The 115,343-nt window shown below is 41.1% G+C and carries 109 protein-coding genes, 3 tRNA genes and 5 pseudogenes (1 of these 117 only partly in view); 91 read left to right on the top strand and 26 right to left on the bottom strand.

All coding sequences use genetic code 11. From position 1 onward, the window contains the following. Positions 1-21: 21 nt before the first annotated feature. The 5 genes from COR50_RS20920 to ung form a co-directional block, all read right to left on the bottom strand. Positions 22-636: a hypothetical protein gene (locus COR50_RS20920; protein WP_098195806.1), complete on the bottom strand. Its 615-nt coding sequence runs from the start codon at positions 634-636 to the stop codon at positions 22-24. A 47-nt stretch (positions 637-683) separates the two neighbouring features. Beyond that, positions 684-1,556, bottom strand: coding sequence for a DUF4249 domain-containing protein (locus COR50_RS20915; RefSeq protein WP_098195805.1), 873 nt, complete (start codon positions 1,554-1,556; stop codon positions 684-686). Between the two features lie 18 nt (positions 1,557-1,574). Next, positions 1,575-3,944 (bottom strand): TonB-dependent receptor, encoded by a 2,370-nt coding sequence (locus COR50_RS20910; RefSeq protein WP_098195804.1) that lies wholly within the window; start codon positions 3,942-3,944, stop codon positions 1,575-1,577. Positions 3,945-4,180: 236 nt separating this feature from the next. Continuing rightward, positions 4,181-4,936 (bottom strand): lysophospholipid acyltransferase family protein, encoded by a 756-nt coding sequence (locus tag COR50_RS20905; protein ID WP_098195803.1) that lies wholly within the window; start codon positions 4,934-4,936, stop codon positions 4,181-4,183. Between the two features lie 93 nt (positions 4,937-5,029). Continuing rightward, positions 5,030-5,704, bottom strand: a complete 675-nt coding sequence (gene ung, locus COR50_RS20900) for a uracil-DNA glycosylase (RefSeq protein ID WP_098195802.1) — start codon at positions 5,702-5,704, stop codon at positions 5,030-5,032. A 101-nt stretch (positions 5,705-5,805) separates the two neighbouring features. Between ung and COR50_RS20895 the strand changes: the two genes are divergently transcribed. From COR50_RS20895 to COR50_RS20885, 3 genes are all read left to right on the top strand, one after another. Next, positions 5,806-5,879 (top strand) — tRNA-Arg (locus tag COR50_RS20895). A gap of 502 nt (positions 5,880-6,381) precedes the next feature. Beyond that, positions 6,382-6,909: a Panacea domain-containing protein gene (locus tag COR50_RS20890; protein WP_098195801.1), complete on the top strand. Its 528-nt coding sequence runs from the start codon at positions 6,382-6,384 to the stop codon at positions 6,907-6,909. Continuing rightward, positions 6,869-7,282, top strand: a complete 414-nt coding sequence (locus COR50_RS20885; protein ID WP_157761043.1) for a hypothetical protein — start codon at positions 6,869-6,871, stop codon at positions 7,280-7,282. The genes COR50_RS20890 and COR50_RS20885 overlap by 41 nt, the downstream gene beginning before the upstream one ends. 547 nt (positions 7,283-7,829) lie before the next feature. On the opposite strand, the gene COR50_RS20880 is transcribed toward COR50_RS20885, so the two are convergent. Further along, positions 7,830-10,592, bottom strand: coding sequence for a putative LPS assembly protein LptD (locus COR50_RS20880; RefSeq protein ID WP_157761042.1), 2,763 nt, complete (start codon positions 10,590-10,592; stop codon positions 7,830-7,832). Between the two features lie 217 nt (positions 10,593-10,809). On the opposite strand from COR50_RS20880, the gene COR50_RS20875 reads away from it, so the two are divergent. From COR50_RS20875 to COR50_RS20825, 11 genes are all read left to right on the top strand, one after another. After that, positions 10,810-12,093 (top strand): N-acetylmuramoyl-L-alanine amidase, encoded by a 1,284-nt coding sequence (locus tag COR50_RS20875; RefSeq protein WP_098195798.1) that lies wholly within the window; start codon positions 10,810-10,812, stop codon positions 12,091-12,093. A gap of 110 nt (positions 12,094-12,203) precedes the next feature. Further along, positions 12,204-13,193, top strand: a complete 990-nt coding sequence (locus COR50_RS20870; protein ID WP_098195797.1) for an MlaD family protein — start codon at positions 12,204-12,206, stop codon at positions 13,191-13,193. 9 nt (positions 13,194-13,202) lie between these two features. Further along, entirely contained in the window at positions 13,203-15,215 is a 2,013-nt protein-coding gene (locus tag COR50_RS20865) for an OstA-like protein (RefSeq protein ID WP_098195796.1), read from the top strand. A 94-nt stretch (positions 15,216-15,309) separates the two neighbouring features. After that, complete coding sequence (gene nhaA / locus COR50_RS20860; protein WP_098195795.1) at positions 15,310-16,527, top strand: Na+/H+ antiporter NhaA; 1,218 nt, start codon at positions 15,310-15,312, stop codon at positions 16,525-16,527. A gap of 46 nt (positions 16,528-16,573) precedes the next feature. Beyond that, positions 16,574-17,038 (top strand): hypothetical protein, encoded by a 465-nt coding sequence (locus tag COR50_RS20855; protein ID WP_157761041.1) that lies wholly within the window; start codon positions 16,574-16,576, stop codon positions 17,036-17,038. A gap of 26 nt (positions 17,039-17,064) precedes the next feature. Next, positions 17,065-17,580, top strand: a complete 516-nt coding sequence (locus COR50_RS20850; protein ID WP_098195793.1) for a hypothetical protein — start codon at positions 17,065-17,067, stop codon at positions 17,578-17,580. Positions 17,581-17,656: 76 nt separating this feature from the next. Next, entirely contained in the window at positions 17,657-19,201 is a 1,545-nt protein-coding gene (locus COR50_RS20845; protein ID WP_098196346.1) for an NAD(P)H-hydrate dehydratase, read from the top strand. A gap of 177 nt (positions 19,202-19,378) precedes the next feature. After that, the gene (locus tag COR50_RS20840) at positions 19,379-21,610 is read left to right on the top strand and encodes a sodium-translocating pyrophosphatase (RefSeq protein WP_098195792.1); all 2,232 of its coding nucleotides are present in this window, start codon (positions 19,379-19,381) and stop codon (positions 21,608-21,610) included. 355 nt (positions 21,611-21,965) lie between these two features. Then, a complete protein-coding gene (locus tag COR50_RS20835; RefSeq protein ID WP_198405727.1) occupies positions 21,966-23,255 on the top strand; it encodes a DUF3472 domain-containing protein in 1,290 nt (429 codons plus the stop codon). Positions 23,256-23,377: 122 nt separating this feature from the next. Next, a complete protein-coding gene (locus COR50_RS20830) occupies positions 23,378-24,265 on the top strand; it encodes a DUF6263 family protein (RefSeq protein ID WP_098195790.1) in 888 nt (295 codons plus the stop codon). 128 nt (positions 24,266-24,393) lie between these two features. Then, positions 24,394-24,837, top strand: a complete 444-nt coding sequence (locus COR50_RS20825) for an Rrf2 family transcriptional regulator (RefSeq protein ID WP_098196345.1) — start codon at positions 24,394-24,396, stop codon at positions 24,835-24,837. Here the strand turns inward: COR50_RS20825 and COR50_RS20820 are convergent. After that, complete coding sequence (locus COR50_RS20820) at positions 24,834-25,820, bottom strand: helix-turn-helix transcriptional regulator (RefSeq protein ID WP_098195789.1); 987 nt, start codon at positions 25,818-25,820, stop codon at positions 24,834-24,836. The two genes, COR50_RS20825 and COR50_RS20820, sit on opposite strands and share 4 nt — an antisense overlap. 101 nt (positions 25,821-25,921) lie before the next feature. Here COR50_RS20820 and COR50_RS20815 point away from each other — a divergent pair, with 101 nt between their 5' ends. Then, positions 25,922-26,131 carry a hypothetical protein gene (locus COR50_RS20815; RefSeq protein ID WP_098195788.1) on the top strand — a complete coding sequence of 70 codons (210 nt, stop codon included), beginning with the start codon at positions 25,922-25,924 and terminating at the stop codon, positions 26,129-26,131. Between the two features lie 176 nt (positions 26,132-26,307). Next, on the top strand, positions 26,308-26,718 hold the full coding sequence (locus COR50_RS20810; protein ID WP_098195787.1) for a hypothetical protein: 411 nt from the start codon (positions 26,308-26,310) through the stop codon (positions 26,716-26,718). 81 nt (positions 26,719-26,799) lie between these two features. On the opposite strand, the gene COR50_RS20805 is transcribed toward COR50_RS20810, so the two are convergent. Further along, the gene (locus tag COR50_RS20805; protein ID WP_098195786.1) at positions 26,800-27,078 is read right to left on the bottom strand and encodes a hypothetical protein; all 279 of its coding nucleotides are present in this window, start codon (positions 27,076-27,078) and stop codon (positions 26,800-26,802) included. Between the two features lie 514 nt (positions 27,079-27,592). Between COR50_RS20805 and COR50_RS20795 the strand changes: the two genes are divergently transcribed. Continuing rightward, a complete protein-coding gene (locus COR50_RS20795) occupies positions 27,593-27,778 on the top strand; it encodes a hypothetical protein (RefSeq protein WP_098195784.1) in 186 nt (61 codons plus the stop codon). A 77-nt stretch (positions 27,779-27,855) separates the two neighbouring features. Here the strand turns inward: COR50_RS20795 and msrA are convergent, their stop codons facing one another. Beyond that, the gene (msrA, locus tag COR50_RS20790) at positions 27,856-28,509 is read right to left on the bottom strand and encodes a peptide-methionine (S)-S-oxide reductase MsrA (RefSeq protein ID WP_098196344.1); all 654 of its coding nucleotides are present in this window, start codon (positions 28,507-28,509) and stop codon (positions 27,856-27,858) included. Between the two features lie 429 nt (positions 28,510-28,938). Between msrA and COR50_RS20785 the strand changes: the two genes are divergently transcribed. The 23 genes from COR50_RS20785 (at position 28,939) to COR50_RS20660 (ending at position 56,005) form a co-directional block, all read left to right on the top strand. Then, positions 28,939-31,071, top strand: coding sequence for an endonuclease MutS2 (locus tag COR50_RS20785; RefSeq protein WP_098195783.1), 2,133 nt, complete (start codon positions 28,939-28,941; stop codon positions 31,069-31,071). 50 nt (positions 31,072-31,121) lie between these two features. Then, positions 31,122-32,018, top strand: a complete 897-nt coding sequence (locus COR50_RS20780; protein WP_098195782.1) for a helix-turn-helix domain-containing protein — start codon at positions 31,122-31,124, stop codon at positions 32,016-32,018. 308 nt (positions 32,019-32,326) lie between these two features. After that, positions 32,327-33,517 carry an efflux RND transporter periplasmic adaptor subunit gene (locus COR50_RS20775; RefSeq protein ID WP_232516220.1) on the top strand — a complete coding sequence of 397 codons (1,191 nt, stop codon included), beginning with the start codon at positions 32,327-32,329 and terminating at the stop codon, positions 33,515-33,517. 143 nt (positions 33,518-33,660) lie between these two features. Continuing rightward, the gene (locus COR50_RS20770) at positions 33,661-36,825 is read left to right on the top strand and encodes an efflux RND transporter permease subunit (protein WP_098195780.1); all 3,165 of its coding nucleotides are present in this window, start codon (positions 33,661-33,663) and stop codon (positions 36,823-36,825) included. A gap of 29 nt (positions 36,826-36,854) precedes the next feature. Beyond that, entirely contained in the window at positions 36,855-38,270 is a 1,416-nt protein-coding gene (locus COR50_RS20765; RefSeq protein WP_098196343.1) for an efflux transporter outer membrane subunit, read from the top strand. Positions 38,271-38,415: 145 nt separating this feature from the next. Then, positions 38,416-38,500, top strand: a tRNA-Ser gene (locus COR50_RS20760). Between the two features lie 1,111 nt (positions 38,501-39,611). Continuing rightward, the gene (locus tag COR50_RS20750) at positions 39,612-39,956 is read left to right on the top strand and encodes a GIY-YIG nuclease family protein (protein ID WP_098195778.1); all 345 of its coding nucleotides are present in this window, start codon (positions 39,612-39,614) and stop codon (positions 39,954-39,956) included. 71 nt (positions 39,957-40,027) lie between these two features. Next, positions 40,028-40,495 (top strand): MarR family winged helix-turn-helix transcriptional regulator, encoded by a 468-nt coding sequence (locus COR50_RS20745; protein ID WP_098195777.1) that lies wholly within the window; start codon positions 40,028-40,030, stop codon positions 40,493-40,495. A gap of 29 nt (positions 40,496-40,524) precedes the next feature. Then, positions 40,525-43,140: a phosphoenolpyruvate synthase gene (gene ppsA, locus COR50_RS20740; RefSeq protein WP_098195776.1), complete on the top strand. Its 2,616-nt coding sequence runs from the start codon at positions 40,525-40,527 to the stop codon at positions 43,138-43,140. A gap of 1,011 nt (positions 43,141-44,151) precedes the next feature. Then, the gene (locus tag COR50_RS20730; RefSeq protein ID WP_098195774.1) at positions 44,152-44,502 is read left to right on the top strand and encodes a hypothetical protein; all 351 of its coding nucleotides are present in this window, start codon (positions 44,152-44,154) and stop codon (positions 44,500-44,502) included. 1,054 nt (positions 44,503-45,556) lie between these two features. After that, the gene (gene ltrA, locus COR50_RS20720) at positions 45,557-46,810 is read left to right on the top strand and encodes a group II intron reverse transcriptase/maturase (protein ID WP_098196342.1); all 1,254 of its coding nucleotides are present in this window, start codon (positions 45,557-45,559) and stop codon (positions 46,808-46,810) included. 136 nt (positions 46,811-46,946) lie between these two features. Further along, positions 46,947-48,044 (top strand): RHS repeat domain-containing protein, encoded by a 1,098-nt coding sequence (locus COR50_RS20715; RefSeq protein ID WP_098195772.1) that lies wholly within the window; start codon positions 46,947-46,949, stop codon positions 48,042-48,044. A gap of 7 nt (positions 48,045-48,051) precedes the next feature. Then, the gene (locus COR50_RS20710) at positions 48,052-48,297 is read left to right on the top strand and encodes a hypothetical protein (protein ID WP_098195771.1); all 246 of its coding nucleotides are present in this window, start codon (positions 48,052-48,054) and stop codon (positions 48,295-48,297) included. 398 nt (positions 48,298-48,695) lie between these two features. Beyond that, a complete protein-coding gene (locus COR50_RS20705) occupies positions 48,696-49,484 on the top strand; it encodes a hypothetical protein (protein ID WP_157761040.1) in 789 nt (262 codons plus the stop codon). A gap of 317 nt (positions 49,485-49,801) precedes the next feature. Next, positions 49,802-50,182 (top strand): hypothetical protein, encoded by a 381-nt coding sequence (locus COR50_RS20700; RefSeq protein ID WP_098195769.1) that lies wholly within the window; start codon positions 49,802-49,804, stop codon positions 50,180-50,182. A 282-nt stretch (positions 50,183-50,464) separates the two neighbouring features. Further along, entirely contained in the window at positions 50,465-50,800 is a 336-nt protein-coding gene (locus COR50_RS20695) for a hypothetical protein (protein WP_098195768.1), read from the top strand. Between the two features lie 345 nt (positions 50,801-51,145). After that, on the top strand, positions 51,146-51,628 hold the full coding sequence (locus COR50_RS20690; RefSeq protein WP_098195767.1) for a hypothetical protein: 483 nt from the start codon (positions 51,146-51,148) through the stop codon (positions 51,626-51,628). 77 nt (positions 51,629-51,705) lie between these two features. Continuing rightward, positions 51,706-51,873: a hypothetical protein gene (locus COR50_RS20685; RefSeq protein ID WP_157761039.1), complete on the top strand. Its 168-nt coding sequence runs from the start codon at positions 51,706-51,708 to the stop codon at positions 51,871-51,873. Between the two features lie 5 nt (positions 51,874-51,878). Continuing rightward, on the top strand, positions 51,879-53,174 hold the full coding sequence (locus tag COR50_RS20680; RefSeq protein ID WP_098195765.1) for a DUF6843 domain-containing protein: 1,296 nt from the start codon (positions 51,879-51,881) through the stop codon (positions 53,172-53,174). A gap of 185 nt (positions 53,175-53,359) precedes the next feature. Next, the gene (locus COR50_RS20675; RefSeq protein WP_157761038.1) at positions 53,360-54,394 is read left to right on the top strand and encodes a polymorphic toxin type 44 domain-containing protein; all 1,035 of its coding nucleotides are present in this window, start codon (positions 53,360-53,362) and stop codon (positions 54,392-54,394) included. Positions 54,395-54,456: 62 nt separating this feature from the next. Continuing rightward, complete coding sequence (locus tag COR50_RS20670) at positions 54,457-54,909, top strand: hypothetical protein (RefSeq protein WP_157761037.1); 453 nt, start codon at positions 54,457-54,459, stop codon at positions 54,907-54,909. A gap of 418 nt (positions 54,910-55,327) precedes the next feature. Continuing rightward, a complete protein-coding gene (locus COR50_RS20665) occupies positions 55,328-55,669 on the top strand; it encodes a hypothetical protein (RefSeq protein ID WP_098195762.1) in 342 nt (113 codons plus the stop codon). Positions 55,670-55,675: 6 nt separating this feature from the next. Next, positions 55,676-56,005: a hypothetical protein gene (locus COR50_RS20660; protein ID WP_098195761.1), complete on the top strand. Its 330-nt coding sequence runs from the start codon at positions 55,676-55,678 to the stop codon at positions 56,003-56,005. A 98-nt stretch (positions 56,006-56,103) separates the two neighbouring features. Here COR50_RS20660 and COR50_RS20655 read toward each other — a convergent pair whose 3' ends face one another. Further along, complete coding sequence (locus tag COR50_RS20655) at positions 56,104-56,382, bottom strand: helix-turn-helix domain-containing protein (protein ID WP_098195760.1); 279 nt, start codon at positions 56,380-56,382, stop codon at positions 56,104-56,106. A 251-nt stretch (positions 56,383-56,633) separates the two neighbouring features. Here COR50_RS20655 and COR50_RS20650 point away from each other — a divergent pair, with 251 nt between their 5' ends. From COR50_RS20650 to COR50_RS20635, 4 genes are all read left to right on the top strand, one after another. Further along, on the top strand, positions 56,634-57,068 hold the full coding sequence (locus COR50_RS20650; protein WP_157761036.1) for a hypothetical protein: 435 nt from the start codon (positions 56,634-56,636) through the stop codon (positions 57,066-57,068). Further along, on the top strand, positions 57,055-57,558 hold the full coding sequence (locus COR50_RS20645) for an RHS repeat-associated core domain-containing protein (protein WP_098195758.1): 504 nt from the start codon (positions 57,055-57,057) through the stop codon (positions 57,556-57,558). The genes COR50_RS20650 and COR50_RS20645 overlap by 14 nt, the downstream gene beginning before the upstream one ends. Before the next feature lie 92 nt (positions 57,559-57,650). Then, positions 57,651-57,866 carry a hypothetical protein gene (locus COR50_RS20640; RefSeq protein WP_098195757.1) on the top strand — a complete coding sequence of 72 codons (216 nt, stop codon included), beginning with the start codon at positions 57,651-57,653 and terminating at the stop codon, positions 57,864-57,866. A gap of 6 nt (positions 57,867-57,872) precedes the next feature. After that, a complete protein-coding gene (locus COR50_RS20635; RefSeq protein WP_098195756.1) occupies positions 57,873-58,337 on the top strand; it encodes a hypothetical protein in 465 nt (154 codons plus the stop codon). 100 nt (positions 58,338-58,437) lie between these two features. Here COR50_RS20635 and COR50_RS20630 read toward each other — a convergent pair whose 3' ends face one another. Beyond that, a complete protein-coding gene (locus COR50_RS20630) occupies positions 58,438-58,620 on the bottom strand; it encodes a transposase (protein WP_232516387.1) in 183 nt (60 codons plus the stop codon). Here COR50_RS20630 and COR50_RS22640 point away from each other — a divergent pair. From COR50_RS22640 to COR50_RS20590, 9 genes and pseudogenes are all read left to right on the top strand, one after another. Then, positions 58,534-59,031, top strand: a complete 498-nt coding sequence (locus COR50_RS22640; protein WP_232516395.1) for a hypothetical protein — start codon at positions 58,534-58,536, stop codon at positions 59,029-59,031. The two genes, COR50_RS20630 and COR50_RS22640, sit on opposite strands and share 87 nt — an antisense overlap. After that, on the top strand, positions 59,028-60,158 hold the full coding sequence (locus COR50_RS20625) for a polymorphic toxin type 44 domain-containing protein (RefSeq protein WP_157761035.1): 1,131 nt from the start codon (positions 59,028-59,030) through the stop codon (positions 60,156-60,158). Before COR50_RS22640 ends, COR50_RS20625 begins: the two co-directional genes overlap by 4 nt. A gap of 21 nt (positions 60,159-60,179) precedes the next feature. Next, complete coding sequence (locus COR50_RS20620) at positions 60,180-60,677, top strand: hypothetical protein (RefSeq protein WP_098195754.1); 498 nt, start codon at positions 60,180-60,182, stop codon at positions 60,675-60,677. Between the two features lie 613 nt (positions 60,678-61,290). Beyond that, positions 61,291-62,118, top strand: coding sequence for an SH3 domain-containing protein (locus tag COR50_RS20615; protein ID WP_098195753.1), 828 nt, complete (start codon positions 61,291-61,293; stop codon positions 62,116-62,118). A gap of 80 nt (positions 62,119-62,198) precedes the next feature. Next, positions 62,199-63,134: pseudogene (locus COR50_RS20610) on the top strand (RHS repeat-associated core domain-containing protein); the annotation flags it as partial. Then, a complete protein-coding gene (locus tag COR50_RS20605; protein WP_098195751.1) occupies positions 63,124-63,618 on the top strand; it encodes a DUF6896 domain-containing protein in 495 nt (164 codons plus the stop codon). The pseudogene COR50_RS20610 and the gene COR50_RS20605, both read left to right, overlap by 11 nt. A gap of 325 nt (positions 63,619-63,943) precedes the next feature. Further along, a pseudogene (locus tag COR50_RS20600) lies at positions 63,944-64,234 on the top strand (hypothetical protein); the annotation flags it as partial. A gap of 208 nt (positions 64,235-64,442) precedes the next feature. Further along, positions 64,443-64,691 (top strand): annotated as a pseudogene (locus tag COR50_RS20595) (DUF2380 domain-containing protein); the annotation flags it as partial. Positions 64,692-64,693: 2 nt separating this feature from the next. After that, on the top strand, positions 64,694-65,206 hold the full coding sequence (locus COR50_RS20590; protein ID WP_098195748.1) for a hypothetical protein: 513 nt from the start codon (positions 64,694-64,696) through the stop codon (positions 65,204-65,206). 67 nt (positions 65,207-65,273) lie between these two features. Here the strand turns inward: COR50_RS20590 and COR50_RS20585 are convergent, their stop codons facing one another. After that, on the bottom strand, positions 65,274-66,134 hold the full coding sequence (locus tag COR50_RS20585; protein ID WP_232516219.1) for an IS256 family transposase: 861 nt from the start codon (positions 66,132-66,134) through the stop codon (positions 65,274-65,276). On the opposite strand from COR50_RS20585, the gene COR50_RS20580 reads away from it, so the two are divergent. Continuing rightward, a complete protein-coding gene (locus tag COR50_RS20580; RefSeq protein ID WP_098195747.1) occupies positions 66,108-67,679 on the top strand; it encodes an RHS repeat domain-containing protein in 1,572 nt (523 codons plus the stop codon). The two genes, COR50_RS20585 and COR50_RS20580, sit on opposite strands and share 27 nt — an antisense overlap. Beyond that, the gene (locus COR50_RS20575; protein WP_157761033.1) at positions 67,661-68,167 is read left to right on the top strand and encodes a hypothetical protein; all 507 of its coding nucleotides are present in this window, start codon (positions 67,661-67,663) and stop codon (positions 68,165-68,167) included. Before COR50_RS20580 ends, COR50_RS20575 begins: the two co-directional genes overlap by 19 nt. Before the next feature lie 179 nt (positions 68,168-68,346). Here the strand turns inward: COR50_RS20575 and COR50_RS20570 are convergent. Continuing rightward, positions 68,347-69,207, bottom strand: a pseudogene (locus tag COR50_RS20570) (IS256 family transposase). Between COR50_RS20570 and COR50_RS20565 the strand changes: the two are divergent. The 9 genes and pseudogenes from COR50_RS20565 to COR50_RS20525 all read left to right on the top strand — a co-directional run bounded on the left by COR50_RS20565 (position 69,181) and on the right by COR50_RS20525 (position 76,458). Continuing rightward, on the top strand, positions 69,181-70,764 hold the full coding sequence (locus COR50_RS20565; RefSeq protein WP_232516218.1) for an RHS repeat domain-containing protein: 1,584 nt from the start codon (positions 69,181-69,183) through the stop codon (positions 70,762-70,764). The pseudogene COR50_RS20570 and the gene COR50_RS20565 overlap by 27 nt on opposite strands. After that, positions 70,754-71,794 carry a hypothetical protein gene (locus COR50_RS20560; RefSeq protein WP_157761032.1) on the top strand — a complete coding sequence of 347 codons (1,041 nt, stop codon included), beginning with the start codon at positions 70,754-70,756 and terminating at the stop codon, positions 71,792-71,794. Before COR50_RS20565 ends, COR50_RS20560 begins: the two co-directional genes overlap by 11 nt. A 14-nt stretch (positions 71,795-71,808) precedes the next feature. After that, complete coding sequence (locus tag COR50_RS20555; RefSeq protein ID WP_098195743.1) at positions 71,809-72,309, top strand: RHS repeat domain-containing protein; 501 nt, start codon at positions 71,809-71,811, stop codon at positions 72,307-72,309. A 57-nt stretch (positions 72,310-72,366) separates the two neighbouring features. Further along, positions 72,367-72,810, top strand: coding sequence for a hypothetical protein (locus tag COR50_RS20550; protein ID WP_198405726.1), 444 nt, complete (start codon positions 72,367-72,369; stop codon positions 72,808-72,810). Between the two features lie 5 nt (positions 72,811-72,815). After that, positions 72,816-73,406 carry an SMI1/KNR4 family protein gene (locus COR50_RS20545; RefSeq protein ID WP_098195741.1) on the top strand — a complete coding sequence of 197 codons (591 nt, stop codon included), beginning with the start codon at positions 72,816-72,818 and terminating at the stop codon, positions 73,404-73,406. A gap of 68 nt (positions 73,407-73,474) precedes the next feature. Further along, positions 73,475-74,395, top strand: a pseudogene (locus COR50_RS20540) (RHS repeat-associated core domain-containing protein); the annotation flags it as partial. Between the two features lie 3 nt (positions 74,396-74,398). Continuing rightward, the gene (locus tag COR50_RS20535) at positions 74,399-74,629 is read left to right on the top strand and encodes a hypothetical protein (protein ID WP_098195739.1); all 231 of its coding nucleotides are present in this window, start codon (positions 74,399-74,401) and stop codon (positions 74,627-74,629) included. A gap of 249 nt (positions 74,630-74,878) precedes the next feature. Beyond that, on the top strand, positions 74,879-75,172 hold the full coding sequence (locus tag COR50_RS20530) for a hypothetical protein (protein WP_098195738.1): 294 nt from the start codon (positions 74,879-74,881) through the stop codon (positions 75,170-75,172). 65 nt (positions 75,173-75,237) lie between these two features. Next, complete coding sequence (locus COR50_RS20525) at positions 75,238-76,458, top strand: IS256 family transposase (protein WP_098192124.1); 1,221 nt, start codon at positions 75,238-75,240, stop codon at positions 76,456-76,458. A gap of 127 nt (positions 76,459-76,585) precedes the next feature. Here the strand turns inward: COR50_RS20525 and COR50_RS20520 are convergent, their stop codons facing one another. After that, positions 76,586-77,260, bottom strand: coding sequence for a TIGR02117 family protein (locus COR50_RS20520; RefSeq protein ID WP_098195737.1), 675 nt, complete (start codon positions 77,258-77,260; stop codon positions 76,586-76,588). A 10-nt stretch (positions 77,261-77,270) separates the two neighbouring features. Further along, positions 77,271-78,107: a rhomboid family intramembrane serine protease gene (locus COR50_RS20515; protein WP_098195736.1), complete on the bottom strand. Its 837-nt coding sequence runs from the start codon at positions 78,105-78,107 to the stop codon at positions 77,271-77,273. A gap of 185 nt (positions 78,108-78,292) precedes the next feature. On the opposite strand from COR50_RS20515, the gene COR50_RS20510 reads away from it, so the two are divergent. Further along, positions 78,293-79,495 (top strand): GTP-binding protein, encoded by a 1,203-nt coding sequence (locus tag COR50_RS20510; RefSeq protein ID WP_098196341.1) that lies wholly within the window; start codon positions 78,293-78,295, stop codon positions 79,493-79,495. 81 nt (positions 79,496-79,576) lie between these two features. On the opposite strand, the gene COR50_RS20505 is transcribed toward COR50_RS20510, so the two are convergent. From COR50_RS20505 to COR50_RS20480, 6 genes are all read right to left on the bottom strand, one after another. After that, a complete protein-coding gene (locus COR50_RS20505) occupies positions 79,577-80,143 on the bottom strand; it encodes a cysteine hydrolase family protein (protein WP_098195735.1) in 567 nt (188 codons plus the stop codon). Between the two features lie 93 nt (positions 80,144-80,236). Continuing rightward, on the bottom strand, positions 80,237-81,490 hold the full coding sequence (locus COR50_RS20500; protein ID WP_098195734.1) for an MFS transporter: 1,254 nt from the start codon (positions 81,488-81,490) through the stop codon (positions 80,237-80,239). Between the two features lie 119 nt (positions 81,491-81,609). Beyond that, the gene (locus tag COR50_RS20495) at positions 81,610-82,206 is read right to left on the bottom strand and encodes a TetR/AcrR family transcriptional regulator (RefSeq protein ID WP_098195733.1); all 597 of its coding nucleotides are present in this window, start codon (positions 82,204-82,206) and stop codon (positions 81,610-81,612) included. Between the two features lie 120 nt (positions 82,207-82,326). Then, positions 82,327-83,247 carry a helix-turn-helix domain-containing protein gene (locus tag COR50_RS20490; protein ID WP_098195732.1) on the bottom strand — a complete coding sequence of 307 codons (921 nt, stop codon included), beginning with the start codon at positions 83,245-83,247 and terminating at the stop codon, positions 82,327-82,329. A 54-nt stretch (positions 83,248-83,301) separates the two neighbouring features. Next, entirely contained in the window at positions 83,302-84,189 is an 888-nt protein-coding gene (locus tag COR50_RS20485) for an NmrA family NAD(P)-binding protein (protein WP_098195731.1), read from the bottom strand. A gap of 274 nt (positions 84,190-84,463) precedes the next feature. Further along, the gene (locus tag COR50_RS20480) at positions 84,464-84,901 is read right to left on the bottom strand and encodes a PaaI family thioesterase (protein WP_098195730.1); all 438 of its coding nucleotides are present in this window, start codon (positions 84,899-84,901) and stop codon (positions 84,464-84,466) included. Between the two features lie 610 nt (positions 84,902-85,511). Here COR50_RS20480 and COR50_RS20475 point away from each other — a divergent pair. The 8 genes from COR50_RS20475 to COR50_RS20440 all read left to right on the top strand — a co-directional run bounded on the left by COR50_RS20475 (position 85,512) and on the right by COR50_RS20440 (position 92,925). Beyond that, complete coding sequence (locus COR50_RS20475; RefSeq protein WP_098195729.1) at positions 85,512-85,715, top strand: helix-turn-helix domain-containing protein; 204 nt, start codon at positions 85,512-85,514, stop codon at positions 85,713-85,715. A gap of 28 nt (positions 85,716-85,743) precedes the next feature. Beyond that, complete coding sequence (locus tag COR50_RS20470; RefSeq protein ID WP_098195728.1) at positions 85,744-86,865, top strand: helix-turn-helix domain-containing protein; 1,122 nt, start codon at positions 85,744-85,746, stop codon at positions 86,863-86,865. A gap of 149 nt (positions 86,866-87,014) precedes the next feature. Then, a complete protein-coding gene (locus COR50_RS20465) occupies positions 87,015-88,001 on the top strand; it encodes an alpha/beta fold hydrolase (protein WP_098195727.1) in 987 nt (328 codons plus the stop codon). A gap of 5 nt (positions 88,002-88,006) precedes the next feature. Beyond that, positions 88,007-88,684, top strand: coding sequence for a hypothetical protein (locus COR50_RS20460; RefSeq protein ID WP_098195726.1), 678 nt, complete (start codon positions 88,007-88,009; stop codon positions 88,682-88,684). A 97-nt stretch (positions 88,685-88,781) separates the two neighbouring features. After that, entirely contained in the window at positions 88,782-89,219 is a 438-nt protein-coding gene (locus COR50_RS20455; protein WP_098195725.1) for a hypothetical protein, read from the top strand. Between the two features lie 28 nt (positions 89,220-89,247). Beyond that, positions 89,248-90,252, top strand: a complete 1,005-nt coding sequence (locus tag COR50_RS20450) for an OmpA family protein (protein WP_098195724.1) — start codon at positions 89,248-89,250, stop codon at positions 90,250-90,252. A gap of 26 nt (positions 90,253-90,278) precedes the next feature. Next, entirely contained in the window at positions 90,279-91,961 is a 1,683-nt protein-coding gene (locus tag COR50_RS20445; RefSeq protein ID WP_098195723.1) for a CocE/NonD family hydrolase, read from the top strand. 34 nt (positions 91,962-91,995) lie between these two features. Beyond that, positions 91,996-92,925: a hypothetical protein gene (locus tag COR50_RS20440; RefSeq protein WP_098195722.1), complete on the top strand. Its 930-nt coding sequence runs from the start codon at positions 91,996-91,998 to the stop codon at positions 92,923-92,925. A gap of 59 nt (positions 92,926-92,984) precedes the next feature. Here the strand turns inward: COR50_RS20440 and COR50_RS20435 are convergent, their stop codons facing one another. Further along, complete coding sequence (locus COR50_RS20435; RefSeq protein ID WP_098195721.1) at positions 92,985-93,992, bottom strand: PDDEXK nuclease domain-containing protein; 1,008 nt, start codon at positions 93,990-93,992, stop codon at positions 92,985-92,987. Positions 93,993-94,219: 227 nt separating this feature from the next. Further along, positions 94,220-94,307: transfer RNA gene (locus COR50_RS20430), tRNA-Ser, on the bottom strand. 617 nt (positions 94,308-94,924) lie between these two features. Between COR50_RS20430 and COR50_RS20425 the strand changes: the two genes are divergently transcribed. The 3 genes from COR50_RS20425 to COR50_RS20415 all read left to right on the top strand — a co-directional run bounded on the left by COR50_RS20425 (position 94,925) and on the right by COR50_RS20415 (position 96,767). Next, entirely contained in the window at positions 94,925-95,380 is a 456-nt protein-coding gene (locus COR50_RS20425) for a DUF1801 domain-containing protein (RefSeq protein WP_098195720.1), read from the top strand. A gap of 8 nt (positions 95,381-95,388) precedes the next feature. After that, positions 95,389-95,847: a YciI family protein gene (locus tag COR50_RS20420; protein WP_098195719.1), complete on the top strand. Its 459-nt coding sequence runs from the start codon at positions 95,389-95,391 to the stop codon at positions 95,845-95,847. Positions 95,848-96,122: 275 nt separating this feature from the next. Further along, complete coding sequence (locus COR50_RS20415; RefSeq protein WP_098195718.1) at positions 96,123-96,767, top strand: LuxR C-terminal-related transcriptional regulator; 645 nt, start codon at positions 96,123-96,125, stop codon at positions 96,765-96,767. A gap of 20 nt (positions 96,768-96,787) precedes the next feature. On the opposite strand, the gene COR50_RS20410 is transcribed toward COR50_RS20415, so the two are convergent. Further along, positions 96,788-98,200 (bottom strand): thioredoxin-like domain-containing protein, encoded by a 1,413-nt coding sequence (locus COR50_RS20410; RefSeq protein WP_098195717.1) that lies wholly within the window; start codon positions 98,198-98,200, stop codon positions 96,788-96,790. Positions 98,201-98,477: 277 nt separating this feature from the next. Between COR50_RS20410 and COR50_RS20405 the strand changes: the two genes are divergently transcribed. From COR50_RS20405 to COR50_RS20395, 3 genes are all read left to right on the top strand, one after another. Next, complete coding sequence (locus COR50_RS20405) at positions 98,478-98,894, top strand: hypothetical protein (protein ID WP_098195716.1); 417 nt, start codon at positions 98,478-98,480, stop codon at positions 98,892-98,894. A gap of 157 nt (positions 98,895-99,051) precedes the next feature. Then, complete coding sequence (locus COR50_RS20400; RefSeq protein ID WP_157761030.1) at positions 99,052-99,522, top strand: hypothetical protein; 471 nt, start codon at positions 99,052-99,054, stop codon at positions 99,520-99,522. Between the two features lie 49 nt (positions 99,523-99,571). Continuing rightward, positions 99,572-100,183: a hypothetical protein gene (locus COR50_RS20395; protein ID WP_157761029.1), complete on the top strand. Its 612-nt coding sequence runs from the start codon at positions 99,572-99,574 to the stop codon at positions 100,181-100,183. A gap of 58 nt (positions 100,184-100,241) precedes the next feature. Here the strand turns inward: COR50_RS20395 and COR50_RS20390 are convergent, their stop codons facing one another. Together COR50_RS20390 and COR50_RS20385 are read right to left on the bottom strand one after the other, a co-directional pair. Further along, entirely contained in the window at positions 100,242-102,449 is a 2,208-nt protein-coding gene (locus tag COR50_RS20390) for a glycoside hydrolase family 20 protein (RefSeq protein ID WP_098195713.1), read from the bottom strand. A gap of 111 nt (positions 102,450-102,560) precedes the next feature. Further along, entirely contained in the window at positions 102,561-103,514 is a 954-nt protein-coding gene (locus COR50_RS20385; protein ID WP_098195712.1) for an aldo/keto reductase, read from the bottom strand. Between the two features lie 190 nt (positions 103,515-103,704). Here COR50_RS20385 and COR50_RS20380 point away from each other — a divergent pair, with 190 nt between their 5' ends. From COR50_RS20380 to COR50_RS20325, 12 genes are all read left to right on the top strand, one after another. Beyond that, on the top strand, positions 103,705-106,575 hold the full coding sequence (locus COR50_RS20380) for a TonB-dependent receptor (protein ID WP_098195711.1): 2,871 nt from the start codon (positions 103,705-103,707) through the stop codon (positions 106,573-106,575). Between the two features lie 101 nt (positions 106,576-106,676). Next, positions 106,677-107,252 carry an RNA polymerase sigma factor gene (locus tag COR50_RS20375; RefSeq protein ID WP_098195710.1) on the top strand — a complete coding sequence of 192 codons (576 nt, stop codon included), beginning with the start codon at positions 106,677-106,679 and terminating at the stop codon, positions 107,250-107,252. Between the two features lie 70 nt (positions 107,253-107,322). Next, positions 107,323-107,658 carry a hypothetical protein gene (locus tag COR50_RS20370; protein ID WP_098195709.1) on the top strand — a complete coding sequence of 112 codons (336 nt, stop codon included), beginning with the start codon at positions 107,323-107,325 and terminating at the stop codon, positions 107,656-107,658. Between the two features lie 2 nt (positions 107,659-107,660). Further along, a complete protein-coding gene (locus tag COR50_RS20365) occupies positions 107,661-108,185 on the top strand; it encodes a Spy/CpxP family protein refolding chaperone (RefSeq protein WP_098195708.1) in 525 nt (174 codons plus the stop codon). 64 nt (positions 108,186-108,249) lie between these two features. Then, positions 108,250-108,639, top strand: coding sequence for a hypothetical protein (locus tag COR50_RS20360; protein WP_098195707.1), 390 nt, complete (start codon positions 108,250-108,252; stop codon positions 108,637-108,639). A gap of 138 nt (positions 108,640-108,777) precedes the next feature. Continuing rightward, on the top strand, positions 108,778-110,283 hold the full coding sequence (gene cls / locus COR50_RS20355) for a cardiolipin synthase (protein WP_098195706.1): 1,506 nt from the start codon (positions 108,778-108,780) through the stop codon (positions 110,281-110,283). Between the two features lie 127 nt (positions 110,284-110,410). Next, positions 110,411-111,028 (top strand): TetR/AcrR family transcriptional regulator, encoded by a 618-nt coding sequence (locus COR50_RS20350; RefSeq protein WP_098195705.1) that lies wholly within the window; start codon positions 110,411-110,413, stop codon positions 111,026-111,028. A gap of 48 nt (positions 111,029-111,076) precedes the next feature. Continuing rightward, the gene (locus COR50_RS20345; RefSeq protein WP_098195704.1) at positions 111,077-112,336 is read left to right on the top strand and encodes a TolC family protein; all 1,260 of its coding nucleotides are present in this window, start codon (positions 111,077-111,079) and stop codon (positions 112,334-112,336) included. Positions 112,337-112,339: 3 nt separating this feature from the next. Beyond that, positions 112,340-113,236: an HlyD family secretion protein gene (locus COR50_RS20340; protein WP_098195703.1), complete on the top strand. Its 897-nt coding sequence runs from the start codon at positions 112,340-112,342 to the stop codon at positions 113,234-113,236. Positions 113,237-113,246: 10 nt separating this feature from the next. Beyond that, on the top strand, positions 113,247-114,155 hold the full coding sequence (locus tag COR50_RS20335; protein ID WP_098195702.1) for an ABC transporter ATP-binding protein: 909 nt from the start codon (positions 113,247-113,249) through the stop codon (positions 114,153-114,155). A gap of 8 nt (positions 114,156-114,163) precedes the next feature. After that, positions 114,164-114,889 (top strand): ABC transporter ATP-binding protein, encoded by a 726-nt coding sequence (locus COR50_RS20330; RefSeq protein WP_098195701.1) that lies wholly within the window; start codon positions 114,164-114,166, stop codon positions 114,887-114,889. An 81-nt stretch (positions 114,890-114,970) separates the two neighbouring features. Beyond that, positions 114,971-115,343, top strand: the beginning of a protein-coding gene (locus tag COR50_RS20325; RefSeq protein ID WP_098195700.1) for an ABC transporter permease. The gene runs 734 nt beyond the window's last position; 373 of the gene's 1,107 nt are visible here — the first part of the coding sequence; the start codon lies at positions 114,971-114,973; the stop codon falls past the right edge of the window.

The following is a 115,343-nucleotide window of genomic DNA, read 5'->3' as shown; positions in this document are numbered from 1 at the left end:
GTAACTAATTATAGTTCCCGTTTAAAATTTTCCTGCTTTAATAGTGAAATGTGCAGCTGGTCCGCTTAATTTATTATCGGTTATACCCGGTGTATCTGATCCTCTTACCAACCTGTAAGATGCGCCGATACCGATTCTTAAGTAGTTCGTGATATTCATTTCTGCTGAAATTTGTGGCTCGGCTACGAAAAAGCCGCTTGCATCGTGCCAACGGTCGCCTTCCCACTCATCCCAATCATCAAAACGGTTGCCTTTCATGATACCGCCGCCACCGATTAGTGCGCCCACCGACCAGTGGAATAATTTATTAGAACTAAAGGTGTAATCTACCACGGCGCCGGAATACCACATGGACCAATATTCGGTAGGATCCGTATCATTCAGCTTCGGTGTTTCTATCTTATTTGCAAGACCGTAACCAGCAAGACCGAGTGTTACCTTGCTATTAAGCATCACGCCTGCCATACCACCCAACATTACCGCGAACTTATCATCCAAGGTGGTAAATTTAATGCTCGGAGCACCGTAACCGCCTACGCGTACCTTGCTGTTTCCCGCTAAAGTTTCCATTTTTTGTTGGGCAAAAAGGGGCATTGCTGCTAGCGTAACGGCTAGCGCCAAAACAAATTTTTTCATATCCAATAAGAATTTAAATAATAGAGATTTTGTTATTTATGTTGACGTTATTCAACAAGTTTTTGCTTAATACTTACCGCGGAAACCCCGAACCATCCCAATACTTTTTTAGTACTTCCGGCATCGCTATTTTTCAGGTTCGTTCCAACGTTTTCCAATATGGTGGCAAACAGGCCGCCGTTATTAACTTGTGCATCTACATGCGTCAGGAAGTCATAACTAGGTTTGCTGAGGGAAGCCAATCTCGCGATGATCGTTTCATCTTTCTGGTAGGGCTTGTCGTAATCAGTAATACCTTCGGAGATAGGTTGTATGAAAATGGCGCTATCGGCTAAACCTGCTTCAAAAGAAGCATCGATGGCAAATACATTCGTGAGTTTGCGATCCATGTTATTGCGGTAACCGCTTACCCAATAATAATCGGGCATATCCCCTGCAATATCCCTTCCCCAGAAGCGTGCATAATATCCTTCTTTATTACTGATGGATTCCTCTTCCGTTTTAAATTCGTAGGTGATGGAATCTATCGGCGGAACACGTTTTACGGTATCGGTAGCTTCGAATAGTTCACCATCCAGCGTAATAGATAACTTGTAAATATGTCCCAACGTGATGATCGAATTATTAGCTCCCGGATCATGCCAATATTTGCCGTTGTCGTAAAGAAACTCGTAGGTCGCAGAAGTACTTAAATCGGTTACGATCACCTGTGCATCTGCAATATTGGGTGCCGGATCCGCGCTGGTATAAGGCACTGTTTCACTAATCCTGATGGCCTGCGCACCGGGAGTATTCGTCAACCATGCATCAACTACCGGGTAAACTTTCCCATCCGGAATATCCAGGTCGACCGTATCTTCACATGCGCTGAATAAACCGATGATTCCAATGATGACGCTGCTATATAATAACTTTTTCATGATTCCTGCTTTAGCTCCTTAAAATTTGAAATTGTAAGTAATACCGGGGATGATGCTACCGATGATCGACATGCGGACGGCTTCTTTCTTGGAAGGATCATCTGCATCCTGTTTGAAATAGATCGTGTAAGCATTTCTCCTGGCGTAAACGTTATAGATTGAAAAAACCCATTCTCCTTGCCAACGTTTCTTATGTTTTCCTTTGAGGGTATATGATAAATCTAAACGGTGGAATGCCGGCAAACGGTAATTATTTCGTTTATCAGTGGTGTTGTAAGGAATATCCCAGTCTTGGAATTCCAAGCGGGCATCGGCATAAGTACCCGGTGTGCCGGAAGCGTATACGAAGTTCGCTGAAACGCTGCTTCTTTTGCTCAAGCTGTGATTCACGACCATATTCAGGTTATGGGTGCGATCGTAGCGGTTCAGATACCATTCATTCAAACTGATTCCTTCTGTTTTTCTCTCCGTACGCGAAAGGGTATAACTGATCCAGCCCGTAGTTTTTCCCAGTTCTTTCTTCGCATATAATTCCAAGCCGTAAGCCCTACCTTTCGATGGCAATAAATCTGCTTCTATATATTGGTTCAGTTGTAACTTGGCATTGTTGATATAATCTAGCTGGTTATCCATCCATTTATAAAATACCTCTGCCGAAATCTCGATGGCGTTGTTAGGTGTTGCATAGAAATACCCTGCCGTTACCTGGTCTGCCACCTGCGGTTCCACGTTGTTGGTACTTGGCGTCCAAATGTCTAAAGGGGTTGGGGAAGCCGTATTTGATAACTGGTGCATGAACTGGGTCGTGCGGGCATATGCTAATTTCACGGTTGAAGTTGGGCTGACCGATAATTTGGTCGATAACCTCGGTTCGAAGTAATAATAATCTTTGATCACTTCACCTGAACCGTACTCTTTGGATCCTACGAGGCGTTTACGAATACCGGCAGTGGTGTCGGCATAGTAGTAAGCTGTTCCTTTACCCATGTACTGGAATCCTGAAACACGCGCACCGTATTGAATGCCGAACTTATTACCGATTTTAAATTCATGATCTAAATACAGGCCTGATTCCAAGGCATGTTGATGTTGTAATTCGATCACGTTTTTCCGGTCATCTTCAGAGCCAACGCCTTTTCCCGGCTTAAAAGTGTAATACACGCTTTGTAAACCGAAATGTAAGGTATTGTTCGAGTTGATGTAATATGTGAAGGCGGGTTTCACACCGTAGTTAATGATGTTGGAAGTCCAATCATAGCCTTGTTGCGTATCTTCTTCCGGTTTAGTCGAGAAGCTGAGAGAATAATCATATTGACTATAATAGGTTGTCATGTTAAGGAACAAACGGTCGTTGAAAATATGGTTCCAACGTACGGTCGTAGTCGTATTTCCCCAATCGAATTTTGCTTGTTTGCCAAACCCGAAAACATCCCTTCCGAAATAGCCGCTAACGAATAAGCTGTTATTTTTATTCAGCTTAAAATTTGCTTTCGCGGTGAGGTCGTAGAAGTACAACTTGGTATCTTTCAAATCTCCTTTCAAGAATGGTTTCATTAATACATCGATATACGAACGGCGTGCCGCCACGATAAATGATGACTTGTCTTTTTTGATGGGGCCTTCCAGGCTGAGGCGACTGAAAACATTGCTGATCCCCCCGTTCATCGTGAAGTTCTGGTTGTTCCCATCCTTCATTCTTATGTCTAAAACGGAAGATGTTCTCCCCCCGTATTCAGCCGGGAATCCGCCTTTCATCAGGTTGAGGCTTTTCACGGCATCGGGATTAAATACGGAGAAAAAACCGAGCATATGCGTTGCATTATATACGGGCGCTTCATCGAGCAGTATCAGGTTTTCATCGGTAGCGCCACCGCGAACGTTGAAACCGGATGAACCTTCTCCCACGGTAGTAACCCCGGGTAAAGTTTGTATAGCCCGCAAAACATCCACCTCGCCCATGAATGTGGGTAGTTGTTTAAGTTCCTTAATGTCTAAACGGTTTACGCTGGTAGCGATGGTGTTGATATTCTTATCTTGTTCCTTGCCGGTAATCACCACTTCGTTGAGTTGACTGTTAGAGGTTTCTAACTTGATATCAATCTTTTTATTGCTATCCAGCAGCACCTTCATTTTTTGGGTGCTGTAACCGATATAAGAATATTGTAGTTCATGTTCCCCGGCAGGTAATGTCAGGGAGTAAAACCCGTATTCATTGCTAATCGTTCCCGTGGAAGTCCCGGCGATAGAGATCGAAATCCCGATCAGGCTTTCCCCGTTTTTAGCATCTTTTACGTATCCGCTGACCGTAAATTTTTGCTGTGCAAAGAGGGTGGGCGACAATATACATAATGTAATAGCCAATCCTATACTAGCTAAAATCCTTTTCATATAGATCTGATGAGTTAATATGTTTGCTAACGAATGAATTTTTTGAATATTATAGCAAGACGCTTCATATTTTGCTTGCTACGTGTATATGACGCAAATTTATATGATGACCCCTATTGAAAGTGTAAAATTATTGCCGGGTTGAATATTAAATACCTGGACGCAACGAAGAAACGGGGACAAAAATGAAGAATGGCAGGGTATATAACGGTTTAACAGGAAGTTATAAATATTCCTTAAGCGAGCGCGGCAGCGTGTTGGCCGTAATATTCCCACATCATGACGAAGATTTTGTCTTTCAGGGCTGGTAAATCATTTTTGTTGAGCCCCTTGGTTTCGATGGGAGGAAGGAAGTGGAACTGGATAGCATGGGGGATGGCGAAGAAAAATTTGCCCGGGGTCAAAATTTTCCTCGTATTGAAAACGATTCCGGGGATAATGGGCCTACCGGTTTCAATGGCCAATGCGAAGGCGCCATTATAGAAAGATTTTAACGGGTAATCCGTCCTGTTGCGGGTTCCTTCCGGGAACAGGACCATGTGCATACCCATGTTTAAAACGGCTTTCATTTCATCGATACTGTCCTTCCTGCTTTTATCGCTGGTGCGGTCCACTAATACGCTACCGATTTTGTACATCATGCCGAAGATGGGGATCTTCGCCAATTCTATTTTAGCTAAAGTTTTATTGCCACCAGGTACGCCGGGAGAAGTTACGGGTACATCGAGTAACGAGTTGTGGTTACAAACCACGATATAAGTTTCCCCTTTCTTGAAATACTCCAATCCTTTACGCCTGACAGGACAAAAAACCAAGGGCATATAAACAGCCATCCAGCCCCTTGCCAGGATGAGAAAATACCGGGTCTTCCTGGGGTCGTGGAGTCGTGATACGATCCAGATGGGGAGCAACATGATTAGCATGGTCAGGACAAACAATATAATCCCGTACACGGCATACACGCGGCCAAGTACATTTTTAAACCAATTCATAGAATAATATTGTAATCATGGAGTGGTTAATTCAGCTAATTTATCCAATTTCCCAGATTATCAATCAATTTCAGGATAAAGCCATAGAAAAAATTATAATTGCCAATTAATGGGAGTATTGCCTTCCTTGATCAGTAAATCGTTGGTTTTAGAGAAATGTTTACAACCGAAGAAGCCGCTATTTGCGCTGAATGGTGAGGGGTGAGGGGCTTTAAGAATATGATGTTTGGTGGCATCGATGAATATTTGCTTCTCCTGTGCAAATCTTCCCCAAAGGATAAAGACAACCCCTGTTTTAAGGTCCGAAATCTTTTTAATTACGGCGTTGGTGAAGGTTTCCCAACCGATTTTAGAATGGGAAGCCGGTTCATTGGCGCGTACGGTAAGGATCGCGTTTAAGAGCAGTACGCCTTGTTCCGCCCAGGGAGTCAAATCTCCCGTGCTCGGAATAGGCATGCCAATATCTTGATGTAATTCTTTGTAGATATTTACGAGTGATGGCGGCGGTTTTACGCCCGGCTGTACGGAAAAGCATAATCCATGCGCCTGTCCTGCACCATGATAAGGATCTTGACCGAGTATCACGACCTTGACCTGGTCGAAAGGCGTTTTATCGAAAGCGTTAAAAATAAGTCCGCCGGGAGGGTATATCGTTTTGTTTAAAGCCTTTTCATGCTTGAGGAACATCACGATTTGTTCAAAATACAACTGGTTAAATTCATCCTTTAAAACCGTTTTCCAAGATTCGTTAATTGTAACATCCGCCATTGTAAAAATATTTTGCCAAAGTTATTTGAATATATCGGGGAAATTTATATAAATTTGCACTCCCGTTAAAAATAAGGAATATCTATTGAAGATGGGTAATTGGTCCGATAGCTCAGCTGGATAGAGCAACTGCCTTCTAAGCAGTAGGTCTCAGGTTCGAATCCTGATCGGATCACTAGATGAAAATAGCCTGGATTGCTTTGCCATGGCAGGTTTCAAAAAAACACCAACTTCTCTTTGTTCCCAGAATTTCAGTAGTTTTTACTTACCGTCACAAAAAACGTCACAAAAAACGTCACAAAAAACGTCACAAAAATGATGCAAAAACTACCGTCGGGTTGTGCCGTCAGCAAGTTCTATATAACCCCTAAAAATTGGAATACTTGCCGTGCATCCATCAAGAAAAATTGGTTTGTCCAGTACGACTTTTTCTCACCCTCAGATGCCGTCAATGTTGCGGGAGGATCAAGTGCAATTCCTTCTCGGACCAGCAAGGCTATCTATAGGTAATATATATCAAAAAAATAAAAATGCTAATAAAATTAGTATTTTAGATGAATAAGTTGTATCTTTAGGGTATATAAGAATAGTGCTAGTGTTAACCATATTTTTATTGAAGTAAAATACCCGGAACCATGAAAAACCTAGAGCAATTGAAATTTTAAATTCTTCCAACTATGGTATACCCATCCCGAGCGATCGCCAATTATTTTATCCGTGAAAGTTTACGTTCAGGTGTTGAATTAACCCCGATGAAGTTAATCAAGCTTTGTTATATAGCCCATGGATGGAGATTGGGATTGTATCATCAAGAATTGATCAATGAAGGGGTACAGGCTTGGAAATATGGCCCCGTAGTTGAAAGTATTTATGATGATTTCAGGCATTACGGGACGCACCAGATCACGGCCTTGAAAGCTAATGATTCTTATGATCAGGATTATCCTATGCCTGGTGAAGATGTATTACCCCTATTGAAGAAAGTTTGGGAAGTGTACAATAAGTACAGCGGTTTGCAACTCAGTGCCATGACACATCAAGATGGTACGCCCTGGGATCTTGTTTGGAACCGTGAAGGGGGAAAAGACAGGCATGCCGCTATCATCCCGAACAACCTGATTCAACAACATTACCAGCACAAAATCAGAGATACTCAATTTAACCATGGAAACGACTCGTCCAAACCCTATCCCAACAACTCCTAGCGATGTTGCTTCTTACTCAAATTCCCCTTTGAAAGAACTTGATATCATCAACGAGAACGATGCTAATTATGCAATGCATCGTACGAACTTGGATCAAAAGAAAGCTTTACAAGAAGAAAGAGCTTTGTTGAACGATGGCCGCAGGGGAGAAGCTTACCGAAGACATATCCACAACATCGTTTGTATCGCTTTATACATCGTGGGCTTAATTATTATTTGCATGATTTTAATCCGCGCTTTCCATTTCTTGGCACCGGAAAAATGGCATTGGTTAAATGCTGAGGAAAATCAGCAGATTGAAAGAATCATTTTCGGTAGTGTTATCTTCTCTTTAGCGGGCCGGTATTTTAAGAAGTTCAATATCATTGACTAAATTTATAGGATCGTAAAATACTCAGCCCGTTTTAGGCACCGAGTTATCATAGAAACTAGCGTATCCGCCGAAAATACTTAAAAGCTAGTGACTTCCCCCCTTCGATATTAATACATTGAAAACCTGTTTCCAGTTTATGCATCTCGTAATATTTAATTATTATAGTCCGGCTTAGATTGGTGTAAGTTTGCTTGTATTCCTTACCTTGCTTCTGAATACAAGCTAACGATTATATGTCCAGATCCCGGGCTAGCTCCCCACAAATAGAATCTTTTCGTTTCGCACCGTTGACAGCGAACGAAAGCCCGGTTTTATGTAGTATTAAGATCAGCTCAAGCGATCAAATTGGCGGAAGTAATGACAATTGTCTATTTTTTTGGTAGCAATAAGGACAAGAAAAAGGTAGATTGACAGGTGATCGAACTTTTGAGAGGATCATTGTTTTTCCAATGAAATTTAGGCAGGCAATACCGGTATTTAATTAACAAAGCCACCTTTATGGTAGCTTTGTTCAAATATCATATCATCACTATAGTAAATTAGCCCACTAATAATCCATAAACTGCCGCGTTCGGTTAATCCTCAAATCCCTTAAGATACCGGCTTTAGGATTAATCGTGATGCTAAACTGGCGGTAGGAGCCGAATGGTACCAAGTTGATCGACATCTGCCAACAGTGCATATCTCTCGTGATATACATCGTTGTATATGTCAGTTCGTGGTTCCTGAAGTCATATCCACTCGTCATGCCTACTTTCCATTTTGGGGTCAGGCTGAAATCTCCATTGAAGTTTAAAGATTGTGTGAATATCGTAGTATCGCGGCGGTAATCGCTCGTGCGCCCCCTGTTGAATTGCAAACTATAAGATAGATCCAAACGCCAAGGGATATCGAAATCCACGTACTCACCGGGATTAGCGCGGATCATTTCCATCTGCCTCCGTTGCGCTTCTAACATCGCATCATTGGATTCCGTATTCTCAATCTGATCTTTCATCTGCTCTTTCTGCTTGCTCTTCTTGTCGCCACTTTGAAAGGAAGTACTCAAGGAAACCCCGGCATTCGTTAATCTACCTACTTTAAATCCTTGCCCACCTTGCCAGGTATATTTATCAATTCTGCGTCCCAGTGAATCCAGTTGGTACGGGTCAATCGTTCCGTTGAAAGAGATATTGAGCTTATCGAATAAATTCGTACGGGCATATAGTTGGATAGTTGACAATTGGAATGAGTCGGCAACCAGGTTATAGGAGCCGTTGAACCCGAAGCCGTCCAGCAATTTAATCTTTTTGCTGCCGGTAGAATCTTTATCCGAACGCACCCGCATTTCCAAGTTATTATCCAAACCGAAGCTCAAGCCGGCAAAAGTTCCATAGGATGGTGCTCCATACACGGCATCATCGTAATAAGAAACCCTCGTCACTGCTGAAGCTGCCGTATCATAACGTAAATTATAGAAAGCGCCCCGGTTTAAATCCGGGGTATAAGATAAAGATACCGTAGGACGCATGACATGGCGAATCCTGTCAACCTTCATGTTTTTCTTGAAGGCATACATTCCGTACAAGGCGGTTGATAAAGAGATGCCGGTACTTACATTCCGTATGGCATAAAATCCGCCTTCATAGGCGGTATCTACCTTGTTTAATGATTCATTATAGCTCCTTACCGTTCTTTTGGTGTACCATCTTTCACCATAACTTACGCTGGGCGACAAGGTGAAATTCTTCAGCACAGGGATGGAAAAGCTAATCGGCACCTGGTGTTGAAAACCGGTTTGCAGGTTATCAAACATTTCCTGTTTGCCGAAGAGCGAATCCGTGAAGCGTGTTCTATTCGTCATATTCACGGAATAACCGATGCCCAGCTTTTCATACCATTTATTTTGTGTAACACCGTCTTTACTCTGGAATGGGTACAAAGTATTAACCGTAAAGGTGGCTTGCGGTAGGCTGATCGTCATCTCGCGGGTACTCGTATTTTGTGAATGCCCGGCCGACAATGTTAAATTATAAGGTTTCCCTGCCCAGCTTTTGCTGTAAGATATCGATGAACTCAAGGTATTGGTAAGCCTTGTTTGATAATCTGTAACATTATACTGGTTATAAGACGATGTCCTGACGTTTACGCTCGCATTAAAATTTGTTCCGGGACGGGCTTTACTGTCCATGCTATGATTCCAGGTCACTGCAAAGTCCTTAGACTTAACAAAATCTTGCTTTACCGCGGGATCACCCGTACGGGTATTTGACAATGAAACCGTGAACCCGCCGTTGTATTTATACCGTTTGCGGTAAGTTGGGTTCATACTCAAACCCCAGCTCCCGTAAGAATAAACATTGCCCCTAACAGTTACATCCAGGTATTCTCCCAACCCTAGATAATAACCTCCGTTTTCTAGGCCGATCCCTTTCATCGCATTGACCACGTATTGAGGCGGTAAAATACCGGAACTCTGTCCTTGGGTGATTGGGAATATCGCGAAAGGAATAAACAGGGGTGTCGGTATTCCTTCAATTTCGAGATTAGCCGGGCCGGAAACGATCAGTTTATTGGTAATAACCTTAATTTTCTTGGCCCTGAAAGCGAAGTGCGGCGTATCAAGGTTACAGGTGGTATATCCATTTTTGAAGCCGAAGATCACATCATCCGACATCTTTTTAATCTGTTCGCTGGCAACGAAACCTTCACCGTAGATAGCTTTTGTTTCGTAGATTTTGGCTTTTTGGGATTCGAAATTGTAACGGATGGTATCGGATTTTGTTTCTTGCCCGCCCGATACGAATACGGGTTGCCCTATTTTTTTCCCGGTGGAGTCGGTAACATTGATGGCTTCCATAGTACCCGTTTCCTGGGAAAAATTCATTTGGGCTGCCGTCAACTTAAGATCTTTATAATTCGTTTCGGCGTCGTTATATAAATAAAATTTCTTCTTTTTAAAATACATCACGATCGAGTCCTTGGCTCTAAAAGTGACACGGGAATCTAGGCTGTCCGGGGAGAGCCTATAATAATGAACCGTATCTACACGGGTGAGAGAGGAATCTTCGATAATGGGCGTAGTGTCTGAAATTTCAAGTACCGGCTTAATTTTGCTGATGGAATCCTCGAATATTTCAGATTGGCTAAGGAGGGAATCTTTCTTAAGAGAATCGATTTTAGACTTCGGGATGGTGTCTTTAGTAATAGTTCCCGGTGTAATCGTATCTGTAAAAAAAATGTTAAAAGTATGTGCACGATTTAACTTGCCATTGCCAAAGCTGTCCGAGAATATGAAAGGCAGCCCGAGAAAAATAGCAAATAACAGCAAAGAAAGCTGTCTGTAATACTTTTTTAAGTTATTTTTGTTGTAAGGGTACATGTGTTAAGCGGGCACAAACCTACAAGTTTTTATACAAATTATTACAATCCTTGATAGATATTTGCTATAGTTTGATTGAATTGATTGTGCAAAGCATTTACACGCCTAAATCCCTTAATGAATTTAAATGAGCGAAGATCGCTACCCATTAAACTAAACAATAAACATGAGTTGGAAAAGATTGTTGATTGCCGGATGTAGTATCTTGGGATTATTGCCACTTAAGGCAAACCCGGAAACTTCGCCGGTACTGCCGGGAGATCAGGAAAAACCAATTAAAACTATCGTAATTGACGCTGGACACGGGGGAAAGGATCACGGGGCCATCGGTTCTTACTCCTCAGAAAAGGAGGTGACGCTGGCAGTAGCGCTCAAATTGGGCAAGCTGTTAGAAGAAAAGATGCCGGATGTGAAAATTTATTATACACGGAAAGATGATCGTTTCGATGATGCAAGGCTAAAAGCTAAAAAAGCAAATGAAGCCCACGGCGATTTGTTTATTTCTATACATTGTAACTCTGCTCCTAAAATCCGTAAAAGGGTAGGATATAAAACGGTTTACCGCAAGAAAAAACCTATCAAAGTTGCTAAATATGCTTATTATCCTAACCCTGCCAAGGGAACCGAAACTTATATTTGGGCTACGGATAGAAATACTGCCAAGATGGAATCGATGAGGGGGCTGTCTTCCGTAATTATGTTAGATGCCAATTCGGAGGAGTCCAAGCAAGTTCTTGATACCAATGATCCCGAAACATATATCATGTTGGCAACTTTGAGGAATGCCTTCTTCGATCAAAGCTTGAAATTATCAATGCTGATCGAGGATGAATTTACGAAGGTGGGCCGCAATAGCCGCGGAGCTAGGCAAAGGAACGAAAAAGGTATCTGGGTGCTCCAAGCCACGGCCATGCCAAGCGTATTGGTAGAATTGGGTTTCCTCTCCAACCCGGACGAGGAAAAATACCTGAACTCGCAAGATGGTCAGAATGAATTGGCCAACGGCATATACCGCGCCGTGAAGCGTTATAAAGAGGAGCTGGAGAAATTTAGTTCAAGCCCTACCCAAAACGCCCCGGTTACAAAAAATACAGGTGAGCCGAAAGCGAAAGCGGCATATACGCAACCTAGCCAAACACAGCATAACCAGTTCAAAACACAGGTGAATCTATATAACGAGCATGCACCTGCTGCAAAAAATACTAAAACCGCAACTGCTACCCAATACGGGGTGCAGTTGCTGGTTTCCAGCACAAATTATAATACCAATTCCAGCAAATTCAAAAAGCTGGGTGGCCACGTGATGAAAGAAACCATCCGCGTGCAGAAAAAGAAACGCTATAAATACACTTTGGGCCCCTACATATCTAAAGCCGAAGCACAAGCCGCCATTAGGAAAGCCCAACGGTTGGGCTTCAAAGATGCTTTCCTGGTTGCCCTTAATGATTAACCCCGGCGGTTTTCCCTTCTTTTCAGCCCAATTTTAACATTTATAATAATGTTCTTCTACGGGGCATACTGGTTTTTGATTATTTTTGCAACAACCAGACGAATAACTCGATGCTGAAATTATCTAATGAATCCAAGGTTGGCATATTGACTGCTGTGGGTATCACGCTGTTGGTACTAGGTTTTAATCTGTTGAAAGGAAAGAGTCTTTTTAATGATAAAAAGACCATATATGCTGTTTATAAACAAGTGAACGGTTTGCAACCAGCCAATACTGTCGAAGTAAATGGTCTCGTAGTGGGGAGTGTCCAAGATTTAGACGTGATGGATAAGAACGCGGGGCGCATCTTGGTAACTTTGCAAATTGATAAAAAAATAGAGATCCCTAAAAACTCCGTGGCGAGGATCAGTAGTGATTTACTGGGTACGAAGAAAGTGCAGGTGGAGTTTGGAAATGCACAGGAGTACCTTGAAAGCGGTGATACCCTGTATGCAGCCGTTGACGGATCAATCTCCGATGCTGTTATGCAGCAACTAAGTCCCTTAGTTTCTAAATTACAGGGGACTTTATCGAAAGTAGACAGCGTGCTGATATCTGTAAATGGATTGTTTAGCGTTGAAAATCAACAAAATCTCTCCGCAACAATCGCTAACCTGGCGCCCACGATGCGGCAGCTTGACGGTGTAACCCGGTCGCTGAACCAGAAATTAGCCGAAAATGGTAGTATCGATCAAACGCTTACTAACTTGGCTACTTTCACCTCGAACCTTAATTCGAACAACGAAAAAATCAATAATATCCTTTCTAATGCGAATAAAGCCGCCGCTGCATTAGGTAATGGCAGCCTAGACTCCACATTATCTAACTTACAGGGCGCCGTTAGAGCATTGAACGATTTAATGAACAGCCTGAATACTTCCGATGGCACCCTGGGCTTATTATTGAATGATAAGAAGCTCTATTCTAATCTAAATGCGACCATGGTTAACCTAAATCACCTGGTGGAAGATTTAAGATATAATCCGAATAGGTACGTTCATTTATCATTATTTGGCAAAAAAAATAAGGTGTTGCCTATTCCTTCAGATTCGGCACAATAGATATCGCAAATGCTTAAGAAGATCGTTTTCGGGATATTACCTTTCTTAGGTTTGGCTCTTTTGGCGCATTTTATGGCTAATGCCGTGCCAGGTGTTACACCCGGGGAGTATTATCCCCCGCAAGAAGATACTAGCAGGAAAATTCATGTTATAGGTGGGGGTGTTTTAAGAGCCGGTACAGATAATGAGGGAAAAGAAGTGCAAATTGTAGTACCGGATGCTATTTTCCGGCAAGGTACCACCTTGCTTTATTGTGATAGCGCCGTATTTTATGAAAAGGCAAATATGGTTAAAGCCTTTGGCAATGTTCATATCAACCAGGCAGATAGCATCCATATATACTCCGATCTTCTGAATTATAACGGTAATGACAGGATCGCTACGGTTACGGGGAATGCTAAATTGACCGATGGTAAAACTACTATTACAGGGCCTGAATTAGCCTATGATATGAACGCCAGGATGGGAAGTTATACCAAATCTGGGCGCTTGACCAATGAACAATCGATTCTGACCAGCGAACAGGGCTATTATTATGCCGATACCAAGGATGTTCATTTCGTAAATAATGTCCTGTTGGAAGATCCTGAATATACTTTAAGTACGGATGAGTTATGGTACAATACGGAAACGAAAGTTTCCTCTATCGTGGCGCCTACTACTATATATGATGGCAAAACAACCATGTATGCTACCTCGGGAACTTATAATACGGAGGCTGGATTAGGTGATTTTACCGGGAGGCCAATTATCGAAGATAGTACGAGCCGACTTACCGCTAATAGCGTCCAAATGGATAAAGCATCCGGTAGGGCTTATGCTATCGGTAACATGGTTTGGAGGGATACTGCCCAGAAAATATCCGTGTTGGCCAATCTCGGTACAGTTGATCAAAATGCAAAATCCTTGATGGCTACCCAAAAACCTGTCATGTTATTAGAAGGACAGGATACCATATTCATCGCGGCAGATACCTTGTTCTCCGCGCCGACTAAGCCATTAGTCGATTCAGTTAAAATGCCGAAGGATAGTACAACAGGGAAAGCGGATAGCAATAAGGTTGTCAAAATGTTAGATAGCGCATTTATCAAAAAAGATAGTACCGCTCAAAAAATACCGGGTATTGTCGATGTTGATAGGCCCGATAGTACCTTGAACAAACAGGTTGATACTAGCCTTGATGTAATAGAAGTTGATAAAAGTAGTTTTGATAGTCTATTGGATAAAGTGGTTGCTGATACAAGCCGGTTAATAAAACGGGATACACTTCCTGTGAAAGATACTGCAATTAGTACTCCTGGTAAACCGGATGTCAAAGTTCAGCATTTCGATGAGCGGAACAAACGCAAGTCGATGCTGTTTGAAGAGCAGGCTATGAAGCCTTTGCTAGATACTAATAATACCATCGAGGCAGCCCCGGATACCGCGCCCGTCCAACCTGCCGATACGGCTACCTACCGCTTTATAAAGGCATATCATGATGTAAAGATATTTTCAGATTCCTTGCAAGGAGTTGCAGATAGCGTATATTACACTACCAAGGATTCGGCATTCCGTTTATACCATGATCCTATATTATGGTCAAAAGAGTTCCAGATGTTCGGAGACACGGTCGTGTTGTATACGAAGAACAAGAAAGCGGACCGCGTATTATTGGATCAGAATGCAATGATCATAAATAGTTTGGGTTTCAAGGATATTTATAACCAGGTAAAAGGACAAACGATCTGGGGCTATTTTTCTGATAACAAGCTAGACTCAATGTATGTCAATGGAAATGCCGAAGCGGTATATTACTTGCAGGATTCCGATAGCGCTTTTATTAGCCTGGTGCATTTAAAATGCGCGATGATCAAAGCTTATTTTGAAGCTGGAGAGCTTGAACGCATCGTGTTCATAAAAGAACCCGACAGTATCATGGATCCCTTTACCCAGCGTACAAATGAACATATGTTCTTACCGGGTTTCAAATGGGAGGTAGACCGTAGACCAAAATCCAAATACGAATTAATTGGTCAATAATAGCTAGTTCAGCATAATTTATTAATCGTAACGGGGTGCTTTAATTTATCTATTAGGGCGCCTACTTGTTATTTATAAAAAATAATTGGAGCAGATGGCATTAAAAGATGGAATTAAGAAATTAGAAAGACGTTTATTATCACCGGTATATCAATTTTTAAATGATAGCCGGGCAGTAGGGATTATATTGGTCGCTTGTACGATTATTTCACTGGTATTGGCAAACTCCCCTTGGTCTGAAACATATACGCAATTCTGGACAACATTATTCGATCATAAAACAGGGCATCATTTTGAAATATTCGGTTTACATTTCCCTAATTCAGTGGTCATGGTGATCAACGATGAACTGATGGTGTTATTCTTTTTCTTGGTGGGAATGGAGATAAAGAGGGAATTAACTACCGGGGAATTATCATCTATCCGCAAGTCGATTATGCCGGTGTTGGCCGCGATCGGCGGTATGTTGTTCCCGGCTGCAATTTACCTCGCATTTAACCAGGGTACCCCTTTTCACCATGGCTGGGGTATACCGATGGCTACTGATATCGCGTTTTCACTCGGTATCCTTTCCCTGTTGGGCAAACGTGTGCCGGTAACTTTAAAGATATTTTTGACGGCTTTGGCTATTATAGATGATCTAGGGGCTATCCTCGCCATCGCGATTTTTTACACGGCAGAGATCCAGGGATTCTATTTATTGTTAGGAGCCGGAATCATGGCTTTACTGGTAATATTAAATGTCCTTAAAGTTCAGAAACTGATATTCTATTTTATACCGGGAATTATATTGTGGTATTGCATCTTTAATTCCGGTGTACATGCTACGATCGCCGGTGTTTTATTAGCATTCTGTATCCCGCTTAATAGGATAGACTCGATGGTGAATAAATTGCATGATCCTATTAACTTCGTAATAATGCCTTTATTCGCATTGGCAAATACAGCTATTGTTTTCCCTCCTGATATCCTTCATGCCTTCGACAATAGCATTAGCCATGGCATAATGCTGGGCTTAGTCTTAGGAAAGCCACTGGGCATCTTCTTGTTCTCCTGGGTTGCCGCCAAGTTGAAACTAGCTAGTTTGCCAACCGGTGCAGATTGGAAACAATTATGGGGCATCGGTATGATCGCCGGAATCGGGTTCACCATGTCGATATTTATCAGCACACTAGCCTTTAAATCCGTGGACGAACAAATTATTTCGATCATGTCCGTTATCTTGGCTTCCGTAATTGCAGCGGTACTCGGTTTTCTGTATATCCGCCTGGTTTGTAACATGAAACGCAAACCGAAATTAATGGAATCATGAAAAAAATAGGCGGTTTGGCATTGTTCTTGTAAATATCCCGCTTAGTATGAGATGTATTGTTATGATATGCAGCCTATGCACGCTATTTGCTTGTTCAACCTATGGGCAAGAAGCAAAACAATGGCAGGTAGGTGCCCGTTTAGGATGGCCTACCGGCGCAACCGCGAGGTATTTCATTAGCGATAAATCTGCGGTGGAGGCCATTGGTGGTTTACAAAGCGAGCAAATTTCTTTGACTGCTTTATATCAACTACATAATGATCTTACTACTTTACTTAGCGAAGGCTGGGGCTGGTACATTGGGGCAGGAGGCCATTTGGGAACCCGGAGAATTGAAGGGAACACCAAGTTTTTCAGCGGGATAGATGCTATTGCAGGCATCAATTATAGTTTCCAGAACTTCCCGATGAATTTAAGCATAGACTGGAAGCCTGCTGTTAATATCAATGCGCCTTCAACATTGGCCGACTTTGGCATCTCCGCGAGGTACATTTTTAGAAAAAATCATTGAGAAACCATTTTTTAAATAGATCAACGATGAAAAAGATCATCTTAGCATTTGGAGTAATTTTCCTTTTAGCTGCTCAATCAAACGCCCAAAGCCGCGGTGGTGGTAATTACAAAACCGCTATCGGTGTTAGGGTAAACCCCTGGTTGATCGGTTTTACAGCGAAACACTTCCTTAGCGGTCCCCATGCTTTAGAAGGAATTATTAGCCACGAATTTACCAACAATACTGCTGGTAACGTGACCCTTACGGGCTTATATGAGTATCATTTTAACCCGTTCCCACATCCAGAATGGAACCTGTTTGCAGGTGGTGGTGTACATGCCGGCGTTTACCGCGATTATTATTGGGATGGAAACGGTAGAAAGGTAAAGAACGATTCGGAAGGTATTGTAGGCCTTGACGGTATCTTTGGTGTAGAATACACTTTTAAGAATATCCCGTTAACGCTGCAAGGTGATGTGAAACCTTTTGTAAACTTTACCGGTGGGCACGATTACTACGGGGAAAGAATTTTCGGTGCATCTGCACGGTACACCTTTTAATAGGCAAGCAATTTATCATCCATGCACCCCATGGTATAAAACCCTGGCATTCGCCGGGGTTTTGTATTTTTATACTATGAAAATCCTAACTGCTTCCCAAATCCGCGAAGCGGATGCTTATACGATAGCAAATGAACCCATCCCGGGCATTGACTTGATGGAACGGGCTTCCCGCGCTTGTGCTAACTGGATACAAACCCACTATCCGCCGGGGCAGCCGGTAATCGTTTTTGCAGGTAAAGGTAATAATGGTGGCGACGGTCTCGCGATAGCAAGGATTTTACTCGAAGCTGGATACCGCGTACATGTTGCTATCATACAGCATATGGAACATGCCAGTGAAGATCATATCATGAATTTAACCAGGTTGAAGGCCCTGGTAAATTCCCCGGTTCAAGTAGTGCATGCCGTTAATGAAATGCCTGCGATCCCTGCCGGGGCAATTATCATAGATGCGATATTAGGTACCGGCACTAATCGCCCGGTGAGTGGTTGGTTGACAAATGTCTTCCATTATATTAACAATAAAGCTAAGAACAGTACCATAGTTTCTATCGATATGCCATCGGGGTTAATGGCGGACCGGTCAACAAAGAATGCCCCCTCGGTACATGCCGATTTTACATTATCTTTTGAATGCTATAAGTTGGCTTTCATGTTGCCTGAGAACGCGGATAGGGTAGGGACGCCAGTTATATTACCTATTGGTTTGCACAAAGATTATATGCAGCATGTGTCGACAAATTTTCATTTTGTTGATAGATCAATAATAGATACTTTGTATTTGCCAAGATCCCCGTTTTCGCATAAGGGAACTTATGGGCATGCTTGCATTATTGCCGGTAGTTATGGGAAGATGGGGGCGGCAGTATTGGCTACCCGGTCTTGCCTTCGTAGTGGTGCCGGGCTAGTGAGCGCCTACGTGCCAACCTGCGGCTATACAATTCTTCAGGAAAGTATTCCTGAGGCGATGTGCATTACGGATCCCGCGGGGGAATTCAGCGGTTCCATACATGATCTTGATCAATTAGGTATTACCTTTAAAGCAATAGGTATTGGTCCCGGTATAGGTATGCACCCCTCTACGGTTAAGAGTTTTGAGCGGTGGATAACCTTACAACGCCAGCCGGTTGTTATCGATGCGGATGCTTTAAATATAATAGCAGGTAATCCTTCCCTGGTGCAGTTTATTCCCGCGCATTCTATTTTAACACCGCATCCAAAGGAGTTTGAAAGATTATTTGGTAAAACTACCGATGAATTTGAGCGGCTAGGGTTGTTATCTGCGAAAGCAGTAGCATGGAATATCTATATTTTATTGAAAGGCCGCTTTAGTGCAATTGCTTGCCCGGATGGAAGCATTTTCTTCAATAGTACCGGTAACCCGGGGATGGCAACTGGTGGCAGTGGTGATGTATTAACGGGTATTCTTACAGGCTTACTATCGCAAGGTTACCAACCGAAAGCGGCCGTGCTGCTAGGGGCATACGTTCATGGCGCCGCAGGTGATGCGGCATCAGCACATTATTCGCAGGAAGCGATGTCTGCGGGGGATATCATCGGGCATCTCGGGGATGTATTTCTCAGTATCCGGGAAAGCGCCTCAACAAACAAGCTCTAAGTCTTTGCTGTAGCGAATTCTATCAATATCAATGTTTTCGATATCAGCCAGGAAGGGCTAATTGGATATTTTTTTCACTAAAAAATCCCTATTCATTATAAATAAATAGATTATATTACTAAACTTATTTTTTAACTGATACATTTCAATTTGCAACCAAATTTTAAATAAGGCTTTATGAGTATCGTCTACATCGTACCTTTTTTCGGATTAATTGCTTTGTTGTACACGGCCGTTAAAAGTGCATGGGTTTCACGTCAAGACGCAGGAAATGCGCGAATGCAAGAGATTGCTAAATACATTGCGGATGGCGCCATGGCCTTCCTGAAAGCAGAATATAAAATTTTGACCTATTTCATGATCATCGCGGCCCTCTTATTAGGGTTCATGGGAGCCACACACGAAAATAGCGATTGGACGATCGCGCTGGCATTTGTAATGGGAGCCATATTTTCTGCCACAGCTGGATTTATAGGTATGAAAATCGCAACGAAAGCGAATGTACGTACAGCTAACGCGGCGAGAAATAGCTTATCGAAAGCATTGAAAGTATCATTCACCGGTGGATCGGTAATGGGCATGGGCGTTGCTGGCTTAGCCGTATTAGGTTTGGGTGGATTGTTTATTGTACTGAAAACATATTTCGGTGCGGAAGCTAATAGCGCCGAGATGATTAAAACCATTGAAGTTCTTACCGGCTTCTCCTTGGGCGCTGAAAGCATCGCCTTGTTTGCCCGCGTGGGAGGTGGCATCTATACCAAAGCTGCCGATGTAGGCGCTGACCTTGTTGGTAAAGTAGAAGCGGGAATCCCTGAGGATGATCCACGTAACCCCGCTACTATTGCCGATAACGTAGGCGATAACGTAGGCGATGTGGCCGGTATGGGCGCTGATCTTTTCGGTTCTTATGTGGCCACGGTGCTAGCAACCATGGTATTAGGCGCTGAAACCAGCTCGGTTGACCAGTTTGGCGGTTTAGCACCGATTCTGTTACCGATGTTGATCGCGGGACTTGGGATTATCTTTTCTATTATCGGTACCTGGTTCGTAAGGATCAGCGAATCAGTCGGTCAAAGTACTGCTGCCGTACAGAAAGCGTTGAACATGGGCAACTGGGGTTCTATCGTATTAACAGCCATTTGCTCCTATTTCCTAGTTAATTATATTTTGGCGGATGAAATGTCTTTGCGCGGCCTTCCGTTTACCAAGAATGGGGTATTCGGCGCTATCATAGTAGGTTTGCTTGTCGGAACGCTGATGAGTATCATCACGGAATATTATACGGCGATGGGTAAACGCCCGGTTCGTTCTATTATCAGGCAATCAGCTACGGGGCATGCAACGAATATTATCGGTGGCCTATCTGTTGGAATGGAATCTACCTTATTACCCATTATAGTATTAGCAGCGGGTATTTACGGTTCCTATCATTTCGCAGGTTTATATGGTGTGGCAATCGCTGCCGCCGGTATGATGGCTACTACGGCTATGCAATTGGCAATCGATGCATTCGGCCCGATTGCTGATAATGCGGGGGGAATTGCCGAAATGAGCGAGTTACCGAAAGAAGTTAGGGAAAAAACAGATATCCTTGATGCGGTTGGTAATACTACTGCCGCGACTGGTAAAGGCTTCGCGATAGCTTCCGCAGCGCTTACAGCCTTGGCATTATTCGCAGCCTTCGTTGGTATAGCAGGTATTGATGGTATTAATATTTATAAAGCAGATGTGCTGGCCGGCTTATTTATTGGCGGGATGATTCCTTTCATTTTTTCATCATTAGCTATCGCGGCAGTTGGTCGCGCGGCTATGGCGATGGTGGAAGAAGTTCGCCGTCAATTTAGGGAGATTCCCGGTATCTTGGAAGGTACTGGTAAACCTGAATACGATAAATGTGTGGCGATATCAACACAGGCATCTATCCGCGAAATGATTCTACCCGGAGCAATTGCTTTAATTACCCCTGTTATAATCGGTTTTATTTTTGGCCCTGAAGTATTAGGGGGCTTCCTTGCAGGCGCTACCGTTAGCGGTGTGTTGATGGGTATGTTCCAAAATAATGCAGGTGGCGCTTGGGATAATGCGAAGAAATCTTTTGAAAAAGGGGTGGAAATCAACGGGGAAACTTATTATAAAAAGTCAGAACCGCATAAGGCTTCCGTAACCGGTGATACGGTGGGAGATCCATTTAAAGATACTTCGGGCCCTTCTATGAACATCCTGATCAAGTTGATGTCGATCGTGTCGCTGGTGATAGCGCCAACTTTGGCAAGTATTTTCCATACGAAAGATATGGCCAAACAAGAGCCGAAACCGGTGGTAGCCCCGGCTTCAACAGTAACCCAGGATGATGCAAATAAAACCGTCTTCCTGGAGAAAGATCAAGAGGGGAAGTTTACAAAATTGTAATTGATAAATACTTTTCAACTAAGCTGCTATAATACAGGTTAGGCAAAAAGGAAGTGGGAACGGCCGTTCTCACTTCCTTTTTTTTATAGGTCCCCAGCTTAAAACCCGATTTGGGTAGATCCAATTAAAAAATATATTTCCCCAAAAAATATAAATGTATAAAATACGTTTATTATATTTAGCTACCCGCTATTAGCCCATAGACCCGATTTTAACGCCAATCTTTTAACAATTCCAGTGAATAATGAAATAGCGGGCCGGTAAGTATAACCCAAGTACATGGAGCACTCTTTATATAGTTTAACCAAAACCCACAACCAAAATGAAGCAATACCCTATTATTTTACTTTGCCTCATGGCAACAGCATGCGCAAAATTTAACAGCAGTGAACTACTTAAAGATCAAGCGGCTACCGCTAATGAAGGAATTACCCCGTTGCTTGCAACAGATGACACCGTAACCCTTTATAGCAATGGTTATGTATTCCCTTATGATCAGTCTAATGGCTATGGCTCTATCGGCTCAAACGGGCTTGGCGCCTGGATAGATACATCCGGGTTTAGCCGGGTATATTTTTATCCGCAAACTACGGGATCCATCGATGTATCTATAGTCGTGAAGGCGCCTTCTAATACGAATACACTCCGTGTTCGGCTCGATAGCTCCGGCACCACTTATAACGTGGTTGTCAACCAGACATCCAGTTACGTAACATTGAACGTAGGCAGTTTTAATATCACCTCTGCCAAGTATCATTGCTTGGAAATTAAGGCCGTAACAAAAAATGGAACTTATCTACCGGATGTTAAATCCGTAGTTATCAGCAGTTCCCTGGGACTGAAATATAATAAAAGTGTTTACCGCGGCGCCCCGGCCACACATTTGAGTTACAGTTACCCCGGCGATAGCTCCATTGCATGGTTCTACACGGAAATTAACGTCCCTGGCGGCGCTGATCCGCTATATGCTTATTACATGACTAACGGTTTTTGGGATGGTTACTTCGGTATACAGGTCAACAGTCCTACCGAGCGCCGCATCTTGTTTAGTATCTGGAGCAATTATGATACGAATGATCCGAACGAAATCCCTGCTGATTACGCCGTCACCTTGGTTCGCAAGGGGGCAAACGTGGTGGACAACCAATTCGGGAACGAAGGTTCCGGGGGGCAGACCTACCTCGTGTTTCCCTGGGTAACGGGTAATACTTACAAGATGCTGGTACATGCCGAAGCATCGGGTACCCATACGCTATTCACGGCCTGGTACTATGCGCCGGAAAATAGCGAATGGAGGTTATTGGCTGAATGGGATAAATCGAAAACCAACGGGCAGCTGTTAGGCGGGCTTTATTCTTTCGTTGAAAACTTCGGCAGCAATGGCAGTGACTATTTCAAGGCCCGCTACGGTAACCAATGGGTCCGCACGGAATCCGGTAACTGGATTGAAGTAACACAAGCATATTTTACCACCACGGCTAGCGATGCGGCGCATCAACGTTACGATGAGGGAGCCGGGATAGAAAGTGGTACAATGTATATGTATAGTGGCGGATTCAGGGAGGTAGGCAACAGCGTAGGCGTCACCTACACGCGATCCAGCTCGGGAAGCGCTCCTTCCATTAATTTCAGTACACTTCCGTAATAAAAAGTAAAAGCTCCATGCGCAGGCTTCCCGTAATTTTTATTGCAGGAAGCCTGTAATTGTTACAAGAAATTCAATACTAGATGTGTATCTTGCCCAGGAGAAAATTTATATTAATTTTTATGAAGTATAGCTACATCCTTTGCTGCTGCATCTTATTATTTTCTGCTGCCTCCGCGCAGGAAAAAGTGAGGTTAAGAGCCAGCTACAATGAAGGGGATAAATTTCTATACAAGATGTCTTGCAGCTCGAAAACATCAAGGGAAGGAGTGGCCAGTTTATTCACGCTGATGAAATTCGAGTTCGAATTTTTAGTAGGTAAATTAAACACTAGGAAACAGCAGGAAATTACTTTACGCTATAAAAATATTGCTTACCTGGTTTCGCCCGATGGAAAGAAATTTGTATTCGGATACGATTCCAAGTTCGAACATCCGATAGAGATAGATAGTTCCAAGCAAGCAAATATCCTGATGTACGATGTTTTTCAAGAAGTGTTTTCCGGGATGATTGACCAGGAATTTAGCATCTATATTGCGGAAGATGGAAACCTGGTGAACGTACTCGGCGTAGATAAAATGGTCGATAATATTGTAGATAATAGTGTTGCTATTCCAGGCGAATTTAAACCCGGCTTAAGAACCGCGTTGAAACAAAGTATGAACAATGAGTTCATGAAAAAGCAGATGAACGCCGCCTTTAACACTATGCCTGGAAAACCGGTCGGTGTGAATGATTCTTTCGATGCCGACATCGAATTTGCCGGTGGTATCATTCATGGAAATTATACCGTGCAAAAAATCGACAAAAAAACAGTCACCTTGCTAGCTAAAGGAAATATTTCCTCCGGTGAAAATAATGTAGATGGCACTACCGGCGGTACTATCGTACTTGACAGGAGTAACGGCATGACTAAATTGGGGGATATTAAAACAATTGTAAATGTTAGGGTGAACGATCGCATCATAAGTACGGAGACGGATGTTGTCATTTCTTCCGAAAAGATTTAATTTCATATAATATTCAGAATAAATATATGCTGATCTATTAACCAAGTGATTGACCTGTTCCCATCGCAGGATTTTTTTCCTATATAAAATCAGCGTAACTTTGTTCTGTAACTAATTTGATTACAGAATTGATAAAAAGTAAATTCGCGATATCGATCCATATACTCAGCCTGCTAGAAAATAACGGGGGGGAGTGGCTTTCAAGCGAAATTATCGCCGGTTCATTGAATGCGAACCCGGCTTTGGTTAGAAAAGAGATTTGCAATTTGCGATCTTTCGAATTGGTTGAAAGCAAGGAAGGTAAAAATGGGGGCACCCGCCTGGCTAAACCTGCAAAGGATATTTTGCTGAGCGATGTTTTCCATGCTATTAAAGACGAACACGTTTTCGGGTATTCCCCTAACGAGCCTAACCATGATTGCGCGGTTGGTAAGAAGATCAATGAATCGCTGGATCAACTATTCGGGTTGATTGATGAAAGGATTTTTGATTTATTACAAGATATTTCTTTAGAAGAGTTCTGCAAAAATTTCTCCAAGGATGATTGTCCAAACTCCAAGCAAACCGCTTAGCGCATCTGCCTTGGACTTAAACCGAATTTTTTCCTGAAAGCGTTACTGAAATGTTGGATAGATGAGAATCCAAGCTCATCCGCGATGCCGGTTAAACTCTTCGAAGGGTCGCGCACCCAATCTTGCGCCATTTCCAACCTGTAATCGTGTAAATAGCCGAACACCGTGTTGCCAAATACCTGTTTAAAACCCTTCTTCAGCTTAAATTCATTCAAACCGGCTAACCTTGATAAATCTACCAGCGATAAAGGTGTTTGAACATGGTTTATAATAATATCACGCACGAAATAAATCTTCTCGATATCTTGCGGGGAAAGCCTTAGTACAGGGTCTTGAGGCAGCGAATGTTGTTCGATCTGTTCGCATTGCAATGCTAACAGCTCCAAGGCTTTCGATTGCAGGAACAATTTTTTCAACCCGTCTTTATAATTACAATGCTTGATAGAATTGATGATCTCCATCATCTTGTAGGTTACTACCTGGTTCCGGTCCAGCAACAGCAGCTGGTTTTTATCGATAATTTCCGCGTGTTGTTCCAACACCCTTCCATTTCCCACTGCCATTTCCAGGAATTTTTTCTTGGTGAAGGCAACCCCGAAGACTTGTAATTCCGGTTGTTGAATAAGGTTTACATGATCTTCGTTGTGGGGGTTATAGATGATATTATGTTGGTAGTTCTTGAAATGGAGTTTCCTCGAAGGTTCCCGTATACTTGCTGTTACCTCGCCATTTAAAATAAACATTAGCCCGATCATGGGGTCTAGTTCGGAGGCTTCTACCTGGATATTAGCCTGGGTATTTACACTGCCGTAACCCAATAGGATACCATCGAAGCACATCTCCTTGAAATTGGCCTTGGCAAATTCGTATTCTAAAACATGGTCTTGCTCTATTAGTACCGGGGAGTCCAGGTTTTCGTAGTTGCTTTTAATTTCATCAACCGCCAGCACAGCATTGGTATCGTCCTTTATTACCAGCGACATAATTAATCCGTTAGATGTAAGAAATAATCCTTCAAATGTAAGTAGTTCCGTTTGTCCTGAACGAAATTTGTACAAATTTATTCCTAAACAACTGAATAACCATGGTAGGCATATATAAAACCAATATAAATACGAAAGAAAATAAAAGGTTGGTCATCGAATCATTGTCTACTCATTTTCAATTAGATAATTGTTCCATTGATATGGAAGATATTGACAAGGTATTGAGGGTGGTAGCCACTAAAGAGTTCGACGAAGGCAGAATCTTGAGTTTCGTCAAACAACTTGGCTTTGATTGTCAGCCACTTTGATCGATTTTTAACCGGGTATGGAGCTAATTATTTGAAGAAAATTAGCAGTAATTAGTAAAAAAATTGATGGTAGTTACGTAAATTTCATCTTGTAAAGGAAAAGTATATAAATTTCTTGTTTTATATCCCGCAAAAAGATTGGATATTGCAGGATACAATATTGTTTCCATCGAGGCATGAAAGAAATTCAAGCATTACTGGATGTAACTTTACCGTTTGCCACCGAACTTTTGGAAAAGTACGGTGAATTTTATCCTATCGCCGCAGCCATGCAAGGGGATGGAAGTATTATGCATATCGGTTCTTTCGATGGCAATGAATATCCTACCGCCGAAAAGTTGATCGAGGATCTGAAAGAAGTTTTCCGCGAATCGACCAAGTTAATAGCCGGCGTTATCCTTTTTGATGTAAATGTTATAAACCCGGAGATCGGGGAACCGGTAGATGCCATTACCGCTTGGGTTGAGTCTGCCGATATGGATACCGCCTTCTTTTTTTACCACCCGTATGCCAGGGATGAAAAGGGCCAGCTTTCATTTAAGAAAGGTTGGTTGGCCGTAAAAGAGAAAGAAGTATTTGAAAGGTAATAAACCCCTCCAAATTTTTTGACATTATATTTCTCCTGCAATTACTTATTGTACCTTGGCAGGCTTGCATTAATAGTGCAACTATTTTCCCGTGGCAGCATCCTTTGCCTTGATAATCGTAATAATATTCTTCATCGGTTTTTGATCCATTTTCCAAGAAATAAATTCCAGGTTGTTGGTTTCGTTGACACGGATGGTTTCCGGGGATTGTAGGATAGTCATAGCCCGGAAGTTTTCATCGGGCATATGCAAAGATACCGAAACATGGGTACAGCCAATTTGATCTAGCTTGTAAAAGAAATCCCGCAATAAATAGTTGATTTGTTCGGGAACAGGGTTTGTAGTGTCAGTTGTTAACATTCAATATGCGTTTTGGGTTTTGAAACAACGGGCCAGCCGGTAAAAGAAGCGCAGGCTCCGTCCTATCGCCCAGCACCTTGGAATGTACACTCGGGCAATAATCAGGAAGCCCACGCTAATGCGCGAGCTTTCCTCGATTGCAAATCATCCGGTGTACTTTCCAAGGTGCTAGATGATCGCATCGAAGCGAGCTTCTAAATTTCTTTAAGAAGTCGCAAAGATTTACGAATATAGAATTTTTAGCTTACTAGCTGAAATCTTTCAACGTGGATACCCCTAAATGGGTATTATTTCAACGGCAAATTATGCAAATTTTTTTAAACCCGGGGCTTTGTTTTACAAGGATTGATAGAATGTTTATAAATATTAACCCGTATTAAATCCACCCGGTATATTTCTACGAACATATGAATGAGAACATGGATAACCCGAGTCTAACATCCCGTTAATACCATGGATTAGACGCTGTAACTATTTCAGAGTTGAAACGTTGAATTATTAGAAGGACACCCATATGAAAAAAATTTTACTATTCATTGGAGCCACAGGTTTACTGATGGCAGTATTAGCCTATTTTGCGGATATGTATGCTTGGTTGTCTAAAGACATCATCGTGCCGGTCGGCTTTTCCGGTTACGTATTGATGATTACGGCAGTCGCGTATTTTCTCTTGGCCTGGATGTATAAATGGAGCCAATAAACTTCCGCTGGTAATAAAAATACCCACCGGCGCAATGGTAGCGACGGTGGGTATGCTTAGCCCCTGGCATTCAGCGTTTATTTTTTCAATTTATCTTTAAACACCTTCCTGAATTTTTCCAATTTAGGCTTGATGACGTAATGGCAATAAGGTTGGGAACCGTTGAGATTATAATAATCTTGATGGTAATTCTCGGCCTTATAAAATTTGCTGAAAGGTGCGATCTCCGTAACAATCGGGTCTTTATAAGCGCCGGATTCATCCAGTTTCTTCTTGTAGTATTCCGCCTTCTCTTTTTGCTCATCATCATGGTAAAACACGACGGAACGGTACTGTGTACCTACATCGTTTCCTTGCCTGTTGAGCGTAGTAGGATCGTGACTTTCCCAGAAGGCAGCCAGGAGATCATCGTAACTGATCTTGGTAGGATCATAGGTGATCTGTATTACCTCGGCATGGCCCGTAGTTCCGGTGCATACTTCCTTATAGGTAGGGTCGGGTACAGTTCCCCCGGAATAGCCGGATTCTACTTTTAAAACCCCTTCCAAGCTTTGGAAGATTGCCTCGGAACACCAAAAACAGCCGTTACCAAAGGTAGCTACGGCGGTGGGCGTATTTTTATTTATAGTCATATCTGCTGGAACTTTATCTTGTTTTGTAGGCTGCTGTGCACAAGCAGTAAGGGATAACAGCCATGCAAAACTACTGAACAACACTTGTTTCGCCTTCATGATATTCATATTTTACATTTATATGATCTTGATATTTTTGCTTCTTATACAATATACGATTCCCTACCAGCTTGAGTTTGGTGGAGATTCAACTTTAACATTCCGTTATCAATTACCAAGTAATTAAAATAAATATGTTCAAAATAGATCGAGTTGCTTAATTTTGCAGGGTTAAATTAGCATCCATGCGCAATTCGCATCCATTCCCAAGTATCGTGTAACCATCCATCGCAATGTAGATCCATTTGCGAATGGACATTACTAAAAGGCAATTTAAGATGAAAACACCCATTTTATAAATGGAACTGGCAGACTAAAACCGGGATTAGCCATTGATCCATACCACTAATAAGAATTATTTATACGGGTATAAAAAGGAATGATGGCCTTTTTTACCTATTTACCTGCAATTTTAAATAGAATATCACATTGAAATATTTTCCAGGGTCTGCCTTAGCGCAATTGGAATTTGATAAGGTTCAGCTACTGCTATCCGAACATTGCAGAACTGAACTTGGAAAACAAATGGTTGCCGAGCTAAGGCTCCATACTCATCTAGATTACGTGAAATCCGCGCTGCAACAAGCGCATGAGTATAAACAATTATTACTGATTCAAGAATATTTTCCCAATGATTTTATCTTGAATATCAAGGGAGAGTTGAGGTTGTTGGGCATCCAGGGCGCCACTTTATCTGGCGAGCAGTTTTTGTCGATCCGGAGGATGGTGGAAAGCATGGAAGGGATATTCCGCTTCTTCGATGCCGAAAGAAGAATCCAATACGCGGGTTTGGCCGAGGTGATCGCGGATACGTATTACGAGAAAAAGATCGTGCAACTGATCGACGAGGTTCTCGACGAATCGGGGCAGGTGAGAGACAATGCCACTCCTGAACTATCTAAGATCAGGATGAACCTGTACCGCAAGAGAAACGAGTTAAGGCGGGCTTTCGACCGCGTATTGCAAAAGCTTGCCAAGCAAGGCTACCTGGCTGATATCGAGGAAGCTTTCCTAAGCGGCAGGAGGGTCGTAGCCATTTTTGCCGAGCAGAAAAGAATGGTGAAGGGTATTTTACACGGTGAATCCGATACCCGCAAAACCGTCTTCGTGGAGCCGGAAGAAACGATCGAACTGAACAATGAAGTATTTAGCTTGGAACGAGAGGAGGGGCGGGAAGTACAACGGATTCTCAAAACCCTCACCTCGCAGGTTGCCCGGTTCAAGGACCTGCTGGAACATTATTACCAAATCAGCGGTACCTACGATTTTATTAGGGCAAAGGCGAAGCTGGCATTGGATCTAAATGGTAACTACCCGATGTTGGAACAGCATCCGCAGATTCATCTTGTTGAGGCCTATCATCCCTTGTTGTATTTATATAACAAGAGGAACCAGAAACCGACGATCCCGGTAAACCTGACTTTGAATAAAGACGGGCACATTCTCGTGATCAGCGGGCCAAATGCCGGGGGGAAGACGGTTACCATGAAAACAGTAGGCTTGATACAACTCATGTTACAGGCAGGGTTGCTGGTTCCTGTGCACCCTACTTCGCAGATCGGGATTTTCAAGCAATTGATGATCCATATCGGGGATACGCAGTCCTTGGAGTTTGAATTGAGTACTTACAGTTCGCATTTAAAGAACATGAAATATTTCATGGAAAACGCGAATGGGAAAACGCTCTTCTTCATAGATGAACTGGGTAGCGGGTCTGATCCTAACCTGGGCGGTGCTTTTGCAGAAGTAATCATGGAAGAGCTAGCAAGGAAGCATGCCTTCGGTATCGTTACCACGCATTACCTGAACTTGAAGATCATGGCCAACAAGGTCAAGGGAATCATCAACGGGGCCATGGGTTTTGATGAAGAGAACTTGGCGCCGATGTACCGGTTGATCGTTGGCAAACCCGGTAGCTCTTATACCTTTTCGATCGCGCAGCGTATCGGCCTGCATCCCGGCTTGATTCAACGAGCGAAGAAATTGGTGGATGATGGTCATTTTAAACTCGATAAGCTGTTAAATAAAGCGGAGCAAGATTTACAGAAGGTCGAAAGCAAGGAGCGGGAATTGCAGAAGTTGATGAAAGAGAATGAGAAGTTGAAACGGGAGTTTGAATACTTAAGTGATAAGGAAAGAAAGCACCAGCAAGTAACCTTCCTCAAGCTACAGAATAAGATCAAGGAGGATGAAATCCATTACCTGAAGGATATGGAGCGGAAGATGAAACAGCTAATCATAGAATGGAAACGCACCGATGATAAACAGAAGGTGATCAAGCAAGCAGAAAACCTGCTCTTCAAAAAGAAAGAAAAGATCATCAATGAAAAGTTTGAGAAGAAGGTCCAAGATAAATTCGTTGAGGTTTCGAAGGAATGTAATGTCGGGGACCTGGTAAAAATTAAGAGCAATAACCAGGTAGGTAAACTGATCGAGATCCGCGATAAAAGGGCCATCGTTCAATTGGGGAACTTCCCGATGAACGTACAGATCAACGACCTTGTAGCGGTAAAAGAGCGCCCCAAGGAAGAATCCGTAAAAGGGAAAAGGAAAGTTACCTAAAGGTAATGTAATACCGGTCCCGATATATTAACCATCAAATTTGTAGCAACATGGAAGTACTTAATACCGCGGATATACCCGTATATAGTTTGAAGGATTGTACCGCGGGATCGGAATTTGTGATTAAGCACCTAAAATATACAGTCGATTCTGAATACAGCGTGGAGCCGCCGCACCGCCATGACGGGTTCAGCATCGGGTTAATGCTGAAAGGCAGTAGTACGCTTTTCCTCGATTTTGAAAAGTTCGTAGTCAATGCGCCGGCCGTACTGTTAATTACGCCGGAACAAGTTCATAAACATGAACTGATTACGGATTCAGAGTTTATTTCCTTGTATTTTACCAGCGATTTCCTATTGGCAGAGTCCGAAGGGATGATCAGTTGTTGGGAATGCGTTTTCAATAATAACTTGATACACCTTTCCCCCTCGCATGTGCAGGAATTACTTTCTTACACGGACATCATGATGAGGGAAGTGAAGGAGAATAAACCGAGGAAATCGATTATTATCAGGAATATTTTAAGTGCCTTCATCACGGCTTGCGGCCGTATTTCCGCCGAAGACGCCATCGATATCAAGGGGAATGGGAAGGACTGGAATAATGATACTTCACAGTTGAATATATTCCGTCAATTCAAGCTATTAGTTGATAGGAATTACAAGGAGTTGGCACAGGTCTCCGACTACGCAGATATGTTGCATGTTACACCCGGACATTTAAATGACATGGTGAAAACTGTAACGGGTAACAATGCCAAGCATATTATTGATACGAAAAGGGTTACGGAGGCCAAACGGCTATTATATTGGCGGCAACATTCGGTGAAGGAGATCGCTTTTCAATTGAATTTTGATGATGATGCATATTTTAATAGGTACTTTAAAAGGCATACAGGCATTACTCCTGCTTCATTTCAAAGGACAATCCGTGAAAAGTACAATTAATCCCTCGATTTTGTAAGTACGACTTATGAAATTAGTTTATATTTTTGTGCTGCATTTAAATATTACAATTATGATAACCATGTAATTCTCGAAACGCCGGGATCTGCTACGCCGACTTTCCCCCATACAATTTCGGCTATGACGTTTCTTAGATTTTTGCCTTGCAGATCAATGATTATTTTTTCCTAACAATGTTCACACTGTTGCGCCCAAGGTAGGTACACCTCACTACCTATGCTTTCGTGCGCTTTGCTTTCTAAGATTGGCATCTTGGGATGGTGGACAGCTATTACCTGTATAATTTTAAAATGATGAGAAAAGGAACACCTATTTACAACAAACTCAACTTAGCCCCTGCGCTGCTGGCAGGCTTGCTAATGATTATATTAAACAGTTGCGCTAGCTCCAGCGCTGGCCCGGCTCCAATGGCAAATCAAACGCCAAGCTTGCCGGTAGTACAACTGAAGCAGATCGATGCAGCAACTTCACGCGATTATAACGCGGCTATAGAAGGAAAAGTGAACGTGGAAATCAGGCCGCAAGTAGAAGGTATCTTGGATAAGATCTTTGTAGATGAAGGGGCTGCCGTTAAAAAAGGACAACCTCTATTCAAGGTCAATGACCGCGTGTACCAGGAAGCTTTAAGCAATGCCCAAGCAAATTTGATGGCAGCGCAAGCTAACCTGGATAAAGCTAAGATCGAGGTAGATCGCCTGGCACCACTTGTTAAAAATAACGTGGTGGGAGAAGTGCAATTGAAAACGGCACAATCTGCCGAAGCGGCTGCCAAAGCTACTGTGGCACAGGCGGAAGCGATGGTTAGCAATGCTAAGATCAACCTCGGCTATACGTACATTACGGCGCCGGTAGATGGTTACATCGGGAGAATCCCTTATAAAGTTGGAAGCCTCGTAGGCAGAATGGAGACGCAGGCATTGACGGTAATTTCCGATGTGAGTGAAGTGTATGCTTACTTTTCTTTTAGCGAGAAGGATTTCTTGCAATTTAAAGAGGCTTACCCCGGAACTACGATCCGTGAGAAGTTAAGTCATTTGCCTAAAGTATCATTAGTACTGGCAGATAATTCAGTTTACCAGCAAGAAGGAACCGTGGAAACAGTGGATGGCCAATTCGATAAAACAATGGGAGCCATCAGCTTAAGGGCTACCTTCCCGAATCCGAATGGTGAATTGCGCACCGGAGCTACCGGTAAAGTAAGAATTCCTACAACCGTTGAAAATGCGGTAGTTGTACCGCAGAATGCTACCTACGAATTACAAGATAAAGTGTTTGTATTCGTTGTGGGGGATAGCAACAAGGTGGCTAGTAAGCCGCTGTTGATCAATGGTAAAAGCGGGAATTATTACCTGGTATCCGGAGGTGTGAAAGGTGGTGATAAGATTGTTTATTCAGGATTCGATCGTTTGCAGGATGGAGCAATCATCGCACCGGAGAATATTTCCTTGGATAGTTTATTGAAGGAAAATCCTATGAGGTAGTAATTATTGTACTATCAATTTCTATCCTGGTATGAAGCATTATGGGAATGGTGCTACAGGGGGGTGCTTGCCCTTAAATTTAGGGTCATTATTTATACATTTTACAATGATGTAGCGGTTATTACCGACAAATTAAAAAATCAATGCTAAGAAAATTTATAGAACGACCTGTATTGGCTACAGTAGTCTCTATTATACTGGTTTTACTGGGAGGCTTGTCACTGGTATCATTACCCGTGACGCAATTCCCAGATATTGCACCACCTAGCGTGCAAGTGCAAGCCTCGTACCCGGGGGCCAATGCGGAAGTGGTTGCCCGTTCCGTGGCAACACCGATCGAAGAAGCCGTTAATGGTGTGGAGAACATGACTTACATGACATCTACCTCCAATAACGATGGGTCTATGATCTTGACAGTTTATTTTAAGCTGGGTACAGATCCCGACATGGCAGCTGTGAATGTTCAAAACCGCGTATCAAAAGCAACGAGCTTATTACCCACGGAGGTGGTTCAAGCAGGTATCACTACGCAAAAGCAACAAAACAGTATGATCATGGTGGTGAACTTGCAAAGTGATAACAAAGCTTATGATGAAACGTTCTTGCAAAACTATGCTAAGATCAATATCATCCCGGAGATGCAAAGGATCAACGGCGTGGGGCAAGCGATGGTATTCGGTGCGAAGGATTACGCGATGAGGATTTGGTTGCGCCCGGATCGTTTGGCTGCTTATAACATGTCGCCGCAAGATGTGCTGAATGCTATCCGCGAACAAAACGTGGAAGCAGCGCCGGGACGTTTCGGGGAAAACACGAGTGAATCCTTCGAATATGTTATCAAGTACAAAGGTAAGCTCAACAAGGGCGAGCAGTATGAAAACATCATCTTGCGCGCTAACCCGGATGGATCTTTGCTTAGGTTGGGCGATGTTGCCCGCGTGGAATTCGGTTCATTTACCTACAGTAATGATACGAAGGTGAATGGTAAATATGGTATCGGTATCGCGTTATATCAAACAGCCGGTTCCAATGCCAACGACATCCAGGTGGCTGTAAATGAATTAATGCAAAAAGCCTCGAAAGCATTCCCGGCAGACGTGGAATACTTCAATATTTATAGTACGAAAGAATATTTAGATGAATCAATAGACCAAGTGAAGCATACGCTTATCGAGGCTTTTATCTTGGTGTTCATCGTGGTATTTATCTTCTTGCAAGATTTTAGATCCACGTTGATCCCGGCTATTGCAGTGCCGGTAGCTATCATCGGTACGTTCTTCTTCATGCAATTGTTTGGTTTTACCATCAACTTGCTAACATTATTCGCGCTCGTGTTGGCCATCGGTATCGTGGTGGATGATGCGATCGTGGTGGTGGAGGCCGTCCATGCCAAGATGGAAAGGATCAATATGAGTCCCAAGGACGCTACGATCAGTTCCATGCAGGAAATTTCCGGGGCCATTATCTCGATCACGTTGGTGATGTCGGCAGTATTTATCCCTGTAGGGTTCATGCAAGGTCCGGCAGGAGTGTTTTACAGGCAGTTTGCCTTTACGCTCGCCATCGCGATTTTGATTTCCGCGGTGAATGCATTGACACTAAGTCCCGCTTTATGTGCGTTGTTGCTGAAAAATAACCATGCCGCTGGTGAAGGGGGGCATGTTGAGAAGAAAGGTTTTGGAAAACGGTTTTTTACAGCTTTCAATGCCGGTTTTAACGTGATGACCGCAAAATATACCCGCAGCTTGCAATTCTTGGTAAGGCGCAAATGGTGGGCATTAGCAGGCTTGGCTTTGGTAACTGTAGCTACCGTTTGGATGGTGCGCAAAACGCCTACGGGGTTTATCCCCACGGAAGACCAAGGTTTTATCGTGTATTCTGTCAGTATGCCTGCCGGTAGTTCCTTGGAAAGAACGAAGAAAGTTGTGAGCAAGGTAGAAGGCATCATGAAACGATTCGAAGCTGTGAACCACTATTTAAGTGTTTCCGGTTTGAATATCCTGACTAATTCAATTAGCTCATCATATGCAGTGGGTTTCGTGAAAATGAAACCTTATGAAGATCGTGGGCAGGTGAAGAATATCCAGGAAGTAATGGGAGCGATGCAAGCACAATTAGCTTCCATTAAAGAGGCAAACATCTTCTTATTTAATATGCCTACGGTTCCAGGGTTTAGTAATATGGACGGGTTTGAAGTGATCCTGCAAGATAGGACAGGTGGAAGTCTTGATAAGTTATCGAACGTGGCGTATGGATTTATCGGTGAACTGATGAAGCGGAAAGAGATCGCCTTTGCCTTTACCACATTTAATAATGGTAACCCTCAATTTAATATAGAGATTGATGAATTAAGGGCAAAGCAATTGGGCGTACCTATCAGCGAGATACTGCAAACATTGCAGGTGTATTATGGTAGTTCCTTTGCTAGTGATTTCAACCGTTTCGGCAAGTATTATCGCGTGATCGTACAAGCGGATGCTAATACCCGTGCCGAGCCTAGCTCATTGAACGGCATTTTCGTGAAGAATATGGGCGGGGAAATGGTACCGATGAACGAGGTTGTAGAATTAAAGAAAGTTTATGGTCCGGAAACAGTGACCAGGAATAACCTATTTACCTCCGTGTCGATCAACGGGCAACCGAAACCGGGGTATAGTTCCGGTGATGCTATCAAGGCAGTGGAAGAAGTTGCAGCGCAGTATTTACCCCGTGGGTATAGTTACGAATGGGTAGGTATGACCAAGGAAGAGATCAGCGCCGGTGGACAGGCGGCAATCATTTTCTTGCTCTGTTTGATATTCGTGTACTTCTTGCTGGCAGCTCAATATGAAAGCTACATATTACCCTTGTCCGTTATACTTTCAATTCCACTGGGGATCTTCGGAGTATTCTTATTTATACGGTTGTTTGGTATTGATAACAATATCTATGTACAGGTGGGTTTAATTATGTTGATAGGTTTGTTAGCGAAAAATGCCATCTTGATCGTAGAGTATGCAGTACAGCGCCGCCGCGCAGGAATGGGGTTATTGGCAGCAAGCTTGCAAGCAGCGAAGTTAAGGCTTCGCCCGATCTTGATGACTTCCTTTGCCTTCATCGTGGGATTGATCCCGTTGATGAGAGCATCTGGATCCTCGGCATTAGGAAACAAATCTATCAGTACCGGTGCTGCCGGGGGGATGTTAACCGGGGTATTCTTAGGGATATTTGTAATACCCGTATTGTTTATCATCTTCCAGTATTTACAGGAGAAGGTAAGCGGGAAACCTAAGCCGACACCGATCGAAACAACAGAATCAAAATGGTAAGTAGCGGTAAATCAAATAAAAATAAAGAGATGAGGAAAAGAAATTTCTATCCATATATACTACTGCTAGCGTTGGTAGGCACTGTGAGTGCCTGCCGCGTTGGCCGTAATTATGAATCACCGGATCTTGGTTTACCCCAACAATACCAAGATCAATCTACGGGTGATAGTTCAATTGCAGCAGTGAGTTGGAAAGCATTTTTCAATGAATCCCAACTCCAGTTGCTGATCGAAAATACATTGAAGAATAATCTTGATTTGAAAATAGCCGTGCAGCGATTATCTGCCGCACAATCCTATTTAAAACAAGCAAGGGCGGCCTTTTATCCATCTGTAACTGGGCAAGTGAATGCATCAACTAATATACCATCAAAGAACAGCTTGAATGGTTTGAGTTTGGATAATTTCATCGGTACCAGTCATATTGAAGACTATACAGTGAGTGTTGGAGCGACTTGGGAAGCAGACATTTGGGGCAAAATCCGCCGTCAGAAAGAAGCGGCACAAGCTAGCTACTTACAAACTTACGAGGCGGTAAGAGCCGTGCAAACGACATTGGTAGCTACGGTAGCTAGTGGTTATTTTAACCTATTAATGTTGGATGCACAATTAAATATAGCCAAGAAAAATGTGGCTTTAAGTGATACGATCGTAACGATGATCCGCTTGCAAAAGGAAGCGGGATCGGCAACGGAACTGGCGGTGCAACAAGCCATATCTCAACAATTGGTGGCATCTAAATTGGTTCCCCAATTAGAGCAAGCCATAATAGTACAGCAGAATGCACTCCGTCTTTTGGGCGCAGAATTTCCAGGTACCGTAAATCGCATCGGTGCTATTAATGACTTCCCGGTATATGAGCAACTTTCAGCAGGTGTACCTGCCGTGTTATTGCATTACAGGCCAGATGTAAGGGCCGCGGAACAACAATTAATTGCGGCAAATGCCAATGTAGGGGTAGCGCAAGGTAGTATGTATCCCAGTTTGAGCATTACTGCGACAGGTGGGGTCAATGCGTTTAAAGCCAGCCAATGGTTCACGCTTCCCGGCTCATTATTTGCAACTGTTACGGGGGGGATAACGCAGCCGATCTTTCAAAGAAGGGCATTGAAGACCCGCTTAGAAGTGGCCAAAGCACAAAGGGAAGAGGCAGAGCTTAATTTCAAGATGCAGGTATTGAGTGCCGTTCACGAAGTGAGCAACAGCTTGGCAGGTATTGATAAATTGAAAGAGCAGGAACGCATCGTCATTGCGCAGAATCAGAATAATAGCAAGGCTGTAAATAATGCGAAGATGCTTTTTACAGGTGGATTGGCGAACTATTTAGAGGTAGTTACAGCACAATCTAATGCATTGCAATCCGAGTTGAATCTCGCGGATGTACATCGCCAACAATTACAAGCTGTGGCAGAATTGTACCGGGCATTAGGTGGTGGCTATGAATAAAGGATACTTTTTATGTTGATTGATACCCGCTAAAACCGCAACCGGCTTAATTTTAAGCCGGTTGTTTTGTTTATACTACACATGAAGTTTTCCACAACGAAGAAATTTTTTTTTGAAAATTGATCCAGTTTTCTACTTTTGCAGCGGAGAGATGGCAGAGTGGTCGATTGCGACGGTCTTGAAAACCGTTGACTGTAACAGGTCCGGGGGTTCGAATCCCTCTCTCTCCGCTAGGTTCATCAACTGTGTCTTCGGCTTCGCTCAGACACAGTTGATGGAAGTTTTTGGGGGTGTTGGAGAATTTAGATATTGTTTGTTCTTGATGTTAGGGTGTTGTATAGGTACCCGGTAATAATGTTTGTTAGCCATCTGCACTTATTATTTTCAGATGACATTTTTGATTTTTTTTTGATCTAAGGAAGGGGATTTTATTGCTGGTTTCGAGAGGTGTATCAACTGTGTCTTCGGCTTCGCTCAGACACAGTTGATGGATGTTTTGGGTGTTGTTGGAGATATTTTAGATATTGTTTGTGCCTGTTGTTCGGGTGTTCTAGCATACCTGAAATAAGTATGTTAACCATCTTTACTTATTATTTTGAGAATGTATTTTGATTTTATAATGATCTAGGTAAGGCGATTTTATCATTGGTTTCGAGAGGTGCATCAACTGTGTCTGAGCGAAGCCGAAGACACAGTTGATGGAAGCTTTTGGGTGTGGTTGGGTGTTGTTGGAGATATTTTAGATATTGTTTGTTTTTGGTGTTCGGGTGTTCTAGCATACCTGAAATAAGTATGTTAACCATCTTTACTTATTATTTTGAGAATGCGTTTTTGATTTTATAATGATCAAGTAAGGAGATTTTCTCGCTGGTTTTGAGAGGCGCATCAACTGTGTCTTCGACTTCGCTCAGACACAGTTGATGGAAGTTTTGGGTGTTGTTGGAGATATTTCAGATATAGTTTGTTTTTGGTGTTCGGGTGTTCTAGCATACCTGAAACAAGTTTGTTAACCATCTTTACTTATTATTTTGAGAATGCGTTTTTGATTTTATAATGATCAAGTAAGGGGATTTTCTTACTGGTTTCGAGAGGCGCATCAACTGTGTCTGAGCGTAGCCGAAGACACAGTTGATGGAAGTTTTGGCGGTTGTTGGAGATATTTCAGATATAGTTTGTTTTTGGTGTTCTAGCATACCTGAAACAAGTTTGTTAACCATCATTACTTATTATTTTGAGAATGCGTTTTTGATTTTATAATGATCTAGGAAGGGGATTTTCTCACTGGTTTTGAGAGGCACATCAACTGTGTCTGAGCGAAGCCGAAGACACATTGGGGCTACCATGAAAGGTTACACATACATACTACTCTGTTCAGACGGAAGTTACTACACCGGCAGTACGAAGTATCTAAAGCGCCGCCTAGCGCAACATCAATCCGGCAATGGCGCCAAGCATACTATGAAACGCTTACCCGTCAAATTGGTGTATTACGAAGTATATAATCGTATAGATTGGGCTTTCTATAGAGAAAAGCAAATCCAGCGTTGGAGTAGAAAGAAAAAGGAAGCATTGATCAATGGTTGGGAAGAAGAACTTAAACGGTTAGCCGAATGTATGAACGAATCCCATTGTAAAAATTTTAAAATAAGAACTGACCCCTCAAATGGTCACGAAGATTCTAAATAATTCGTTTTTTGATTAAAAATCTAAATAAATTATTATCTTAGTGTCTAAGATATTATTAAATCAATTAAATAATGGCCATCGATACTAAGAAATCAGATCAGGTTCGGCAGATTCGTAAACTTAGCCAGTGGTATGCATATACATCAATCGAAATGCATGAAACTGTAGGTCGGAAGGCGGGGCTTTCTGGGACGGACCATAAATACTTGGGTTTTTTACTTCAAAAGGGAGAAATGACTGCCGGAGAGTGGGGTACGCTGACCGGGCTAACTAGTGGTGCCATTACCGGGCTTATAGACCGCTTTGAAAAGAAAGGTTTAGTGAAAAGGAAATTTACAGAAGGGGATAGGCGAAGAGTAATAATAGAACCAGACACTCAAAAAATTATGGATTTGCTTGCCCCATTGTATAAAGATTACCGCTCGGAATCCGAAAAGCTGCTCGCGACTTATTCTGCCGACGAAATAAAGGTACTAGAATCCTACTTCGAAAAGGCTATTGCGATTATGAAAAAGACTACTGAAAACTTGCAGAAATAATGATCAATTGATGCAAAAATTACCAGCTTATGTATAATTATATCCTTCCAATTCAGCATGTTGATAAATCTATGATCGCTACTGTAGGTGGCAAAGCAGCAAACTTAGGTGAATTGCACACAATTAAACATATCAATGTACCTGCTGGCTTTTGTGTCACGACTGTAGCTTTTCAAGAAGTCGTCTTTGAAAATGAGCATGTCCTCCGTTTGATTGATCAATTGGATGGCCTTATTATTTCAGATCGGTCAAAGGTAGCAGATATCTGTTCTCAAATTCGTTGGGCTATTGAAAATATTGCAATCCCGGGTCATATAGTTGCTGAAATTAAAGACCAGTTGGCTGTTGATGGCTCTCAAGTTGCATATGCCTTGCGTTCCAGCGCTACTGCAGAGGATTTACCAACTGCTTCATTTGCTGGACAGCAGGACTCTTTCCTAAACATTACAGGAATCCATTCGATATTGGAACATCTAAGTAAATGTTGGGCTTCCCTTTACACGGATCGAGCCGTAATATACCGTATGCAAAACGGTTGGGATCATAAACGGGTGCAATTAGCAGTCATTATCCAGAAAATGGTATTTTCAGAGGCTTCGGGAATACTTTTTACAGCGGATCCAGTTACATCCAATAGAAAAGTGGTCTCCATCGATGCTGGTTTTGGCTTAGGTTCCGCTTTGGTGGAAGGTAGGGTGTCCGCTGATAATTATAAAACTTTGAATGGTTGTATAGTTGAAAAAAGGATATCCTTCAAAAAAATGGCTGTTTCAGCAAGACTAGAAGGTGGTACTGAAGCCTTATCCCTTAGCATCGAACAACAAGAATCACAGGTGCTAAATGATGAGGAAATTTTATACTTGGCTGATTTGGGTAGAAAAATAGAAGCCCATTTTGGCTGTCCCCAAGATATCGAATGGTGTTTTGCAGATCATCAAGTTTTTATCGTGCAAAGCAGGCCGATTACTACTTTATTTCCGATTCCAAAAGCTGATGATGAAAAGAAACATGTTTACATATCCGTAGGGCATCAGCAAATGATGACTGATGCGATGAAGCCCTTGGGTATTTCTTTTTTTCTGCTTAAAGTTGTTCGCCCTATGGATACCGCGGGAGGTAGATTGTTTGTTGACATTTCGGAAAATTTATCTAAGCCAGAAAGTAGGAAAGCCCTGTTAGATCTTATGGAACAATCTGACCCCTTGTTAAAGGATGCCATTATGAATATCTTAAAACGTGGAGATATTATTAACATAGCACCCGGTGAACACTTGGATAAAGAAAATAGTAGCGAAGTGGAAACGGAATTGTCTTCCGAGTTCAAAGCGCCTTTTGAAGAGCAGTCCAATATCGTACAAGAATTAATACAAGAAAGCCAACGTACGATTTCAGTTTTGGAAAAGGAAATTCTATCTAAGTCCGGAGCGGAACTTTTTGACTTCATTTTGGATGATATCACGATGTCAACCAAATTGATGTTGAATCCACAGGTATTCCAACTTATAATGGCTATCATGAATGCTGCCAATTGGATTAACTGTAGAATAGAAAGATGGCTTGGAGAAAAGAATGCTGCGGATATTTTAACACAGTCTGCACCTAATAATATTACTTCTCAAATGGGGCTGGATTTATTGGATGTTGCCGATGTAATTCGTCCCTACCCTGAATTGGTGACCTACCTGTCAACTGTTAAGGAGGATAATTTTCTGGAACAGATGCATCATATAGCAGGAGGACAGCTTGCTAAGGATGCTATATGTGGCTTCCTTGATAAATATGGTATGCGCTGTACAGGAGAAATCGATATTACCCGTCCCAGGTGGAGAGAAAAACCAAGTACATTGATACCGCTTATTCTAAGTAATATCAAAAGTTTTGATACAGGTGCAGCGAAAAGGAAATTTGAACAAGGGCTAAGAAATGCCAAGTCAAAGGAACAGGAATTATTAAACCGTATACGGACTTTAAGCGGTGGGGAAGAAATGGCTGTAGCAACTAAAAAAGCAATCGACTTCTTACGGAATTATTGCGGCTTCAGGGAATATCCAAAATATGATATCATTTGTCGTTATTTTATATATAAAAGAGCATTGCTTCGTGAAGCCGACGTATTATTGAGAGCAGGTATCATCGATGAAATTGAAGATATATTTTACCTGGATTTTAATGAGTTGAAAGGCTTAGTGCAAACAAGAATTATCGATAAAAACCTGATTGCAAACCGGAGAACGGTACATGAACAAAATAAAAGGTTGAATCCCCCTAGGGTGATAACTTCAGACGGTGAAATATTCACAGGCGAGTACAAAAGGGAGAATTTACCTGCGAATGCAATTATCGGGTTACCGGTTTCTACCGGAATTGTCGAAGGTAGGGCTAGGATAATTTTTAACATGGAAGATGCTGATATTGAGGAAGGAGATATTTTAATTACTCCATTTACAGATCCGAGTTGGACGCCACTTTTCGTGTTAGTGAAGGGGCTAATCACTGAAGTTGGCGGGTTGATGACCCATGGTGCCGTTATTGCAAGGGAATATGGTTTACCCGCAATTGTAGGTGTTGAAAATGCCACCCGGCTAATACAAGACGGACAAATCATTAGGCTCAATGGCACGGAAGGCTTTATTGAAATTATCTGATTTAAGTGGAATAATACCTGTTGAAAGCAAGGTTTCTATATAATTCACTTCTTTTACTTATGCTTTAATGTCCGGGTAAATAGATTGGTTTAGTCAAACATTGCCCTTGAAAACCGCAGGCAACATTTGACTATAATTTCACCAAGTTAAAGAATGGCTGGTATTTGCAAAAGATTTGATATTAAGTCTTATATAAGTTGGATTATTATTTCACTTCCGAAATAAAGGTGTAATAAAGGAAAATGAATTAATTTGATTCAATAATAGTTCACAAGGTTCAATACATTAATTGTAATTCCTGTAAGTGTACAAGGGCAAATGTATGCAGTTAATTCTGCCACTGAAATACCTTGAATTAGGTATTTTGTGTTGCAAGCATTTTTCCAAAGATGGGGAGTAAATGCTTTTCTTGGATGAAAGACTTGACCAGGATCAGGAATCACGAAATGAAGGATAATATTAGTTTTGACATCTGGGCCGCTATCTCTTTAGAAAGTGTGAATGATATTTCATTGCAATATTTAGAGAACAAAGGGCCGGTGAACAGACCTGGTTGGTTTGGTATGGATAAGGATAATAATTTTCTAATTGTAAACCACAAAGGTAGACGTTTCTTTTGGACTAGTGGGAATTTTGATATAAGAACAATAAATTCTTTTCATTGTTGTCCGACTAAAATTGCATTAAATTTACTTGGATTCCTTATCTGGTCAAGGACATAAGCGAAGGATGATCTATTCAAAATCCCGGGTAGCGCCGCCAAGACTACAGTGGAACTTCGCACCGTTGATAGCGAGCGTTAGCTAGGCGATAAAGTAGTACAAAAGCTGACACTGTACATTATTAAGTAAGATGGTCGTCTTAATGAGTTGGAAACGAAGCTTGTATATTTAAAGAAACCATTGCTCCTTCAGCGAATTAGCCAAGTTCGATGATGTGGATAAAAAAAATGTTGCAAATTAATTTTGATTTTTTAATTTGTATTACCAGTTAAAAATTGCATAAGAGTTTTTGTGTTGCCCGATAAACACATCTATTTACAACAACTTCAATCACGGTGAACAAGGCGACATTAAAGCGAAAGGTAATTTGCTTGATGGTTACCAATTAACTGTATATACCGGAACAGATGGCAAGCAGCAATTAATCCGCAGTGATTTGTTAGGAAATTTTGTTTTCGGGTTCATGGCACAGGAGCATGGGCAAACATTTAAAACTTCCAGAGGCCAGGGCGACTTTTTACAATCTGAGGGAGTAGATGACAGGCTCGATACATACTTTTTGCTTCTCGGCCATGAGCAAAGAAAAGCAGGCAATACCGTTCCCAACTTATTTAAAAAATATGCAACAATCCCTGAGTAAAAAAATATTGGTGAATCTGTTACTTAATACAGCTATAACAGTTGCAGTTTTTTATCTGTTGTTCCGGCTGTCGGTGCTTGTGGTATCGTTCTTTCACGAATGGGAAAGAAGTTTACAGCGTGGAATCTTTTGGGAAACATACCTCTATTCGTTTGCGGGTGTAGTGTTGTTGCTCAATCTGATATTTTTATTCTTACCATCATTAGGGATTAGGTCAAGGATGCTCTTAAACGGGATGGGAATTATTGTACTGGTAGTAGTTTTTTTTAAGTCGTTCCGTTTTATCGCTTATAGCACACTGTTGCCTCATATTATAGCGGCAATCATTTTAATCGTTTTACCTTTGGTAATATACCAAATTCCTTTTCTAAAGCGATTGTATTTATTCATCACAGGAATGAAAGAATAATGAATAGCCCGGCAAGTCCGGGCTTTTTCATTGTGCGCCATGCATGCCATTGTTCTTTAAGGTTAAAGTCCTAAACGGGCCATCTAACGGGAACCGTTAGCCCAAAGCAAGGGTGTTTACTGCGAAGTAAAATCTGAAGGAAGCGGCGGGCAAAATTGTGAGCTGACGAACAGGAACAGGATACAAGGCTTACTCATTGGGTAAACTGGCATTAGACAGTGAAGCCCCATAGTTAGACGTAAACATGAGGTAGTAAATCCTGCAGCTTACAAGGTAGGAATAATGAGCTTACCATGGGAGATCTGGTTTTTTTTTCAGAGGTGGCGATATGAGCGAATGTCAAAGCAAAGAAGTGAAATCAGAAGTCAGCAGAGGCCATATTAGCGAAGAACTTTCTGTAATGGAAAGGGAGCGAAGGGCAGAATCTTTAAAGCAGGGGATTTTTTTTTGAGGTAGTAAAAGTCAATGTCGAGTAACAAAAAGGATAACCAAGTACAGCGGCTCCGGATGAATCCGATGGAAGAACGCGAGCAGGGCAGTCACCTTAACGCAGCGGCTATACCCGTAAGGTATGGGCAAAGCGGGAAGGTAAATCCTGGGTGGCTTTCTGCGTGTAAAGAAGAAAGAAACCTGACGAATCGATTAATGGATCAGATTGTGGACCCATTAAATTTAAGTAAGGCGTACCAAAGGGTGCGGAGCAATGGAGGAAGTGCGGGTGTAGATGGGATGGAAGTAGAAGCGTTGCGATGCTGGCTGGGAACGCATCTCACCGAGTTGCAAGATCAGCTATTGCCAGGCACGTACGAACCCCGGGCTGTGCGAGGAGTTGAGATACCCAAACCCCATGGGGGCAAGCGGTTGTTGGGCATACCCACGGTGAAAGACCGCCTGGTGCAGCAAGCGGTGCACCAGGTATTAAGTGCAAGGTATGAAAGAATATTTTCTGCGAACAGTTATGGGTTCCGTGCCAACAAGAGTGCGCATCAGGCACTGAAGGCGGCGGGAATCTTCATTGCATCGGGGAAGGGGTATGTAATAGACCTCGACCTGGAGAAGTTCTTTGATGAAGTGAATCATCACCGGTTGATGTGGTTGTTGAAAACGCGGATCGGTGACAACAGGGTACTTCAACTAATACACCGGTATCTGAAAGCAGGAATGATGCATGGTGGTTTGACCGGGCAACGCATCAAAGGCACACCGCAAGGCAGCCCGCTAAGTCCGATATTGTCCAACATCGTATTAGACGAACTGGATAAAGAGCTGGAAAGAAGAGGGCATAGCTACGTAAGGTATGCTGACGATGTGAAAATTTTTGTTAGCAGTGAACGAAGAGCCAAAGAGGTGAAAGAGAGTATCACTGGGTATATCATGGATATGCTCAAGCTCAAGGTGAACGGGAGTAAGAGCCGGATCTGCCGGGGGGCTAAATTAAACTTCCTGGGTCACAGTATCTTCAATGACGGAACCCCGGGCCTTAGTAGAGCGAGCGAAAGAAGGCTAAAGGACAGATTGCGCAAGCTAACAAGGCGTAATAAAGGCGTGAGTCTGGATCGGATCATTGGTCAACTGCGAACAAAATTACAGGGCTGGCTGAACTATTTTCGCTACGCCCGCATGAAGAGCAAGATGGAATCGGTGGATGGTTGGCTAAGGCGCAAGCTTAAATGCTTCAGACTGAAGCAGTGCAAGCGTAGGATAGGCATTGTCCGCTGGCTTCGGAAACTTGGGGTTGAAGAAACCCTTAGCTGGCGAGTTGCACTAAGCGGTAAAGGGTGGTGGAGGCTAAGCAACAGCCCCGCTCTGAACATGGGTATGGATAAGTTGTGGTTCGCGCAACAAGGCTATTACAGCCTGAGCGAGAACTACAAATCCTTACATCGTAAACTACTTTAAAGAAACCGCCGTCCACGCAAGTACATACGTTGGTGTGAGAGGGCGGCAAAGCTTAATTAACTTTGCCCCCTACTTTAATTTAAGAGGCTTTGCAATTTATGCTTAGCAAAGAAAGCATCCATGAGCGCAAACAGATGTGAACGTTCATCTTTGGGCAGTAATTTCGAATAAGAAGCTCGCCCGCGGTAGTGGATCTACGGTTGATTATAATGATGCTGAGCTGTTGAGCGCGACGGATTATTATCCTTTCGGAATGCAGATGCCGGGAAGGGTGTTTAATAGTGGTGGGTATCGGTATGGGTTTAACGGGAAAGAGAATGATAACGAGGTGAAGGGTGAGGGGAACCAGATTGACTTTGGTATGCGTGTGTACGATCCACGGGTAGCCAAGTTCTTGTCAGTTGACCCTATGAGTAGTGAGCGTGTTGCATGGACGCCTTATAACTCCATGCGTAACAATCCTATTAACAACATTGACCCGACTGGAGCCCTGGATGAATGGGTGCAAACAGGAGGTGAAATGAAATGGGATGATCGGGTCGTAGATCAAAAGTCTGCTGAGCGCATTTATGGAAAAGGAGCGATTTATAGGGCGCCGGGTTATGAGTATACGGCAAAGAACGGTGATCGTATTCATCTGGGAGATGAGCGGATGTTTGCTGTAAATGGAGTTGTTAAACAGGCACCTAACTCAATTCCGGCAAATAATTTTACTCCTGGAGGATTTAATCAGTTTTGGCAGAATAATAGGGGAAGTTTTGATTCGCGGGTGGAGGCGTATAGAGCATGGCGAGGAGAACCGGGTGAGCATGAAGGTGAGTCAAAGTGGGATAGAATATTTAGATTGTCTGCAAACTTTAGCATGGAGGGCAGGAGGGAATTTGCTAGTGGAGGAATGAATATGTATAATGGATGGGCGAGAGGAGTTCGGAATACTAATACGATTTACCGTGTTGTTACGAACGAAGAAGCTGCGGATGTTGTGGCGAATGGTTTTAGGCAACCACCGCTAGTTTCTAAGATTTCAGCTTACGAGGGTAAATTATTTTGGACAAATATGGATGATGCCAATTGGTATTTAAATTGGGTGGGAAAAGAGGGTAATACTGTGCTTAAAGTAAAAGTAGACGGGAGCTTTATTTTTGAGAATGGGACTGATGTTGGTAGGCAGTTTTATTTTGTTAGTCCCGAAAGATTGCAACAACTCAATAAGGCTATCATAAATGTAAAATAGAAATGCAATGAGAGGAAATATTAAATGGGAAAGTAAAGGTGTTATTATAGGAAGAAGGGCTTTTTTGTTTTGCTTTGGTGATAAATGTATGTCTGGTAAGATTTTGGATTTTCATCAAATGCCGGAGCCTGATAAGTTTGAAATTGCTGTTAGTTTTATTGAGCCTGAATTTTTTCGAGCGGAGCTTGTAGTAGGCAATAAATTTACAATAAGAGAAGGATATAAGGTTTTAGCGGAAGGGGTGGTTCTTTAAAGTAATGGTTATTTTTAAGACGATATACAAAGCGTAGCTCGTGTTAAGACTATTAGTGAGAATAGTGATGTTGGTACATTGCGAATAATCATATTGAGGGGTACGATCAGGCAATAGCGAATGCTAAAGCAAATAAATCCACATCAGGCAATATTCAGTATAGTGTTCTTGAGGTTGATAAGGCTGCATATCTTAAGGCGGTCAATGGTAATTCTACAATATTCAGTGTCAAGTATAGTGAACTTAAAAGTTTGGGAGGGAGCTTGTTGTTAAAAAGCGGGTTGTTTAAGGAGGTTCATGAAGCAACAACAGATATTATAACAGAAATAAAGCAAGATACAAGTAAAGAGACGTTGCTTGAAGATAGGAAGGGTGGTGGTTAATAAAGAAATATAATAATGAGAAGTGGTAAATTGTTCAGGATAGATAGCTTAAGTGTGGGCTTCTTATATGGGGTTCTATTTTTAATAGCTATTTTAAGTTTTTCATGTAAAAATACAAATATGAGAAATATTAAGGAGCAAGATCTGCGCCTTTCATTTACTTTACTAGATAAAAAATGTTATGGTAATGTTGATTCAATTGAGGACTTGTCGATTAGTTCTTTAAGAGATATAACCTATGAAATGATAAAGTCGCTTGACTCGGATACAAAGGGTAGGGATAGTTTTTTAGTGTATTATAATAGGTATCGTCAATCTCTTTTATATGAGGAGTATATATCTTCTTCAAGAAGGAGCTTGAGGATTGATTTAGAAAATTTTTTATCTAAGCTATCCATAGGTGACATTTCTGGTGACAACTCGGTTTTTAAAAGAGCATATTTGCACTATAAGTGTTTAGTTGTTTATAGAGAGCAATGGTTTGTATCCGGAGAAATTTCATTTTCAAAGGATTTTTATGAGAAATATCTGGCAAAATATTCAGAATTGATATTTAATCATTATCAATATGACGGTGTGCCGGACGATATTAATTCTTTGCCGATTTTAGGCGAGCCCGACGAGAATATAATCATGCCACATCTCCTCGATCAAAAGAGGGCAAGCTTGCTTTATGATCATATGATGTCTATTTTGCCGACCAATGATGATGTTTTGAATCAAGAAAGAGATTTGTTCATTCATTTTCTTGAGAAGGTGTTGAGTGATCAGGCTCTTCTGATCATTAATAATTACTCTGTGTAGGTTAAAAGTAGGGCAACACATTTGGTTATTGATCTTAAGATTTAGGTTTATGACACTATCTGCGAACATCCATTACCTGGACGCGTCCTCCGGGATGGGGGCGATGGGTCGCCCATTGGTCACGGGAGCTCGCGCCTGGGCCTGTTCCGGCCAGGTGTGAAACTCGGCAGCGGTGGCACGGTAAGTACGAGCTGGAATACGTTGGGTACTAAGCAATTCGAGTTAACGAACCATCTCGGTAACGTGTTGGCGGTCTCCAATGACGCAACAAGATGTAAGAACGATTAGAAAATACTTGGAAAAATTTGGTAACTAATATGAAACTAGCGACATCAATAGAGTTTATAAAAAACTTAGCGCAGTATGATTACAATAATCATTATTACGACTTTCACAATGATTACAGTTGTGAAAAGATATCGTACTCTGATAGTATATTATTAATCGTTTTCAAAAGTCTGATTGACGGTCTTTTTTTGTCTTTAAAATTCACAGAGGTCAAAATAACTACGGTGGATTTTTTTAATGTAAAAGAAATAGAGGGACTAACTCTCGATAACTTATACAGAGGAAGAGTTGAACTTAACGGAGAGCTAATTGAGGTTTCGGAAAATGGTAGAGGCTATTTTTATTTAGAATTTTACGAAGGTCAAAAAATGGAATTTTGGGCTAAGGATATAGGTATAGAACAAGAGTAACACAAAAAGCCGCTAAGACGGGAGAAAACATATTAGAAGGAGCAGTTAAGAGCAATAACAGCCAATTTGTAAGTAAAATTCCTGCAAACTCTAAAGCAAATGCATCTTTTGAGTTGTTAGAAGATGGGAATTATTTATTTAAGGCCACATCACCAGGAAAAGTCCCAGGTTCACGTGCCTTGTATCAGAAATGGGTGAATCCACAAGGGGAAACTTTCAAAATGTTGAAGACGACATTCGCTCCTGATGGAAGTATCATTCACATTAAATCCAAAATGTAATATGAGAAACAGAATAGAGATATTAAAAGATTTGGTTTTGCTTCAAGGAAATATTGAAGTTTTAGAGAAAGAGCTATCTCAATATCCTTGGGATATTGAAAAGCCCTTGTTTAAAATAAGTACAGAGGATTTATCCAATCTTTTGAAAAGAAGTATAAATGATGAAATCAATTTTGAAACTCTAACAAATTGGGCAAATGTAATTGAATGTAGAGATGATATGGAGTTTGCAGATGAAAAAATGCAGGAAACTATATTTGAATTATCCAGTCCCGAAATAAATGGAGAGATAACAAAAGAACGATTGCAAGAAATAGTTGACGAACTGAAAGAGTAATGCCGCTAAGGGTATAACTAATGCGGACGAAATGTTGGTCCGCAGGGCTATGGGTATTCTCTTACTGCAAATGCTTAGGGACAATATCCGGTTTTAACGTGGGGTAACAGGGCAAATTCAACTACTCATTTGAATACTGGTGCAGTATGGAAATATGGTGAAACTTCTTCAAAAAGTGATAGATATTCACTGGGTGAATTAGAAAGAATAGGGTAGGGGGTGTAAAGGAGAATAAGTTATTTTTTGGTAATCAAGTACAAATCAAAGTTGCTGAAAAGACGGCTATTTATAACTATTTTTTCCAACACGGACATTTACCTCCGGGCAATAAAATTTTTAGATAGAATGAAGTTTGTTATTAGTTTAAGGTTATTCGAGATTACTCTTTCTGAAACTATTCGTACGAATACAGAGAAAGTAGTTAGCGAATTAACTAATAGAATAAATACCTATATAGGTAAGCAAGATTACGGAGATAGTATCCTTGAATATGAAATCATTCTTTATGTTGTGAATATGCCAAAAGACTATGAGCATTTATACAGAGGTTTTAAGCCCAAATATGTAGAACACAAATTATTGACAAATAAGCATACGGGCGAGAAGTTTGAAATGAGCAAATACTTTAACTACAGTGTAAAGATAGAAGGAGCGTTATATCACAAATTCATAAGCTTCACCAACGACGAGAGCACTCGCATATTAGCATTAGAGATTTTAAAGTCTTTAAATAATTTAGATACTTTGCTTAAGAAAGTCAAGGATTTTGACAAGGAACGGTTTAAATCGGATATGGAGCAGTTTTTCAGAACTCAAAATTTACTTTAAACATAAAGCCCCGACACTATCTAGTAAAATATGTGTAAATTCAAAAGTCGGGGAATGGGGATAATTTGTTGAGCGCGGTGGATTATTACCCTTTCGGTATGCAGATACCGGGAAGGGTGTTTAACGGTGGAGGGTATCGGTACGGGTTTAATGGGAAGGAGAATGATAACGAGGCGAAGGGGTGGGAAACCAATACGATTATGGGTTCAGGATATATGATCCCAGAATTGGAAAATTATCTGTAGATCCGTTGGCGAAATCTTATCCATGGAATTGTCCATATTCGTACGCTGAGGGGGATGTAATTAGAAGTATAGATTTAGATGGGCTAGAAAAATATATTATACACCAAAGAAGTTTTGCTCCTTGGGAGTTTTTCGGAGAGATAGCTAGCGGAGGGCAGTATAAGTATTCTGGAGATCATCGTGGATTTTCTATTTTGTCAGATAATATGATCAAGACTAAAGTGTCCACTGCAATGACTTTAGATATATCTGCTGCAAAAGCTACCTTAACAGTTGCCAAGCAATTTGGCAATACAATAAGGTATGATGGAGAAACAGGTGAGGCATTGAAGACCGCGCCAATAGTAAATCCAGAAGTTATCATGTGGAATGCACAACGTAATGGGAGTGAAGTTTCAGTAAAGGCCAGAATTGAGGGGCAGGCTCCACTTGCACCCTTTCCTATACTTGACCCGATTAGTTCATTGATTGATCAACCGATAGTTTGGACAGGGGAAACATCTATAGATAATCATATATCAGATGGATATATAAATGTTTCTTATAGTTTGATTGGGAAAGGTTTTCCTGCATTTGAATCATTTATTGAAGATGCAAAGGGTACAAAATTGTTTATAGGCGCCTATACTTCGCCTGCAAAAAGTAATATACTTCAAGCACTATCAGGTTCAGAGCTATCTCTTTCAAGAACATTTAATACCAAGATATCTACAGATCAAGATGGAAATTTTAATGGCGTTTATACCAAGGATAGAAATGGAAATGATGTTGTAGTGAGTCCTGCGACTTATAATGCTCAAATATCCAATGCCTCTCCAGCGAGAGATTTACCTGGAAAAAAATTCCTTAGTATGAAAATAAGTTTATGGGTTATTGTTGTTGGTTTAAGTTTTATGCTGATGTCATGCGATCACACATTGCATTGCGAAAAGCATTTTATTCCAAGTGGATATGTTGGAAAGGTTACTGTTTATTTTAATCAAAAGAACGGTCAAAAACAGTATGATAAAGATGGGTGCATTGTTTATTCTATTCCTAAAGATGGAAAATGTTTAAGTGCTTTGCCTATTAAGCAAGGGACGGCATACCCAAATCAAACATTTACTTTTTTTGAACTCGTAAGTAAGGATAGTACAAATCAAATTTTTGAGTTTTATGAAAATGAATATTTGAAAGATACTATCCACAATAGAGAGAAAAAATATATTTTTTTATTAAGTAGTGGATACTCAGAAGGCAATTATAATTTTGAATATTATGTAGATTATGGGAAGGCTTATAAAAGTCATTTGCATTATTAGATATTCTGATAGTGTCAGATAGTGTCAGACTTTTGTTATTTTACCAGCTTGAGCAGCACCTCTACGGCAGCAGCCGCCTCGGCCTGTGGAACCCCGGCTTGGACCTAAGTACGACCTTCGATATCGACACGAGCTGGCTCTCCGAAGGCCGCCGCACCTACGAGCTGACGAACCACCTGGGCAACGTGCTGGCCACGATCAGCGATAAACGCATCCCGGTTTATGAAAATGATGGTTTGACGGTTGCGTATTATGATGTAGATTTGTTGAGCGCGACGGATTATTACCCTTTCGGAATGCAGATGCCGGGAAGGGTGTTTAATGGTTGGGGGTATAGGTATGGGTTTAATGGGCAGGAGAAATCAGATGAGATTAAAGGAGAGGAAAATAGTTATACAGCGGAGTTTTGGGAGTATGATAGCCGTTTAGGTCGCAGGTGGAACACAGACCCAAAACCCCATCCATCTATTTCTAATTATGCAACTTTTGCAAATAATCCCATTTTCAATATTGATGTTTTAGGGGACACTACATATAGATTTAATAAATCAGATGGAAAATATTTAGGTATGTTTGATACTGATGCTTTTGGTCAAATTGGTTCGTATGGAAGTATGAAATCCATAGGTAAAGGCAAGAACAAGCAAGAAATTTGGGATGGTCTAAGATTTGAATTTGCAGACCCACAAGCCGATGCCCAACAGATAAGAGATGGTATCATAGATAAACTTATTTTTGTTAGTAATGGTGAATTAAAAGGAATTCTTACTTCACAAGGTGCGTTTAAATATGATAATAAAAATAGTTTAAGAAGTTTTTACAAGAAAAGTAAAGGGGGGCAACCTTTTGATTATTCATATTCTTTAATACCTACAAAATATGCTTCACAAGGTGCAAGTAGCGACCCTCTCAATAGTCCTTCTCCAATGCTATTTTTACCCGAAGGAGATTATACTGTACATAATCATATGAATTTTGGCAACTATTTATGGGCTGCGTCAGGATTTACTTTAGGATTTAGTTATGCTACTCTACAACTTGGTGCGCATTTTAATAGCAAAATGAATTCAGGTTCAAATGGCTATCCTTCAAAATGGGATTCGGAAGATGACCAAAATTCTATTAAAAAAGGTGCATTTCACGCTCAACAATTTAAATATAGAACCATCTTAGAATTAAGGCACCAAGCTGAAATAAAGAAAAAAGGAGGTAGCAGATAATGATAGCTTTTAAGAATGTTATTCTATTATTCCTTATTTTATCATCTTGCTCAAATGGAAGTATGAAAGAAAATGATATTGACGGTTTTATTTCAAAATTTAATAATGAAAATTTCAACAACTTAAAGGGAATTTCTATCTTTCAAAGGAGCAAGGGAGTAAATGAAATTGTTTATGCTGTCGGGAGATATGGAGAAAACAAACCTTTATATTTTGTAGAGTTCAATACTTCACAGAAAAGAATAAAGAATATTAGTAGGTCTCTTTTAATACAAAATAGTATTCCTGATTATTTAACGGATAACGAAATAACCAACGCAGTTAATGAAATTAGAAAATATGATTTTTATCTGTTGTCAGTAGATAGTTCAGAAAATGTTTTTATTAACCCTTACAGACCTAATGAACCAGCATATTATTTAAGACTTTCAGAAAACATAAGTGACAGTATTGTCCGTAAAGGCTATGTATTCAATCATTATAAAGATAATTGGTATATAAACGATAAAAATTAAAAGTATTATTTTAATCCCTGCTTCGCAGGGTAAAAAAGAGGGCGAAAAAATTGAGCGCTAAAAGCACGCATTTATTTAGTTGACTTCGTGAAAGAAAAAAGGAGCTGTCTCATAAATATTGAGGCCGCTCCTTTGTTTATAATAATATTTCTATCAATTTGAATTTTAAGAAATGAAGTAGAGAAAGTCTTTTAGCCTGATTGCGTAGCAAAACTTATAGTGTTTTTTTCTTTTTTGTACGCATCTTTAAAGATACTTGTAGTTGCTAAGTAAACACCTTTGTTGTCTGTATAGAAAACCCCGTTTGGTTTCATCTCCGGCCGTAATTATCTTGAAGCGAGGAATATGATACTATTAGATTTCTTTCTTTTACCGTTACGACTCAGAAGGAAAATTGCTCCACAATAGGTTGCAGTAGGTGCTGGATGCCATTGCCGATAATCAATACACGGAAGATATCGACAATCAAAGCTCCGCAGACAACTACAATTACGATAAAATCGGTAATATTGTAAGCGACATTGCCGGCAAAATCACGAACATCGACTGGACAGTTTACTGCAAGATCAAACGCATTGCTAAGCAAGAATTTGCTCGCGGCAAGAATTATTCTAACGAGGTTGTTTTATCCAGAAGATTTAAAATCTCTCGGCTATTACGTTCTCCCACATCTCAGACCGAAATGTATGAATATGAAGGAGAGGTACTAATACCTGGAATTGTAACTGGAGCATCAGTAGAAAAAGTCAAGAAAGATTAATTTATTATGGATTTTATTCAGTTTAAAGATTTTTACAAATCTCACTATGGTAAGGCGTTGCCTTACGCTGAAAATGTTCAGTACAAAGATACAGGGGCATATAATAGAGAAAAAATACTTGAACTTTATAAGTTTCGATATGAGGGGTATAAAGATAGAGGTAAAGTGAATCCAGAAATGGAATTGCTTTTGGAAAGTTTGGGTCGTTTTAAACAAGAAAATGTGAGGATCCATGAACTTGATTTAGGAAATGCTCTTCATTTGTACTTTACAGATGAATTTTGTAAGGTTTTTATAGGTGAATTGTATTCTAGGTTCTTAAATGGAAGAATTTGAACCAGAGTATAGTTTGAAAATATATGAGTAAAGCGCAGTCCAGGTGGGCTGCGCTTTTTATTTACTATAAGCCGTTTTGTTTTTAAAGTCGCGAATCATCATGTCGATATGTTCAACGATATAAGTTTTGCATCCGGTGCCAGGGCGTTAATATCTTCCAGTCTTTTAAGCGTAGCCTGATCGAGCACCAGGTTTGTTTTATCCACCAGGAAGTCAATTGAAATATCCAGTACATCCGCAATTTTAATAATAACCTCAATGAAAGGCATCATGGCATCGCGTTCATAGCGCCCGATGATATCTCCGGAGGTGCTGATGCGTTTGCCGAGCTCGGGAGATATTTTTCTGCTTGCGCAGTAGCATGATGTGTGAGCCAATAGTCATTTTACTGAGATCCAATACAGATCGAGAAAGATATTTCGAATTACCCGGAACCGTTTGAGCATAGCTGTGTCTTTTAAAAGGTCAGGCTGTTCGTTTTCTCTCAATAGGTAGCTACAGGGGATCGATTATGCCTACACCTTGCAGGGTTAGCTGAAGATGTGAACGGGCATTACCTGAAGGAGTCTTCCGGAATGGGGAGGCGCGGTGGCCCGCGACGCCTGCGTCTACAACCGCGTGGGCAACCTTGTCAAGGATTTTTCCGGCGGCATCGACAAGATCGGCTGGACGGTGTGCGGTGTACGGCAAGATCGGCCAGATCACGAAATCGGGTGGCGGCATCCTCGATTACCGCTACGCCGCCAGTGGCCAGCGGGTATCGAAAGCCTTCACGCCGCCGGGCGAGGCCACGAAGACGACCTGGTACCTCCGGGAGCCATCGGGCAACGTGTTAGCCACGATCAGCGATAAGCGCATCCCGGTTTATGAAAGTGATGGTATGACGGTTGCGTATTATGATGTAGATTTGTTGAGCGCGACGGATTATTACCCTTTCGGAATGCCGATGCCGGGTAGGGTGTTTAATGGTGGTGGGTATAGGTATGGGTTTAATGGGAAGGGGAATGATAACGAGGTGAAGGGGGGAGGGAAATCAGCAGGATTATGGTATGCGGGTGTATGATCCGAGGATAGGGCGCTTTCTGTCTGTGGATCCGTTGGCGAAAGATTATCCTGAATTAACGCCTTATCAATTCGCGAGTAACAGGCCTATCGAGTGTATTGACTTAGATGGTGGCGAAAGTGCTTATTTGACCCCCGGTGGGCATTTAAGCATGCCTTCCGATGCACTTAGGCACCCAATACCTAAAAATGCTTATGTTTTTTCAACCGAAGGAGCAAAAGGGGCGCTCAAGCTAGGTACCAGACAAGGAATCTTTTATGGCGTCGCTGCTTTAGTTGCATTAGATTTCTATTTAACCGGAGGAACCGTCACCAATGCTGTAAGTAAATTTGCATTTGCAACTTCAATATATGGAGCTTTGGATCACAATCCCGCAACTACGGAAGAAGGGAAGGTTATTCAATCTGAGAAAATGAAAGATGCGTTGGTTGACTTGGCTACAGTTGGAATATTACATAAGGCATTTGGAATGCTAAGGATTAAGGGTTAGAATGTTTCAACGACGCTTCAAAACGTAGAATCAGAAACAGCAGCCGCTAAGGGGGTAATGCAGCTAGTAAAACTACAGGAGAATTAAGAACTATGGTTGGGGGAGAGAACGCTGCAAGATTAAGACAACTTTTTGGAACAAATGAGAAAGGAGCACAAGCCGTTCTTGAAAATATTAAGAATGTCGAGTTGCCAGAGGGGCTTACAAAAGAAACGATACAAGCTTATCGTGAATTAATTAATAGAGTTCCAAATCCAAGAGGAACACAAGCAATTCGTGCACAAATATTAGATCACTTATCAAAGTAAATAAATATGCTCCTGATTTTATTTATAGAAAATACATTTAAATTATTTCTCTGCAAATCAATTTACATTAATGATATTATTATACTCAAAAATAAATTGTATAAAATTGACTCAACTTCCAAAAGCAATGAAGGTTTTATTGGCTTCTTTGATTGGCTAAGAAAAAATGACAAAACTATTGTAGGTATCCGATTGAATTTTTTCGATTACTTGAATTATTGTAATGTACTTATTACTAAAAGTTTTGTGAAATATGTTTTTGAAAATAGGTCAATAGAACTAATGTTTAAAGGAGAATATTTTAATTTTGATTTAAGTGGAGACCAAGATTTTACCAATAATTTTGTTTATGAATCTGAGGACGGGGAATATGTTTTCACATTTGGCTTAGATCACTTAACAGAAGATGAATTAAAAAGTTTGCAAGAGTATTGTGAGGTAATAACAGAGGAAGAATTAGGAAGCTGCTAAGGGGTAGGACAGTTGAGTTTTAAAGAAGTTCAAGCGCTTACAAAGACTTATTCCACTGAATTGAATGCTTTCTTTAAATCAGGGGGAACTAAAATGGCATCTAAAGACAATTATTCACTACTTTGCTGTTCTCCCGTACCTTAAACACAATGCCATCCATCCAAACGATGAGATAAACTGGTTCTAACGGTCGGTTTTGCCAGGCGACAATATCTTCAGTCACACGGCTGGTGATGCGGCTGATAGTGGCCGTGGAAACGTCAAATTTATAGGTTTCCCTTATTTGCTCTTCTATGTCAGATACGCTCATCCCCTTGGCATAAAAAGACACTACACGGAAGATATCGACAATCAAAGCTCCGCAGACAACTACAATTACGATAAAATCGGTAATATTGTAAGCGACATTGCCGGCAAAATCACGAACATCGACTGGACGGTTTACGGCAAGATCAAACGCATTGCCAAGCAAGACGGAAGTTCTTTGGAATACGCTTACGATGTGGCGGGTAACCGTATATTTAAAAAATACACGGAAGCCGGCGGCACCGTACACGAACCTGGTACGTTAGGGACGCAAGCGGTAATACCCTGGCGGTTTACGGTAATACGGCGTCAGACCCGTCCGGCGTTTACTGGCAGGAGCAACACCTTTACGGGAGCTCGCGCCTGGGCCTGTTCCGGCCGGGTGTGAAACTCGGCAGCGGTGGCACGGTAAGTACGAGCTGGAATACGTTGGGTAATAAGCAATTCGAGTTAACGAACCATCTCGGTAACGTGTTGGCGGTCATTTCGAATAAGAAGCTCGCCCGCGGTAGTGGATCTACGGTCGATTATTATGATGCTGAGCTGTTGAGCGCGACGGATTATTACCCTTTCGGTATGCAGATGCCGGGAAGGGTATTTAATGGTGGGGGGTATCGTTTCGGGATGAATGGCCAGGAGAAAGTTGACGAAATATCCGGCTCCGGAAATCATTATACAGCACCGTTTTGGGAATATGATCCGAGGATAGGAAGGAGATGGAATATTGATCCTATATTAAAGAGATATGAGTCATCATATGCCACTTTTGCAAATAACCCTATTGGGATTACTGATCGATTAGGGAATGATACAGTATTATATACGCAAAACTCAGGTTGGAAATTAAATGCCTTCACAAAAAAAGGGGGAGATCCAAGAAATATCATTTATACAGTTAATGAATTAGCTAGCAATTATAATGCTAAAGATCCTTGGGCGACAGCTCGTGTGCTTCTATATGAAGTTGGTAGCAAAGTGAAAGATCCTAGTGTAAAGAAAGGAATTACCGGTAAGTCTTTGCCATCAAATCACCCATTAAGTTTTAATGCAGAAACAGGCAAAGGAGGTACTCTTGCTGGCCAGCCAGTTTTTGAAGCAGACCTTTATGATATGACTGGTACATTTATGAAAGTATTAAGAGATGGGAATAGCCATTTCTTACCTACTAAAACGGGGCCTTGGAAGTATTGGTTTTATACGCAGGTTACAGATAACGGACCATATGATACTAAGAGTACTAAGAGGTCGAATACTTCTGATGTTCCGGTATTTGCAGTAACTTATATTGGAGAATGGACACTTTGGGGAGGTACGTTAAGACGCTATGATGATTATGGTAATATAAGTTATAGATACTGGGGACGATTGTATGGATTTAGTGAAAAATATTTATTGCAAAAATCAGATGATAATCAAGATACCATGAACGGTACAACAACAACAGGGGTAGGAGATGAGCCCAGGGATAAATATTCAATAATGATGGGCTTTAAATTGTATAATCGCGAACATTAAATCAAGAAAATATCTTGTACTATGAAGAATTATATTGTATTGTCGTTGTTTATTTTATTTCATTCGTGCACTCAAATTTTTAAAGATCCTGAAATTCATATAAAGGATAATAAAAGTTATGATTCGTTAGGTCGGTTGTTGAGTGGTAAAGTTCAATATTATTATCAAAATGGAATTATGTCTAGCTATTTTGTTTATAAAAATGGTATCCCAAAAGGTGACTGGAGGTTATATGATTTAACAGGAAATGAAATACAAAGAGGGTGTAATTTTGATGACCCTGATTTTGAATCCTTAGTTTCAAAAAGATATAAAGTGGATTATGTAATTTTGAATAAGTGGAGTGAAGGAGATATACGATTTATTACAGCTTATGTAGGACTGAAAAATAAAACTACAGATGTATCTAATGACTCCATGACAGATTTTACCAATTACCTTAATAAATATAAAATAAAGAATATGGAATTTTTATTTCTGCACAATAATGATACAATTTATAATAGAAAGATTTGGTGATCATTATCAGAATGGGCAAATAATGTAAAATAAATAATAAAGAAGCTGCCTCAATATTTATGAGACAGCTTCTTTTCTTATTTTTAAGGTTCAAATCGTCCTTTTTTCTCTCTTTTCTTCCTTTCCCCGAACCGATTGAATTTTACCGATTTTGGAGGAGGCAAAACCACCCCAAAATGAAGCCCCGAAAACCATAAAAACCGAAACGAAAAAAAACCGAAAAGGAGGTTGTGGTACACAGTACGTCAGCAAGATTTTTTGTTGCCTATAATCCTTTGTGGTGTTGGGTTATGGGGTTGATGCTTTTTCTAATTGAAGCTTCCGTATCTTTGTCGCTCAATTTTCGCTTTAGAGAAGCTTATCCAGAAAAATACCGCTTCTAGGATTTTAGCAACTAATAAAGTTGAGTTTGGTACAGCTCATCCATTTCCCACTAAAAGTTTTTCAAAGGATGAGGGTGCAAATTCGATAGACAATATAAATGATGCCTCTGCTGGAAAGCCAGCTATGACAGTCCTTATAGTTACAAAGGTGAGACAGAAGTTTATCAGGACGAAAAAAGTAACAAAGAAGTACATTTAGATGAAGTTTCAATAGACAAATAGCATGATATATGAATAGATTTTTATTTTTCTTGGTGCTTTTATTTGCATGTAATGTAGCCAATACTGAAGAGAAGGTCAATTCAATAGAACAGGATTCAAGTATGTTAGTCGGTGTACCTGTGGTACGAGTATCTACAGGAATTTCCATGGATACAGTATTTTTTGTTGACGCTTTGATAGATTCTGTAGAAAAGGAACTTGATAATTCTATAATTGATAGAAAGTATCTTTTATTAGGCGATAATTACGATACTATGTGGATTTCTTTGTATAGAAATGAGAATGTGCCGCTAAAAATTGTATATACGCTCTTTGAAGATGGAGGAAAGGCGTTCGGCTTCTCCGAGTTTTATTTTGTTGATTCCGGAAAATATGTTTTGCAGAAAACAGGATATGATGATATGGAGCTGATTACAGTTCTTTTTTCTGGTGAAGCGTACAGAATGCGGAAAAGGAAGTCAAGTGATTTTATAGAACTTCTAAAGGATTCCATCGACGTTCGTAAATATATTCAATTGGAGGCTTCTAAATTACTCAAAGAGCTGTTGCAGGGTTTCCCAGGTATTTCGTATAATTCAGTCAATTCTGATAATGAGACAAGTATTCCATTGAGTGTATACCGCGATATCGATATATATTCTAGCCCGGATACTAATTCTTCTATAATTGGACATTTGTCCGCCGGTTCGCAAATTAGTTATCTTGATGCTAGTTCAATGGCCTATACATTTGGTGGTAGAAAATGGATTTGGTACTTTATATCGTCTGAGAAAGGTAAAGGGTGGGTATTTGGACATTCAGATTTTATAGGCGAAACTACCGATGAGTCTTACTAGATATATTTTAGTGTGTTTAATTGAATTGTGAGTTTGTAATATAACTGGCGTAACGCTGATTTGGCTACCGATTTGGGTTTAACGGGAAGGAGAATGATAACGAGGTGAAAAGAGAAGGGAACCAGCAGGATTGCGGGATGCGGGTGTATGATCCGAGGTTGGGGAGGTTCTTGAGCGTTGATCCATTAACGAGCTTGTATGCATTCTATTCTCCATATCATTTTGCAGGAAATACAACCATAAATGCAATTGATCTGGATGGCATGGAGCCTACGGGTAATGTCATGGATGTAAACCGACAGGGCCAGAGGACGGTATTTGAGCATGGAGAGAGATTTTTGTTAGATAGAAATTGGATATTTGCTCAGCCGTACATAATCAACGTGGGTATAATGAAGGGAGCTCAGTCTTACCATTTCTATTGGTGGAAAGACAATGAGTGGCAGGCGTTTAGACCAGGGCAGAACATGCATGATCTGGCAGAGGGGATGGGTAAAGTTACTTTGGGAGCTACCACTACTGTTGCTGTAGGTATGATAGCAAGAGCTTTAATTGGTTCAGGAACTTGGATTTATAGTGCGGCTATACAATATTATAGATATACTCCCACTATTGCAGCAGCAGGCCGATTTGGAGCAGAGCTTTTAGATGAAAGTGGTACTATTGGTGTTCAAAATGCGGGATACAGTCACCTAGTAAATTATGGCGCTAGTCGGATTCGGAAATTTATAACTATGGAAGAAGGTGCTTTATTCCAGGTTGAGAAGTTCAAGCAGGTGATAACAGGGGGAGGTGAAGGTTTGAAAAAGTTGTTAGCAGACCCAATTTATGCGGTTGAATATGCAGGAAAGACCTACATACTAGATGATCATAACCGCTTAAAAGCATTTTCTGACTTGGAGAAAAGTGTAGATGTAACCCTTTTATCTGTAGAGGAAGCAACGAAATCTTATAAAGATAAAATGGCGTATATAATAAATGGAGAATTTAAAATAGAAATTAAGGATGATTTTTGATAGTCTTTTTTTTGAGGAAGTACTTTTTGAGTATGCGAATAGAATCCATTTGTTCAATGATTTTTTGGTGCAAAAATTTGAACTTAAGGATATTCCATATAACGAATCAGGAAGGGCTTTTCCCAAAATTGGGAGTTTAGAAATTAATAATGAAGTTATTAATTATAGATTCCATGGCCGAGGAGCAACTTTGTTTTGGGATGGTATTGAAATGAAGTTTGATATTGATGCTAACAGCAATCATCGCATTATAACATCGTCATGGCCATATCTGACTTTCTTAAGTGGGTATGTAAATAATTTTGATAAATCTCGGTATCCGTTTTCTTTGATAGATCAAGTATTAGTTTCTTTTGAAGAAAAGGGCTTTTTGATGGCAAGGAAGGAAGGAGAGTCCGTTTTTCACATTAATGAATTGTGGTATGAAAAGCGAAAATTAGGTTTGGAGTATAAAGGAGATAATAACGCAGAAATTGATTGGTAAAGAAATTACATATTAGTCTTAAAGTAGAATATAAACCCGGTCAATAGTGCAGGGTTTATATTTTACTTGCTATAAGCTGTTTTATTTTTAGCTACTTGAATTTTGAATGGAACGGGTGGTGTACCTGCAACCAACTTATAGAAAGAGCATTAAAAGTTCAATCCCAAAGATTGGAAATGATAAATATAGTACTTGGAACAATTAAGTAAATATGAGTCAGTTAGAAAAACTTAAACTAAAATGGGAAGAGGAAAGCCTGGATAAATTCCACCCTGCTGATTTAGCGTCTATTCAATCATTTGAGCAGTAAAACAATGTTGTTCTCCCAAATGGCTTAAAAGAGTATTTCAAGATGCTAAATGGAACAGGTGAAGAATATACAGATGAACTTTATGAATTTTATTCTATTGAGAAAATAAAAAAAGTATCAAAGGAGTTTCAAGAATGGGAAGGGGTTCCAAATCATCAATCTCTTATAAATCTTATTGTAATTAAAGATTTATTTGTTTTTGCAAATTTTAGTTTTAATCAATTTGTATATGCAATTAAATTAAGTCAAGAGGAAACGGAGAATAATGAAGTATATATCCTATGTGGTAAAGAGTATAAAAAATAGCAAACACTTTCTCGGAATTTCTTGATTTGTATTTAAGTAATTCGTTAGAATTACAATTTAATAATGAAGATAGTTGATGAAATAAGGTAATGCTGCTAAGACGGGAGGTACTAATAGTGTAGAAGTAGTTGCCGCTAAGACGAGTACACAAGCGTTCAAATCATTTACAGCAAGTAATTACAGATACAACCTTCAGGTTTTAACAGGGAAAAGCGGGGTTGGCATGGATGCACACCACATATTCCCACAAGCTCAAAAATTTCAATCGTATTTTCAAAAGGCAGGCATTAATATCCATGACCCTAAAAATTTAGTTTGGTGGGAAAGAGGAGCGCATAGAAGTGCAGCAGGAGCATATAATAATGCTCGGTCAAACTTCTTTAGAGCCAATCCAAATGGAACAGGTCAGCAAATACAAAGTTTTGGAGAATCATTAATGAAGCAATACGGATTTTAATTATGGATAAGTTTTATAGTTTTCAGTGGGCACAGAAGAAAGGTGAGATATTAGTTGAATCTTTGAACGATTACAATGGCCAAGACTTAATGCTGGGCAAACATTCTTTTAAAGAACCGTTTTTAGTTAAAGTCAGCGAGGGAAAGAGGTTATATGATATTGTGTATTTTCAAGACCCTTTCAATTTTGCAATATCTGAACGAGTACATAGGCTATTGAATGATGCTGGTGTAACTGGCTGGAACGGTTATGAAATAGTCATTGAAGGAAGAAATGAAAAATATTATGGCTTTCAGGTATTGGGTAAATGTGGTGAATTAAATAGGCCTAAAGGATCAGGTTTTGTTACAGGTTATGAATTTGAAAGTGAAACATGGGATGGGTCTGATTTTTTTTGTCCTCAAGGGACTCTACTTATTTTTTGCACAGAGCGGGTGACTCAGCTTTTGACTACCAACCAAATTACGAACATTGAATTGAAAGAAATTGATACTATACAATGGTATAGTGCCTAAGAACAGTAAAGCCCGGGACTATTTCAATAAGTGTGTAAACTTAAAAATCGGGGAATCAGAGTAATAATTAGATTCTCGCCCTTTTATCAAAAATAGTTAAAAACTGATTCAGGATCATGCCCCAGTTTCTAATGGGCATGGTCCATTTTTTTGATACTTCCCGCAAAGCCAGGTATACGGATTTAAGCACGGCTTCATCTGTAGGGAAGGATAGCTTGTTTTTGGTATATTTTCTAATCTTACCGTTTAGATTTTCGATGAGATTTGTTGTGTAGATGATCTGCCTGATCTCCAGGGGGAAGTCAAAAAAGACAGTCAGTTCCTCCCAGTTTTCACGCCAGCTTTTGATGGCGTAGGCATACTTTGCGCTCCACTTAGCATCCAGGGCATCAAGAGCAGCCATAGCAGCCTGCCTGGTCGGTGCGGCATAAACATCTATCATGTCTGCGGTAAATTCCTTTTTATCTTTCCAGGCAACATAGCGGCAGCTGTTACGGACCTGGTGTACGACACAAACCTGGGTGGCAGACTGAGGGAACACTGATTTGATAGTCTGAGTGAAGCCATTAAGATTATCGGTGACCGTTATTAGAATATCTTCCAGGCCACGGGCCTTCAGATCAGTAAGTACAGTCATCCAATAAGCGGCTGACTCATTCTTACCCAGCCACATCCCTAGCACTTCTTTGAGGCCATCCCGCTTCAGGCCCACAGCGATATAGACGGTTTTATTCACTACTTTGCTGTTCTCCCGTACCTTGAACACAATGCCATCCATACAAACGATGAGATAAACCGGTTCTAACGGTCGGTTTTGCCAGGCGACAATATCTTCAGTCACACGGCTGGTGATGCGGCTGATAGTGGCCGTGGAAACGTCAAATTTATAGGCTTCCCTTATTTGCTCTTCTATGTCAGATACGCTCATCCCCTTGGCATAAAAAGACACTACGAGGAAGATATCGACAATCAAAGCTCCGCAAACAATTACAATTACGATAAAATCGGTAATATTGTAAGCGACATTGCCGGCAAAATCACGAACATCGACTGGACGGTTTACGGCAAGATCAAACGCATTGCCAAGCAAGACGGAAGTTCTTTGGAATACGCTTACGATGTGGTGGGTAACCGTATATTTAAAAAATACACGGAAGCCGGCGGCACCGTACACAATACCTGGTACGTTAGGGACGCAAGCGGTAATACCCTGGCGGTATACGGTAATACGGCGTCAGACCCGTCCGGCGTTTACTGGCAGGAGCAACACCTTTACGGGAGCTCGCGCCTGGGCCTGTTCCGGCCGGGTGTGAAACTCGGCAGCGGCGGCACGGTAAGTACGAGCTGGAATACGTTGGGTAATAAGCAATTCGAGTTAACGAACCATCTCGGTAACGTGTTGGCAGTCATTTCGAATAAGAAGCTCGCCCGCGGTAGTGGATCTACGGTCGATTATTATGATGCTGAGCTGTTGAGCGCGATGGATTATTACCCATTCGGAATGCAGATGCCGGGTAGGGTGTTTAATGGTGGTGGGTATCGGTTCGGGTTCCAAACTCAAGAGAAGGTAAATGAAGTAGCAGGCATCGGAAACCATTACACAGCAACCTTTTGGGAATACGACCCTCGTACTGCAAGGCGTTGGAATTTAGACCCGAAAGGAATTGTTAGCATTAGTGATTATGCAGCATTTAAAGATAATCCCATAATATATACCGACCCATTAGGCGACTTTAATACAAAGTTTGGTGCTTGGCTGTATCAAAAAACACATAGTACGGGTGGTACGCTTCAAAAAAATGATGGCGAATGGTTTATTAACAGAAATTCATCAGATGAAAACGGTGTGGTTGTAAGACCTGGCGTTTATGATTGGAACGGAAGCTCACAGGCTTATAAGGGTTCTGGTTGGGGGCATCAGGCTCGGAGTATGGTAGCAAGTATGTTTGGTGTAAATGGCAAGTCAGACAATATATTTAGCGTAGGCTTAAATTCAATACTGCAAAGTGGCTCTACCGAACTCACAGGCGGTTTGCTTGATAAAGTAAAACAAGACCCTGCAATTGTGGATTTTGAGAACTCAATTGTAGAAAGATTAAAAGGTAAAGAAGCAGGAACTTATAATTTTAGTCAAGGTGTTCAGCTTGGCGGCAAACGAGGTAGTTTAAACCCATTCTCAAAAAATAGTGCAGCAACTTGGAAAGTAGCAGGCAACCCATTGACTTGGGTGGTGCGCTCTGTGAATGTACAGGCAGCCGTAGAGTTGAATGCAGAAGGAGGAATGCACATTACCTACAAGTTTGTTGATAATTTAGACCTACGCCCCGAAAAGGGAGGCAAGGTTTATTTTGGAGGCGGCAACCGTCCTTGGCAGTACAATGCAGCATCAAGCGTATTAGGTGTGCCTTATCACGATGTGGTAGGTGGTAACGATAAAATGAAAGTAAAAGCAACATGGACAAGCGACCGATAGTTTTTGCAACCTTTCTTTTAATGCTGAGTTTGCTCACAAGCTGTTGGAGGCAAAGCGATAATGGGCAAGCCAAAGACCAACAAAAACAAGTGGATAAGTTTTATACCGAAACAGGCGGTTGGGATTGGATTAGAGTACCATTAATAAAGCCTTATGAAGCTAAAAAAATTGACCCAAAGTTAGAAAGTAGCAATTGGTATATATCTTATGGAAAAATAGACAATGCTATAAATGTAAAGGATGTGTCTGTAATAGATAGTATTATATACGCATATTGTGGCGACAGTACTTTGTTAGACTATAAGTATATAAAAGCGGCTTGGTTTATTTTTGATGTAAAAAAGAATATCAAACAAGGTTTTTCAAGCGAATCGGAATTTGATAATTATTTGCAATCAAACAATTATCCCAAACCGCATTGGCAAGATATAGATAGCATATCAGAAATGTTAGGCAATGGTGGTCAAGTTCCTTGGATGCCAAAATAAAGAAAATCAAAACCCTGCTTCGCAGGGCAAAAAAGGGGCGAAAAATTGAGTGCTGAAAGCACGAATTTATTTAGTTCACTTCGTGAAATTTTGAAAGGGGCATTTGCCCCTTTTCTTATTTTTTAGGGGACTATTTCAATAAGTGTGTAAACTTAAAAATCGGGGAATCAGAGTAATAATTAGATTCTCACCCTTTTATCAAAAATAGTTAAAAACTGATTCAGGATCATGCCCCAGTTTCTAATGGGCATGGTCCATTTTTTTGATACTTCCCGCAAAGCCAGGTATACGGATTTAAGCACGGCTTCATCTGTAGGGAAGGATAGCTTGTTTTTGGTATATTTTCTAATCTTACCGTTTAGATTTTCGATGAGATTTGTTGTGTAGATGATCTGCCTGATCTCCAGGGGGAAGTCAAAAAAGACAGTCAGTTCCTCCCAGTTTTCACGCCAGCTTTTGATGGCGTAGGCATACTTTGCGCTCCACTTAGCATCCAGGGCATCAAGAGCAGCCATAGCAGCCTGCCTGGTCGGTGCGGCATAAACATCTATCATGTCTGCGGTAAATTCCTTTTTATCTTTCCAGGCAACATAGCGTCAGCTGTTACGGACCTGGTGTACGACACAAACCTGGGTGGCAGACCGAGGGGACACTGATTTGATAGTCTGAGTGAAGCCATTAAGATTATCGGTGGCCGTTATTAGAATATCTTCCAGGCCACGGGCCTTCAGATCAGTAAGTACAGTCATCCAATAAGCGGCTGACTCATTCTTACCCAGCCACATCCCTAGCACTTCTTTGAGGCCATCCCGCTTCAGGCCCACAGCGATATAGACGGTTTTATTCACTACTTTGCTGTTCTCCCGTACCTTGAACACAATGCCATCCATACAAACGATGAGATAAACCGGTTCTAACGGTCGGTTTTGCCAGGCGACAATATCTTCAGTCACACGGCTGGTGATGCGGCTGATAGTGGCCGTGGAAACGTCAAATTTATAGGTTTCCCTTATTTGCTCTTCTATGTCAGATACGCTCATCCCCTTGGCATAAAAAGACACTACGCGGAAGATATCGACAATCAAAGCTCCGCAGACAACTGCAATTACGATAAAATCGGTAATATTGTAAGCGACATTGCCGGCAAAATCACGGACATCGACTGGACGGTTTATGGCAAGATCAAACGCATTGCCAAGCAAGACGGAAGTTCTTTGGAATACGCTTACGATGTGGCGGGTAACCGTATATTTAAAAAATACACGGAAACCGGCGGCACCGTACACAATACCTGGTACGTTAGGGACGCAAGCGGTAATACCCTGGCGGTATACGGTAATACAGCGTCAGACCCGTCCGGCGTTTACTGGCAGGAGCAACACCTTTACGGGAGCTCGCGCCTGGGCCTGGTCCGGCCGGGTGTGAAACTTGGCAGCGGTGTCACGGTAAGTACGAGCTGGAATACGTTGGGTACTAAGCAATTCGAGTTAACGAACCATCTCGGTAACGTGTTGGCGGTCATTTCGAATAAGAAGCTCGCCCGCGGTAGTGGATCTACGGTTGATTATTATGATGCTGAGCTGTTGAGCGCGACGGATTATTACCCTTTCGGAATGCAGATGCCGGGAAGGGTGTTTAATGGTGGGGGGTATCGGTATGGGTTTAATGGTAAGGAGAATGATAACGAAGTGAAGGGTGAGGGGAACCAGCAGGATTACGGGATGCGGGTGTATGATCCGAGGATTGGGCGCTTTCTGTCTGTGGACCCGATTTCAAAGAGTTACCCGGAGCTGACACCTTACCAATTTGCAAGTAATCGACCAGTTGATGCTATAGATATAGACGGATTGGAAGCTTACGTCTTAACTCAATCATTTGACGGCAAGGGAAACATTATGAGTAGTTCATTCGTTTGGAATGAAGGTGCAGCACCCGTAAAAAACGGACAAGTTCATTACATACAAAGAATAGTAACAAGTGGAAGTATAAAGCGAATAAGTCAAGTGATTTCCGCAACAAAAATCAATTATAGAGGAGGCGATTTGAAACCTACCCCTGCGCCGCCAGGGGTATTAGGAACAACTAACTACTATAAGTGGCGAGATAGCGACTTTAATATACGCCAGACGCTAATGGATGATCTTTGGTCATGGCAGCCTGAAGCACCTGATTATTATTTGGATTATGGAGACAAATATGTAAATAGATTTACGAAACAGTTGCGTTCTAAATTATCAATCGCTGGTAAAAGATGGCTTGATAATGCTTTAGTGAATTTACAAAATGCAATGGAAAGTAAGTTAAATTCAGACCCTGAAATTGAGACGGACAATAAGCGATTTCAGAAGTTTGCTTTTGATTCCCATGTTGATGCATATGAGAACGCGGGATTATTGGATTTGCCTATTCAAGATTTGGTACTTATAGGTCTAACCCCTGGTATAGGAGATTTGTTAAGCCCAAATGGGTTAAAGCAAGTAAGGCAAGTAACACGGGACTATATACAACACGCTAAAGAACATCCTGTTTCTGCTACTTTAAGAGTTGTTGAGTTTATGATTCATATATATAGAAAGTTAAAGAAAGATGATGAATAGAATAAAGATATTTATTTTGATCTTTTCTTGTATGATCATTGCGGGATGTCATCAACATACCGCATTTAATCCTGCAAATATTGAATTAACAAAAATTGCAAAAATCCCTAATAATATAGAGTTTTGCCAAATCGACTCGGTTTCGGATGGATATTTGATTTCTTATTCTCGTTCATTTGCCAAAGGAGGTGGATGCGGGGTGATTAAAGTAATCAATAGTGATGCGAATATAAATATTTCATTATATGAAAGTGATAGCAGTACTATCTCCTCTATAGATGTGGACGGGAATAACATCTTTTTTATCCGTAACGACTTTAGTGAAAAGAAATTGAGGACACTTTTGTTTTCTAGTCAAGACTTGGGACGTAATTGGACTGTTATTAACACGCCATTAGGCACAATAAGGAAATTTCTAAAAGTAGACGATTTTCTGTATGTTGAAGGATCGATAGAGGGAACAGGTAGGTTTTTTAAATCATCAGGTACGGGTAATTTCTGGGTAGAAATAAATACACTTGAGGAAGGGTTTAAAAGCCTCTATTTATTAAATAAATCTTCTTCAGGCGCACATTTGGTTTGCATGGGATCTTATTCCTTTAACCAAGGAGATAATAGAGGCCTACTATTTAATACAGAGAGAAAAACATTTAAGAGCATTGTAAACTTGGGCGACAATCCGATTTACCTGAAGCCAACAAGCAAGGATACTAAATTGCATGCCTTTTTGGAAGGAGGAGTTATAATGATTTATTCATTAGAGAATGATTTTCACTTGCAAAACAAGATTACGTTACCAGATGATCTAAATATCACAAATTTATATATTGATGTTGAATCTGACTTAATGGCAGTTAGTAATAGAAATGTGAAGAATCGAGCGAATGAGATTTGGATAAGTTTTGATAAAGGACAACATTGGGCTCCATACGAGCATGAAGATTCTCTTAACTTGATTAGCTCTTCTTTCGGGGCTTTGTTTATGATTGATGTTGATGGCAATATTTATAGAGGGAATATAAAGAAGTAAAGGTGGATTAAGATATATATGCCCATGATAATACAAAGGGAGTCTATTGCTATGGGTTCAATGGTAAGGAAAACGACAACGAGGTGAAGGGTGAGGGAAACCAGCAGGACTATGGGATGAGAATCTACGATCCACGTTTGGGACGCTTCTTGTCGGTTGATCCGTTGACAAAGGGATATCCAATGTTGACGCCTTATCAATTTGCTAGTAACAGCCCTGTTGCCGGGGTCGACATGGATGGTGGCGAGTTTAAGTATTATGGACTTGTGTGGGCTACTGTAAATGGAAAACCTAAACTTAAAATTGGGAAACTTGATGAAATAGTTAATGATATTAAAGTTCAGTTTAATTTCATAAAGAGTGGACCAGGTGGTGATGAGAATATTCCTATAAGTGTTAGTATACCAAGGAGCCTTGTTGGTTTGTCAGGAACCTTTGTCAACTATGATGGTGAAGCCGTAAGGATTCCTGATAAGTATATTAATAATTTACCATCTTTGGATGATCCTGCCTAGGAGTCATTTGAGACAGCTAGGGAAATTGAAGAGGATTTTGCTGGGGCCGTAAATGCAGTGATTGCGACGGCAGGAAATGCACAGGTTGTTTATGATCTCTTGAAGGGTGGTGGAAAGTCACTGACTAATTTTTTACAGAAAAGAGGACTTACAAAGAGAATTTATAGTATAGCCTATGCGAGAAGGAAAGCCGTTAAAGATGCATGGCAATTGGAGAAGGAGTTGGTTGAAGCAACAGGGGAGGGGTCTAGAAGATGGACCAAAAAAGAACTAAGTGAATTAAAGAAAGCTGGAAAAGCTAAAGGGTATGTTGGATATCACATCAATAATGTGAAAGATTATCCTGATTTGGCGGGAGATGCTAACAATATTAAGTTTGTAAAGAAAGGAGACGAACATTTGCTGGAGCACTCAGGAAACTATCGCAATTCAACTTCAGGGGAACTAATTGATAGAAAGAAAATGATTGATAATTATCGACAGAATATAAAAAGTGATTAATTAAAATGAAGAAGGTTTTAGATGCATTAGATGCGCTCTATTCATTTGAACATCTAGGAATAGAACGTATGGAAAATGGAACATTGCTGATCGGGAAAGCTCCGCATATTGCGCCTAAGGCTTGGCTCCATTCTATTTATCCTGGATTGAAGGAAAAACAAATAGAACTCCTGAAAACTCAGCTAGGAAGGGATATTCCAAACGATTATCTTGAGTTCTTAAAAATTTCCAATGGAATAAAGCTTTTTACAACGACTTTCTGTTTAGATGGATTTAGAAGTAATTATCAAGGAACTATAGAAGATTCTAGGCAACCATTTGATATCTTGATTAAGAATGTAATGGAAAGATCTTTGCACATTCGGTCTTCTTTATTTTGTATTGGTGGGTATGATTGGGATGGATCAAGCTTGTATATAGATGAGCGAACAAATAGAGTTGTTTTACTTGATGGAGATGACGAGGGGCATACTATTTATGAGTGGGATAACTTCGAGGTTATGTTTGAATTGGAAGTTTCAAGATTGATTACCCTTTTTGATAAAAATGGTGTAGTCTTAGATGAAGATTCGAGTACATTGCCACAAAGAATATAGACACGAATATTCATTATAATATCATGTGTCAGATTTGCTAGTCTGGTGTTGCGACTTATCGTTATGGGTTTAATGGGAAGGAGAATGACGATGAGGTGAAGGGGGAGGGGAACCAGCAGGATTATGGGATGCGGATTTATGATCCGAGGATTGGGCGCTTTCTGTCTGTGGACCCGTTGACGAAAGATTATCCTGAATTAACATCTTACCAATTTGCAAGTAATCGACCTATCGAGTGTATTGACTTAGATGGTGGCGAAAGTGCTTATTTAACCTCCGATGGGCATTTAAGCATGCCTTCCGATGCACTTAGGCACCCAATACCTAAAAATGCTTATGTTTTTTCAACCGAAGGAGCAAAAGGGGCGCTCAAGCTAGCTACCAGTCAAGGAATCTTTTATGGCGTCGCTGCTGTAGTTGCATTGGATTTCTATTTAACCGGAGGGACCGTCACCAATGCTGTAAGTAAATTTGCATTTGCAACTTCAATATATGGAGCTTTGGATCACAATCCCGCAACTACGGAAGCAGGGAAGGTTATTCAATCTGAGAAAATGAAAGGTGCATTGGTTGATTTGGCTACGGTTGGATTATTACATATGGCATTTGGAATGCTGAGGATTAAGGGTTCGAGTGTTTCAAAGACGCTTCAAAACGTAGAATCAGAAACAGCAGCTACTAAGGGGGGAGGACGTGTCTTTACACAGACTGCGAAGGACGGAGATTTGTTATTCTACTCAACAAAAATTGGAGATGATATAATTGAATTCGGAGGGAATTTTTCAAAATCTAATGGGACTCTAACAATTAAAAACTTTGACATTGACGGTGCTTTGACAAATAAATTAGGAATAAGAGGCGTTAAAGATGTTATTATTGATTTCGGAAGGCAGCAAGGCGTAAATCAGGTGATTATTCAGGGAGCAAAAAGAACTACAGGTGCAAATCCTGGAAAAATCCCTTCTCAATTAATATTTAAAATTGACTGAAAAATGGTAAAAATAATATTTGAAAGTTGGGATGTTGGTATGAGGAAAATACCATTCACGAAGCTATTAAATGAGAAAGCAGGGGTGGCTTTACAAGAAGCGAAAAATCTAAAAGATAGATTAGTTGACAACAACGAAATTATTGAAGTCGAAATTGACGATGAAATCTTGGCAAAGGAGATTTTAGAGGAGGCTCAAAAATTAAAAGTGAACGGAAGATTAGAGAGCCGCTAAGACGGGAACTAATCTCACAAAGTCACAATTAAAAGCAATCAGTTCACTTGAAAAGCAAATTGCTACCCATACAGATAAGTTGAAAGCCTATAAGGCCGACCCTTGGAAGTTTGATAATATGGGTCATTTGAAAAATGCTCCGAATGATGCTGTAAGACAAAAGATTATTCAATCTAGAATTAATCATTTGGAGAAGGAAATACAAACATTTCAAAATAATATTCAGAAAATTCTAAGTGGCCAATAAAAATGAGAGTAAATATTGATAAATTGAGTAAAGTAATCGCAATTCTACTTTCAAACTTGAAAAATAGTAAGGGGAATGAAGTAGAGTTGAGGAATGATTATTATTGGGATATATCAAGTGACCAAATATATAATCCTTATGATGATCCAAATGAAATATCATTGGGGCAGCTTTCAGATGATTTGAATGAAGTTTATCGTTTACTGAGTTCGAGTGATGAGGCAATACCGTACGATTTGAAGCGAATAGCAGAAATCTTAAAAGCTCTAAGTATAGAAAATTCAACAGCTTTTTAATTTGAGACTGTAAAATAAACTGTGTCAAAGACTAAAAAAACAAGATCTTTAACACAGTTTTTTTTATGGAACAAAAAGGAAAATTTGACTACGAAGAACTCAAACGGAAGACCTTAGAGCAACTCCGCTCTGGTAAGTCCCTGTTTGGCAAAGATGGGGCTTTCGCACCTCTTCTGAAAGATATTCTCGAAGCTGCACTGGAGGGCGAGATGGAGGTTCATTTAGATGATGAGCAACGGGCAAATGGGAACCGGAAGAATGGCAAAAACCGAAAACGGCTTAAAACAGCAGATGGTACTATCGATCTGGAGACACCCCGTGACCGGGCAAGCAGCTTTGAACCACAGATCATCAAAAAGCGGGAGACCATTCTGGCAGAGAGCCTGGAGAGTAAAATCATCGGTATGTATGGGCATGGCATGAGCTTACGGGACATCTCAGCTCATATCAAAGATATGTACGATACAGAGATTTCAGCTGCGACATTATCTTCCATAACCGATAAAGTTATCCCTCTGGTCAAAGAATGGCAGGCCCGTCCTTTGGAGCCACTGTATTGCATTGTCTGGCTGGACGCCATGTTTTATAAAGTCAAAGAAGAAGGCAAAGTAGTTAACCGTTGTGTTTATAATATCCTTGGTATAAATACCGATGGACGCAAAGAGCTATTAGGCATGTATGTCTCGGAGAGCGAGGGAGCTAACTTCTGGCTGAGTGTCCTGGCCAATCTTCAGCAACGGGGGGTATCTGATATACTTATTGCCTGTATCGATAATTTGAAGGGATTTTCCGAGGCTATTGCCACGATATTCCCCTCTACAGCGGTACAAACCTGTGTCGTACATCAAATCCGCAATTCTATCAGGTACATAGCCAGTAAGGACCAGAAGCCATTTATGGCCGATTTAAAACCGGTTTATCAGGCGGTGAGCAAGGAAGAAGCAGAGTCGCAGCTGGATCAACTGGACGAAAAATGGGGAAAGAAATATCCAGTTGTTATAGACTCCTGGCGCCGGAACTGGGATAAGCTCACTACGTATTTCCAATATTCTGAGGCCATCCGCAGGTTGATCTACACCACTAATACTATCGAGGGGTTCCATCGCCAGGTGCGTAAAGTGACCAAAACCAAAGGAGCCTTTACCTCCGATATGGCCTTGCTGAAATTAATTTACCTGGCTGCCCAGAACATCCAGAAGAAATGGACACAGCCCCTTCAAAACTGGAGTCTGACTGTGTCTCAGCTGTCAATTATATTTGGGGATCGACTGAAATTGCGATTATAAATTAAATGTTGACACAGTTTATTTTACACTCCCTTTAATTTTTATACATTTTTTGTTTTGTAGTCCCCAATAGTCTCCTTGATTAGATCCATTTCGTATTTTTACCCTCACAACAAACCTTCCCAACTCAGCGGTACTGAAAAAATATCCCCTGCTCAAAAGGTGTCCATCTACATGCTCTTTGCCCGCAACTTTTCAACGCATCATTCGTCCAGGTATTGCAGGTATAAAGGATGCTGTAATGACCTGCGGCTTCGTAAAATGCATCGTAGCGACCATACATCATATTAGTCGGAATATAGATGCTTTCGCCTAAAGCGTCTAGTTGGAAGGATTTTTTAATAAAGGCACATAAGCGTTGGTATTGACGTTCGTTGAGATACATTTTCTTACATCGATCATTTTCATGCAATGATTTGTAATAGGTAGTATGCATTGCCGTATTGTTAAATCCACTCATGGCGGCAACCGCGGTTGTAAATTTTAAGTCTGCCCATGTCGGTGTTTCTAGGTAAAAACCTTTATCTCCCCAACCGAATGCGATGTAATGTACATTGGCATCTTTTGACAAGGTATTTTTAACCGGTATGAACGACTGCCAATCTGTATTCTTATACTTTACCGGTACCACGATGTCCGTATGTACGCCATTACTTAAAATGTAAATACCCACTGCCTTTTCTGCATTAGGCTCCTTGGCCACCGGGATAATAGAGAAGATAATAGCAACTACAAAATATATAACTACTATAACGACAAAAAATAGGATACACTTGTAAATAAATCTAAAAAATCCCCGCATACTGCTCAGCTTATGGTTCCTGGGAATATTGATCTAATATTTCCCTTTCATTTTTGCTTAATGATTCTATTCCCTTATGATGAATTTTTTCTAAAATGGCATCAATTTCATGTTGCATAGATGCCTTGTTAGCATTATAAACATGTTCAATATTATAATAGATCTTCTCCTTGTTAAAATTCCTGTTATCAATTAAAAATAGATGTGGTTTGAACACGGCAATAAAAAGAAATATCATGACCGGTATAAAGATTCCCAGGATCGGCCAGAAATTATAAGTCAATGCACCCGGAAATGCCATTATAGTAATCACCATCCCGGTAATGGCTCCCCCGATATGTGCTTCGTGCGCAATATCCCCGGATCTAAACCTCGCCTGGTAAACGGAATAGGCCATATAAATAATCCCGAATAGCCAACTGGGAATGCCTATCGGTATAAAAAATAAATTAATCTTCATCCCCGGAAATAGTGCAATACTGGAAAAAATAATGCCGCTAACGGCCCCCGAAGCGCCCACGGCGGAATAGCTACCCCTATTTCTATAAATATATAGCAGCAATAAATTACCGCCTAGTAAACTTGCCATATAAACCCCGAAAAACAACCCGTTACCCATAATGCCGGCAATGCCGCTAAAGAAATATAACGCCAGCATGTTGAAAAACAAATGCATCCAATCAGCATGAAGAAAACCGGAAGTTATTAATCGCTTGTAATCTTTATGAATCCTGATAGGATCTATCTCGAATGCATACTTGTCTAAAATATCGCTATTAAAAAATCCTGCACAAGAAAAAACAATATTGGCTGCGATCAATGTTATGGGTAACCAGGTTCCAGGCATAGTGAGGTTTTGTAATGTATTCTATTCAAATTTAATAAAAAATATCCGCCCAAACAGGTCTAAACAACTAACCAATCCGCGAAATCCCTCAATACTTAAAAATATCCGTGATAAAAATAATGCAACAGTGTTTCAAATTAAAATCTATTGTATATATTTGCATCATTGTTGCAAAAAATATAATCATGAATAAAAGATTACCCGTGACCGTTTTAAGCGGATTTTTAGGTGCCGGAAAAACGACGCTTCTGAATCATATCTTGCATAATAAGGAAGGACTGAAGGTTGCCGTGATCGTTAATGATATGAGTGAAGTGAACGTGGATGCCCGCTTAGTCGAGGAACAGCACACGTTATCGCGAACCGATGAAAAGTTAGTAGAAATGAGCAATGGTTGTATCTGCTGTACACTCCGTGAAGACTTGATGATCGAAGTGGAACGTTTAGCTAAGGAAAATAAATTCGATTACCTGCTGATCGAAAGTACCGGTATCAGCGAACCCGTTCCAGTAGCGCAAACTTTTTCTTACATCGATGATGAAAACGGTATTGACCTCTCCCGGTTCAGTTATATAGATACTATGGTCACCGTGGTTGATTGCCTAAATTTTTTCAAGGATTTCGGTACAAATGAATTATTGCAAGATCGCGAGCTGACTGATATGGACGGTGATGATCGTACGATTGTTAACTTGCTGACGGACCAGGTTGAATTTGCGAATGTCATTATCTTAAATAAAGCAGATCTTATCGACACGAATGCCTTGGGCTTACTTAAGGCTGCTATAAAAAAGTTAAATCCCGGGGCAAAGATCATCACTGCTACCTTCGGGAAGGTTGCCCCTAGGGAAATCTTAAATACAGGCTTATTCGATTTTGAAGAAGCGCAATCTTCCGCAGGCTGGCAAAGGGAATTGGAGGCAGGGACTCATACGCCGGAAACGGAAGAATACGGCATCAGTTCATTCGTATTCAGGCATCAAAAGCCTTTTCATCCCGAACGCCTTTGGAAATATTTAAACGAGGCTTACCCGGTTAATGTGATCCGTGCCAAAGGTCTGTTCTGGCTGGCTTCCAGGAGAAATGACGCGTTGAATTTTTCGCAGGCTGGCGGTTCTTCCAGGCTCGAAAGGGCGGGAGTATGGTGGTGCAGCATGTCTTTCGCTGAAAGAACAAGGTACCCTTCATATATGTATAACCGGGAAATCATTGAAAGTCGATGGGATAAACAATGGGGCGATCGTATGAATGAACTGGTTTTCATCGGCCAGGACATGGATAAAAATCAAATGGTCGCAGATCTAAAAGCCTGTTTACTGCAAGATGATGAATTGTATTTATTTGAGAAGAATATCCGTTTTCATGATCCCTTTCCCGTAAATATGTAAAGATGAGTACATACTACTACGGGCGGATGTTTGTTTTTTAATGCCAATCGGTGGGTAGCAATGCTCACCGGTTTTTATCCCCTAAAAAGAAGCGATCCAATCTAAACTGGATAATACTGTTCCTGCTCGCGGAAATACCTTCCTTGTTAATACTTTGTGTACTTCTTCGTCCCGGTCTTTACAGCAATCTTCCAGTACTGTCAGCCGGTAATCTTTATCTGCCGCTTCCGTGAAGGTCGATAAAATAACCCCGCTGGTAACAACGCCCGTCAAGATTAAATGCTGTATACCTTGGGACCTAAAAATCATTTCTAGGTCATTCCCGGCAAATGCACTGTACCTCTTTTTGTAAACTACGATCTCGTTCGCAGCGGGTTTTAAGGGTTCGGCGATCTTAGTCCATTGCTGCATGGTAATGTTAGCAAAGCGTTCCCTGATCCCGCTAAATGCCTTGCTGTTCGGACTTATCTCGGGAAATCCTTCCCGGAATCCTACAACGGCATATATAACCGGGATATTCAATTCCCGGGCTTTTTTTATGGTTGTTGCAGTTGCATTAATTAATAGATCTGCTCCCGGAAGACTACCTAGCAGCACTTCCTGCATATCGAGTACTAAGAGTGCGCTATTAGCATGACTTGTTTCCATTTGTTTAAAATTATGATTGAAGATAAATGGATGTAAATAGGAAATGAAGGTCGTACTTGTTTCAATCGAACATAGCCCAAACGAGCATCGCTATTAGGTAACGATGCTCGTTTCTTCTATAACTGGATCTTCCCGCTTATTAATACCTTTCCTTAAGAAATTATAAAAAAACAATGCGATCCCTATACTGATTATCCCTTGACCAAGTTGACAATATTGTGGGCCGATAATTTTTGCTAACCAACCGATAAAGATGCTTCCCACCGGTAAAGTTCCCAGTGTAGCCATGGCAAAGAAACCTACTACACGTCCACGCATATGTGCCGGGGAAACTGTTTGGATGATGGTGTTACAAATCGGCATGGTAGACATGGTGCCGAAGCCGCAGATAAAACACATAACCAGGTACAATGGAAGCACCTTTACATATGACATGATGATCAAACCGACACCTAAAAGAATCAAATTGCTAAATAATAATTTCTTTAGCCTGCTACTATCTTTCTGGGAAGCGATAAAGAGGGTACTCACTAACGCCCCTAAGCCTGTTGCGGCATTAATATAACCGTAGGTTTGTGCATCACCATTAAATATATCCCTGGCAAAATAGGGTTGTAAGGTGTTATAAGTAGCCACCAATAAACAGATTAATGCCGACAATAACAGGGTGTGACCAACCTCCGGCTCCTTTTTAGTATACTCCAAACCTTCCTTAAATTCCAACCACGGATTTTTATTTTTCTTCAAGGGAACGTGCTTGGGTAGCTTCATCAGGTAAAGGCAAAGTAATACCGCTATAAAGCTGATAGCATTAGATGCAAAACAAATCGTCGCGCCGAATTTAGCCAATACAATACCCGCTAAAGCCGGTCCGGCCAACCTCGTGAAATTATTTAATGAAGAATTTAATGCGATAGCGCCCGGTAAATCCTCCGTGCTTTTTACAATATCATTGATCATGGCTTGCCTTGCAGGTACATCAAAAGCATTAGCGATGCCTAAAACAGTACTCAAAATTAATAGCAAGCCAATAGAATGAAATCCAAAATGGTAGAATAGGGTTAATGCGACCGCCTGCAATGCCGAAACAACTTGGGTTAACATCAAGAATTTGTACCGGTCATAACGATCCGCGGCAATGCCGCCAACGGGTGATAAAAGAAAAGAAGGGAATTGTTCCGCGAAGATAGCCAGCCCAACGGTGAGCACCGAGTCCGTCATCGTATAAATAACCCAAATAATGGCAGTACGCTGCATCCAAGTACCGATGCGCGAAGTTAATTGCCCTGCAAAAAACAACCGGTAATTATATGATGAGAAAACCCTGGCTATATTCGAAAAATCCATAAGCAACCTTAATTTCAAATTTCAGACCCAAAATCACATTCAGTCGAAAAAACAAACAAAAACAAAGCAAAAATCCGTGCAACACCTAAATCCATATAAATCCTTGAAACTTGTTCGTATTAAGACAGTCCCCTGTAATACAGTGAACAAAAGGCCGGGATCATCCTGTATGCGTCGCTGTTCTCACCGTGTAAAAATACTTCACGGTTCATCCCGCGAAGGGCGGCTAAGAATATGTAAATCGATTCCTCTAACCCCGCATCATCCAGGTCACGGATTTCCCTGTTTTGGATGGCTTCCACGAGCAATTGTTGCATGACAACCTTTTCTTTCTGGAGATACTTTTTATGTACATCCTTTTTCATCTGCGTATAACGGGACAGCGTTGCAGCGTCCATCCCCGATTCCATGGCAGTATATAGTGATCTCCGTTTCTTAATCATCTCGAATTTCACCAGGGCAAATGTTTGGATTTTTTGCAAAAAGCCTTTCTGTTGGTTAACCTGGCGAATGGTTTCCAAGATAATTTCACTCATCTCCATTTCAAAAACCGCGTTGAAAATCTCTTCCTTGCTCCTGAAATAATAGTACAAGGTACTTTTACCCTTCCCGGCAGCCTTGGCTACATCTTCCATGGTAACTTCGTCTAAGCCCCGTTCTTGGAATAGCTGCTGTGCAGCTAGAAGAATCTGTATTTTCTTACGGTCGGTTGTCATTTGTGTTGATGTGTTCCTGCAAAATTAAGAATTTTTAGACCAAAATTAAATTTTGGTCTAAAATGAACCATTAAATTACTATTAATAAATACAGGTGATTGATTACGAGCGGAATATAAATTAATGAAAAGATTGTCTAAATTCCAGTGGGGAGCTGTTGGTTTTCGATTTAAACAATTTGCTGAATGATTGGGGATGCTCAAACCCTAATTCATACGCAATTTCGCTAATGGTTAATTGGGTAGTGGTTAGTTTTTCCTTAGCCTTTTGTATCAACTTTTCATGGATATGTTGTTGTGTACTTTGGCCCGTAAGTACCTTGAGCAAACTGCTTAAGTAATTCGTAGAAATGTGTAATGCCTCTGCGAAATATTGAACGCTGGGAAGTCCCCGGCTCAAGGTGGAACCATCATCCAAGTACATATTTAATAATTCTTCGAACTGTTCTAAAATTTTATGGTTGGTAATTTTCCTCGTAATGAATTGCCGGTGATAAAAGCGATCGGCATAATTTAGTAATAATTCTAATTGGGATAGGATGATCTGCTGGCTAAAGGCATCAATATTAGTCAAGTATTCACGCCTGGTATTATGGATAATCTGCACGATCGTTTGCTCCTCGCGCCCTGATAAAAATAAAGCCTCATTGGCTGAATAACCAAAATATTCATATTGCCGGATTCCTTTTGCTAACGGACTGTTCCAAAGAAAATCGGGATGCACAAGCAAGAGCCATCCCGACACTTTTGAAGCAGGTGAACCATCATGCTCTATACTAAATACTTGCCCGGGTGCTATAAAGAACATCAACCCATCATTGAAATCATATTCTTGCTGACCGTACTTTATCCTGGCACCTGGATTTCTTTTCAAGGCAATGGAATAGAAGTCTAATACCAATTGCTCCGTCTCCCCGGCTTTTGGGAGCGGGATATCATCGAAATTATTGATGCTAATAAGCGGATGTTCAGGTTGCGCGATGCCTTTATGCCTGTGGAAATCACTGATGGTATGTATTCTTTTTATTTCATTCTTGGGCATGGCAACCAATTTTCTTATAGTATAAAGTTAACCTTTTCAATATTAGTGTGCACGTTATGTACGACTATGATACACGCGTGCAAATTCCTTGGCAAATTCTTCAAGTTTTACGCGCCCAAATCGAGGGGGATGTATGTCTATATCCTCCCTTAGCAAACCTTTATGGGTGGCAGCGCCTAGTTCCACCAAGGCTTCGGCTGCACTTGCCGGCATCCCGCTGTTGATTAATTTTTTCATAACGGTTTGATCGTCGATATATTCCCAAGTAAGGCCGGCCATACCTATGGCTTCACCAAGCACGGATGCTATTTCGTTACAGGTGCGCTCATCGCTTGCAACGTAACGTACCCGCTCTATACTCCCTGTTTTTACCAGTTCTTCGGAAATAACCATAGCGATATCATAAGGGGAAACTAAAATGAGGCGATCCTCTTGCCCGAAGTTCGTTCCTATACATCCTATTTCTTTAATCATATCAATATATCTATAAAGATTATAATAAAAGAAGCCTGGACGGATATGGGTGACCTGGAGGTTTTGTAACTGGTTGAATAATTGTTCTACTTCGTAGGACCCGGTTATAAAGCCGGTACCTTTGCTTAGGTGCGCGCCGTAACTGCTTAAATGAATAAGACGTTTGATCCCTGCCGCAGCGATAGCTCCCGCATATGATTCGCCAATCCTCTTATAATAGGAAATCTGATCTATTTCCTTAAAATTTGGTGGAATCATACAGTAAACTGCATCCGCACCGGTAAAGATTTTAGTTAGGAATTTGTCATCTTCAACAGATCCAATGGCAGGGATAGCTCCCAATATCTTAATATCTTCCTGTTTTCGTGGGTTACTACTTATTACCGTGATGTCATGTTTTTCCCGTAGTAATTTTTCGGCAAGGCTCTTACTAATATTTCCTAAAGAGCCGGTTATAACTATTTTCATTTTGCTAAATTTTATATTAGCAAAATTGAGTTAAACTTTACTTTACGGCGTAGCCGAATCTTAGGTTCTTGTAGCCAAAAATTGGGAAGAATGGAAAATGAGCTTTCGTAGAAAAGTGAAATTTTCAGTCGGCCAATTGTAACCTTGCCGGGTAGGTATGCCTAATCCATCTTATCTGCCGGGATGCACTCGATCGGTCATAAGCTGCGTTGCCGTATTTTTTCATAATAATCCGGAAATAATTCGATATTGAATATCTCCATAAATAGAATAATTATTTTTTCCGGGAATGTTTGGTTGATAGCATCATCATCGTCACTAAGGATGTGGCGGCTAAACTTTCTTTGTTGTCTTTTATGCTGTAAACGTCAACACGGACAACCGTGATGACTTTCCCATTTTTTATGACCTGCCCTTTTGCCAGCAATTGTTCTCCCATGGCCGGGTTAAGGTAATTCACTTTCAGTTCGACCGTTGTAAAATAGCTGTCTACCGGTTTTGCCGATGCGGCAGCATAACCGGAAGCCACATCTACTAATGCCGCAATGGTACTTCCGTTGAACATACCGGCAGGTCGTGCCATAAATTCTTGTTTATCTACTGATATCTCGATGTATCCTTGATCTATGCTGCCAACTTTTGCCCCGAAAAGCTCCATCATCTTAGATCGCCCGAAACTTTCCAACAGTTGTACTCTTCTTTCTTCGTTCATCGTGTTTTTTTATGGCAAGGTAGAAACAATATTCGGGATAAGGTGCGGGTGGATCAAGTAACGGAAGCTAAATTTATGATGAGTCATTGATGTATGGGATATATTTTAAATACATTTTTGTCCGACTAAAAATGCTTTAAAGGTACTTGAATTCCTTACCTGTTCAAGGATATAAGCGAAGGATGATACATTCACCCCCCGCCAAGAGAACCGTGGAACTTCGCACCGTTGATAGCGAAGGGTAGCTTGGCCATACAGTAGTAGAAAGGCCAGGTCGAGCGATCAAATTGGTGGCCGTAATGGTCAATTTGTGCACTTTTTTGGTAATTTTTGGGGCAAGCAAAAAAGTACAAGAAACGAGCAGATGAACATTGAATCGAACTATTGAGGGATCAAATTGCTCCCGGGTTAAAATTTAGTCGGACAATAATGTTTTAAATATTTGGGATGTTTCCCCCCCGAATAGGGAGCGGGGGTAATTATTGTCTTGCTTTAAATTATATTTGTGACAATTTGGTAGGTAAAACGACCTTAATGCTTTCACCGGATTTAAACTTGGCTAGGCTTTACAGCGCAAGGTTTACCAAGGACAATATTTATATAACAAAATATGGCAATAGTAATCAATTTGGATGTAATGCTTGCGAAGCGAAAAATGCAAAGCAAGGAGCTCGCTGAGAAAATCGGGATTACCACTGTCAACTTATCTATCTTGAAAACCGGGAAAGCCAAGGGTATCCGTTTTGAAACGCTCGAAGCCATTTGTAAAGTATTGGATTGCCAGCCGGGAGATATATTGGAATATAAAAAATGAATATTTTTGAACGCTTGGGAAATATAATATGATATATACAATCGGAATTATTATAAGCGCTTTCCTTGCCATTTTACTTTTGACTAAAAGGGATAAAACCATCGCTGATAAAACACTTTTTATTTGGCTTTGTATAACAACACTTCATCTCACGATATTTGCCATCAATTCTTCTGGTGAATACCGTGGATTTCCTTACCTGTTGGGTTGGGAAATACCCTTACCCCTGGTTCATGGGCCGTTCTTGTTTTTGTATGCTACCGCTTTTACCGCGAGTACAAAAACAGTATATAAATTATTACATTTTATTCCCTTCGTATTAGCAGTATTATTGATTTCCCCATTTTTAGCATTGGGCTACCAGGATAAAATTCTCGTGTACCAAAACGGGGGTACATCCTTTCAAACTGAAACAGTTACAATATTTATAGCATCCTTGATATCCGGAATTGTTTATTGCTTATTGACACTCCGGGTTTTATTCTTACATAAAAGAAGCATCAAGGATAGGTTCTCCTATACGGAAAAAATTAATTTACAATGGCTGTTCAATTTGACCGCCGGGTTATCTTGTATCTGGGTAATTGCCATTTTTGCGACGGATAAATATATCTTTATTTCCGTCGTATTATATGTACTGTTCATCGGGTATTTCGGAATAAAGCAGGTGGGCATTTTTACAAATCCCTTGCCGAAAACGGTCCCTTCCGTTCCGGCTGAGGATGGGGAGATTAACGCAGCCGAAACGCTATTTCAAGATTCGAAATACGAGAAATCTTTACTGCCCGATCAGCAAATAGAAAGTATATACCTGGAATTATTGCACCTGATGGTTGAAGAAAAACTGTTCCTCACCCCGGGGTTAACATTATCGATGTTGTCGCAAAGGCTAGCAGTACATCCCAATACCCTCTCCCAAGTTATTAACAGGCGCGTGCAGAAAAACTTTTTCGATTATATTAATACATTAAGGGTAGAGGAATTTAAAGCGCGGGTTGCGAAGGTTGAAAACCAACAATTCACCTTGTTGTCCCTTGCATATGACTGTGGTTTTAATTCGAAAACTTCCTTCAATAGAAACTTTAAAAGCATCACCGGCCAATCTCCATCCGCATATTTAAAAGCTGCCCAGATAAACCTCAAAGAATAAGTTCCATTGTTCATTTTTATGGTTCCATTGTTTTAAAATATTGATTATCAGTATTTAATTGTAATTAAATAATACGTGCCACCTTTCATATCAGGGCGATTTTCGACCGGGGTTTATAGACTTTTGCATAAACTGAAAATCGAAAAGGTATGTATCAAAAAATTGTATCGGCTTTAACCTTAACCTGCTTATTGTTTACTTCTTGTAAACAGGATCTCGAGGTAGATCAACCGGGTAACCTGGTGCCAAAGACGGTTGATCAAGATGTGAATTTACCATCTATCGCCGTGAACGGAACCCTCTTACATGCCGAAACTTACGGCGACCCTAATAATTCGATGGTCGTTTTTCTTCACGGCGGTCCCGGCGCGGATTATAGAAACGCGCTCAATGTTAAGCAATTGGCGGATGATGGTTACTTCGTTGTTTTTTATGATCAAAGAGGCTCCGGCCTGTCGAGGAGACATGATAAGAATACTTATTCTATACAACTCATATTTGACGACCTGGAAGCAGTTATTGAGCATTATAAGAGTTCACCCGGCCAAAAAGTGTTTCTATTCGGCCACTCTTGGGGCGCTATGCTGGCTGCCGGGTTTATCAATACCCATCCGGATGAAATAAACGGCGCTATCCTGGCCGAAGCCGGGGGACTCAACAAGGATCTATGGGATCAATATACTGAAAGTAGCAGGAGGGCGAAGCTTTTTACAGAAGCCACTAACGACGTTTTGTATTATGATCAATTTCTGACCGGGAAAGACAATGAGCATGCAATACTCGATTATAAACTGGGTATCGCTTCCAGTTATACTTATGCGGAAGGCAATGATGAAGGAATAGAGGGCCCTTCGCCATTTTGGAGGAATGGTGCCGTGGTTTTATACGCATTGAGTGATATCGCTGAAAATGATGGATTTGACTTCACGCAAAATCTCCATAACTACCAACCCAAAGTACTTTTTCTATACGGGGAAAACAATAAATCCCACGGGCTGAAATTTTCAGAAAAAGAAGCCGCGTTTTTTCCAAACCATGAAATTGCCCAAATAGATAATACCGGTCATGAAATGATTTACTTCAAATGGGAATCTGTGTATCCCGTTGTACTCAATTATTTAAACTCTTTAAACTGATCCCCATGAAATATTTACAAATATTAATCTCCGGTTTATGCCTCGCAGGTTTTTTCCCGCAAGCCAAGGCGCAAACGGTGAATTGGAAGAACATGGAGAATACAGCTCACATGATAACTTTGGGTTTGGGCTGGGATTACAGTTTGTCTTACAATATTGGTTATGCTTACCATCCCGCTGCGGTAAAAATGCCCTTGGTTATAAATGCAAATTTTTCAATGCCTTCAGGGGAAAAGCTATTGGACGATTTCAAACTGAAGTTAGGTGGGCAGATCGTGTTACTAAACCATTCGAATTTTAAAGGTGGTATTAGCTTAAATGGCATCTACAGGCGATTTGAGAACCCTTTAACGAGGTTGTTGAATTTTGGAGCAGAAATGAAGGGGCGTTTTGGTTATTACAAAAATGGATGGTTCGTTGCCGGAGAGCTCGGCTTTGACAAAGCCGTAATTACGCACTTTAAACATAGTGATTTATATAAGCAGGATATTTATGAAGGGGTCAGGGATGGATGGTACAACCCCGCAACGGGAGGGAATTTCCTTTACGGTTTGCAAGCAGGTTATTCATTTAACAAGTCGGATATAACCCTCGATCTCGGGAAGATTACCACGCAAGATTTTAAAACAACCCCGCGCATTCCTTACTATTTAGCGCTAAGCTTTAATCTCAGGATCAATTAATCTAATTTGGCTTCCCGTTTTTGCGAATAATTATTGTTTTATTTTAATTATTTAACTTTTAACATTAATTTTGGCCTGGAAATTTAAATCATATTTTATGAAACGTATACTATTTCTATCTACGGTTTTTTTGACATTGGTATTATTGATAAGTTGTTCGAAGGATGATAAAGATAGCCCGGACAAGGGAAAAAGCATGAAATTTACCATTAGCACAGCGGGATTTCTGTCCGGGGATTATATATCTATCAATATTAATGGTGATACTTACGAGAATACGTCATCTATATTTAAGAAGAATGGCAGCCTGTTGAGTAACCAAAAAATCATCATGCTAGATGAAGACGATATTGCCGCAGGCACTATCATACTTGAAAGTGCAGTGCCGTTATCCAAGGTTTATATGATCATTGCTGGTTTTAGCAGTTCCGGCACTTATACTCTGAAAATTGAACCGGTTATCGGCGGAAAGGCGCAGGCAGCACTTACCCATACTTTTGATGGGGAGTCATCGGTGGTGAATTATGAATTTTAAGTCCTAGTTAATTTAATTATTATCAATAATGAGGAAACTTGTTTACATAAATATCTGGATGTGGATCATTACGTCAATTCTTTTTGCTTGCGCGATCCCAACACATGCTAAGAATCATATTGGTGTAAAGTGCCTATTTACGAATCTAAGGCCCAGCCATGATCATACAGGTGAGCAAAAAGACTCTATACCTGTATCTACAGCCGAACTGGGCGATATCCCATTTTTTAGTTTGCCGGAAAATATAGCATACGAAAGTAAACCCCTGCAAAGAAAGTACGATGAGATTTATTTCCCGGTAGATAAAGATGGTAAGTTAGAAAAAATTTGTGGGCGATCATTTAAATCTAACATGATTAATAACGGTAGCGCTGAATGGTCCAGGCCATATTTTGTAAAAAGTTATGACCGTGCAATCAAAGCTGCTGGCGGAGTAAAGTTGTTCGAGGGCAAATTTAAACCGGGGCAAATTCAATTTATGAAGAAAAATGCCGAATATTTAGGGGAGGAAGGCTCGTTAGACATTTATAACAATACAATTTATGCATACATCATCCGTAGGCAGGATGGCGCCGATATATACATTCAGTTTGATGCTAATACTGCTGGTGGTGCAATTCAGATAGTCCGGAAGGAAGCGTTTAAACAAACTATCGTAACCGTAAATTCAGACCAAATCAGTAAGGAGCTGAATGAATATGGAAAATCAATTTTGTATATTCATTTCGATACTGATAAAGCTACTTTGCAAACAGGTGGAAAAAAAGCAATTTCAGAAATAGCAAAGGTCTTATTAAATGATAAAAATTTAAAGCTCGCCGTGCATGGTTATACAGATAATTCCGGGAGTGAAGCTCGTAACCAGGCACTTTCCGAAAGCCGTGCTGATGCTGTTGTCCGGGAATTAATTATATTGGGTGTTGACCAGTCGCGGTTGTCTTCAAAGGGATTCGGCGCAAGCAATCCACTTGCTGACAATAATTCGGAAGCAGGCCGGGCAAAGAATAGGCGGGTAGAATTGATTAAGCAGTAAACGAACATGACTTCTAAAATTATTATATGAAGTATTTAGGTTTTTTCTTGATTGCATTATTGGCATGCAAAATAACATTCGCCCAACAACCATCCAGGGGCAATGATAATTATGTTATCCAAGATAGTATCTTGATACCTACTAATAGCGGTATAGACATATCCGCGATTATTGTGCGCAAGAAGGGGAACAGCGGGCCTTTACCGGCGATCCTGTTTTACACGACGTATTACCAAGGGCCTAACGATGCCATTTTTGCTAAAAGGTCTGCCGATAGGGGTTATGTCGGTATTGTTGCTTATGCCCGTGGCATCAGGACTGATTTGAAACATTACGCTCCTTATCAACACGAACAGAAAGACATCTACGATATTCTCGATTGGATCAGCAAACAATCTTGGTGCAATGGAAGCATAGGTATGTACGGGGGTAGTTATACCGGGTTTTCACAATGGGCAACAGCCAAAAACATACACCCGGCCTTGAAAACAATCGTTCCGCAGGTCGCGGTGATGCCGGGTTTCGATGTGCCGATGGAAAATAACGTACAAATGAACCTGGGTTTATATTGGCCCAATGATAATATCTATAAAAATGCGCCGATCAGGAGAAGTTTACCTTTTGAATGGTATCAGCAAGGTATCGCTTTTGAAAAGCTCGACAGCTTGGCGGGTTACAAGAACGAAATATTCCAGGAATGGTTACAACACCCGGCATATGACAATTATTGGCAATCCATGGTGCCCAGCCCGGAAGAATATGAAAAAATCAATATCCCAGTTCTGTCTACCACGGGCTATTATGACGGTTCCCAAATTGGCGCACTTCAATATTTTAAATTGCATAACAAGTATAATAAAGACGCCAATCATTATTTCGTAATAGGGCCTTATGATCATTGGGGAGGGCAGGCGCGCCCGTCTTTGAATTTAATGGGGTATGAAATAGATAGTGTAGCCAATATTAGCATGATGGATTTGGCTTATCAATGGCTAGACTATATTTTGAAAGGGAAGCCTAAACCTGCCTTGCTGAAAGATAAGTTGAATTACCAGGTGATGGGCACAAACGAATGGCAACACGCCGCTTCGTTAAACTCGATCAACAATGATACCTTGACATTTTATTTGCATAGCGGTGGCTTAGTAAATGTCAAGCCAAGGCTCGCTGCCTTTGAGAAGCAGGTAGTAGATTTCGGGGACAGGGAGACTCAGAATAATTATTTCACGCCGAATATCATCTTTGACTCCCTTGATATAAGTCATGGATTGACTTTCACAACGGCAGCTTTTGAAGAAGACTTTACAATGAACGGCTCGTTTGCAGGAGAACTGGCAGCGGAAATCAATAAAAGGGATATGGATATTTCCCTCGCATTATATGAACTGCTACCTAATGGAAAGTATTTCTTCCTCACCAGGTATATTGGCCGGGCCAGCTACGCGAAAGATAGCGGCAGTAGACATTTGTTGCAACCGGGTAAAAAGGAAAGCATCGTGTTTGATAATACGAGGTTTGTAAGTAAGAAAATCGGTAAAGGCAGCCGCTTCGTGATTTTGCTTAATATCAACAAGCATCCTTTCGAGATTATTAATTATGGTTCTGGGAAACCGGTGGCAGAAGAAACTATAGCTGATGCAGGGGAACCATTACAAATAAAATGGTATAACAACAGCTATATTAAAATTCCAGTACATAGGAATCGATGATAACCTAATCATTTAACCGGTATAAATTAAATTTATGAAACACTTATTGTTGGTAACCATATCATGTGCAATAATATTTTCCTGTAAGCAGGCAAAAAATAAAGAGTCAAAATCCTCTTTTTCGGACGCGGCGCAAGTAACCGAGCCAGCCGAACCGGCTGCCAAAGAAACCTTTAAAGAAGGTATCATCGACTTGGATATTGACTTCCCCGGTAATGAACTAAGCAGCCTGTTGAAAAAAGTTGATCCCTCGAAAGGTAATATCCAGCAACAAATGGCAGCATTGGTCGCAAAATTGCCTTCAGAACAACAATTGAAGATGAAAAAGCTGACGCAAAGCAATCCATTTGTATCGATGCAGGTTTTGTTAGCTCCGCTCATGAAAAATCAAATATTTGTTGCCAGGAAGCGGGTAACGGCCAAATGCGACGGGCTGACTTATCACTTGGAAAATACGTTGGATGCAAGCTCGAATACGGGAAAGATATTTGTTGAATCAAGAAATAACCCGGCAAATTCCGTGACGTTTAAGTATGATGAATCATTTTGGAAGGAAAACCAGTTACAGACTAGATTTGACGTTGAGTCTTACAATAGGCAGCAAACAGACGAAACGGCAACCGTTGCTGGGTACAAATGTCAAAAAGTAAATTACACGCTCAAAAAAGCAGATGCGAACCCGATGCGTATTGCTAAAATAGCGGTATGGACATCTGGAAAAATGCCGCGATCGCTAAATTTTATCCACCCTTATTATGTTGAGGAATCGAATGGTATTATGAAGATCGAGCTTTATACGAACCAGGAGGAAGGCCCCGTGTTGGTCTACGAGTTTAAAACAGTTACTTCCACCGGTGTTGAAGCTGAAGATCTGGAGATAAAGCAAGGCAGCCCGGTTTATAATGCGGCTACGGAACTTGAAACCATAGGCGGCAAGTTGATGGGAATAATGTTTGGTGCGTAAAAGGCAGCAATGCTTCCCTGGTTAAATATTTTGAATTGTTTGCCATGATGTGACATACTTCAATGATCATTTCCGGGGAAATTGTGAAGCTCCTTGTTTACTTCTTCCAATAATTGTTGTTCGGAGGGTAAATATAGTTTGTATTGGCTGGCGATGATTTGTTTTTGACCTTCGGGGAGGGAGAATTTCACCATGGAATCATTTTTATTGGCGCACATCAGGATGCCGATAGTCGGGTTTTCATGCATTAGCTTTTCCACGCGATCATAGTAATTCACGTACATTTGTAACTGCCCAATATCTTGGTGCGTAAGTTTATGAGTTTTAATTTCCATGATAACAAAGCATTGAAGTAAACGGTTATAAAATACCAGGTCTACGAAAAACTCATCGCCCTCGATATGTAATCTTTTTTGTCTCGCGACAAATGAAAAGCCGTTACCCAATTCAAGTAAAAAGTCCTGGAGGTGGGTAATGATTTTACCTTCTAAGTCTTTTTCGTAATAAGAAGCTTCCATTTTTAATCCAAGGAATTCTAAAAGCATGGGATCTTTGATGATTTCTTTGGCATCGGAGGGAAGTTTCTCTTTTCGAGCTATTGCTAATACGCTTTCCTTATCATTGCTTAGTAAAAGGCGTTCGAATAGATTGCTATTTATTTGTCTTTCAAGCTGCCTAACCGTCCAATTATTATTAATAGTTTCAGCTATATAGAATTTTCTTTGATCCTCAGTGCCAAGGCTTAATAATAATTTATAATGGCTCCAACTCAATTGCGTCCACAATGTAGACGCAATTGGAAAGGTGCGATAAAATTGCCGATAGCGTTCCAATTGCCGGGGAGAAAATCCGCTTCCAAACTCCGGTTGTAACTGTTCTGAAAGATATTTAATTAGATAGGTTCCGTAACCGGCACGATCCTTTCCTTGCTGTTCTTCTTCGAAAATCCGTTTGCCGATATGCCAATACATCAATGTACGCTGATGATCTACGGTACGAATTGCATTATCCTTAGATTGGGATATAATAGCTTTAATATCCGCTATAATGGAATGGTTTACAAACATGGTTGGGTCAACAAAATTTAATGAATTTAAAGATAAGGCTATTTACCTAATTTATAGTGTTTGTTTTTTATAATGATTTCAAAACCAGTGGAATATGAGGATGGATCGAAGATTGGAAAAATAGATTAATAGTACTAAACGGGGGCCAAAAGATTGGAGATAATACAGCGCCCGTTATCTAGGCATAAAAAAGCTCCTAGTATCCTAGAAGCAGCATCCCCGAAGGTTGGCGGAGAGAGAGGGATTCGAACCCCCGGACCTGTTACAGTCAACGGTTTTCAAGACCGTCGCAATCGACCACTCTGCCATCTCTCCGGCGCGAAAGTAGAAATTGGAATTGAAACGGCAAAATTTTTTTGAAAATATTTTTTGAAGGAGCTAAATATCAATGTATTAGAACCTTCAAGATAAAGGGGGGATAACGAATTCCAACCCGTTTAAGAAAAAAATATTGAAAAGGTAAGAAGTTGATAGTCAATATGGTAATTGTTTTTTTGACATTTGTAATAGCCTGTAAAATTATTTTTATAAAAAAGGGTGTTTTTCACGTATGAATCGCATATTGAGACTGCTAATTTTACATCAACACAGAACACATACCATTAACCTACTTATATCTACATCCGGTTTTTTAATCCCGAAATTATTAGATAATAAACCCCAATTATAAATCCAGGCTTGCTAACCCCAAAAAGTAAAAATAATAGCAAGTTTAAGGGATGGCATCTAGCCCATTCCTCCCTACAAACCCCGTTGATGTTTTTTGGTAATCGACACGCGGGGAAAATTGATTAAATGTGAAAGCTCTTCCTATTCTTGGGATGGGCTTTTTTCGTTATAAAACTACTTGTAAAACAAATACTTGGCCATTAACAGTTCATTAATAAACAATCATTGGCTTTTTCTTAAATTGTAATTACAATCTACCTGTTATGCAATATAATGCCAATAGCCCCGCGGAATATATCCGGCAGGTTCCCGCGGAACGTAAGCCGGCCATGGAGAAGCTAAGGGAACGTATCAAGAAGAACTTGCCCAGCGGTTTTGAAGAAACCATGAGCTACGGAATGATCGGTTACGTTGTTCCGCATAGCATATTTCCAAGCGGGTACCATTGTGACCCAAAGCTGCCTTTACCTTTCATGAGTATCGCTTCCCAAAAAAACTTTATCGCGGTTTACCATATGGGAATTTATACGATGCCCGCCCTGATGGATTGGTTCGTAAATGAGTACCGGGCACATTATAAGGCTAAACTGGATATGGGAAAAAGCTGTATGCGCTTCAAAAAACCCGGCGATATACCATATGATCTAATCGGTGACTTGGCCTCTAAGATCTCCGTGCAAGAATGGATAGATTTTTATCAAAATTCAATCAAGAGATAATTATCAATATGAATAAAAATATCTTCTGTTTTTTATTAGCAATAGTATTGTTTACCTGCGGTGCATACGCGCAAGAAGTAAAATACGATAAAGCATTGGCAGATTCCCTAGGGGCTGATGATTACGGTATGAAGCAATATATTCTGGTCATCCTGAAAACTGGTGGCAATAAAACGAAAGACAAAGATTCCCTTAACCATTATTTCCGCGGACATCTTAATAACATCCATCGCCTAGTGGGGGAAGGTAAGCTGGTGTTGGCCGGTCCTTTTGATAAAAATGATCTCCAGTACAGGGGCATTTTTATTCTAAATGTCAAGACGATCGATGCGGCAAAAACGTTGTTAGGAACTGATCCTGCATATAAAGCCGGAATTTTTGACGCGGAATTATTGCCCTGGTATGGACCCGCCGCATTACCATGTTATATTGATATCAATAAGAAAATTACCAGGAAGGAACCTTAAACATCGAACGGTGGCTTTTTTCAAAGCATGAGGATTAATTTTATAGATAAATAATTGTAATGCAATAAGTGATGTATAAATTTTAATAACATAAAATTTCACTTTATATTATATAAAGGGTTGGTATTGTTATACTTTTGCATTATATTAGAAATAGTTCGAACACTATCCTTACCGGGCTGTAACCCGGTGCAAGTTTCATCCTTTAATACTGATACAACCCGGCCAACTTTATTTAAAGTCCACTTTTATTTGAGCAACCTATACTGTTTCTAATGGATAATGTTGATGTGAAAATCTCATCTATTACAGCTATAGCCGATGAGTTACCGGGAGTTATTATTATTCTCGATGCCCATCTGAACGTAGTGTATATTTCAAAGCGCGGTGAGCGTCATCTCGGGGCTTCCCTCGATGAAATACGTGCCATGGGCCAGGATTACCATACCCGTTTTTTTAACCATGATGATATCGAAGCGTATATTCCAAAGATCAAAGATACCCTTCACAGTGGTAATGAAAATACCTTGGTGAGTTTCTTCCAACAGGTAAGGAGCGGCCTGAACAATGGTTGGGAATGGCATTTTAGCGCCATGAGAATGTTGTCGAGGAACCCGGTTTTTTATATATGTATGGCGTACCCGGTAGACAGTCTCAACCACGTTAATAGCAAGATTGACCGGTTGATGCAGGAGAACTTATTTCTCCGGCAAAACAGCCGTTTGTTTGCTACCCTGGGTAAACGGGAAAAGGAAATCTTGGGCTTATTGGCCATAGGTAAAAGCGCCAACGAGATCGCGGAGCAATTATTTATAGCTGAAACTACCGTTGAAACACACCGCAAGAACATCAAGAGGAAGTTAAATATCAATACGGTTTACGAACTAACCCGCTTCGCACAAGCTTTCGATTTGATATAATTTCTTTTAATTGTCGCTGATCAGAGTTTATTGATATAATTAACTACTTGCTGGCTACCCTCCAATACATGTTTGCCGGTTACGATTCCTTGCCGGTCAAATATCAAGGCGCAGGGCAGGCTGTTGATCTCGTTCTTAATAATAATAGATGACAACATCCCTGGAGCTAACCAATAGCTATGCGCAGCTCTCAAGTTACGGGGAACTATATTTTGCGAATGTTGCCAGGATTGGTAAGATTTTTCCAATGAAACATATATCAAGGAAACCTTGTTGGTATCTATCCTGCTGAATGTATGCTTTAGCTTGGCAAATATTTCCTGGCTTTGTTTTTGTTGGCTATGCCAGAAAATTAAAAACAGTGCTTTTCCCGGGAACATGGAACGAATTTCTTCAAAGTACATGCCCCGGCCACTGGCTGTTTTATAGATATTGTAATCTCCAGCGGTAGATTTGTTTTCAATGTACCGTTGCAGGTAGGCTTTATAATTTATAGGGCTAGTTGGCATGGCGGCAACTTTCTCGTTAAATTCTTCCCTGCTCATTTCCTTCGCGTACTGCTTCAATACTAGGAATCTTACTTGGTTGCGCGCGGTGGGATGTATTAATTTCGAAGTGGTTTTAAATAGTGCAGATACATTTTTGCTTGTTTGGAATTCCTGTAAGCAATACAATTGATTCATCCAAAGCTCATGTGTTAGTAAAATGGTGTACGGCGTGTGGTAAGGTATCTTCGAGAACTTTTGGTACTGCGCAATCGCTTTATCGGCGAGTAATTTGCTTTGTGTCGGATTATTAAATTGAAATAACTGGCAATATCCCTGCGCTAGCCTTTCTACCAGTTGCGCTTGTAACTGCCATTGCACGTAGCTGTTGAAATATGGACTTACAGCTTTGGATTTGATATATTCAGAAAAATATGAACTGTCCGCTTTATATTGATCTGTCAAATAATTGATATACTTGGCGATATCATCCTTATTTCGGATAAGGCTCCTGCTAGCGGTGTTTAATTGCGCTGCCGGCGCTTGGTTGGCCAGCCGGTTTTGGTATAATGAGCGGTAAAAGTTCAGCTCTGAACTCCGCATATTGTTATGGAGATGTTTTACTATTGGAAATTTCTGTTCTGAATACTGGAATATGACCGTGTCGCCGGGGACGAGCAGGTAAGGTGTTTGCGTGATATCTGCCTGTTTAATCACGAACGGTTGCTCTACGTATAAATGGAAAGTATCGGCATGCTGCTTGGAAGGATTGGCTATTAGCATACGGATATCACCGAAGGCATCCTGGTACAGCAATTGTACTTTCTGGTACTGTGATTGAACGATCAGTACGGTGCTGTCTTTAGCAGGCTGCGCCTTCGCTATACTTACATTCCAATTTACTACCAATAAATTCACGAAGGTCAGGAGACCTAAAATCTTTTCCATGGGGTTGTAGCTTATTTCAAAAGTACCGGGGAAACAAATGTAGATAAATTTAACAAATACTTATTGACTTTCAATGAACTAACAGGGTTATGGAATTATATAAATATTGATATTGTTTACTATTTATAATTTTTTTACCTGTTTAAGTGTTTTACTTCCAATTATATGTTTTGTAGAAGGTTTTTGTCGTGCGCACTGCAACGGGGGAATAACCACTCAAGGAATTTTATGAATTTGTTGATATATTTATTGATATAAGCAACTTATCTTGCCATCTATGAAGAAGTTACTGGGTTTATTATTTTTATTCATGTGTAGCGCCCAATTAGCGTTCGGGCAATTAGAAGAGATGCAAGCTAAAGCTACTAACGCCGGTAAATTTGTTTACCTACTTGAAGCGAACAAATGGCGGAAAGCGTGCCGCTTGATGAATGCGGATACCGTGGCTGCCCGGGTCGAACTTAAGACCCGCTTAAAAACTGCTGCGCACGAGATGAAAATCATGAAGAAAAGGGATGCCAACCTATTCTTCAACGTGATGCCACCTTCCGAACTTGACGGAACTATCGAGATTTCTTGCCAATACCAAGATCCTAAAGATACCAGCATCGTTTGGTACGAGGTAACGATGCTTTTTGAACCGGGGAAAATGGGGAAAATTATCCGCGTAAACTTTGATCCCAAATTGCGCTAATAACCTGCTTATTCATTAAACCATTTCCAAGTTGAAAATATATAATAAATATTTATTATATTTGTAATGTGCATCTGGACATTTTTTGCTAAGTTGAATATACTATCCTAATTGAAGAAACATGTATGATCGATAATAAGATCATTCAGCCCTTGCCATGAAATACATAATTGTATGGATGTTTTCCTTGTGCCTGGTATTCATTTCCCATTCCTCGCAAGCGCAACGGGACACCACGGAACAACCCACCTGGGTAGTAGTTGCGTTAGATACTACGATGACTTGGCCCACTTTCGGCCAATGCCCGGGTGATGTGTATGCCTTTTTATTATACCAACTGAATTTCCGAACCGGGAAAAGAAAGATCCGGCCAGGTATCGTCATTCCATTATCCTTAAAAATCGGCAGGCTAGGCTCCGTATTACGATTCCAAATACCGATGATCCCTACCCGGTATAACAGGCCCTTTATCGAGGAAGTGAAAAGGGTGGTCAGGTTAATGCCCCGATGGAATCCTGCATTCCATTTGAAAGACGGTAAGCGCGAAGCTTATAAGTCTACTGTTTATCTACATGTATGCTTTAACAGGAAATTTTATATAGATAAGATACAGAAAGCCGAATATTGAAGCGGTTAATTATTTTTTGTCGATCTTTAGATGAAATTCCGTTTGAGCTATGAGAATGTGCTTGATTTTATTCTTATTGGTATCTTCTTTTAAGCCTTTAATGGCGCAAGACTTTACCGGCAAAATAGTTTATGCTAATACATATTATTCCAAGGTGGATGATATGACCGATGCCCAGTATAGCACCTTGTTCGGTTCTAAAACACAGTTTTATATCAAGAATGGTAACATAAAGGAATCTTTTAACGGTATAGCCCTGCGGATGCAAGTGTTCCGTTCGGATAGTAATAAGTTATTTTTTTATAAAGCCAATACGGATTATCCGCTATCCATTAAACCGGTTAATGATAAGGATTCCATGATGAAAGTTATCATAGGCGAGGATGCTGATACGATTAATGTGCTAGGGAAACGGTGCCATAAAGTAATTATCGAATCGAATAATGGAAAAGTGACTTATTATTTTAATAATGATATACAAATTGATCCCAGTTATTTCAGGGACTACAAACTAAATTCGTTTGATATTTTTACGCAGATGACCCATTCTTTACCTTTGAAAATTGTCTTGGAAACCAGCGAATATACCAAGGAAAGTACTGCTATTGAAATGACGCCATTATCTTTGCAGGATGAATTCTTCGAGATCCGCAGGCAATAAAAATAAGTTGATGAATTGTATTCACCAACTTATTGTATTTTATGAATAAGAATGTTGGTTAATATACCGCTATCTCATCAACCAATAACCAGGCTTTTCCCCCCGCGCCATATTCTCCTTGCGGTATTATGCCCTTGTTTTCTAAAGTGACCCTGATATAACGGGTCTTGGTCTTCTTACAATTATATTCGTATACTAAATCTTTTTCCGAACCTTCTCCACTTAGCTTACGGAAATGTTTACCGTTATTGCTGTATTCAAAGGTATAAGATACCGGTTTCCACATCCGTTGCCAATGGTAATCAAGAAAGCTCGTTTTAATTTGGTTTACCTCGGTCTCTTTCCCTAGGTCAATTGTTGCCTGGAGGTTATCCCCGCTTAAACCCAACCACTGCCCGTCATTGTAACGGTTTGTGCCATATTGTCCATTGAGTAAAATACTTCCCGCAACATCAAAATTGCCTTTACCTGGGTTCTTTAAGCTGATTTTTTTGCCAACAGCTTTATGTTGTATTACTTCCTTGGTGTAGGGTCTCAAAACCGCTTTGTCATCTACATACAACTGTGCCTTGATAATGCCGGAAGCTGTAATGTCGATTGGATGCCCGTAAGTTTGCTCTTTACCGAGATAGCTATAACGGATGGTTGCGTTCGGCAAGCTCGAGTGAAGGCTAAGTTGATGTTTGCTGCCCTTGGCCATCATTTTACCTGTAATCTCGTCATAGATATCTGCGTATTTTATTTTATGCTTATCCAAAATAGCGCGTTGAAGTTTCCAGCGTTCGTAAAAGGAAGCATAATCCTTGGAGCTAGGTTGTAACCAAGCTATTTCAGATAATGCCAGCAATCGTGGGAATAACATGTACCAAGCTTGATCTTCCGTAGGTAAATACTCGCTCCACAAATTGGCTTGGATGCCCAAAATATGGGAATCGCCGCCGGCTTCGGCTTGCCTATTTTGCATCGGATCATAGGAATACACCTTTTCTAAAGGCGTATATCCACCTGCTGCAATGGGCTCTAACATGCTAGTTGACTGGTAATAATCGAAATACAAATTTTTCTCGGGACTAAAGATCACATCATGCCCTTGTGCTGCTGCTGCAAATCCAACCGAGTCACCACGCCAGCACATCACGGTAGCATTGGGCGAAAGTCCTCCTTCCGTAATCTCATCCCAACCAATAAGTTGTTTCCCTTTGCTGTTAAGATATTTTTCTATCCGCTTCACGAAATAGCTTTGCAGGGCATGGGCATCTTCCAAATGTTCTGCGGCCATCCTTTGTTGGCATTTCGGGCAAGCATTCCAGCGGTTTTTGGGGCATTCGTCGCCACCGATATGTATATATTTCCCCGGAAACAAAGGGATAACCTCATCCAGTACATCTTCCAGGAAAGTGAAGGTGCTGTCGTTTCCTGCACAATATACATCGTCAAAGATGCCCCAAAATTGTGCGGTTTCGTATGGGCCACCGGTACAGCCCAGGTAAGGGTAAGCTGCCAATGCCGCGGAAGCATGCCCGGGCATCTCGATTTCGGGAATGATGTCGATATGCTTGGACTGGGCATAGGCTACGATGTCCTTTACTTGTGCCTGCGTATAATAACCACCGTATTTTTTACCATCAAATTGATGGGGTATGTCCTTCTTGTGCCCGATCAGTGTTTGATCCCTCCAAGCCGCTACTACCTGCAAGCGGGGATATTTATTTATCTCTATTCGCCAACCTTGATCGTCGGTAAGATGCCAATGAAATGTATTTAGTTTATACATCGCCATTACATCCAGTAATTGCTTGATAAAGTTTACACCGAAGAAATGCCTGCTCACATCAAGCATCAAGCCCCTGTATGCAAACCGGGGCGCGTCTTCGATGGTGCCTGCCGGGATTGTACCATGATAATGATTTCCTAGCTGTATCAATGTTTGTAAGGCATAAAAAACGCCTTTTGAGTTCCTCGCTTTGATTCTTACAGCAGGTTTTTCTAATACCAAGGTATAGCCTTCTTCATCTTTATAGGAAGGGTCGGTAGCAATTTCAACCGGGACGGCATCCGGGTTAAATGTGACGAAGCTGCCCAGGTATGTATTCAGTAACGCTACTTCTGCCTTACAACTTGTGTCGGCTGCATGAACTACGGATGTTTTTCCGATAGAAATAAAACCTTCCTTAGCTGTAAACTTTTGAACTTGGGGCATCAAGGGTTGTTGTGCCAGGCTTCCCAAGCAAATAGTCATGAGGATAGTAAAAAATAATAGTCGCATACGCGGAATATATTTGGGATGATCGATAGTATTAAGAAGTACGTAAAAATAATAAACATTCCCCGGGCTTCATAGTGGTAATGCCGGAACGGGATAAGTTCAGGGTTCAAGTCAATACGCACTGGCATTATTCAACAATTCCAATTCAGCTCCGGAGAGCTTAATCGTGGCGGCTTTAGCTAATTGTTTCACTTGTTCCACCTTGGTAGCGCTGGCAATAGGCGCCGTGATTCCCGGGCGGGCCATTAACCAAGCCAAGGCGATTGCCGCCAGGCTGCAATGATGCCTTTCGGCCACTTCATCCATCGCTTGCAAGATGCTGAAACCCCTGTTATCAAGATATTTGTCAATTCCGCTTCCGCGCTTACTTTTGTCTAAGTCCGCCTTGTCCCGGTACTTTCCACTGAGGAACCCGCTAGCTAAGGAATAATACGGGATGACGCCCAGCTGCTGTTCTTGGCAGATTTTAGCATAATTTGCTTCATAGTCAGCCCTATCATACAGGTTATACTGGGGTTGTAAACTTACATACCCCGGTAAATGTAATGTCTTACTGGTATTTATAGATTCAACCAATCTTCCCGGGCTGAAGTTAGATGCACCTATATATCTCACTTTGCCGCTTTTAATTAATGTCCAGTACGCTTCCAAGGTTTCTTCTACCGGGGTTTCCGGATCATCGTAATGAGATTGGTACAAGTCAATATAATCGGTTTGTAAGCGCCGGAGAGAATCTTCCACGGCCTTCAATATATATGCCTTCTTTAATATTTTTTTCGGGCTCCGGGGCATCGTGGAGCCTACCTTGGTAGCCAAGATAATCCCGGATCGATTCTTACGTTTTTGAAACCATTGCCCGATGATCGTTTCCGATTCACCTCCTTGGTTGCCCGGAACCCAAGTTGAATAAGCGTCCGCTGTATCGATACTATTAAACCCGGCGCTTGTAAACGCATCTAGTACATGGAATGATTGTTCCGCGCCGATTGTCCAGCCGAAAACATTACCCCCCAACATCCAGGGAGCAATGTTGAGTTCCGATAACCCGATATTTCTTTTATTCATAATAATATGTTTTGTTGAAAAGCTCCAGGTATAAAGATACGATGATTGTAAAAAGGCTGGGAAGGGTTGATTTCGGCCATTTTTATCGGCTGTTCCAGCAATAGAGGGATAAATCTTGAAAAAAAACGGATGAGCGGTAAAAGAAAGGAATCGGAATGCCGTCTAAACTATTGCAATAACTCATCAACTTATGAAGCGAATAACGCTACTTTTTACATTTTTAATTACATTCTCTTGTTTGGCTAATGCCCAATCGGTTATCAAGGGTGTGCTCCAGGATAAAACGGATAGTACCCGCCTTATCGGCGCTACCGTTCGTTTAACCAAACCCGGTGATACTACATTTATACGGAACCTATTGACTAATACCAGCGGTGGCTTTGAATTTGCTAGCATTCAACCCGGATCTTACAAGTTAACGTTTACTTTCTTAGGGTATTCAGAACTAGTGCGTAATATCAGCTTCAATGGCACGAACGGGAATATGGGAGTCGTGAACATCCCCAGGTCCGTGACCGATTTGAAAGGGGTGACGATCAAGGGGCAAGAACCGCCTACCCAATTGAAAGGGGACACGACCCAGTACAATGCGAGCGCCTATAAAACTAACCCCGATGCATCTGCCGAAGATCTGGTCAAGAAAATGCCCGGTATCACGGTGCAGAACGGAACGGTTACAGCGCACGGGGAAACGGTGAAGAAAGTATTGGTTGACGGGAAGGAATATTTTGGCGAAGATGCTACGGCGACATTGAAAAACTTGCCGGCCGAAGTGATCTCCAAGATCGAGGTATTTGATAAAATGAGCGACCAGGCACAATTCTCCGGTTTTGATGATGGAAACAGTTATAAAGCTATCAACGTTGTTACAAAGAATGGTTTGAGTAATTCCAAGTTTGGGAAAGTATACGCTGGATATGGCACTCAAGGTCTGTATAATGCCGGGGGTAGTGTTAATTTTTTCAACGGCGATAGGAGAATCGGTTTGATCGGGATGACTAATAATGTAAACCAGCAAAACTTTGCTTCGGAAGATGTACTCGGCATATCTGGCGGCGGCGGTGGTCGTGGCGGTAGGGGCGGCCGTGGAGGCGGTAACAATTTCAACGTCGGCTCGCAAAGCGGTATCAACAAAACGAACTCCTTGGGTATCAACTTCCAGGATACTTGGGGTAAGAAGTTGACGGTGAACGGTAGCTATCTATTTAATAATAAATCAACTGAGAACGAAACGCTCACCCATCAAGTTTACCCGAATGATATAGCAGATTCTGTCCGCGTTTACAATGAATTAGCCAATTCTGAAACGAAGAACTATAATCACCGTGTAAATTTACGCTTAGAGTACAAGATATCTGATAAAGACATCCTGATGTTTACCCCTTCGGTGAGTTTTCAAAAGAATGATGCCATGTCGCATACCTTGGGTGATTTTAAATACGGCGATTCATCTTTGATTAATGCTACGGATATTGCTTCCACAAATAATAATAAAGGGTATAACGCGAATACCAACCTCTTATGGAGGCACGCATTCGACAAGAGGGGACGTACGTTCTCCATTAATTTTGGCTTCAGGGCAAATAACCGCGATGGTGAAAGCATATTACCTTCTTATACGACAACTAATTACAAGGGTGGGCTAGTTACCGATTCAACATTAAGGGAGACCTACTCCAATACGGATGGACAAACCTATTCCGCTAATTTCTCCTATACGGAGCCGGTCGGTAAAGGGCAACTGGAAATTAACTACCGCCCATCGATTAGCATCAATAATGCAGATCAGAAAGCTTATACCATCGATTCGACTCATAGTGAATTAACTTTTGATCCAAGTTTGTCGAACTTGTATAAAAATAAATATACCGTAAACAATGGTGGCCTTAGTTACCGCATGGGCAACCGTGATAAGATGTTGATTATAGGCGTTAACTTGCAACATGCTACCTTGGAAGGAGACCGTACTTTCCCGACAGATTTTAACTTGAAGCGTTCCTTCACAAATGTTTTACCGAACTTGATGTGGAGGCAGAAATTTAACAAGAATTCTAGCGTAAGGTTATTTTATAGGGCATCGACCGATCAACCATCTATCAATAATTTGCAGGATGTGTTGAGTTATACTAATCCCTTGTTTGTAAGCACCGGTAACCCGGAACTGGATCAATCTTATTCACAATCTTTACGCGGTGGATATCATTATATTGATACTGAGAAAGGGTTAATGTTTATAGCCGGCGTCAATGTTGAAAATACGAATAACCGTGTTACCAATAGAACTTATATCGCCCAGCAAGACACCGTGTTGACACCTACGTTTACATTGCGCAAAGGAGGACAATTAACTAAACCGATCAACGTGGATGGATACTGGAACGCTAGGTCTTTCTTTAACCTGGGTTTGCCATTAAAAGTGATCAAATCAAACTTAAATACCAACCTGGGCATCAGCTATACCCGCTCTCCGGGTTATGTAAACAGTACCTACAACGTTTCCAACACGTATGCTTATAATGCCGGGGCTGTTATTTCCAGTAATATCAGTGAATATGTAGATTTTACATTGTCTTACAATGCTTCATTTAACAACGTAAAAAATAATGTTTCTACTTTAAATAATAGTAGTTATTTCAACGGCAGCGCTTCAGCAAATGTTAACTTGATGACGAAGAACGGTTGGGTGCTGAATTCAGATTTAACAAACCAGTATTACAGCGCCCTAGATAATGGTCAAAGTACAAATTATTGGCTTTGGAATTTGAGCGCCGCCAAGAAGTTCTTAAAAGATAACAGGGGTGAACTGAGGGCCACGGTATATGACTTACTGAATCAAAACCAAAGCATTTCCCGCTCTACTACGGAACTTTATATTGAAGACCAACGTTCTTTAGTGCTGAAGCAGTATTTCATGCTGACTTTTACATATAGAATAAAAAGTTGGAATAAGAAAGGTACTGACCCCGAAGAAGAAATGCAAAACGACAGGGAAAGGATGTTCCGCAGGTTTGGTCCTCCCGGTGGTGGAAGACCTGGCGGCCCTCCCCCAGGTGGCGGATGATAGGTGAGGAGCGCCCGGTATGTAATTTACCGGGCAGTATTCCCCCAGGTTTTCGTATTTTCAAAGTCCGGCCATTTAAAAAAACATAGAATCCGTCTAGCTTGAGCGTTGTCGATCCATTGATTGAAAGATTACAGCAAGGTGATGAATCTGCTTTCCGCACCTTGGTTGACACCTGGCAAAACATGGTGTATAATACCGCATTGGGTATTGTGCAGCTACCTGAAGATGCGGAGGATGTTGCCCAGGACGTATTTGTGCAGGTGTATGAGTCGATCGCTCATTTTAAAGGAGATGCTAAATTATCCACCTGGATATACCGGATCACGGTGACAAAATCACTGGATCATATCCGTAAAAAGAACAGGAAGAAGCGGTGGGGAAAGCTGTTCTCCATTTTTGGAAGTGACGGGGAATTGAACTGGGAACCACCCGATTTCAACCACCCTGGCGTCTCGTTGGAAAAGAAAGAACAGGCCAACTTGTTAATGCAAGCTGTAGCCCAGCTTCCGGAAATGCAAAAAGCGGTATTTATCCTGCATAAATTGGAGGGCTTACCTACCAGGGAGATCGCTGAAATCTTGGATACCACCCTGGCCGCGGTAGATGGGCATATGCACAGGGCCAAGAAAACGTTACAAGTGCTGCTCGGGAAACATATGAAAGGAAATTCGTGAAAAAATGGATGATTTTTTGAAAGGTTTTGAAAAGAATATCGTCTAATTATTTATAAAAAGCTTGACAATTATGCGTGAAGGAAAGAAATATGAGTTTTCGGAAATACTGTCGAGTATCGATGGTTTGTCCCGCGCTACCCCCGCGCCATATTTTTATACGAGACTGCGCGCCCGTATGGAAAAGGCATCATTGAGCGCTTGGGAGCGTATGGCAGGTTACTTGACTAAGCCGGTTGTAGTAGTCGTATTCGTAGGAAGCGTTTTGGCATTGAATAGTTGGACTGTTTTACGCCAGGTGAATGCCACCCTAGGTACAGCGCAAGAGCAATCGACCATCCAAGGGATTCGCGAGGAGCTGAATATCGCTTCCAACACGAATATTTATGATCTGATAAAACCAGAATAAGAATGACTACACGCACCCGGAGTAGGTTTCTCGTTATCCTCGTCGTACTGTTATTCCTAACGAATATCGCGATGATTATTTTCTTTGTATTCCTGAAGCCAAACAACAACAGGAACCGCAACTTTAGACGTGATTTTGTCGTGGAATACCTGGAAGAGAAAGTGGGTTTTTCCCAGGTGCAAATTGATAGTTTCAAGGTGCTGCGCGATGAAAATAATAAAAGGATGATGCCTTACTTCAGCAAAATGAGGAGCACGCGGGAAGATTTATATAAAATGGTCTACGATAGCATGCCGCCAAGTGATTCGGTACTGAATGCCAAAGTAGATAGTATAGGTATGGCCCAGGCACAAGTTGAAAAGGCATTATTCGAACACTTCAAGGAAATCCGGGCAATTTGTACTCCAGGACAACAACCCGCTTTCGATTCCTTGCTTAACAGGCTATTTAGAAGGGGTGCTGCCGGTAATCCTCCCCCCAGGTCGGGATGGAAAGATAAACCGGGAAAAGAAAAACAAAAAGGTTAGGCAATTTTTTTTCTCTATAACTCATCACACAACAATTTTCGTTAAACTTAAACTTTAGTACAGCATGAAAAAGATGTTTGTAATGGTTTTTGCCTGCTTGCTAGTGGGTATGACCGCCTTTGCCCAACAAGGTCCCGGGGGACAACGTCGCTCCGTGGAAGATAGGGTTAAGATGACCATGGAATGGATGAATAAAGAACTTTCTTTAACAGCGGATCAAAATACCAAGATTACCGCCATCCAAACTGATTTCTATAAATCGATGGATAAAATGCGCGAAAGCGGCGAGCGTCCCGATCGTGAAACTTTCAAAAAAATGAACGATGAGAAGGAAGCTAAAATCAAGGAAGTATTGACTGAAGAACAGTACAAAACGTACACTGCCAAACTGGAAGAAATGCGTAAACGCCGTGGTGGTATGAGACCCCGCGGAGGTGGTGGACGCAAATCGTAATATTTATTCAGAGCAAACCAATTCTCCCGGCTACATTCTTGTTGCCGGGTTTTTTATTTGTTATTTATATAAATCCTGCCAACTACTTAGCCTGCTAATTGTTAGATACGTATATTTATAGGAACATAATTCGACCTTATGCCGGAATTTTTCAGCACAATTTGGCAGTTTACCGTAGAACATTGGAAGAGTGTAGGCCTTGGAATTATTTATTTACTCACGTTTATAGTTGCCCTGAAAGCCTTGGTGGAAACAACTAATACCGGGAAAGCGATGGCCTACCTGCTATTGCTGTTTTTCTTGCCCGGCCTTGGTATACTTATTTATTTAAGCGTCGGGATTAACCGTCGTATTAACAGGATTTATTCCCGCAAATGGCAATCTAACGTGATGTTATCTGGCAGGGTTCAGGATTACCTGTACCAAGAGTCGAAGGAAGCCTTATTGGAAAATGCCAAGTTGGTTGGAAATAAAGCCAGCATTGCAAGAATGCTGTTTAAAGATATCCTTACACCTATCTCGATGCATAACGAGGTGCAATTATTATTGAACGGCGAGGAAAAGTTTCCAAAATTATTAGAAGTATTATACGGCGCCAAGCACCATATTCATATAGAATATTACATTTTTGAAGATGATACAATTGGCCGGCAGGTAATTAATATCCTAAAAGATAAAGTTAAAGAAGGTGTAGAAGTTCGGTTTATTTATGATGACTTCGGCAGTAGTGACCTTAACCGGAAGTTATTAAAGGAGCTAAGAGCCGCGGGGGTAGAAGTGTATCCATTTTACCGTGTCCGGTTTCTAGCGAACCGGTTAAACTACCGGAATCACCGTAAAATAGTAGTGGTAGATGGTAACCAAGGGTTTATTGGCGGTATTAATGTCAGTGATCGCTATATTAATACCGCGGAATACCGCGATACTGCTGCCAAGCAAAAATGGCCGTTTTGGAGGGATGCACATTTATATATTTACGGGTTAGGGGTACATACCTTGCAGTTTATTTTCATGAGTGATTGGAATTTCTGCGCGGAAACAGATCTGCCCATTACCCACCAGTATTTTTCAGACGCACCGGAATGTGAAGGGGAAGCCTTGGTGCAAGTAGCTGCCAGTGGACCTGATAGCCAACGGTCAACAATTATGTTATCTAACCTTGCCGCGATCAATCAAGCGGAAAAGAGCGTGTTAATTACTACTCCTTATTTTATACCCAATGACTCCATTTACGATGCCATGATCCAAGCGGCCCTTTCAGGGAAGGATGTGCGGCTTTTAGTTCCCGGTCAAAAGAGCGACTCCGTAGTGGTAAACAAGGCCGCGGAGTCTTATTTTGAAGAATTATTGTATTCAGGTGTACGGATCTTTAGGTACAATGAAGGCTTCGTGCATGCTAAGACGATCGTGGTAGATAATAATTTATCGATCGTGGGTACCGCTAATATTGATGTACGTAGCTTTGATCTGAATTTTGAAGTGAATGCTTTAGTCTTCAGTACCCAACTTAATCAACAATTGTCCGATGCATTTATGTCGGACCAGTTCCATAGCACGGAGATTCATTACGATGATTGGGTACAACGCGGCCGCTGGCAGCGTTTCCTGGAAGCGCTGGCAAGGTTGTTGTCGCCGCTTATGTGAGTCATGCGTTCTCTTGCAGGTAATACACCCGTTTCGTTTTAATCATCAATAATATTGAGAAAATAATTTTGCTGATATTAATCCATTCATTTACCTTTGAATAAATTTAACCAAATAGTTAAACCGTATGGTTGATAAATTAGAGCAGGCAAAAACGGAAGAGTTGATTTTGAATGCTGCGAGGTTGGTATTCACCCAACGCGGCTATAATGGCGCTAGGATGCAAGAGATTGCCGATGAAGCGGGGATTAATAAAGCCCTGTTGCATTACTATTTCAGGAGCAAGGATAAATTATTTGAAATCATCTTTACCGAAGCCATCAACCAATTATTGGGCCGCATTAACGAAGTGATCAAAACCAAGGGTTCATTGCTGGATAAGGTCAGTGTAATCGTGGATTTATATATCGCGGGATTGATGGAGAAGCCGTTTATTCCCATATTCGTACTACACGAGATGAGCCAAGACCCTGAGAAAGTGGCCCAAAGGTTTCTCAATAGCGCTAACATGCCCGATGTGAAGCAGTTCTTGAAAGAAGTTGATGCCGAAATTAAAAAAGGGCATATCAAGGAATTTGACCCGGAACAATTATTTATAAACGTAGTATCGCTCTGTATCTTCCCATTCGTAGCTAAACCAATGATCAAAGGCGTGTTACGGAAAAATGAAATGGAATTTAGATTGATGATGCAAGAGCGGAAACGGGAAGTAGTGAAATTTATTACCGCTGCATTACAACCCTGAGTTTTTTTTGATGTTATATTAACCAAATAGTTAAATAAATCGGTTAAAATGAAGTACCTATTTTGTTTATTATTATATCTCCCGGTACAGTTGATGGCGCAAGATAGCAGCCTTAGCCTGGCTACCTGTCAAAGTTGGGCAAGGGAGCATTATCCTATGTTATCACAAAAAGAGGTAATAGCTAAAGTGACAGCACTCCAGTTAAAAAATACCAAGAGTAACTATTTACCGCAAGTTGACCTAAATGCGCAGGCCACCTACCAATCCGATGTGACGCAGATACCCATCAAACTTCCAAATTTTGATATCCAGGCCATTCCAAATGACCAGTACAAGGCTACGGTGGATGTAAAGCAATTGATTTATGATGGCGGCACGATCAGGCAGCAACAGGAATTGCACCGGGCTAACGAAAAAGTATCCCGGCAACAGTTGGAAGTGGAACTGTACCAGCTTCGTTTGCAGGTGGCGCAGGTATTTTTCAACGCTATTTTACACGGGGCATATATTGAGAACGCGGAGCAGGTGATCGAAGATATTTCCCAGAGGATAGAACGCTTGAAAGTTGGCGTAAGCAACGGGGCCGTTTTACAAAGTAATGTAGATCTTTTGGAGGCAGAGCGGTTAAAAGCGGAACAACAATTGTTCGAAGCACTGACAGGTAAAGAAACAGCCTTGGAATTACTATCAATTCTTACCGGTAAAAGCATTGACGGCAATACGCGCCTTGAAATGCCACCCGCCGTTGAACAACAGGATGCTCCGGGCATCATGCGGCCGGAATTGCTGCTGTATTCGTATCAATCTGAAGCTTTGAATGCACAGGATAAATTGGTAGCTACCAAGAATATTCCCAAGTTAAGCGCTTTCGTACAAGGTGGGTATGGTAGGCCCGGTCTCAATATGTTGGAGAATGAGTTCAGGTTCTTTTACATCGCCGGAATTAAGTTGAACTGGAATATCTGGAACTGGAAGCAGCAACAAAATGAAAGGAAGATATTACAATGGCAGGAACAGACTTTTTCCAAAAGATCGGAAACGTTCGAACTAAATACCCGGATGCAATTGTTACAACAGCAAGCGGAGATGAAAAAGATGAGGGCTGCCATGGATAAAGATGAAAGAATTGTCGATCTCAGGAACAAGGTGAAGGATGTCAGCGCTACCCAACTTGATAATGGGGCTGTGACCGTACACGATTACCTGGCGGATTTGTATGCCGCTTCGCAATCAAAGATTCAATATAAAACCCATGCCATCCAATGGTTGTTGGCTAATATTCAATATCAAATCATTAAAGGCAATTAGTATATGAAAAGCTTGCTAATTTCTTGCTGTGCTATTACAACTTTATTCGCTTCATGTAAAAATGAAGAAGATGGTGTAATGGCTTACGGCAATTTCGAAACAACGGAAGTTATCGTTGCCGCCGAAGCTACGGGCAAATTGCTCAGTTTTAAATTGGAAGAAGGTGACTCGATCGCGGCGAACGCGGTTGTAGGCGCCATAGATTCTACCCAGTTATACCTGAAACGTTCCCAGTTGCAGGCAAGCGTCAAAGCTGTTAGAAGTAAAAAGCCTCCAGTGAACCCACAGCTGGAAGTTATCCATCAACAAATACTTGCACAACAGAAAGAACAACAACGTATCAAGAAGATGTATGATGCCAATGCCGCTACTGCAAAACAGTTAGATGATATCAATGCCGCGGTGGCCGTATTAGAAAAACAATACGCTTCGATGGCCGCCACTTTATCGACACAAGTGGAAGGTGTTGAGGAGGAAACAAAACCATTGGAAGCGCAGATTGCCCAGGTCGAAGATCAATTGAACCAATCGCTGGTCGTAAATCCTGTCGCGGGAACCGTCTTAGTAAAATACGTGGAGCAGGGTGAAGTGGTCAATTACGGCAAGGCGCTTTATAAAATAGGCGATCTCAACAATATGATATTAAGGGTGTATGTATCGGCAAGACAATTGCCTTCTATTAAGATCGGTCAAACTGTGAAAGTTCGTATCGATGGTACGGAGGGCGGCACTTTCGTGGAATATCCCGGTAAAATTACCTGGGTGGCCTCCGAAGCGGAATTTACACCTAAGGTAATTCAAACTTTAGAAGAAAGGACGCAGCTGGTTTACGCGGTAAAGATTGCCGTGAAGAATGATGGAAAGATCAAGCTCGGCATGCCGGGTGAACTCATGTTATAAACGATTTCTTATGAATGCGATCGTAGTAGAACATATTAGCAAGAATTACGGTGCTATACAGGCTTTGAAGGAAATTTCCTTCCATGTGAAGAAAGGGGAGTTATTCGGTCTCATCGGTCCCGATGGCGCGGGGAAAACGAGTTTGTTCCGTATTCTAACCACGCTCATGCTGGCCGATCAAGGTACGGCAACGGTTAATGGGCTGGATGTTGTCAAAGATTATAAGAAAATCCGGCAGATGGTCGGATATATGCCGGGACGGTTTTCATTGTATCAAGATTTAACAGTAGAGGAAAACCTGCAATTCTTCGCCACGATATTTAACACGACCATCGAGAAAAATTATCATCTCATTAAAGATATTTACGTGCAGTTGGAACCGTTCCGGAAACGTCCGGCAGGAAAATTATCCGGCGGGATGAAACAGAAGTTGGCGCTATGCTGCGCCTTGGTGCATGAACCTTCCATCCTTTTTTTGGATGAACCTACAACCGGTGTTGACCCGGTTTCAAGGAAGGAGTTTTGGGAAATGTTGAAACGCTTGAGGGATAATGGTATCGCCATCATGGTAAGTACACCGTATATGGATGAAGCCGATTTATGTGAAAGGGTTGCCTTGATACAAGCCGGGCAAATTTTGCAAATCAATTCACCGGCCAATATTGTAGCGGATTTCGAAAAAGATATTTACGGTGTCAAAGGGGAACATATGCATGCATTGCTACAAACGGCCAGGTCTTATCCCGGTACTTTTAGCTGCTTCGCCTTCGGGGATCAATTACACCTCGTGTTGAAGGATGGAGAGACAAATAGCCTGGGGGTGCAGCAATATTTAAGTGAACGTATCAACGGGGACTTTACTTTGCAAAAAATTGAACCCGGTATCGAAGATTGTTTTATGTATCTCATGGAAAAATAGAAAGCAGCATGGAAGCTTACGCTATCAAAACGGATAAATTGACAAAAAAATTCGGTGATTTCACTGCTACGGATGCCATCACGTTCGAGGTATACAAAGGTGAGATCTTCGGTTTCCTTGGAGCGAACGGCGCCGGTAAAACTACTGCCATGAGGATGTTATGCGGTTTGTTGAAGCCGACTAGCGGGAAAGCTACGGTAGCTGGATACGATGTGTTTTCTCAACAGGAGAAAATCAAGCAAAGTATCGGTTATATGAGTCAACGTTTTTCATTGTATGAAGACTTAACCGTCACGGAAAATATACGCTTTTACGGTGGAATTTATGGATTGAAAAGACAGGCTTTAAAAGATGCTTCGGAGGCTTTGTTGCAGAAACTCGAATTGCAGCAGGAGGCTAAGAGCCTGGTGAGTGCCCTGCCCTTAGGCTGGAAGCAAAAATTATCATTTTCAATCGCCATCATACATAATCCTTCCATCGTTTTCCTCGATGAACCGACAGGTGGTGTTGATCCGATTACGAGGAGACAGTTTTGGGATATGATCTATGAAGCTGCCGATCGGGGGGTGACAGTTTTTGTAACAACGCATTACATGGATGAAGCGGAGTATTGTAACCGTGTATCAATCATGGTGGATGGGAAGATCGAAGCCCTGGATACCCCTGGCAATCTGAAAAGCCGATTTTCCGTCAATAGCATGAATGATGTATTCCTGAAATTGGCGAGAGGCTAATAGACGGGGCTATCCCTAGATGAAATTTGGCTGGTTCCGATAATTAAACATGGATAAAATTAGCTGGTTATAGCATCTAATATGAAATTATTTTTCCAATTTGTTAGAAAAGAGTTTTATCACATTTTCCGTGATACCCGCACCTTGTTAATCTTGTTCGGCATGCCGATCGTGCAGATCATTTTGTTCGGCTTCGCCATTACCAACGAGGTGCATGAAGCAAAACTCGCTATTTTGGATCAGTCTAAGGATTATTACAGTCAACAGCTAATCCAAAAATTGGAACATTCCGAATATTTCCAAGTATATCAACTTATTTCCAGTCCTTCCGAGGTGCAGCCGGCCTTCGAGGCGGGAGAAATCAAGATGGCTATCGTTATACCACCGGATTTCGCCCATACATTTTACCATGAAAATAATGCGGCGGTGCAACTTATCACGGATGCTACAGATC

This window comes from Chitinophaga caeni, from assembly GCF_002557795.1.
In the GTDB taxonomy this organism is placed as follows: domain Bacteria; phylum Bacteroidota; class Bacteroidia; order Chitinophagales; family Chitinophagaceae; genus Chitinophaga; species Chitinophaga caeni.
Note: the sequence above shows the minus strand (reverse complement) of the source record. Positions and strands in the feature narration are given on the sequence as shown.

Coding starts and splice junctions, on each gene's coding strand:
- COR50_RS20920 (WP_098195806.1), bottom strand. CDS start 636: ATGAAAAAATTTGTTTTGGCGCTAGCCGTTACGCTAGCAGCAATGCCC.
- COR50_RS20915 (WP_098195805.1), bottom strand. CDS start 1,556: ATGAAAAAGTTATTATATAGCAGCGTCATCATTGGAATCATCGGTTTA.
- COR50_RS20910 (WP_098195804.1), bottom strand. CDS start 3,944: ATGAAAAGGATTTTAGCTAGTATAGGATTGGCTATTACATTATGTATA.
- COR50_RS20905 (WP_098195803.1), bottom strand. CDS start 4,936: ATGAATTGGTTTAAAAATGTACTTGGCCGCGTGTATGCCGTGTACGGG.
- ung (WP_098195802.1), bottom strand. CDS start 5,704: ATGGCGGATGTTACAATTAACGAATCTTGGAAAACGGTTTTAAAGGAT.
- COR50_RS20890 (WP_098195801.1), top strand. CDS start 6,382: ATGGTATACCCATCCCGAGCGATCGCCAATTATTTTATCCGTGAAAGT.
- COR50_RS20885 (WP_157761043.1), top strand. CDS start 6,869: ATGGAAACGACTCGTCCAAACCCTATCCCAACAACTCCTAGCGATGTT.
- COR50_RS20875 (WP_098195798.1), top strand. CDS start 10,810: ATGAGTTGGAAAAGATTGTTGATTGCCGGATGTAGTATCTTGGGATTA.
- COR50_RS20870 (WP_098195797.1), top strand. CDS start 12,204: ATGCTGAAATTATCTAATGAATCCAAGGTTGGCATATTGACTGCTGTG.
- COR50_RS20865 (WP_098195796.1), top strand. CDS start 13,203: ATGCTTAAGAAGATCGTTTTCGGGATATTACCTTTCTTAGGTTTGGCT.
- nhaA (WP_098195795.1), top strand. CDS start 15,310: ATGGCATTAAAAGATGGAATTAAGAAATTAGAAAGACGTTTATTATCA.
- COR50_RS20855 (WP_157761041.1), top strand. CDS start 16,574: ATGAGATGTATTGTTATGATATGCAGCCTATGCACGCTATTTGCTTGT.
- COR50_RS20850 (WP_098195793.1), top strand. CDS start 17,065: ATGAAAAAGATCATCTTAGCATTTGGAGTAATTTTCCTTTTAGCTGCT.
- COR50_RS20845 (WP_098196346.1), top strand. CDS start 17,657: ATGAAAATCCTAACTGCTTCCCAAATCCGCGAAGCGGATGCTTATACG.
- COR50_RS20840 (WP_098195792.1), top strand. CDS start 19,379: ATGAGTATCGTCTACATCGTACCTTTTTTCGGATTAATTGCTTTGTTG.
- COR50_RS20835 (WP_198405727.1), top strand. CDS start 21,966: ATGGCAACAGCATGCGCAAAATTTAACAGCAGTGAACTACTTAAAGAT.
- COR50_RS20830 (WP_098195790.1), top strand. CDS start 23,378: ATGAAGTATAGCTACATCCTTTGCTGCTGCATCTTATTATTTTCTGCT.
- COR50_RS20820 (WP_098195789.1), bottom strand. CDS start 25,820: ATGTCGCTGGTAATAAAGGACGATACCAATGCTGTGCTGGCGGTTGAT.
- COR50_RS20815 (WP_098195788.1), top strand. CDS start 25,922: ATGGTAGGCATATATAAAACCAATATAAATACGAAAGAAAATAAAAGG.
- COR50_RS20810 (WP_098195787.1), top strand. CDS start 26,308: ATGAAAGAAATTCAAGCATTACTGGATGTAACTTTACCGTTTGCCACC.
- COR50_RS20805 (WP_098195786.1), bottom strand. CDS start 27,078: ATGTTAACAACTGACACTACAAACCCTGTTCCCGAACAAATCAACTAT.
- COR50_RS20795 (WP_098195784.1), top strand. CDS start 27,593: ATGAAAAAAATTTTACTATTCATTGGAGCCACAGGTTTACTGATGGCA.
- msrA (WP_098196344.1), bottom strand. CDS start 28,509: ATGAAGGCGAAACAAGTGTTGTTCAGTAGTTTTGCATGGCTGTTATCC.
- COR50_RS20780 (WP_098195782.1), top strand. CDS start 31,122: ATGGAAGTACTTAATACCGCGGATATACCCGTATATAGTTTGAAGGAT.
- COR50_RS20775 (WP_232516220.1), top strand. CDS start 32,327: ATGATGAGAAAAGGAACACCTATTTACAACAAACTCAACTTAGCCCCT.
- COR50_RS20770 (WP_098195780.1), top strand. CDS start 33,661: ATGCTAAGAAAATTTATAGAACGACCTGTATTGGCTACAGTAGTCTCT.
- COR50_RS20765 (WP_098196343.1), top strand. CDS start 36,855: ATGAGGAAAAGAAATTTCTATCCATATATACTACTGCTAGCGTTGGTA.
- COR50_RS20750 (WP_098195778.1), top strand. CDS start 39,612: ATGAAAGGTTACACATACATACTACTCTGTTCAGACGGAAGTTACTAC.
- COR50_RS20745 (WP_098195777.1), top strand. CDS start 40,028: ATGGCCATCGATACTAAGAAATCAGATCAGGTTCGGCAGATTCGTAAA.
- ppsA (WP_098195776.1), top strand. CDS start 40,525: ATGTATAATTATATCCTTCCAATTCAGCATGTTGATAAATCTATGATC.
- ltrA (WP_098196342.1), top strand. CDS start 45,557: ATGGATCAGATTGTGGACCCATTAAATTTAAGTAAGGCGTACCAAAGG.
- COR50_RS20710 (WP_098195771.1), top strand. CDS start 48,052: ATGAGAGGAAATATTAAATGGGAAAGTAAAGGTGTTATTATAGGAAGA.
- COR50_RS20705 (WP_157761040.1), top strand. CDS start 48,696: ATGAGAAGTGGTAAATTGTTCAGGATAGATAGCTTAAGTGTGGGCTTC.
- COR50_RS20700 (WP_098195769.1), top strand. CDS start 49,802: ATGAAACTAGCGACATCAATAGAGTTTATAAAAAACTTAGCGCAGTAT.
- COR50_RS20695 (WP_098195768.1), top strand. CDS start 50,465: ATGAGAAACAGAATAGAGATATTAAAAGATTTGGTTTTGCTTCAAGGA.
- COR50_RS20690 (WP_098195767.1), top strand. CDS start 51,146: ATGAAGTTTGTTATTAGTTTAAGGTTATTCGAGATTACTCTTTCTGAA.
- COR50_RS20670 (WP_157761037.1), top strand. CDS start 54,457: ATGAAAGAAAATGATATTGACGGTTTTATTTCAAAATTTAATAATGAA.
- COR50_RS20660 (WP_098195761.1), top strand. CDS start 55,676: ATGGATTTTATTCAGTTTAAAGATTTTTACAAATCTCACTATGGTAAG.
- COR50_RS20645 (WP_098195758.1), top strand. CDS start 57,055: ATGCGGGTGTATGATCCGAGGATAGGGCGCTTTCTGTCTGTGGATCCG.
- COR50_RS20640 (WP_098195757.1), top strand. CDS start 57,651: ATGGTTGGGGGAGAGAACGCTGCAAGATTAAGACAACTTTTTGGAACA.
- COR50_RS20635 (WP_098195756.1), top strand. CDS start 57,873: ATGCTCCTGATTTTATTTATAGAAAATACATTTAAATTATTTCTCTGC.
- COR50_RS20620 (WP_098195754.1), top strand. CDS start 60,180: ATGAAGAATTATATTGTATTGTCGTTGTTTATTTTATTTCATTCGTGC.
- COR50_RS20615 (WP_098195753.1), top strand. CDS start 61,291: ATGAATAGATTTTTATTTTTCTTGGTGCTTTTATTTGCATGTAATGTA.
- COR50_RS20605 (WP_098195751.1), top strand. CDS start 63,124: ATGATTTTTGATAGTCTTTTTTTTGAGGAAGTACTTTTTGAGTATGCG.
- COR50_RS20590 (WP_098195748.1), top strand. CDS start 64,694: ATGGATAAGTTTTATAGTTTTCAGTGGGCACAGAAGAAAGGTGAGATA.
- COR50_RS20585 (WP_232516219.1), bottom strand. CDS start 66,134: ATGAGCGTATCTGACATAGAAGAGCAAATAAGGGAAGCCTATAAATTT.
- COR50_RS20575 (WP_157761033.1), top strand. CDS start 67,661: ATGGACAAGCGACCGATAGTTTTTGCAACCTTTCTTTTAATGCTGAGT.
- COR50_RS20560 (WP_157761032.1), top strand. CDS start 70,754: ATGATGAATAGAATAAAGATATTTATTTTGATCTTTTCTTGTATGATC.
- COR50_RS20545 (WP_098195741.1), top strand. CDS start 72,816: ATGAAGAAGGTTTTAGATGCATTAGATGCGCTCTATTCATTTGAACAT.
- COR50_RS20535 (WP_098195739.1), top strand. CDS start 74,399: ATGGTAAAAATAATATTTGAAAGTTGGGATGTTGGTATGAGGAAAATA.
- COR50_RS20530 (WP_098195738.1), top strand. CDS start 74,879: ATGAGAGTAAATATTGATAAATTGAGTAAAGTAATCGCAATTCTACTT.
- COR50_RS20525 (WP_098192124.1), top strand. CDS start 75,238: ATGGAACAAAAAGGAAAATTTGACTACGAAGAACTCAAACGGAAGACC.
- COR50_RS20520 (WP_098195737.1), bottom strand. CDS start 77,260: ATGCGGGGATTTTTTAGATTTATTTACAAGTGTATCCTATTTTTTGTC.
- COR50_RS20515 (WP_098195736.1), bottom strand. CDS start 78,107: ATGCCTGGAACCTGGTTACCCATAACATTGATCGCAGCCAATATTGTT.
- COR50_RS20510 (WP_098196341.1), top strand. CDS start 78,293: ATGAATAAAAGATTACCCGTGACCGTTTTAAGCGGATTTTTAGGTGCC.
- COR50_RS20505 (WP_098195735.1), bottom strand. CDS start 80,143: ATGGAAACAAGTCATGCTAATAGCGCACTCTTAGTACTCGATATGCAG.
- COR50_RS20500 (WP_098195734.1), bottom strand. CDS start 81,490: ATGGATTTTTCGAATATAGCCAGGGTTTTCTCATCATATAATTACCGG.
- COR50_RS20495 (WP_098195733.1), bottom strand. CDS start 82,206: ATGACAACCGACCGTAAGAAAATACAGATTCTTCTAGCTGCACAGCAG.
- COR50_RS20490 (WP_098195732.1), bottom strand. CDS start 83,247: ATGCCCAAGAATGAAATAAAAAGAATACATACCATCAGTGATTTCCAC.
- COR50_RS20485 (WP_098195731.1), bottom strand. CDS start 84,189: ATGAAAATAGTTATAACCGGCTCTTTAGGAAATATTAGTAAGAGCCTT.
- COR50_RS20480 (WP_098195730.1), bottom strand. CDS start 84,901: ATGAACGAAGAAAGAAGAGTACAACTGTTGGAAAGTTTCGGGCGATCT.
- COR50_RS20475 (WP_098195729.1), top strand. CDS start 85,512: ATGGCAATAGTAATCAATTTGGATGTAATGCTTGCGAAGCGAAAAATG.
- COR50_RS20470 (WP_098195728.1), top strand. CDS start 85,744: ATGATATATACAATCGGAATTATTATAAGCGCTTTCCTTGCCATTTTA.
- COR50_RS20465 (WP_098195727.1), top strand. CDS start 87,015: ATGTATCAAAAAATTGTATCGGCTTTAACCTTAACCTGCTTATTGTTT.
- COR50_RS20460 (WP_098195726.1), top strand. CDS start 88,007: ATGAAATATTTACAAATATTAATCTCCGGTTTATGCCTCGCAGGTTTT.
- COR50_RS20455 (WP_098195725.1), top strand. CDS start 88,782: ATGAAACGTATACTATTTCTATCTACGGTTTTTTTGACATTGGTATTA.
- COR50_RS20450 (WP_098195724.1), top strand. CDS start 89,248: ATGAGGAAACTTGTTTACATAAATATCTGGATGTGGATCATTACGTCA.
- COR50_RS20445 (WP_098195723.1), top strand. CDS start 90,279: ATGAAGTATTTAGGTTTTTTCTTGATTGCATTATTGGCATGCAAAATA.
- COR50_RS20440 (WP_098195722.1), top strand. CDS start 91,996: ATGAAACACTTATTGTTGGTAACCATATCATGTGCAATAATATTTTCC.
- COR50_RS20435 (WP_098195721.1), bottom strand. CDS start 93,992: ATGTTTGTAAACCATTCCATTATAGCGGATATTAAAGCTATTATATCC.
- COR50_RS20425 (WP_098195720.1), top strand. CDS start 94,925: ATGCAATATAATGCCAATAGCCCCGCGGAATATATCCGGCAGGTTCCC.
- COR50_RS20420 (WP_098195719.1), top strand. CDS start 95,389: ATGAATAAAAATATCTTCTGTTTTTTATTAGCAATAGTATTGTTTACC.
- COR50_RS20415 (WP_098195718.1), top strand. CDS start 96,123: ATGGATAATGTTGATGTGAAAATCTCATCTATTACAGCTATAGCCGAT.
- COR50_RS20410 (WP_098195717.1), bottom strand. CDS start 98,200: ATGGAAAAGATTTTAGGTCTCCTGACCTTCGTGAATTTATTGGTAGTA.
- COR50_RS20405 (WP_098195716.1), top strand. CDS start 98,478: ATGAAGAAGTTACTGGGTTTATTATTTTTATTCATGTGTAGCGCCCAA.
- COR50_RS20400 (WP_157761030.1), top strand. CDS start 99,052: ATGAAATACATAATTGTATGGATGTTTTCCTTGTGCCTGGTATTCATT.
- COR50_RS20395 (WP_157761029.1), top strand. CDS start 99,572: ATGAGAATGTGCTTGATTTTATTCTTATTGGTATCTTCTTTTAAGCCT.
- COR50_RS20390 (WP_098195713.1), bottom strand. CDS start 102,449: ATGCGACTATTATTTTTTACTATCCTCATGACTATTTGCTTGGGAAGC.
- COR50_RS20385 (WP_098195712.1), bottom strand. CDS start 103,514: ATGAATAAAAGAAATATCGGGTTATCGGAACTCAACATTGCTCCCTGG.
- COR50_RS20380 (WP_098195711.1), top strand. CDS start 103,705: ATGAAGCGAATAACGCTACTTTTTACATTTTTAATTACATTCTCTTGT.
- COR50_RS20370 (WP_098195709.1), top strand. CDS start 107,323: ATGCGTGAAGGAAAGAAATATGAGTTTTCGGAAATACTGTCGAGTATC.
- COR50_RS20365 (WP_098195708.1), top strand. CDS start 107,661: ATGACTACACGCACCCGGAGTAGGTTTCTCGTTATCCTCGTCGTACTG.
- COR50_RS20360 (WP_098195707.1), top strand. CDS start 108,250: ATGAAAAAGATGTTTGTAATGGTTTTTGCCTGCTTGCTAGTGGGTATG.
- cls (WP_098195706.1), top strand. CDS start 108,778: ATGCCGGAATTTTTCAGCACAATTTGGCAGTTTACCGTAGAACATTGG.
- COR50_RS20350 (WP_098195705.1), top strand. CDS start 110,411: ATGGTTGATAAATTAGAGCAGGCAAAAACGGAAGAGTTGATTTTGAAT.
- COR50_RS20345 (WP_098195704.1), top strand. CDS start 111,077: ATGAAGTACCTATTTTGTTTATTATTATATCTCCCGGTACAGTTGATG.
- COR50_RS20340 (WP_098195703.1), top strand. CDS start 112,340: ATGAAAAGCTTGCTAATTTCTTGCTGTGCTATTACAACTTTATTCGCT.
- COR50_RS20335 (WP_098195702.1), top strand. CDS start 113,247: ATGAATGCGATCGTAGTAGAACATATTAGCAAGAATTACGGTGCTATA.
- COR50_RS20330 (WP_098195701.1), top strand. CDS start 114,164: ATGGAAGCTTACGCTATCAAAACGGATAAATTGACAAAAAAATTCGGT.